Annotated in this window: 110 protein-coding genes and 1 pseudogene (1 of these 111 only partly in view); 50 read left to right on the top strand and 61 right to left on the bottom strand. The window is 65.2% G+C overall.

Annotation, left to right across the window (positions count from 1 at the left end; all coding sequences use genetic code 11):
* On the top strand, window positions 1-230 hold the 3' portion of the coding sequence (locus BA190_RS15865; protein WP_068289153.1) for a LysR family transcriptional regulator. 652 nt of this gene lie to the left of the window's left edge; 230 of the gene's 882 nt are visible here — the last part of the coding sequence; its start codon lies beyond the left edge, outside the window; it ends in the stop codon at window positions 228-230.
* A gap of 257 nt (window positions 231-487) precedes the next feature.
* On the opposite strand, the gene BA190_RS15860 is transcribed toward BA190_RS15865, so the two are convergent.
* Genes BA190_RS15860 through BA190_RS15830 form a run of 7 tightly spaced genes read right to left on the bottom strand, consistent with a single transcriptional unit; the run spans window position 488 to window position 8,554 of the window.
* Complete coding sequence (locus tag BA190_RS15860) at window positions 488-1,477, bottom strand: ABC transporter ATP-binding protein (RefSeq protein WP_068289150.1); 990 nt, start codon at window positions 1,475-1,477, stop codon at window positions 488-490.
* 8 nt (window positions 1,478-1,485) lie between these two features.
* Window positions 1,486-2,445 carry an ABC transporter ATP-binding protein gene (locus tag BA190_RS15855; RefSeq protein WP_068289148.1) on the bottom strand — a complete coding sequence of 320 codons (960 nt, stop codon included), beginning with the start codon at window positions 2,443-2,445 and terminating at the stop codon, window positions 1,486-1,488.
* Window positions 2,442-3,413: an ABC transporter permease gene (locus tag BA190_RS15850; protein ID WP_068289142.1), complete on the bottom strand. Its 972-nt coding sequence runs from the start codon at window positions 3,411-3,413 to the stop codon at window positions 2,442-2,444. The genes BA190_RS15855 and BA190_RS15850 overlap by 4 nt, the downstream gene beginning before the upstream one ends.
* Window positions 3,413-4,429: an ABC transporter permease gene (locus BA190_RS15845; protein ID WP_068289140.1), complete on the bottom strand. Its 1,017-nt coding sequence runs from the start codon at window positions 4,427-4,429 to the stop codon at window positions 3,413-3,415. The genes BA190_RS15850 and BA190_RS15845 overlap by 1 nt, the downstream gene beginning before the upstream one ends.
* Window positions 4,430-4,449: 20 nt before the next feature.
* A complete protein-coding gene (locus BA190_RS15840) occupies window positions 4,450-6,111 on the bottom strand; it encodes an ABC transporter substrate-binding protein (RefSeq protein ID WP_068289137.1) in 1,662 nt (553 codons plus the stop codon).
* A 24-nt stretch (window positions 6,112-6,135) separates the two neighbouring features.
* Complete coding sequence (locus BA190_RS15835) at window positions 6,136-7,041, bottom strand: proline iminopeptidase-family hydrolase (protein WP_068289135.1); 906 nt, start codon at window positions 7,039-7,041, stop codon at window positions 6,136-6,138.
* Window positions 7,031-8,554, bottom strand: coding sequence for a leucyl aminopeptidase (locus tag BA190_RS15830; RefSeq protein WP_068289486.1), 1,524 nt, complete (start codon window positions 8,552-8,554; stop codon window positions 7,031-7,033). The genes BA190_RS15835 and BA190_RS15830 overlap by 11 nt, the downstream gene beginning before the upstream one ends.
* Window positions 8,555-8,830: 276 nt before the next feature.
* Here BA190_RS15830 and BA190_RS15825 point away from each other — a divergent pair, with 276 nt between their 5' ends.
* Window positions 8,831-9,733: a LysR substrate-binding domain-containing protein gene (locus tag BA190_RS15825; protein ID WP_068289134.1), complete on the top strand. Its 903-nt coding sequence runs from the start codon at window positions 8,831-8,833 to the stop codon at window positions 9,731-9,733.
* Between the two features lie 154 nt (window positions 9,734-9,887).
* Here the strand turns inward: BA190_RS15825 and BA190_RS15820 are convergent, their stop codons facing one another.
* Together BA190_RS15820 and BA190_RS15815 are read right to left on the bottom strand one after the other, a co-directional pair.
* Entirely contained in the window at window positions 9,888-10,490 is a 603-nt protein-coding gene (locus BA190_RS15820; protein WP_068289132.1) for a HutD family protein, read from the bottom strand.
* Window positions 10,491-10,535: 45 nt separating this feature from the next.
* Window positions 10,536-11,348, bottom strand: coding sequence for a hypothetical protein (locus tag BA190_RS15815; RefSeq protein ID WP_068289130.1), 813 nt, complete (start codon window positions 11,346-11,348; stop codon window positions 10,536-10,538).
* 214 nt (window positions 11,349-11,562) lie between these two features.
* Between BA190_RS15815 and BA190_RS15810 the strand changes: the two genes are divergently transcribed.
* Together BA190_RS15810 and BA190_RS15805 are read left to right on the top strand one after the other, a co-directional pair.
* Entirely contained in the window at window positions 11,563-12,249 is a 687-nt protein-coding gene (locus BA190_RS15810; RefSeq protein ID WP_068289129.1) for a DUF2384 domain-containing protein, read from the top strand.
* Window positions 12,242-12,934, top strand: coding sequence for an RES family NAD+ phosphorylase (locus BA190_RS15805; protein ID WP_068289128.1), 693 nt, complete (start codon window positions 12,242-12,244; stop codon window positions 12,932-12,934). The genes BA190_RS15810 and BA190_RS15805 overlap by 8 nt, the downstream gene beginning before the upstream one ends.
* Window positions 12,935-13,202: 268 nt before the next feature.
* Here the strand turns inward: BA190_RS15805 and BA190_RS15800 are convergent, their stop codons facing one another.
* The 4 genes from BA190_RS15800 to BA190_RS15785 form a co-directional block, all read right to left on the bottom strand.
* Entirely contained in the window at window positions 13,203-13,976 is a 774-nt protein-coding gene (locus BA190_RS15800; RefSeq protein WP_068289126.1) for an SDR family NAD(P)-dependent oxidoreductase, read from the bottom strand.
* A 34-nt stretch (window positions 13,977-14,010) separates the two neighbouring features.
* Window positions 14,011-14,832 carry a carbohydrate ABC transporter permease gene (locus BA190_RS15795; protein WP_068289123.1) on the bottom strand — a complete coding sequence of 274 codons (822 nt, stop codon included), beginning with the start codon at window positions 14,830-14,832 and terminating at the stop codon, window positions 14,011-14,013.
* Between the two features lie 3 nt (window positions 14,833-14,835).
* Window positions 14,836-15,726 (bottom strand): carbohydrate ABC transporter permease, encoded by an 891-nt coding sequence (locus BA190_RS15790; RefSeq protein ID WP_068289120.1) that lies wholly within the window; start codon window positions 15,724-15,726, stop codon window positions 14,836-14,838.
* A gap of 410 nt (window positions 15,727-16,136) precedes the next feature.
* Window positions 16,137-17,456 carry a sugar ABC transporter substrate-binding protein gene (locus BA190_RS15785; protein WP_068289116.1) on the bottom strand — a complete coding sequence of 440 codons (1,320 nt, stop codon included), beginning with the start codon at window positions 17,454-17,456 and terminating at the stop codon, window positions 16,137-16,139.
* Window positions 17,457-17,917: 461 nt separating this feature from the next.
* Here BA190_RS15785 and BA190_RS15780 point away from each other — a divergent pair, with 461 nt between their 5' ends.
* Complete coding sequence (locus BA190_RS15780; protein WP_068289483.1) at window positions 17,918-19,255, top strand: hemolysin family protein; 1,338 nt, start codon at window positions 17,918-17,920, stop codon at window positions 19,253-19,255.
* Window positions 19,256-19,401: 146 nt separating this feature from the next.
* Here BA190_RS15780 and BA190_RS15775 read toward each other — a convergent pair whose 3' ends face one another.
* The 9 genes from BA190_RS15775 to BA190_RS15735 all read right to left on the bottom strand — a co-directional run bounded on the left by BA190_RS15775 (window position 19,402) and on the right by BA190_RS15735 (window position 29,463).
* Entirely contained in the window at window positions 19,402-20,556 is a 1,155-nt protein-coding gene (locus BA190_RS15775; RefSeq protein ID WP_068289113.1) for an alpha-hydroxy acid oxidase, read from the bottom strand.
* 181 nt (window positions 20,557-20,737) lie between these two features.
* The gene (gene hutC / locus BA190_RS15770) at window positions 20,738-21,469 is read right to left on the bottom strand and encodes a histidine utilization repressor (RefSeq protein WP_068289110.1); all 732 of its coding nucleotides are present in this window, start codon (window positions 21,467-21,469) and stop codon (window positions 20,738-20,740) included.
* A gap of 59 nt (window positions 21,470-21,528) precedes the next feature.
* A complete protein-coding gene (locus tag BA190_RS15765) occupies window positions 21,529-22,572 on the bottom strand; it encodes a zinc-binding dehydrogenase (protein WP_068289107.1) in 1,044 nt (347 codons plus the stop codon).
* Window positions 22,573-22,575: 3 nt separating this feature from the next.
* Window positions 22,576-23,904, bottom strand: a complete 1,329-nt coding sequence (hisD, locus tag BA190_RS15760; RefSeq protein WP_068289104.1) for a histidinol dehydrogenase — start codon at window positions 23,902-23,904, stop codon at window positions 22,576-22,578.
* 40 nt (window positions 23,905-23,944) lie between these two features.
* On the bottom strand, window positions 23,945-24,745 hold the full coding sequence (locus BA190_RS15755) for an ABC transporter permease (protein ID WP_068289101.1): 801 nt from the start codon (window positions 24,743-24,745) through the stop codon (window positions 23,945-23,947).
* Complete coding sequence (locus tag BA190_RS15750) at window positions 24,742-25,686, bottom strand: ABC transporter permease (protein ID WP_068289098.1); 945 nt, start codon at window positions 25,684-25,686, stop codon at window positions 24,742-24,744. Before BA190_RS15750 ends, BA190_RS15755 begins: the two co-directional genes overlap by 4 nt.
* A gap of 248 nt (window positions 25,687-25,934) precedes the next feature.
* Window positions 25,935-27,041 (bottom strand): ABC transporter substrate-binding protein, encoded by a 1,107-nt coding sequence (locus BA190_RS15745; RefSeq protein ID WP_068289097.1) that lies wholly within the window; start codon window positions 27,039-27,041, stop codon window positions 25,935-25,937.
* Between the two features lie 214 nt (window positions 27,042-27,255).
* Entirely contained in the window at window positions 27,256-28,377 is a 1,122-nt protein-coding gene (locus BA190_RS15740; RefSeq protein ID WP_068289096.1) for an ABC transporter ATP-binding protein, read from the bottom strand.
* A gap of 318 nt (window positions 28,378-28,695) precedes the next feature.
* On the bottom strand, window positions 28,696-29,463 hold the full coding sequence (locus BA190_RS15735; protein WP_068289480.1) for an SDR family NAD(P)-dependent oxidoreductase: 768 nt from the start codon (window positions 29,461-29,463) through the stop codon (window positions 28,696-28,698).
* A 223-nt stretch (window positions 29,464-29,686) separates the two neighbouring features.
* Between BA190_RS15735 and BA190_RS15730 the strand changes: the two genes are divergently transcribed.
* From BA190_RS15730 to BA190_RS15710, 5 genes are all read left to right on the top strand, one after another.
* On the top strand, window positions 29,687-30,199 hold the full coding sequence (locus BA190_RS15730; protein WP_068289095.1) for an OsmC family protein: 513 nt from the start codon (window positions 29,687-29,689) through the stop codon (window positions 30,197-30,199).
* Window positions 30,200-30,367: 168 nt separating this feature from the next.
* Entirely contained in the window at window positions 30,368-31,384 is a 1,017-nt protein-coding gene (locus tag BA190_RS15725; RefSeq protein WP_068289094.1) for a sugar ABC transporter substrate-binding protein, read from the top strand.
* 186 nt (window positions 31,385-31,570) lie between these two features.
* A complete protein-coding gene (locus BA190_RS15720; RefSeq protein ID WP_068289091.1) occupies window positions 31,571-33,100 on the top strand; it encodes a sugar ABC transporter ATP-binding protein in 1,530 nt (509 codons plus the stop codon).
* Entirely contained in the window at window positions 33,090-34,148 is a 1,059-nt protein-coding gene (locus BA190_RS15715) for an ABC transporter permease (protein WP_082979770.1), read from the top strand. The genes BA190_RS15720 and BA190_RS15715 overlap by 11 nt, the downstream gene beginning before the upstream one ends.
* Window positions 34,145-35,125, top strand: coding sequence for an ABC transporter permease (locus BA190_RS15710; protein WP_068289088.1), 981 nt, complete (start codon window positions 34,145-34,147; stop codon window positions 35,123-35,125). The genes BA190_RS15715 and BA190_RS15710 overlap by 4 nt, the downstream gene beginning before the upstream one ends.
* 40 nt (window positions 35,126-35,165) lie before the next feature.
* Here the strand turns inward: BA190_RS15710 and BA190_RS15705 are convergent, their stop codons facing one another.
* The 3 genes from BA190_RS15705 to BA190_RS15695 form a co-directional block, all read right to left on the bottom strand.
* The gene (locus BA190_RS15705; RefSeq protein ID WP_068289085.1) at window positions 35,166-35,444 is read right to left on the bottom strand and encodes a type II toxin-antitoxin system RelE/ParE family toxin; all 279 of its coding nucleotides are present in this window, start codon (window positions 35,442-35,444) and stop codon (window positions 35,166-35,168) included.
* On the bottom strand, window positions 35,432-35,719 hold the full coding sequence (locus BA190_RS15700; protein ID WP_068289082.1) for a CopG family ribbon-helix-helix protein: 288 nt from the start codon (window positions 35,717-35,719) through the stop codon (window positions 35,432-35,434). Before BA190_RS15700 ends, BA190_RS15705 begins: the two co-directional genes overlap by 13 nt.
* A gap of 99 nt (window positions 35,720-35,818) precedes the next feature.
* Window positions 35,819-36,232, bottom strand: a complete 414-nt coding sequence (locus BA190_RS15695) for an NUDIX domain-containing protein (RefSeq protein WP_068289079.1) — start codon at window positions 36,230-36,232, stop codon at window positions 35,819-35,821.
* A gap of 224 nt (window positions 36,233-36,456) precedes the next feature.
* Between BA190_RS15695 and BA190_RS15690 the strand changes: the two genes are divergently transcribed.
* From BA190_RS15690 to BA190_RS15665, 6 genes are all read left to right on the top strand, one after another.
* The gene (locus tag BA190_RS15690; RefSeq protein WP_068289076.1) at window positions 36,457-37,368 is read left to right on the top strand and encodes a LysR substrate-binding domain-containing protein; all 912 of its coding nucleotides are present in this window, start codon (window positions 36,457-36,459) and stop codon (window positions 37,366-37,368) included.
* A gap of 246 nt (window positions 37,369-37,614) precedes the next feature.
* Window positions 37,615-38,385 carry an ABC transporter ATP-binding protein gene (locus BA190_RS15685; protein WP_068289073.1) on the top strand — a complete coding sequence of 257 codons (771 nt, stop codon included), beginning with the start codon at window positions 37,615-37,617 and terminating at the stop codon, window positions 38,383-38,385.
* 123 nt (window positions 38,386-38,508) lie between these two features.
* Window positions 38,509-39,288: a transporter substrate-binding domain-containing protein gene (locus BA190_RS15680; protein ID WP_068289069.1), complete on the top strand. Its 780-nt coding sequence runs from the start codon at window positions 38,509-38,511 to the stop codon at window positions 39,286-39,288.
* Window positions 39,289-39,294: 6 nt separating this feature from the next.
* A complete protein-coding gene (locus BA190_RS15675; RefSeq protein WP_068289066.1) occupies window positions 39,295-39,984 on the top strand; it encodes an ABC transporter permease in 690 nt (229 codons plus the stop codon).
* On the top strand, window positions 39,981-40,673 hold the full coding sequence (locus tag BA190_RS15670) for an ABC transporter permease (RefSeq protein ID WP_068289063.1): 693 nt from the start codon (window positions 39,981-39,983) through the stop codon (window positions 40,671-40,673). Before BA190_RS15675 ends, BA190_RS15670 begins: the two co-directional genes overlap by 4 nt.
* A gap of 222 nt (window positions 40,674-40,895) precedes the next feature.
* Window positions 40,896-41,855: an arginase family protein gene (locus tag BA190_RS15665; RefSeq protein ID WP_068289060.1), complete on the top strand. Its 960-nt coding sequence runs from the start codon at window positions 40,896-40,898 to the stop codon at window positions 41,853-41,855.
* A 263-nt stretch (window positions 41,856-42,118) separates the two neighbouring features.
* Here the strand turns inward: BA190_RS15665 and BA190_RS15660 are convergent, their stop codons facing one another.
* Window positions 42,119-43,018: an alpha/beta hydrolase gene (locus BA190_RS15660; RefSeq protein ID WP_245314744.1), complete on the bottom strand. Its 900-nt coding sequence runs from the start codon at window positions 43,016-43,018 to the stop codon at window positions 42,119-42,121.
* A gap of 499 nt (window positions 43,019-43,517) precedes the next feature.
* Between BA190_RS15660 and BA190_RS15655 the strand changes: the two genes are divergently transcribed.
* Window positions 43,518-44,465, top strand: a complete 948-nt coding sequence (locus BA190_RS15655) for a DMT family transporter (protein ID WP_068289057.1) — start codon at window positions 43,518-43,520, stop codon at window positions 44,463-44,465.
* A 276-nt stretch (window positions 44,466-44,741) separates the two neighbouring features.
* Complete coding sequence (locus BA190_RS15650; protein WP_156771530.1) at window positions 44,742-46,793, top strand: hypothetical protein; 2,052 nt, start codon at window positions 44,742-44,744, stop codon at window positions 46,791-46,793.
* A gap of 32 nt (window positions 46,794-46,825) precedes the next feature.
* On the opposite strand, the gene BA190_RS15645 is transcribed toward BA190_RS15650, so the two are convergent.
* From BA190_RS15645 to BA190_RS15635, 3 genes are all read right to left on the bottom strand, one after another.
* A complete protein-coding gene (locus BA190_RS15645; RefSeq protein WP_068289048.1) occupies window positions 46,826-47,881 on the bottom strand; it encodes a hypothetical protein in 1,056 nt (351 codons plus the stop codon).
* Window positions 47,882-48,338: 457 nt separating this feature from the next.
* Window positions 48,339-49,271 carry a citrulline utilization hydrolase CtlX gene (gene ctlX / locus BA190_RS15640; protein ID WP_068289045.1) on the bottom strand — a complete coding sequence of 311 codons (933 nt, stop codon included), beginning with the start codon at window positions 49,269-49,271 and terminating at the stop codon, window positions 48,339-48,341.
* 349 nt (window positions 49,272-49,620) lie between these two features.
* On the bottom strand, window positions 49,621-50,670 hold the full coding sequence (locus BA190_RS15635; protein WP_068289040.1) for an ornithine cyclodeaminase: 1,050 nt from the start codon (window positions 50,668-50,670) through the stop codon (window positions 49,621-49,623).
* Between the two features lie 123 nt (window positions 50,671-50,793).
* Here BA190_RS15635 and BA190_RS15630 point away from each other — a divergent pair, with 123 nt between their 5' ends.
* From BA190_RS15630 to BA190_RS15620, 3 genes are all read left to right on the top strand, one after another.
* Window positions 50,794-51,252 (top strand): Lrp/AsnC family transcriptional regulator, encoded by a 459-nt coding sequence (locus BA190_RS15630; RefSeq protein ID WP_068289037.1) that lies wholly within the window; start codon window positions 50,794-50,796, stop codon window positions 51,250-51,252.
* A 421-nt stretch (window positions 51,253-51,673) separates the two neighbouring features.
* A complete protein-coding gene (locus BA190_RS15625; protein ID WP_068289035.1) occupies window positions 51,674-52,126 on the top strand; it encodes a (2Fe-2S)-binding protein in 453 nt (150 codons plus the stop codon).
* A gap of 14 nt (window positions 52,127-52,140) precedes the next feature.
* Entirely contained in the window at window positions 52,141-54,381 is a 2,241-nt protein-coding gene (locus BA190_RS15620) for a xanthine dehydrogenase family protein molybdopterin-binding subunit (RefSeq protein WP_082979769.1), read from the top strand.
* 238 nt (window positions 54,382-54,619) lie between these two features.
* Here the strand turns inward: BA190_RS15620 and BA190_RS15615 are convergent, their stop codons facing one another.
* Window positions 54,620-55,786 (bottom strand): NAD(P)-binding domain-containing protein, encoded by a 1,167-nt coding sequence (locus BA190_RS15615; RefSeq protein ID WP_082979768.1) that lies wholly within the window; start codon window positions 55,784-55,786, stop codon window positions 54,620-54,622.
* 127 nt (window positions 55,787-55,913) lie between these two features.
* Here BA190_RS15615 and BA190_RS15610 point away from each other — a divergent pair, with 127 nt between their 5' ends.
* Both BA190_RS15610 and BA190_RS15605 read left to right on the top strand, forming a co-directional pair.
* Window positions 55,914-56,582 (top strand): metalloregulator ArsR/SmtB family transcription factor, encoded by a 669-nt coding sequence (locus BA190_RS15610; protein ID WP_068289033.1) that lies wholly within the window; start codon window positions 55,914-55,916, stop codon window positions 56,580-56,582.
* A 189-nt stretch (window positions 56,583-56,771) separates the two neighbouring features.
* Window positions 56,772-58,082, top strand: a complete 1,311-nt coding sequence (locus BA190_RS15605) for an MFS transporter (protein WP_068289028.1) — start codon at window positions 56,772-56,774, stop codon at window positions 58,080-58,082.
* Between the two features lie 84 nt (window positions 58,083-58,166).
* Here the strand turns inward: BA190_RS15605 and BA190_RS15600 are convergent, their stop codons facing one another.
* Window positions 58,167-58,553 carry a cytochrome c family protein gene (locus BA190_RS15600; protein WP_068289025.1) on the bottom strand — a complete coding sequence of 129 codons (387 nt, stop codon included), beginning with the start codon at window positions 58,551-58,553 and terminating at the stop codon, window positions 58,167-58,169.
* Window positions 58,554-58,854: 301 nt separating this feature from the next.
* On the opposite strand from BA190_RS15600, the gene BA190_RS15595 reads away from it, so the two are divergent.
* The 10 genes from BA190_RS15595 (at window position 58,855) to BA190_RS15550 (ending at window position 67,934) form a co-directional block, all read left to right on the top strand.
* Entirely contained in the window at window positions 58,855-59,841 is a 987-nt protein-coding gene (locus tag BA190_RS15595; protein WP_068289022.1) for an ABC transporter substrate-binding protein, read from the top strand.
* A complete protein-coding gene (locus tag BA190_RS15590) occupies window positions 59,826-60,611 on the top strand; it encodes an ABC transporter permease (RefSeq protein WP_245314743.1) in 786 nt (261 codons plus the stop codon). The genes BA190_RS15595 and BA190_RS15590 overlap by 16 nt, the downstream gene beginning before the upstream one ends.
* Entirely contained in the window at window positions 60,580-61,311 is a 732-nt protein-coding gene (locus tag BA190_RS15585) for an ABC transporter ATP-binding protein (RefSeq protein ID WP_068289021.1), read from the top strand. Before BA190_RS15590 ends, BA190_RS15585 begins: the two co-directional genes overlap by 32 nt.
* A 29-nt stretch (window positions 61,312-61,340) precedes the next feature.
* Complete coding sequence (locus tag BA190_RS15580; RefSeq protein WP_082979767.1) at window positions 61,341-62,285, top strand: quinoprotein relay system zinc metallohydrolase 2; 945 nt, start codon at window positions 61,341-61,343, stop codon at window positions 62,283-62,285.
* 352 nt (window positions 62,286-62,637) lie between these two features.
* Window positions 62,638-64,440 carry a lanthanide-dependent methanol dehydrogenase XoxF5 gene (gene xoxF5, locus BA190_RS15575; RefSeq protein WP_068289019.1) on the top strand — a complete coding sequence of 601 codons (1,803 nt, stop codon included), beginning with the start codon at window positions 62,638-62,640 and terminating at the stop codon, window positions 64,438-64,440.
* Window positions 64,441-64,714: 274 nt separating this feature from the next.
* Window positions 64,715-65,260: a c-type cytochrome, methanol metabolism-related gene (locus BA190_RS15570; RefSeq protein WP_082979766.1), complete on the top strand. Its 546-nt coding sequence runs from the start codon at window positions 64,715-64,717 to the stop codon at window positions 65,258-65,260.
* On the top strand, window positions 65,232-66,119 hold the full coding sequence (locus tag BA190_RS15565) for a substrate-binding domain-containing protein (protein WP_082979765.1): 888 nt from the start codon (window positions 65,232-65,234) through the stop codon (window positions 66,117-66,119). Before BA190_RS15570 ends, BA190_RS15565 begins: the two co-directional genes overlap by 29 nt.
* 4 nt (window positions 66,120-66,123) lie before the next feature.
* Complete coding sequence (locus BA190_RS15560) at window positions 66,124-66,672, top strand: PQQ-dependent catabolism-associated CXXCW motif protein (RefSeq protein ID WP_068289016.1); 549 nt, start codon at window positions 66,124-66,126, stop codon at window positions 66,670-66,672.
* A gap of 43 nt (window positions 66,673-66,715) precedes the next feature.
* The gene (locus tag BA190_RS15555; protein ID WP_082979764.1) at window positions 66,716-67,552 is read left to right on the top strand and encodes a quinoprotein dehydrogenase-associated SoxYZ-like carrier; all 837 of its coding nucleotides are present in this window, start codon (window positions 66,716-66,718) and stop codon (window positions 67,550-67,552) included.
* 97 nt (window positions 67,553-67,649) lie between these two features.
* Window positions 67,650-67,934, top strand: coding sequence for a hypothetical protein (locus BA190_RS15550; protein ID WP_068289012.1), 285 nt, complete (start codon window positions 67,650-67,652; stop codon window positions 67,932-67,934).
* A 14-nt stretch (window positions 67,935-67,948) separates the two neighbouring features.
* On the opposite strand, the gene BA190_RS15545 is transcribed toward BA190_RS15550, so the two are convergent.
* The 13 genes and pseudogenes from BA190_RS15545 to BA190_RS15480 form a co-directional block, all read right to left on the bottom strand.
* The gene (locus BA190_RS15545; protein WP_162275118.1) at window positions 67,949-68,308 is read right to left on the bottom strand and encodes a hypothetical protein; all 360 of its coding nucleotides are present in this window, start codon (window positions 68,306-68,308) and stop codon (window positions 67,949-67,951) included.
* On the bottom strand, window positions 68,289-68,978 hold the full coding sequence (locus BA190_RS15540; RefSeq protein ID WP_068289009.1) for a hypothetical protein: 690 nt from the start codon (window positions 68,976-68,978) through the stop codon (window positions 68,289-68,291). The genes BA190_RS15545 and BA190_RS15540 overlap by 20 nt, the downstream gene beginning before the upstream one ends.
* Window positions 68,975-70,105, bottom strand: coding sequence for a pyrroloquinoline quinone biosynthesis protein PqqE (gene pqqE, locus BA190_RS15535; RefSeq protein ID WP_068289006.1), 1,131 nt, complete (start codon window positions 70,103-70,105; stop codon window positions 68,975-68,977). Before pqqE ends, BA190_RS15540 begins: the two co-directional genes overlap by 4 nt.
* Window positions 70,102-71,120: pseudogene (gene pqqC, locus BA190_RS15525) on the bottom strand (pyrroloquinoline-quinone synthase PqqC). Before pqqC ends, pqqE begins: the two are co-directional and overlap by 4 nt.
* A complete protein-coding gene (gene pqqB, locus BA190_RS15520; RefSeq protein ID WP_068289449.1) occupies window positions 71,117-72,034 on the bottom strand; it encodes a pyrroloquinoline quinone biosynthesis protein PqqB in 918 nt (305 codons plus the stop codon). Before pqqB ends, pqqC begins: the two are co-directional and overlap by 4 nt.
* 44 nt (window positions 72,035-72,078) lie before the next feature.
* Window positions 72,079-72,171, bottom strand: a complete 93-nt coding sequence (gene pqqA / locus BA190_RS15515) for a pyrroloquinoline quinone precursor peptide PqqA (RefSeq protein WP_068288997.1) — start codon at window positions 72,169-72,171, stop codon at window positions 72,079-72,081.
* A 222-nt stretch (window positions 72,172-72,393) separates the two neighbouring features.
* On the bottom strand, window positions 72,394-73,095 hold the full coding sequence (locus BA190_RS15510; RefSeq protein WP_068288994.1) for a response regulator transcription factor: 702 nt from the start codon (window positions 73,093-73,095) through the stop codon (window positions 72,394-72,396).
* Window positions 73,092-74,672, bottom strand: coding sequence for an ATP-binding protein (locus tag BA190_RS15505; protein WP_068288991.1), 1,581 nt, complete (start codon window positions 74,670-74,672; stop codon window positions 73,092-73,094). The genes BA190_RS15510 and BA190_RS15505 overlap by 4 nt, the downstream gene beginning before the upstream one ends.
* 204 nt (window positions 74,673-74,876) lie before the next feature.
* Window positions 74,877-75,083, bottom strand: coding sequence for a hypothetical protein (locus BA190_RS15500; protein ID WP_068288989.1), 207 nt, complete (start codon window positions 75,081-75,083; stop codon window positions 74,877-74,879).
* 121 nt (window positions 75,084-75,204) lie between these two features.
* On the bottom strand, window positions 75,205-76,011 hold the full coding sequence (locus BA190_RS15495; protein WP_068288987.1) for a formylmethanofuran dehydrogenase subunit C: 807 nt from the start codon (window positions 76,009-76,011) through the stop codon (window positions 75,205-75,207).
* Window positions 76,008-76,934, bottom strand: coding sequence for a formylmethanofuran--tetrahydromethanopterin N-formyltransferase (gene fhcD / locus BA190_RS15490; protein WP_068289446.1), 927 nt, complete (start codon window positions 76,932-76,934; stop codon window positions 76,008-76,010). Before fhcD ends, BA190_RS15495 begins: the two co-directional genes overlap by 4 nt.
* Window positions 76,922-78,556 (bottom strand): formylmethanofuran dehydrogenase subunit A, encoded by a 1,635-nt coding sequence (locus BA190_RS15485; protein ID WP_068288985.1) that lies wholly within the window; start codon window positions 78,554-78,556, stop codon window positions 76,922-76,924. Before BA190_RS15485 ends, fhcD begins: the two co-directional genes overlap by 13 nt.
* Complete coding sequence (locus tag BA190_RS15480) at window positions 78,550-79,578, bottom strand: hypothetical protein (RefSeq protein ID WP_068288983.1); 1,029 nt, start codon at window positions 79,576-79,578, stop codon at window positions 78,550-78,552. The genes BA190_RS15485 and BA190_RS15480 overlap by 7 nt, the downstream gene beginning before the upstream one ends.
* A gap of 180 nt (window positions 79,579-79,758) precedes the next feature.
* Here BA190_RS15480 and BA190_RS15475 point away from each other — a divergent pair, with 180 nt between their 5' ends.
* The 7 genes from BA190_RS15475 to fae all read left to right on the top strand — a co-directional run bounded on the left by BA190_RS15475 (window position 79,759) and on the right by fae (window position 86,294).
* Window positions 79,759-80,796 (top strand): beta-ribofuranosylaminobenzene 5'-phosphate synthase family protein, encoded by a 1,038-nt coding sequence (locus BA190_RS15475; protein WP_082979763.1) that lies wholly within the window; start codon window positions 79,759-79,761, stop codon window positions 80,794-80,796.
* Window positions 80,796-81,689: an NAD(P)-dependent methylenetetrahydromethanopterin dehydrogenase gene (locus BA190_RS15470; protein ID WP_068288981.1), complete on the top strand. Its 894-nt coding sequence runs from the start codon at window positions 80,796-80,798 to the stop codon at window positions 81,687-81,689. Before BA190_RS15475 ends, BA190_RS15470 begins: the two co-directional genes overlap by 1 nt.
* The gene (locus BA190_RS36840) at window positions 81,655-82,809 is read left to right on the top strand and encodes an ATP-grasp domain-containing protein (protein WP_068288979.1); all 1,155 of its coding nucleotides are present in this window, start codon (window positions 81,655-81,657) and stop codon (window positions 82,807-82,809) included. Before BA190_RS15470 ends, BA190_RS36840 begins: the two co-directional genes overlap by 35 nt.
* Complete coding sequence (gene mch / locus BA190_RS15460) at window positions 82,806-83,780, top strand: methenyltetrahydromethanopterin cyclohydrolase (protein WP_068288976.1); 975 nt, start codon at window positions 82,806-82,808, stop codon at window positions 83,778-83,780. The genes BA190_RS36840 and mch overlap by 4 nt, the downstream gene beginning before the upstream one ends.
* A 94-nt stretch (window positions 83,781-83,874) precedes the next feature.
* Complete coding sequence (locus BA190_RS15455; RefSeq protein WP_068288974.1) at window positions 83,875-84,786, top strand: RimK family alpha-L-glutamate ligase; 912 nt, start codon at window positions 83,875-83,877, stop codon at window positions 84,784-84,786.
* Entirely contained in the window at window positions 84,783-85,631 is an 849-nt protein-coding gene (locus BA190_RS15450; RefSeq protein WP_068288971.1) for a triphosphoribosyl-dephospho-CoA synthase, read from the top strand. The genes BA190_RS15455 and BA190_RS15450 overlap by 4 nt, the downstream gene beginning before the upstream one ends.
* Window positions 85,632-85,787: 156 nt before the next feature.
* Window positions 85,788-86,294: a formaldehyde-activating enzyme gene (gene fae, locus BA190_RS15445; protein WP_068288968.1), complete on the top strand. Its 507-nt coding sequence runs from the start codon at window positions 85,788-85,790 to the stop codon at window positions 86,292-86,294.
* Window positions 86,295-86,587: 293 nt separating this feature from the next.
* Here the strand turns inward: fae and BA190_RS15440 are convergent, their stop codons facing one another.
* On the bottom strand, window positions 86,588-87,310 hold the full coding sequence (locus BA190_RS15440; protein ID WP_082979761.1) for a HisA/HisF-related TIM barrel protein: 723 nt from the start codon (window positions 87,308-87,310) through the stop codon (window positions 86,588-86,590).
* An 82-nt stretch (window positions 87,311-87,392) separates the two neighbouring features.
* On the opposite strand from BA190_RS15440, the gene BA190_RS15435 reads away from it, so the two are divergent.
* Entirely contained in the window at window positions 87,393-88,463 is a 1,071-nt protein-coding gene (locus BA190_RS15435) for a hydantoinase/oxoprolinase family protein (protein WP_068288965.1), read from the top strand.
* A gap of 164 nt (window positions 88,464-88,627) precedes the next feature.
* Here BA190_RS15435 and BA190_RS15430 read toward each other — a convergent pair whose 3' ends face one another.
* The 6 genes from BA190_RS15430 to BA190_RS15405 form a co-directional block, all read right to left on the bottom strand.
* Window positions 88,628-89,203, bottom strand: coding sequence for a DUF447 domain-containing protein (locus tag BA190_RS15430; protein ID WP_068288962.1), 576 nt, complete (start codon window positions 89,201-89,203; stop codon window positions 88,628-88,630).
* Between the two features lie 2 nt (window positions 89,204-89,205).
* Window positions 89,206-90,600, bottom strand: a complete 1,395-nt coding sequence (locus tag BA190_RS15425) for a DUF6513 domain-containing protein (protein WP_068288959.1) — start codon at window positions 90,598-90,600, stop codon at window positions 89,206-89,208.
* The gene (locus BA190_RS15420; RefSeq protein ID WP_068288955.1) at window positions 90,579-91,136 is read right to left on the bottom strand and encodes a flavoprotein; all 558 of its coding nucleotides are present in this window, start codon (window positions 91,134-91,136) and stop codon (window positions 90,579-90,581) included. Before BA190_RS15420 ends, BA190_RS15425 begins: the two co-directional genes overlap by 22 nt.
* The gene (locus BA190_RS15415; RefSeq protein ID WP_068288952.1) at window positions 91,133-91,732 is read right to left on the bottom strand and encodes a hypothetical protein; all 600 of its coding nucleotides are present in this window, start codon (window positions 91,730-91,732) and stop codon (window positions 91,133-91,135) included. Before BA190_RS15415 ends, BA190_RS15420 begins: the two co-directional genes overlap by 4 nt.
* Window positions 91,729-92,442, bottom strand: a complete 714-nt coding sequence (locus BA190_RS15410) for a (5-formylfuran-3-yl)methyl phosphate synthase (RefSeq protein WP_245314741.1) — start codon at window positions 92,440-92,442, stop codon at window positions 91,729-91,731. Before BA190_RS15410 ends, BA190_RS15415 begins: the two co-directional genes overlap by 4 nt.
* A 66-nt stretch (window positions 92,443-92,508) precedes the next feature.
* Entirely contained in the window at window positions 92,509-92,973 is a 465-nt protein-coding gene (locus BA190_RS15405) for a DUF2380 domain-containing protein (RefSeq protein WP_068288948.1), read from the bottom strand.
* 353 nt (window positions 92,974-93,326) lie between these two features.
* Here BA190_RS15405 and BA190_RS15400 point away from each other — a divergent pair, with 353 nt between their 5' ends.
* From BA190_RS15400 to BA190_RS15360, 9 genes are all read left to right on the top strand, one after another.
* The gene (locus tag BA190_RS15400) at window positions 93,327-94,502 is read left to right on the top strand and encodes an ABC transporter substrate-binding protein (RefSeq protein ID WP_068288945.1); all 1,176 of its coding nucleotides are present in this window, start codon (window positions 93,327-93,329) and stop codon (window positions 94,500-94,502) included.
* A 39-nt stretch (window positions 94,503-94,541) separates the two neighbouring features.
* On the top strand, window positions 94,542-95,516 hold the full coding sequence (locus tag BA190_RS15395) for a YVTN family beta-propeller repeat protein (protein ID WP_068288942.1): 975 nt from the start codon (window positions 94,542-94,544) through the stop codon (window positions 95,514-95,516).
* Window positions 95,517-95,572: 56 nt separating this feature from the next.
* Window positions 95,573-96,061: an SRPBCC family protein gene (locus tag BA190_RS15390; RefSeq protein ID WP_068288939.1), complete on the top strand. Its 489-nt coding sequence runs from the start codon at window positions 95,573-95,575 to the stop codon at window positions 96,059-96,061.
* Window positions 96,062-96,125: 64 nt separating this feature from the next.
* Window positions 96,126-96,872 carry an ABC transporter ATP-binding protein gene (locus BA190_RS15385; protein ID WP_068288937.1) on the top strand — a complete coding sequence of 249 codons (747 nt, stop codon included), beginning with the start codon at window positions 96,126-96,128 and terminating at the stop codon, window positions 96,870-96,872.
* Entirely contained in the window at window positions 96,872-97,717 is an 846-nt protein-coding gene (locus BA190_RS15380; protein WP_068288934.1) for an ABC transporter permease, read from the top strand. The genes BA190_RS15385 and BA190_RS15380 overlap by 1 nt, the downstream gene beginning before the upstream one ends.
* Window positions 97,718-97,749: 32 nt before the next feature.
* Window positions 97,750-98,376 carry a hypothetical protein gene (locus tag BA190_RS15375; protein WP_245314740.1) on the top strand — a complete coding sequence of 209 codons (627 nt, stop codon included), beginning with the start codon at window positions 97,750-97,752 and terminating at the stop codon, window positions 98,374-98,376.
* 152 nt (window positions 98,377-98,528) lie between these two features.
* Entirely contained in the window at window positions 98,529-98,798 is a 270-nt protein-coding gene (locus BA190_RS15370) for a hypothetical protein (RefSeq protein ID WP_156771529.1), read from the top strand.
* 279 nt (window positions 98,799-99,077) lie between these two features.
* Window positions 99,078-99,965, top strand: coding sequence for a YghX family hydrolase (gene yghX / locus BA190_RS15365; RefSeq protein ID WP_068288929.1), 888 nt, complete (start codon window positions 99,078-99,080; stop codon window positions 99,963-99,965).
* Between the two features lie 330 nt (window positions 99,966-100,295).
* Window positions 100,296-100,601 (top strand): hypothetical protein, encoded by a 306-nt coding sequence (locus BA190_RS15360; RefSeq protein WP_068288927.1) that lies wholly within the window; start codon window positions 100,296-100,298, stop codon window positions 100,599-100,601.
* A 13-nt stretch (window positions 100,602-100,614) separates the two neighbouring features.
* On the opposite strand, the gene BA190_RS15355 is transcribed toward BA190_RS15360, so the two are convergent.
* The 10 genes from BA190_RS15355 to BA190_RS15310 all read right to left on the bottom strand — a co-directional run bounded on the left by BA190_RS15355 (window position 100,615) and on the right by BA190_RS15310 (window position 111,847).
* Window positions 100,615-101,430 (bottom strand): IclR family transcriptional regulator, encoded by an 816-nt coding sequence (locus BA190_RS15355; RefSeq protein WP_068288924.1) that lies wholly within the window; start codon window positions 101,428-101,430, stop codon window positions 100,615-100,617.
* Between the two features lie 64 nt (window positions 101,431-101,494).
* Window positions 101,495-102,694 (bottom strand): aminotransferase class V-fold PLP-dependent enzyme, encoded by a 1,200-nt coding sequence (locus tag BA190_RS15350; protein WP_068288920.1) that lies wholly within the window; start codon window positions 102,692-102,694, stop codon window positions 101,495-101,497.
* A gap of 153 nt (window positions 102,695-102,847) precedes the next feature.
* Window positions 102,848-103,339 (bottom strand): RidA family protein, encoded by a 492-nt coding sequence (locus BA190_RS15345; protein WP_068288917.1) that lies wholly within the window; start codon window positions 103,337-103,339, stop codon window positions 102,848-102,850.
* Between the two features lie 34 nt (window positions 103,340-103,373).
* Window positions 103,374-104,366, bottom strand: coding sequence for an ABC transporter ATP-binding protein (locus BA190_RS15340; RefSeq protein ID WP_068288916.1), 993 nt, complete (start codon window positions 104,364-104,366; stop codon window positions 103,374-103,376).
* Window positions 104,363-105,382 (bottom strand): ABC transporter ATP-binding protein, encoded by a 1,020-nt coding sequence (locus BA190_RS15335; RefSeq protein WP_068288913.1) that lies wholly within the window; start codon window positions 105,380-105,382, stop codon window positions 104,363-104,365. The genes BA190_RS15340 and BA190_RS15335 overlap by 4 nt, the downstream gene beginning before the upstream one ends.
* Window positions 105,379-106,605 carry an amidohydrolase/deacetylase family metallohydrolase gene (locus BA190_RS15330; RefSeq protein ID WP_068288910.1) on the bottom strand — a complete coding sequence of 409 codons (1,227 nt, stop codon included), beginning with the start codon at window positions 106,603-106,605 and terminating at the stop codon, window positions 105,379-105,381. Before BA190_RS15330 ends, BA190_RS15335 begins: the two co-directional genes overlap by 4 nt.
* Window positions 106,606-106,608: 3 nt before the next feature.
* Window positions 106,609-107,472 (bottom strand): ABC transporter permease, encoded by an 864-nt coding sequence (locus BA190_RS15325; protein ID WP_068288905.1) that lies wholly within the window; start codon window positions 107,470-107,472, stop codon window positions 106,609-106,611.
* Complete coding sequence (locus BA190_RS15320; RefSeq protein WP_068288901.1) at window positions 107,472-108,413, bottom strand: ABC transporter permease; 942 nt, start codon at window positions 108,411-108,413, stop codon at window positions 107,472-107,474. Before BA190_RS15320 ends, BA190_RS15325 begins: the two co-directional genes overlap by 1 nt.
* 160 nt (window positions 108,414-108,573) lie before the next feature.
* On the bottom strand, window positions 108,574-110,115 hold the full coding sequence (locus BA190_RS15315; protein ID WP_068288898.1) for an ABC transporter substrate-binding protein: 1,542 nt from the start codon (window positions 110,113-110,115) through the stop codon (window positions 108,574-108,576).
* Between the two features lie 115 nt (window positions 110,116-110,230).
* Window positions 110,231-111,847: a serine hydrolase gene (locus tag BA190_RS15310; RefSeq protein ID WP_156771528.1), complete on the bottom strand. Its 1,617-nt coding sequence runs from the start codon at window positions 111,845-111,847 to the stop codon at window positions 110,231-110,233.
* Window positions 111,848-111,993: the final 146 nt, after the last annotated feature.

Raw genomic sequence — 111,993 nt, 5'->3', positions numbered from 1 at the left:
TCCTGGCCAATAATGGCCAGGCCCTGCTCACGGCGGCCCTGGCCGGCCTCGGCATCATGCTCCAGCCGTCGTCCCTGGTGCAAAGCGAGATCGAATCCGGCCGCCTGATCCGGCTGCTGCCGGGCTACGAGGCTCCGCCGCGGGTCATGCACATCCTCTATGCGCCGGATCGCCGGATCACCCCGAAGCTGCGCTCCTTCGTCGATTTCGCCGTCACCCGCTTCGGATGAGGGCAGCACAAACCCTTGTGTAGTTTGCCGTAAGAGGCAGTCCCTTTTTTAGGACGACGAGGCCTGAAGTGCTGCAACCCCTCATCCGCCTGCCGGCACCTTCTCCCGCAAGGGGAGAAGGGAATCAGTTTGGAAGGCGCCACGCCAGCCGGTCCCTTCTCCCCTTGCGGGAGAAGGTGCCCCATAGGGGCGGATGAGGGGTCGCGACGCCCTATCTGGCCTTGCTCCCGTTTTTTCAAGGACCCTGAAGGGAGGACCTATGAAGCAACGGGGAAGTGGCAGGCGATCTTGCGGCCGGGGCCGTAGTCCCGCATCTGCGGGCGCTCCGTACGGCAGCGGTCCTGGGCGACCGGACAGCGCGGGTGGAAGCGGCAGCCCGATGGCGGCTTGAGCGGGCTCGGCACGTCACCGGTGAGGATGATGCGCTTGCGCGTGCCGCTTGGCGTGGTCTCCACGATGGGAACCGCCGAGATCAGGGCCTGGCTGTAGGGATGCGCCGGGGTGGAGAACACCTCTTCGGCCGGCCCTTCCTCGACGATGGAGCCGAGATACATCACCGCGATCCGGGTCGAGACCTGCCTTACCACCGACAGGTCGTGGGCGATGAAGACATAGGTGAGGTTCAGCTTCTCCTGGAGATCGGCCAGGAGGTTGACGATCTGTGCCTGCACCGACACGTCGAGGGCCGAGACCGGTTCGTCCAGCACCACCAGGTCCGGATTGAGCGCGATGGCGCGGGCGATGCCGACGCGCTGGCGCTGGCCGCCGGAGAATTCGTGCGGGTAGCGCATGACGTGATCCGGCAGCAGCCCGACGAGATCGAACAGCTCCGCCACGCGTTTGGTGATCTCGGCGGAGGACAGCCTGGTGTGGATGCGCAGCGGCTCCGCCACCAGGTCGCCGACGCGCCGGCGCGGGTTGAGCGAAGCCGATGGGTCCTGGAACACCATCTGCAGCCGGCGCCGCAGCGGACGGAGCTCGGCCAGCGACTTGCCGGTGATGTCGTCGCCCTCGAAGATGAGCTGGCCATCGGAGATGTCGTAGAGCCGGACCAGGCAACGGGCCAAAGTGGACTTGCCGCAGCCCGATTCCCCGACGAGCCCGACGGTCTCGCCACGCCGCACGGTGAGGGAGACGTTGTCGACCGCATGGACGGTGCGCCGGCCTTCCGAGGAAAAGCGGCTGCCGATCGAGAAGCGCTTGCCGAGCGCGCGCGTTTCGAGGATCGGCTGGTTCCTGTCTGTCATTTGTCCGCTCATGCTTGCGCCACCCGGAAGCAAGCGGCGGCGTGCATGCCGCTGCCGAGACCGGGCTTGTCTGCCTGGCAGGGCTCGTAGCGTACCGGACAGCGAGGGCCGAAGGCGCAACCCTGCGGCAGCCTGAGCAGTGACGGCGGCGAGCCGGGAATGGCCGGCAGGCGTCTGGGCTTCTCGCCGGTCAGCGGCGGGATCGAGCCCAGGAGGGCCCGCGTATAGGGATGACGCGGCTCGGAGAACAACGCCGCCCGGCTGCCGCGCTCCACCACGCGGCCCGCATACATCACCATGACCCGGTCGGCGAGTTCGGAGACCACGCCCATGTCGTGCGTGATGAAGACGACGGCCGAATTATGGGTCGAGCGCAGCTTGCGCACGAGATCGAGGATACCGGCCTGCACGGTGACGTCGAGCGCCGTGGTGGGTTCGTCCGCCACCAGCAAGGCCGGGTCGCAGGACAGGGCCATGGCGATCACGGCGCGCTGGCGCATGCCGCCGGAAAGCTGGTGGGGATAGCGCGACATCGCCTCGCGCGGATTGGGGAAGTTCACCTCCGCCAGCAATTCCTCCACGCGTTCCAGCGCCTTGGCCTTGCTGACCCTGCGATGGGCCTGGATCTGCTCGGCGATCTGCCAGCCGATGGTGTAGACCGGCGTCAGCGCCGTCATCGGGTCCTGGAAGATCATGGCGATCTCGTTGCCGCGCAGGCGCCGCAGCTCCCGGGCGGGCAGGCCGACCAGTTCCCGGCCCTTGTAGCGGATCGAACCTTCGATTTTCGCATTCGGGTCGGTGATCAGGCCCATCACGGCCAGGAGCGACACGGTCTTGCCGGAGCCGGATTCGCCGACGACGCCGAGGATCTCGCCTTCGGCGAGGTCGAAGGAAACGCCGTCGATGGCACGGACCAGGCCGTCATCGGTGCGGAAGGAGACCCGCAGGTCGCGTACGGACAGCATCATGACGTCCTCACGCGCGGATCGAGGAGAATATAGACGAAGTCGACGACGGCATTGGCCACGACCACGAACATGGAGGCATACATCACGGTTGCCATGATCATCGGCAGATCGAGGTTCTGCAGCGCGTCATAAGTGAGCTTGCCGATGCCGTGCAGGCCGAACACCACCTCGGTCAGCAAGGCGGAGCCGCCCACCAGCGCCCCGAAATCCAGGCCGAACAAGGTGACGAAGGCAATCAGCGAGGTCCTGAGCGCATGGCGCAGCAATATGCGCGTCTCCGACAGGCCCTTGGCGCGGGCGGTACGGATATAGTCTTCCTGCAGGGATTCGATGATCGCCGCCCGCAGCACGCGTCCATAGATGCCGATGTAGAGCACGGCGAGCGTGACCCAGGGGATGACCAGAGTGAGGAACCAGCCCTTGGGATCGTCGAGGAGGTTCTTGTAGCCGAGCGGCGGCACCCAGCCGAACAGCCAGGTGTCATGGTAGCGGCTCTGGGTGATCAGGTTCATCACCTCGCCCAGCCAGTAGACCGGCATGGAAATGCCGATCAGCCCTGCCGCCATCAAGAGCCTGTCGATCCAGCTGTTGCGGGTGGCGGCGGCGACCATGCCGATGATCACGGAGACCACGACCCACAGCACGGCCGCGCCGAACACCAGCGAGAGCGTGACGGGAATGGAATCCAGCACGGCCGGCACCACCTTCCAGCCGCGATTGACGAAGGAGGTGAGGTCGCCGGTGATGAAGATCTTCTGCATCATCAGGCCGTACTGGACATAGAGCGGCTGATCGAAGCCGAAATTGTGACGCACCGCCGCCAGTACCTCGGGGGAAGCGTTGCGGCCGGCGATGCGCGCCGCCGGATCGGCGCCGGGCGTGGCGAAGAAGATCAGGAAGACGATGACCGAGATGCCGAACATCACGAACAGCATCTGGCCGAAGCGGCGCAGGATGGCATAGATCATCAGTCGCGCCCCAATTGAACCTTGGAACGCGGGTCGAGCGCGTCACGCAGGCCGTCGCCGAAGACGTTGAGCGCCATCACCGAAAGGGCGATGATGATGCCCGGCGCCAGGGCGACCGCAGGGCGCGTATAGAGCAGCGCCTGCCCGTCCTGGATGATGGTGCCCCAGCTCGCCGCCGGCGGCTGCACGCCGATCGACAGGAAGGAGAGCGCCGATTCCGTCAGCATGTTCAGCGCCATCATCAGCGGTACGAAGACGATCAGGGTCGTGGTGATGTTGGGCAGGATGTCGCGCCAGAGGATGCGCGGTCCCGGTACGCCCAGATTGATGGCGGCGAGCACGAATTCGGATCTGCGCAGCGACAGCACCTGCCCACGGATGGGCCGCGCCACATAGGGCACGTAGACGATGCCGATGATGATGATCGGCAGCCACAGGCTGCCGGATTCGATCACGATAGGGCCGATGGAAATGCCCTGTGCGATGGTGACGATGGAAAGCGATATCGCCAGCAGATAGATGGGGAAGGCCCACAACACGTCGAGGAAGCGCGACAGCACGGTGTCGACGATGCCGCCGAAATAGCCGGCGCTCAGGCCCGCCGCCGTGCCGAAGATCAACGTGAAGATGGTGGCGGCCCCCGCGATCATCAGCGAGTTGAGGCCGCCATAGAGAAGCCGTGCCATGACGTCGCGGCCCTGGCCGTCGGCGCCGAGGAAATAAGTGCCGAGCCGCCAGGTCGGGCCGATCGGCGTGTAGCCGAGCCCGAGCCCCTCCGTCGACTGCTCCATCACCGGGACTTCGGCGCCGTCGATCTGGATGACGGCGTCGAGCGTCGAGGCGAAGGGATCCACCCCCGCCCAGCGCGCATAGAGCGGTGCGCTGAGGCAGGCGATCACGATCAGGAGGAAGAGCGCGAGGGAGGCCATCGCCGCCCGGTTGCGCCTGAGCTTCACGAAAGCGAGGGCCCAGGGCCCTCGCGTCTTGTACGGTATGGCAATGGCTTCGTTCGCCATGGACGTGCCCTCGCAGTGCGTCACTGGACCCAGGCCTGGGTGACCATCCAGTTGAACTGCGGGTTGAACTTGAAGTTGCCGACGCGCTTGCTGACGAAATCGAGGCGCTTGGGCGTGAACAGGCCGACGGCCGGCGCCTTGTCGGTGATCTGCCTGTCGATCTCGGCCCACATCTTGTCGGCGGCCTTCTGGTCGGTGACGCCGAGGTCCAGCGCCTTCTGCATCTTGGCGTCGATGTCCTTGTCGCAGAAGCCGGAGATGTTGATCGAGGCGTCCGAGCCCTCACGGAAGGAGGCGCAGCCGAACAGGATGTTCAGGAAGTCCGAAGCCGCAGGATAGTCCTTGTACCACTGGCTCACCGACATCTGCACCTTGTTGTTGGTGTTCTGGATGTAGGTGAACTGGATGTTGGTCGAGATCGGCTTGACGTCGGCGACATAGCCGATGCTGGTCAGCACACTCTGCAGATAGACGCCGATGGAGCGCGAAACGGCGGTGTCCTCGACGATGATGGTGACCTTCTGGCCCTTGGTGCCGGATTCCTCCACGAGCTGCTTGGCCTTGTCGAGATCGGGAGCCGACCATTTGGCGCCCGGATTCTTGGTGAAGGGGCAATAGTCCTCATGGCCGGGGAAGTCGGGCGGCAGCACCTGGCAGACCGGCGAGGCCAGCACCTTGCCGCCGAACAGCTTGACCAGCGTGTTGCGGTCGATGGCGAAGGCGACGGCCTGGCGGGCCTTCTCGTTGTCGAAGGGGGCGAGGCGCGTGTTCAGCGGGGCATACCACCAGGCCGACAGCGGCGAGATATGGAGCTGGTCCTTGAACTTGGTGCCGAGTTCGGCGAGCCGGTCGCTCGGCAGCGGGTCGAACATCCAGTCGGCTTCCCCGTTCTGGATCGCGGTCACGGCCGCTTCCTCCGACAGGCCGAAATCATACTGGACGGCATCCGGATAGCCGTCGGGCTGGGCCTCTTCGCTCCACTGCTTGAAGTTGGGGTTGCGCGAGAGCGTCATGCCCTTGTTGGGATCGAAGGCCGAGATCATGTAGGGGCCGGTGCTGGGAATGGGGCGGGAGCCCACGTCCTCGGCCGGCGTATCGGCAGGCAGGATCACCGCATGCGGCAAGGCGAGCTTGTAGAGGAGCTCGGCATCCGGCTTGGTCAGGTTGAGGGTGATGGTGCCGGCCGCCTCGTCGGCGACGACGCCGCCTTCCAGCGTGCAGCTCTTGGTGTCGGCCAGGCATTTGTCGGCCCCGACGAGGCCGGCATAGAAGGTACCGGAGGTCGGGCCGGAAATCTTGAAGATGCGCTGGAACGAGGCGACGACGTCCTTCACGCCGAGATCCTGTCCGTTCGAGAACTTGATGCCCTTGCGCAGCTTGAAGGTGAAGGTCTTGCCGTCATTGCTGACGGTAGGCAGCGCCTCGGCGAGGTCGGGCACCACCGAAAAGCCGTCCTTGCCTTCCGCCTTGCGGAAGATCACCAGCCCGTCATAGACCGGCTGGTACATCTGCCAGCCCTGGTCGGTGTAGTTGATGTGCGGATCGAGGGTCCCGGCCGCCGAGCGGGCCAGCAGGCGTATGGTGCCGCCGCGGTGCTCCTTGAGATATTCGGCCTGGGCCGGTGCAAGCCAGGAGCCGGCCAGCAAGGCCGAGGCCGTGGCGGCCAAAAGCAGTTTCTTCATCGTCGATCCCCTCTTGTGAAGTGTCTATCGGTCGTGCTGGTTGAGGAAGTCCCCGACCACCCGCATGCATTTTTCTTGCTCTTCCACATGCGGCATGTGGCTGGAATGCTCGAAGATCTCCCAGCGCGATCCCTCGATGCCGTCCTTGTAGGGCTGCACGGTCGCGGGGGTGGCCTCGTCATGGCGCCCGGAGAGGATCAGCGTCGGCACGTCGACGGCCGGCAGGCGGTCGATGACGCTCCAGCTCTTCAGCGTGCCGATGACATGGAACTCGTTGGGGCCGTTCATCACATTGTAGACGGTGGGATTGCGGGCCACCTGGGCAAAGCTCGCCGCCACCTCCGGCGGGAAGGGCACGACGCGGCAGACATGGCGCTCGTAGAACACCATGGTTGCCTCCTGATACTCGGCGGCATCCGTGGTGCCGGCCTGCTCGTGCCGGGTCAGCGTGTCCTGCACGTCGGGGGGCAACTCGGCACGCAGGCGATTGGCTTCCTCCACCCACAGTTTCATCGAGGCCGGGGAGTTGGCGATGGTGAGCGACTTCAGTCCCTCAGGCTGGGTCACGGCATATTCGGCGCCCAGCATGCCGCCCCAGCTCTGGCCGAGCACATGGAAGCCCGAGCGGATGCCGAGGTGATCGACCAGGTTCTCGAGCTCGGCGATGAACAGCTGCGGCGTCCAGAAATCGGCACCCTTCTCCGGCAGCAAAGTGGAGTTGCCGCAGCCGAGCTGGTCGTAATGGATGACGGCCCGCCCGTCGCGGGCGAGCAGCTTGTAGGCGTCGACGTAGTTGTGGGCGACGCCAGGGCCGCCATGCAGGATCACCACCGGCGCCTTGTCGCCACCGGGTACGCCGCTGATGCGATACCAGGTCTCGTAGTCCCGGAAGGCTGCCCGGCCTTCCCGGCTGATGATCTCAAGCGACATTGTGCTTCCCATTCAGGTTATGGACCCATTCTTCCAGCATCTGCACGCCGAAAGCCGTGGCGCCCTGCCGGCCCAGGGGCCGGTCGCTGTCGGCCAGCTCCTTGCCGGCGATGTCGAGATGGACCCAGGGGCGGCCTTGCGTGAAATGGCGCAGGAAGGCCGCGGCATAGGGGGCATCGCCGTCTTCCATGTCCTTGGCATGATGCCTGAGATCGGCGAAGGGCGAATACAGGCCCTCGTCATAGGCGCGGTCGAGCGGCAATTGCCAGAATCGCTCGCCGACGGTTTCCCCGGCTGCGATCATCTGCGCGGCGATGGCATTGTCCGTGCTGAACAGGCCGGCGAAGACCGATCCGAGGCCCCGCATCACCGAATAGGTCAGGGTGGCGAGATCGACGATCACCGAGGGTTCGAAGCGCGAGGCGGCGTAATGGAGGCAGTCGGCCAGGAGCAAGCGTCCCTCTGCGTCCGTGTCGAAGATCTCCACGGTCTGGCCCGAGGCGGTGGTGATGATCTCGCGCGGCTTGAGCGCGGTACCCGAGGGCAGGTTCTCGGCGATGCCGAGCACGCCCACGGCGTGGACGGGGCTGCCCTGCCGGGCGAGTGCCAGCAGGAGGCCGACCACTGCGGCCGCACCGCCCATGTCGGCCTTCATGTCGAACATCTGGGCGCCGCCCTTTATGCACAGGCCGCCTGAATCGAAGCAGACGCCCTTGCCGACGAAGGCGAGCGGCTGCTCGCCCGAGCCCTTGCCGCGATAACGCAGCACGGCGACGCGTGGGGCGCGGGCCGAGCCGGAACCGACGGCGAGCAGCGCATTCATGCCGAGTTCCTTCAGCCGCGCCGCGTCGAGGATCTCGACCTCGATCCCGACACCGCGCAAGGCGTCGAGGTGATCGGGGAAACTGTCGGGATGAAGATGGTTCGGCGGCAGATTGACCAGGGTGCGGGCATAGTCGACGCCCTCGGCGATGGCATTGGTCCGCGCCAGCGCTGCGGCAAGTTCGGCTTTGCCGGCGCCGACCAGTGCCAGCTGCCAGGCCTGATCCGCCTCAGCCACCGGACGCTTGTTGCGCAGGTCGAAGCGGTAGCGGCGCAAGCGGATGCCGAGCGCGACGCGTGCCAGGATCTCCGCCCCGGACAGATTGGCGCCGGCGATGGGATCGAGGACGAGCGTCGCCTCGCCGATGTCCTTGCTTTCCAGATGCGCGGCGAGCACGCCGCCGGCGCGCGCCAGCGACAAGGCGTCGAGCGTCTCGGCCTTGCCCAGGGCCAGCACGATCACCCGCCGGGCCGATGCCGCCGGTGGTGCGAAGATGTCGGTGCAGGTGCCGGATGCGGCGAGTGTGGCAGGGTCGGCGCAGACCTGGGACAGAAGGCCGCCCATTTCGACGTCCAGGGCCGCAGCCCGGGGGCCGAGTTCCTGCCCGGCAGCTTTCAGGACCACGATGGTGGTGGCTGTGGAGGGGACCCCGTCTGCCGGCTCGAACACGGGTACTGGAGATTGCGGCATCGGACGGAAGGCTCCTTCATTGCAGCGCGACGCGCGGGTAGCCATCCGGCGCATATCACCGCTCCAGCGCCCGGCCGTTGCCGTTCGATCTGGAGTTCTGGCGCATGCGCAGAGCCGCGACCGCCTCTTGCAGCGGTGCGGTGCCGATGTCCCCTATGGTCGCTTTGTCGTGACGACTTGGTCCTTCTTCGGTATCCCCGAAGCTGGCGGGCGATCAAACGCCAATTTCGTCCACGTCGATTGACAAAAACTCATCCGACAATTCATCATCGGCGCATGGCACTCCCCTCACTCAATGGCATGCGCGCTTTCGAGGCCGCCGCGCGCCTGGGCAGCATCAAGGAAGCGGCGGAAGAGCTGCATCTGACGGCTTCTGCCGTCAGTCGCCATATCCGTACGCTGGAGACCACGCTCGGCCAGGAACTGTTCGAGCGCGGCTTTCGCCAGATCACCCTGACGACGCGCGGCTCCTATTATGCGCGCAGCCTGTCGGAGGCCTTCGAGGCGATCTGGCGTGCCACCGACGACGTTAGCTTTCACGACGGCCCGCGGCAGGGCAAGGCGCATCGTGTCCGGGTGCTGTGCGTGCCGGCGGTGCTCAATCTGTGGCTGGCCGACCGGCTGCCGGCCTTTCGCCGCCAGCATCCCTCCGTCGACCTGGAGGTGATGACCTCGGGCAAGCGCGCCAATTTCGATTTGGCCATCGTCGACGAGTTCGACTACAAGGCCGGCCCGGCCCTGACGCTGCTGATCCCGCTGGTGCTGACGCCGGTCTGCACGCCCGCGCTTTTGAACGGTCCCCTGCCGCTGCGCTCGCCGGCCGACCTTCTCCAGCATCACCTGATCCATGAATGCGAGACCACGCGGTGGAAGCGCTGGCTCGAGCAGGAAGGCATTGCGGACAGCCCGTCGAAGTCGGGCAGCATCATGGATGATTGCACGGCGATCATGCGGGAAACCATCAATGGCGTCGGCATCGCGCTTGCCGATACCATGATGGCACAGGACCTGCTGGAGCAGGGGAGACTGATCGCTCCCTTCAGCGCCCGCCATACCTATCCCGCCGGCATCTATCTCTACCAGCGCCGCAGCGTCGGCAACAAGCAGGGCGCCAGCCTGTTCCAGGACTGGTTGTTCGGTGAAGTCGCCGAGCACAAGCGGGCGATGGCGATCGGCTGAGATTATAGCAACGGCCTTGATGATTGATCGGTCAAGCATCGTCATTGCGCGCGCAGCGAAGCAATCCAGGAGCCATGGCCTCCGCGTTTTCCAGCCTTGGATTGCTTCGCTGCGCTCGCAAAGACGCGCGGATCAAACACCGATGCCGTCGGTATTACAGGCCTTGCAAGGCCACGGCCGATCGCAGGCGCAGGACGAGGGCGCGCGCCTTTCTGCCGCCATCCGATGCGCGGAGCGCTGCCGCCTCTTCCCTCAGTATCACCGTGTCGCGCTCCGCCAGGCGAAGGGCACCCCGGGTGGTGGTGTCAAGGCTCCAACTGCCGCTGACGGAGAAGACGACGACGAGGTCGTCGGGTGGGATTTCGTGGCTGCCGGGGCCAGCCAGCACCTGCTGCGCGGCATGATGCCAGCACTGGCGGCTGGCCATGACGTTGAAGACCCGCACCGCCCCCTTGACCGGCCGGCCTGTTGGAGCCAGGCCGGTATCGAAGCGGAACGGCGCGAAGGGCAGGAGGCGGTGCCTGGAATCCCCGAAGTCGAGGTCGAGTTCCTCTCCCTCGATCAGGGTGATCACCCGTTCCGCGCCGGGAAAGCTGGAGAAGGCGCCGTCCTCGATGATCGGGGCGCTGCTGATCCTCACCTCGAAATCCTCGCGCGAGCCGCCGGGTGGCGAAAGATAGATCTCGTCGGTTTCCCCGCGCCCGTTCTTCCAGGGCAGCGTGGCATAGGTGGCGCGGGCAAGATGTTCGATAGCCATGACAGTTCGGGTTGTGATGATGCGCTGGTCTTGCCGCTGGGCCGGTCAGGCCAGCCGGTCGAGAAAGCGAAGGAAGCCGGGGGCAGGCGTTGTGCCCCGATCCGTGGTGATCACGCCGTCGGCGCCGAGGTGGAAGTGCCGGGTGCCGCCGTCTGTCCAGCACAGATAGCGGCCGGCGGGCGGGCGGCAGAGCATCGGTGAAAGGGCGAGTTGGCCGCCGGAAGCGACGGTTTCCGCCATCCAGGCAGAACCGAGCAAGGCGTTGGCCGCCCTGATGTCGCCGGCCCGCAGGAAAGCGCGGACCTGGCTGGAGGAGCAGCGCCGGGCATTGGCCGAGACTTCCGGAACGCAGGTCACGCCGAAGCCGAGGGACCGGCCCAGATGCGCCAGCAGGTCTGCGTCGCCGGCCCGCGATCGGCCGAAGCGGAAGTCGTCGCCGGTGACGACATGACTGATGCCGAGGGCCTGCTTGAGGAGTCCGTGGGCAAACTCCGCCGGTGTCAGCGAGGCAAAACCCGCATCGAAGGTCGGGGAGAACACGTAGTCGAACCCCAGGGCGGCGAAGCGACGGGCCTTGGTCGCCGAGGTGGTCAGGCGAAAGGGAGAATCCGACGTGCAGAAGAAGCTGCGCGGGTGTGGCTCGCAGGACATCACGGCCAAAGGCAGGTCCCCGCCTGCAATGCGCTCGGCGGCATCGAGCAGGGCCTGGTGGCCGCGATGGAAGCCGTCGAAATTGCCCAGCAGCAGGACGGCGCCGCGATCGGGGTCGCCGGCCGGCAGGCCATCGGCGACATGGCGCAAGCCGCCCTGGCCGGCGGGCTGCCATTGCTCATGCTGGATAGGCTGTGTCCATGCCATTGGGCAAATCCCCGGAAGCGGTTCTGCTTCGACGTTCGAAGGCTAGCGGTCCACCGCCGCCACGGGAATTCGCATTTTCCGAAACGCTGCTTTGGGAAAACCGTGGCGTGCCGTCTGCCCGGCATGACCGGTCATTCGGGCTCGTTAGTCTTGATGAGATGGGTTATCATGCTATATAGATAACCATGATCATTTCAAGATTGGAGCTGATGACATGACGACCGCCCAGGCTCTCAAGGCATTGTCGGGGGTCACCACCATCACCGGGACCCCGGAGGAGGTGCGCGACGGCCTCGGCCATCTCGGCGCCAAGGGGACGCAGGTCATCGCCGTGACGCTGGACCAGGTCAGCTCTCCAGCGGCGAAGGTGCTCGCCCATACCTTCGAGGCGATTGCTCCTCTGGTCGGCGCGATCATGGCCCGGCGCGAGAAGGCCGCGCTCCAGTCGATCATCGAGGCCCTGGTGCCCCAGGTGCCGCTGCCCCAGCATATGCTGGCCGAAGCGAGGATGACAGCCGAGGCACGCAAGGCCGTGCTGGAGGAAGGCGAATGGCTCACCGCGGCCCAGGTCGCCGAGGTGGCGGGTTTCAGCGCGACCAATCCCAGCGCCCAGCCCAACAAGTGGAAGAAGGACGGGCAGATCTTCGCCATCCGCCATCAGGGTGTCGACTATTTCCCCGGCTATGGCCTGGATCCTGCGACGGGGTATCGGCCGGCCAAGCCGCTGGGCGAGGTCCTGAAGATCTTCGGCCCGGCTAGGGATGGCTGGGGCGCGGCTTATTGGTTCGCCTCCGACAACAGCTATCTGGGCGGGGAGCGCCCGCTCGACCTTTTGCTGCGCGAGCCTGACCGGGTCATCGCCGCGGCCCGCGACGAAATGGAGGGCGTGCTGCATGGCTAAGGTCAGGGCGGTGCCGAGGCTTGCCAAGGCACGCCCGCCGACGCCCGTTCCGCCGTCGCAACTCGCTGCCAAGACAGCCATGATGACTTGGCCCAAGGGCCAGGTCATCCACCGGATCCACCTCGACAGATACGGACCGGCCCAGTTCAATCCGGGCCTTGCCGGCAATGCCCGCTTCAGTCCGATCAAGAACGAGGAGGGCGCGCCGATCCCGACCCTCTATGGCGGGACCTCCTTCGAATGCGCTGCCATGGAAACCGTCTTTCACGACGTTCCCTTCACCGCGCGCCTGAAGACCCTCGACAAGGCCAGGCTCGTCGGCCAGGTGCATTCCCGGCTCGAGCCCCGGCAGGACCTTCTGCTCGTCGATCTCAGCGCCACGGCCTTGCGCCGCCTCGGCCTGCGCCGGACGCAGCTCATCGATACGGAAAAGGACCGGTATCCCGGCACGCGCGCCTGGGCCGAAGCCTGGCACAAGGCGCTTCCCGAGGTGCAGGGCCTGTGCTGGATATCCCGGCAGGACGATCGGGCGCTCGCTCTCGTCCTGTTCGGCGACCGCCTTCCCGGCGATGTCCTGGCTCCGGCGGGCGAGCCGCGTGGCGTCCTGGGTTCGGCCGAGGCGCTCACCGAGTTGACCCTGCTGGCCGACCGCATCGGCGTGAAGCTGGTCGCGGGCAGGGCCTGACGGCGGAGCGAAGATGTCTGTCGCCTCCGCACATCTCTGCAGGACCTTGTGGAACGCGAGAATCCCTCCCCGACTTCGGGGAGGGTAGACCGGCGAAGCCGGTTCGGGCGGGGGTGAGTGACGCGATCTCGCCTTTATCTGATCGGCTTGCGCCACTCTCCCCCTTCCGTCGCTGCTGCGCAGCGCCACCTTCCCCGAAGTCGGGGAAGGATTGCCGCGCTCTATCCTGGGTCGGGGGAACGAAGCTCCCGATGGACGCGAGATCGGGCTACCAGATGGTGTAGCCGCAATCGACGACGACGACCGCCCCCGTCATGGCGCTCGCGGCATCGCTGGCCAGGAACAGGATGGCCGAGGCGATCTCGTCGGCGCGTGCCACGCGCTTCATCGGCGTCATCTCCATCCAGACCGGGAACAGCTCCGGCTTGTCGAAACCGCCGCGCGACATCGGCGTGTCGACATAGGTCGGCGCCACCGCATTGACGCGCACGCCATGGGGGGCCCATTCGCCGGCCAGCGACTTGGTCATGTGGTGCACGCCGGCCTTGGCAGCGTTGTAGTGGACCTGGCGCTGGGGCTTGTTGGAAATGAGGCCGGACATCGAGCCCAGCGTGACGATCGAGCCCTTGCCACGCTGCAGCATGGCCCGGCCGAATTCGCGGCAGCTCCAGTAGCAGCCATTGAGGTCGACATCGATCACTTTGCGCCAGACCTCGTCGCTCATGTCCTCGCCGCCAGTGTCGGGCCAGGCGATGCCGGCATTGGCGATCAGGATGTCGATGCCGCCGTGGCGTTCATTGGCCTCGCGCGCGGCCCGGCCGACGGCATCGGCATCGGTGACGTCGAGCTCGACGGCATCGACGGTCCAGCCCTTGTCGGCCAGGGCCTGCCGGCCGCTGGCGAGCACGGCCGGGTCGAGATCGGAGATCACCACCTTGGCGCCGGCCTCCAGCAAGGCCTCGGCGCTGGCGAGGCCGATGCCGCGGCCGCCGCCGGTGATGAAGGCCGTCTGGCCGGAAAGGTCAAATTTCTTCAAATACATCGCTGCAATATCCTCCGCGCGAACGATAGCGTCGTCACTTGACGGCGCCGAAGGTGAGACCTCGGACGAGCTGGCGCTGCGTCAGCCAGCCGAAGATCAGGATGGGGCCGATCGCCATCAGCGATGCGGCGGAGAGCTTGGCCCAGAACAGGCCCTCGGGGCTCGAGAAGCGGGCGATGAAGGCGGTCAGCGGCGTCGCCTGCGTCACCGTGAGGTTGATGCTCCAGAACGCCTCGTTCCAGGACAGGATGATGGCGAGCAGCGCCGTCGAGGCAATGCCGGGCATGGTCATCGGCAAGAGCATCCACACGAACTGCTTGAGGGGGCCGGCGCCGTCCATGCGCGCCGCTTCCAGGATCTCCTTGGGCACGTCGCGAAAGAAGGTGAAGAGCATCCACACGATGATCGGCAGATTGATCAGCATGTAGAGGCCGGCCAGGCCCAGGAGCGAATCCAGCAGCCCCGCCCATTGGAACAGCAGATAGATCGGCACGAGCACGCCCACGGCCGGCATCATCTTGGTCGAGAGCATCCACATCATCAGGTCCTTGGCACGCGACCCGGGAAAGAAGGCGAGTGCATAGGCGGCCGGCAGGCCGACGAGGATACCCAGTATGGTCGAGCCCACCGAGATGATCACGCTGTTGGCGAAGAAGTGGAGATAGTCGGCGCTCTCCAGGATCTCCTCGAAATTGTGCAGGCTGGGCTGGAAGAACAGGATCGGGGGCGTGGCAATCGCCTGCTGCTCGGTCTTGAAGGCCGTGATTCCCATCCACAGGATGGGAAAGAACAGCACCAGGGTGAACAGCCAGCACAAGATGCTGACGACGATGCGGCGGGTGAGGGAGACGGCCATCGATCAATCCTCCAGCGTGCGCGAAATCGTGCGCATGAGGAAGACGGCGACGATATTGGCGAGAACCACGGCGAGCATGCCGCCGGCGGAGGCGCCGCCGATGTCGGAATCGAGAAGGGCGGTCTTGTAGATGAGGTAGGGCAGGGTGGTGGAGGCGTCGCCCGGGCCGCCGGCGGTGGTGACCAGGATCTCGGCGAAGATCGAGAGCAGGAAGATCGTCTCGATCATCACCACGATGGTGATGGCCCTGTAGAGGTGCGGCAGCATGATATGCGCGAAGAGCCGCAGCCCGTTGGCGCCGTCCATGCGGGCGGCCTCGATCTGCTCGCGGTCGAGCGATTGCAGCGAGGTCAGCAGGATCAGGAGCGCGAAGGGGATCCATTGCCAGGCCACGATGATGATCACCGATGCGAGCGGATAGTCGGAGAACCAGTCGATGACGGGCAGGCCCAGGGAGCGTGAGATCCAGGCGAACAGCCCGTTCACCGGATGCATCAGGAGGTTCTTCCACACCAGCGCGCTGACCGTGGGCATGATGAAGAAGGGCGCGATGCATAAAAGGCGCGCCAGTCCGCGGCCGAACACCGGCTGGTCGAGCAGGATGGAACCGAGGATGCCGACCACGATCGTGATCGCCAGTACGCTCACCACCAGGATGACGGTGTTGAGGATGGCGTTGGTCAGCCCCGGATCTTCGAGCAGGTAGCGGTAATTGTCGAGGCCGGCAAAGCCGGTCTGGTCGAGATAGTTCAGATTGTAGCGCTGGAACGACAGGTAGATCGTGAGTGCCAGCGGCACGATCATCCAGACGAACAGCAACAGAACGGACGGCGCCAGCAGGGGACGCGTGTCAACTCCGACGCCGCGATGGCGGGCGAACAAGGCGACGGCCATGGAGCTCCTTTCGGATCGATCCCAGGGCGTTCTGCGATCTGCCGGCATCGGCGGCAGCGCAAGGACGCTTCGAAACAGGGGAGAGCGGGCAAGTGTTTCGGCTCGCACATGCCGCTTTCCGGGAGTAGGCGGCGCGATCCCGGTCTAGGCAGGATCGGGATCGCGCCGCCGAAGATGCGTTCCGGGAGAGAAAACGCATCTTGGCACGGGGCGGGGCGGAATCGCCCCGGCAAGCCTGTGTCTTGCGCCAATGCGGTTCACTTAAAGAGGAAACACTCCGGGTTGTCATAGCCGGGCTTGACCCGCGCGACGGGGATCCGGACTGGATTGCCGGGTCAAGCCCGGCAATGACAAGCGTCGTGCAACCTTGAAGATGCTTAGGTGAACCGCATCAGCGTCTTGTGGTCGCGCTATTTCTTCGGATAGCCGGCCTGGCGCATGGCGCGCTGGGTCAGCGACTGGGCGGCCGCAAGGCCCTGGTCGACCGTCTTCTTGCCGGCGATGACGGCAGCGAATTCCTGGCCGACGGCGGTGCCGATGCTCTGGAACTCGGGAATGCCGACGAAGGAGATGCCGCGATAGGGCACCTTCTCCTGGGTGGCGTCCGTCATGTTGGCGGTCTGGATGGTATCCAGCGTCAGCTTGGCGAAGGGCGCGGCCTTGATGTAGTCGGCATTGTCATAGGTCGACTGGCGGGTGCCCGGCGGCACGGTGACGATGCCGGAATAATCAGCGACCAGCTTGATGTAGTCGGGCGAAGTGGCCCAGTAGATGAACTTCTTGGCTGCGTCCGGTGCCTTCGAGGAAGCCGGCACCGCCAGCGCCCAGGACCACAGATAGTGGTTGCCCTTGTTGAACTTGCCATAGGGCGGATGGGCATAGCCCAGCTTGCCGACGACGCTGCTCTGCTTGGGATCATTGAGGAAGCCGGCCGAGACGGTGGCATCGACCCACATGCCGCATTTGCCGCTGGCGAACAGAGCGAGATTCTCGTTGTAACCGTTGGAAGCGGCGCCGGGCGGGCCGTATTTCTTCAGGAGGTCGACATAAACAGTCAGGCCTTCCTTCCAGGCCGGCGTGTCGAATTGCGGCTTCCATTCCATGTCGAACCAGCGCGCGCCATAGGAATTGGCGACCGGCGTGATCTGGCCGATATTCTCGCCCCAGCCGGGCTTGCCGCGCAGGCAGATGCCGTAGACCCCATGGTCGGGATCGTGGATCTTGGCGGCAAAGCCGTCGATGTCCTTCCAGGTCGGCTGTTCGGGCATGGTCAGGCCGGCCTTGTCGAACAGGTCCTTGCGATAGAAGGTCATCTGGCTTTCGGCATAGAAGGGCAAGGCATAGAGCTTGCCATTATAGGAAAGTCCGTCCCGTACCGATTTGAGCACGTCATCGAGCTTGTAGTCGGCCGGCACGTTGTCGAACGCCGTCAGCCAGTTGCGCTCGCCCCACATCGGTGCCTCGAACAGGCCGATGGTCATGATGTCGTACTGGCCGCCCTTGGTGGCGATGTCGGTGGTCAGGCGCTGGCGCAGCGTATTTTCCTCGAGCACCACCCAGTTCAGCTTGATGTCGGGGTTCTTGGCCTCGAAATCCTTCGACAGCTTCTGCATCACCACCATGTCGTTGTTGTTGACGGTGGCGATGGTGAGCTTGGTTTCGGCCTGTGCGGGCAGGCCGGCGATGAACGCCGCCGCTGCGCCGAGACACAGTGTTTTGAGAGCTCGCATGGTTTCCTCCTCCTTATGGTGTCGTGTTCGACATCTCGATGCACTGCAAAGTCGATGGCCGAGCCGGCTGTCGCTCGAAGACAAACGTCCCCGCGCCGCGGCATTGAAGAAATGCGCAAGCTTCATCCAAATTCGGGCAAGGCAAGTGAGCTTTGGCAGCGATTGCTAGCGGATCAGGCCATTTCCTCCGGGTGTTGGTATTTTTCTTTCATATATTTTCATAACATTCCAAAAGCTATCATGGAGATTGTTTAAGTCAACAACGAAGCTGCCCCGAGCAGGCACGATCTGTCGGTACCCGGCGGCGAGACGGGTTTTCGGGCGCATGGCAGCGGTGGCCCCCCTTTCGGGGAGGTTTCGCACAGCCTTGGCGAGGAGCGGTTTGCCTCCCGGCTTCAGAGCGGCGATGCTAGGAGGGTTCGTTTTGTGAAAGGACCGCGCCCAGCGCGGAAGGGGAGATGATGTCCGGTTCCGACGACGGTGCTCTCGTCATGGACTTGTTGAGGGTACTAGCCGTCTTTGCTCTCGTGGCCGCCAACGGCTTTTTCGTGGCCGCCGAGTTCTCGCTCGTTGCCGTCCGCCGCAGCAGGGTGGCCGAGCTTGCCGCTGCGGGGCGGATGAACGCCCGCCCGCTCTTGCGCGCCATCGACAATCTCGACGCCAATCTGGCGGCGACCCAGCTCGGCATCACCATCTCGTCCCTGGCGCTCGGCTGGATCGGCGAGCCGGCGCTCGCCCATCTGATCGAGCCGCTGCTCGGCTGGCTGCCGGCGGGGATCGCCACCGTCGGCTCGCATGCCATCGCCGTCGCCCTCGCCTTCGTGATCATCACGGCCCTTCACATCGTGCTGGGCGAGCTCGCGCCCAAGAGTCTGGCCCTGCAGCGCAGCGAAGGCACGGCGCTGTGGATCGTCCGGCCGCTGGGCCTGTTCCTGTTCCTGCTGCGCCCGGCCATTTTGATGCTGAACGGCCTCGGCAATCTGGTGCTGCGGGCCTGCGGCCTGCAGCCGGGTTCCGGGGAGGAATCGCTGCATTCGCCCGAAGAGCTCAAATTGCTGGTCCGGGCCAGCCAGGACGCCGGCATCCTGCAGGATGCGCAGGAAGAGGTGATGGTGCGCGTGCTCAGCATCGGCGGGCGGCGCATCAGCGATATCATGACGCCCCGGCGCGAGATCGACTGGGTCGATATCGATGACGATCCCAAGGAGACGCTGCGCATCATCCGCGAATGCCGGCACGACCACATCCTGGTCGGACGTGGCAATATCGACGAGCCGCTCGGCATGATCGTCAAGCAGGATCTGCTCGACCGGGTGCTGGACGGAGAGAGACTCGATCCGCTCGCCGTCATGCGCCAGCCCCTCATCGTGCATGAGGCCATGCCGATCTTCCGGGTGCTCGACCAGTTCAAGCGGACCCCGATCAGACTGGCCCTCATCATCGACGAATATGGCGGCCTCGAAGGCATCGTCACCCAGACGGACCTGCTCGAAGCCATGGCCGGCGACCTGCCCGAGGTCGAGGGGGAAGAGCCCGATATCGTCGAACGCCAGGACGGTTCGCTGCTGATCGACGGCATGATGCCAGCCTATGCCGCCTTCGACCGGCTGCAACTGCAGACAAGGCCGCAGGATCGCGACTTCCACACCATCGCCGGCTTCGCCCTGTCGCAGCTCGGCCACCTGCCCGATGTCGGCGAGCAGTTCGACTATGGCGGCTGGGTGTTCGAGATCGTCGACATGGATGATCGCCGCATCGACAAGCTCCTGGCACGCCGGGTGGACGGGGCAGGGTCCTGAGGGCAGACAGGAGGCAGGCGTCGGCCATGCTACCGCGCATGGTGTGCCGATCTCCAGATCGGCATTGCTCCTGGTAAGGCGTATCGTTTCCAAGATTGCCGATCTGGAGATCGGCACACCGAAACGCCGGCAAGTCGCAGGGCGCTTCAGCCTCGATCGGCTGCGATGACGGCCTTGGTGCCCAGCGACTTCAGCTCGTCGATCGAGGCCACGCCCATCAGCGCCAGGGTGATTGAGATCTCGCGGGTGAGGATGTCGATCACGCCGGCAACCCCGGCCTCGCCCGCGGCGGCGAGACCATAGGTATAGGCGCGGCCGAGCATGACGCCGTCGGCGCCGAGGCCGATGGCTTTGACGATGTCGGTGCCCCGGCGGATGCCGCCGTCGAGCATCACGCAGAAATCGGGCCCGACCGCCCGGCGGATGGCAGGCAGGGCTGCGATGGTACTCGACGCGCCGTCGAGCTGGCGCCCGCCATGGTTGGAGATCACCACGCCGTCCATACCGATCGACTTGGCCTTCAGTGCATCCTCGGGGGCAAGCACCCCCTTGACCACCAACCGGCCCTGCCAGCGTTCGCGCAGCCAGGCCATGTCCTTCCACGACACGGTCTTGTCGATATGGCGCGAGAGATTGGCGGCCTGTTCGAGGGCGCCGCGCCCGAAGTCGCGCCGGTGTTCGATCGCCCGTACGCTGGGCATGCCGCGTGCCGCCACGTCGAGAAGCCATCCCGGCTTGCGGGCAAGGCCGAGGAACAGGCCCGGCGTCACCCGTGTCAGCGAGCGGAAGCCGTTGCGAACGTCGCGTTCACGGATGCCGGTGATCGCGGTGTCGACGGTGATGAAGAGCGTGTCCGCGCCGGCAAGGCGGGCGCCTTCCAGGAACTCGTCGCAAAGCGAGCGATCGTCGAGCACATAGAGCTGGAAGTGGAGCGGGCCCTTGGTCGCTTGCCGCACATCGGCGAGCGAAGCGATGGAGAAGTTGGAAAGGCAGAGCGCGATTCCCGCGGCATGCGCCGCCCTGGCGGCCTTTTCCTCGCCCTTGCCGGCATAGAGCCCGAGAAAGCCGACGGGGCCCAGCATGAAGGGCAGGGGATGGCGCGTGCCAAGGTAATGCGTGCCGAGGTCCTGCTCTCGGGGCTCCACCAGCACGTTCTGGCGCAAGGTCAGCCGGGCGTAGTCGCTGCGATTGGCCCGCAGGGTTTCCTCCTCGAAGGATCCGCCATCGATATAGTCGAAGAAGATCTTCGGCAGGCGACGGCGGGCCGCCTCGCGATAGTCGTGTACGTTCACCAATTGCATGGAAGTATGCCGGCTTTCGAAAATTTTAGCCCGTCATTCCCGGCGCCGCCGAAGGCGGCGGGAAGGGAATCCAGGGGCAGCGAGATGCACTCCTGGCCCCTGGATTCCCTTCCCCTCGCTTCGCTCGGCCGGGAATGACAGGTCGATGTTGTTGGGTGCGGAGCACGCGGGCGTTCAGTCATCAACGCGCCGTGTGAAGGTAGCGGCTGCCCAGCGAATAGCGGCTGCCGACATAGGTAAAGGTGTTCACCGTCGCGACAACAGGCCCCGTGAAGGTCTTGCGGTGTAGGACGAGGCAGCTGTCGCCGGGGCGAATGTGGAGCAGGCGCGCGGTTTCCTCTCCCGCCGGCAAGGCGCTGATCAGCTGTTCGACCTCGGTCAGGGGCGTGGATTGCTGCAGATAGTCATAGGTCGCCGCATTGGTATAGTCCTGGTCGAGATAGCCACTGACCAGGTCGATGTTGACGTAGCGCTCCTCGAGCTGCACCGGCACGTCGTTTTCGAAATGGATGACGATGGAATGGTCGACTGGCTTGATCGCCTCGAATTCGAAGGCGATCATCAATTCCGGCGTGGGATGATGCACGCGTTCGAGCAGGACCACCTCGGCCCGGTGCCGGCTGCCGCGGGCCTTGATCTCGGTGGCGATGTTGCTGATCTCGATGAGCGTCGATTGCGGCTTGGGCGGAGCGACGAAGGTGCCGACGCCCGGAATGCGGCGCAGATGCCCCTGTGCCGTCAGTTCGCGCAAGGCCCGGTGCACGGTCATGCGCGAGACGCCGAGCGCGGCGACGAGATCGTGCTCGGAAGGCAGGCGCCCTTGGCGTCCCCATTTACCGCTGGCGATGTTGCCGAGCACGAAGTCCTTGACCTTCTCGTAGAGGGGAGAGGCGGCGTCGGAAAGAACGTCCATGGTCCTGTCTCCTGCGGGGCGTTGTCGAGAAGGCCTGATATCGGGAAAGTCCGGTTCAATCATGCAATCGGGAAGAGGGCGGCCGGCTCATCGGTGAGCTGGACAATGGTTTTCAGCTTCGTGCTCTGGCCGGCCAGCAGGCGCTCATAGGCGGCCGGCACCTCGTCCAGGCCGGGCAGGACCTCGCAGAGCTGTTCGAGGGCACCTTGCAGCTCCACCAGCAGAGAAGCGGCCTGCACGAGGTCGTCGTCGGCGAAAGCATGGCAGCCGATCAAGGCGATCTCGCGTTCGACCAGCTCGGTGGGGTCGAGGTCGAGCTTGCCATGGCCGATGCCGACCAGGCAGAGCGCACCCGCCCCGGCGAGGAGGCCGAGCGTCGTCGCGATGGCTCCGACATGGCCCGTCGCATCGATGGCATGGCGCAGGCGCCGCCCTCCAAGCGCTGCGGCGATGTCCTCGGCGACGAGGCCGACACGCCTGCCGCCACTCAGCACCGACACCAGATCGGCGCGCGCGCTATTGGGATCGCTGAGCAGGATGGGGCCGTCATGGAGATGGGCGAGCAGCAGGGCGCATAGGCCTCCGATCGTGCCGCAGCCGACCACGAGCACCGGCTCTCCGCGCGGCGCTGCGAGGCGCCGTACCGCATGCAGTGCCACCGCCAGCGGCTCGGCCATGGCGGCGATTCGCGGCGGCAGCGAAGGCGCATGCGGCACAAGCAGCCGGGCCGGCAATTGCACGGCATCGGCGAAACCGCCGTCGCAGGCCTCGCCGACGAAGCCGAGATTCTCGCAGACATTGTGCCGTCCTCCGGCACAGGCGGGGCAATTGCCGCACCAGAATCTGGAATCGGCGACGACGACATCGCCGACCGCAAACCCGCTCACTCCCTCGCCGATCGCCGTCACGCGGCCGCAGAACTCGTGGCCCGCCACCGAGGGACGGCGCGTGATCCACTGGCCGGTCCGGTAGTTGTGCAGGTCCGAGCCGCAGATGCCGGCGGCCCTGACCTCGAGGTTCACATGGCCAGGCGGCGGGGCGGAGGGGGCCTCGACCGCTTCCACGCGCAGATCCCTGACATCATGCAGCCGGACGGCCTTCATCGCTCAGCCGCCCTTCTTCAGATAGGCCTCGCGGATCGGCGAGACGGCATTGGCATGGGAGGAAAAGCCCTCATAGAGCGCCAGCTTGTGGGAATGGCGGGCGAATTCGGCATAGGCCGGCGGAGTGACATAGCCGATCGAGGAACGCTTGACGAAATCGTTCACCGAAAGCGGGCCGAAGGTGCGGGCCCAGCGGCTGGTCGGCAGCACGGCATTCGGCCCCAGCGAGAAATTGGCGATGCTCACCGGTGTGTGCGTTCCCATCAGGATCTCGGAAGCCTCGGTGATGTGACCGAGATGGATGAAAGGCTCCTCGGACAGGATTTCCAGGTGCTCGGGGGCATAGGCGTTGACGAACGCGTAGCTCTCCTCGATCGAGGAGGTCAGCACCACACCGCCGGTGCTGCCCGTCAGCACGGCCTTGGAGAAGGCGACGCGCTGCTCGGTCATGCGGGCCCAATGCTCGGGCAGGGCGGCGAGCGCCTCCTCGGCGACGCGGCGGCTATGGGTGACGAGATAAGCCGAGGAATCCGGGCCATGCTCGGCCTCGATCAGCAGATCGAGCGCGGCGAGGCCGCCATGCACGCTGTCGTCGGCCAGGATCATCACCTCGGAGGGGCCGGCCGGCAGGCCGGTGTCGATGACACCGGAGAGCAGGCGCTTGGCGGCGACCACCCATGGGCTGCCGGGACCGACGATCTTGAGGGCCGGCTTGACGGTTTCAGTGCCGTAGGCGACGGCGGCGACCGCCTGCGCGCCGCCGACCTTGTAGACGGTCTCCACGCCCGCCAGCCTGGCGGCGACCAGCGTGGCCGCGTCGACCGCGCCGTCGGGCGCCGGCGGGGTGACGATGGCAAGGTTGGGCACGCCGGCGACCACCGCCGGAACCGACGTCATCATGGTCACGGACGGGAAGGAGCCCTTGCCGCGCGGCACGTAGAGGGCGACCGACTGGATCGGGGTGAAGCGATCGCCGGCATAGGCGCCGGGCCGGATCTCCTTCAGCCACATCGCCTCGGGCTTCTGCTCCTCGTGGAAGCGGCGGATATTGTCGATGCCGAAGGTGATCGCCTCGATGACGTCGCTATCGACCTGCCTGAAGGCGGCATCGAACTCGGCCGGCGTGACCTTGAGATTGGCTTCGGTCACTTTGGCTCTGTCCAGCTCCCGGCCGAAGCGGGCCAGCGCGGCGTCGCCCTCGGTCCTGACTGCCTCCAGGATGGGCGCGACCTTCTCGATGAATTTGGAAATGTCCGTTTCCGAACGGCGCAGCAGGGCGGCTTTCTCCTCCGCGCAGAGGCTGGCATAGTCGTAGAAGCGGGCTGAGGTCATCGTTCTATCCTGGATGCGCGGCCTCGCGGGGCCGGGAAGGTCATTTGGATTTGAGGAAGATGTCGAGGCCGACGAGCCGGTCGAGCAAGGCGATGGCAATACCGGCGCAGGCGATGAAGACGACGGAAATGGCGGCCAGGTCCGGCGTGATGATGGAGCGGATGGAATTGTAGATCTGCACCGGCAGCGTGACGGAGCGGGCATCCACCAGGAGCAGGCTGACCAGGAACTCGTTGAGGGCGAGGATGAACATCAGGAGCGAGCCGGTGATCACCCCCGGCAGCACGGCGGGCAGCGTGATGTAGAGGAAGCGCTGCAGGGGTGGCGCACCGCAATTGGCCGCGGCCAGCTCCAGGTCCGGGCTGAGATTGCTGGCGCTCGCCGTGACGGCCCAGATCATGAAGGGCAGGTTGATCACGCAGCAGGCAATGCCGACGGGCCAGAGCCGGCCGAGTACGCCGAGATTGCCGAAGACCAGCATCATGCCGATGCCCGAGCCGATCAGCGGGATGGTGAAGGGCAAGAGCAGGTAGACCTGGATGGAGCGCTCGAAACGGACCTTGTATTTGGCGAGCGCGATGCCGGCCAGGGTGCCGACCGGCACGGCGAAGAGGGTGCAGATCGTCGCCACGATCAACGAGCGCAGGAAGGCCTGGCGCAGGTCGCTCGCCTGGGCGATGGCGCCGTACCAGCGCAGGGAAAGGCCTTCGGGCGGGAAGGTGATGATGTTGCCCGCGGTGAAGGAGGCGCCCAGCACCACGATGGTCGGCGCCGACAGCATCACCAGGGCCGCGATCACGAAGCCCCAGATCACGATGGACTTGCTGGTGCTGCCGGTCATTTGCGCTCTCCGCTCATGGCGAGCGTGCCGGCCCCGAACAGCATGAACACCACGCCGACGAGAAGGGAGCCGACCGCCACCAGCATCAGGCAGAGCGTGGCGCCCAGGCCCTGGTCGGAGGTGCGGAAGAACTGGTCGTAGATGGCGTTGGCGATGAAGTCCTGCGTGCCGCCGCCCAGGATGGCGGGCACCGCGAAATCGGTGAGCGAGAGGGTGACGACGACGAGGCCGGCGCCCACCAGGCCCGGACGGGCGAGGGGCAGCACGATGTGCCGGAAGGTTCGCACCCAGCCGGCGCCGAGCGAGGCGGCGGCGGCTTCCAGTTCCGCCGGTATCGCCGTCAGGGCCGGCGCCAGCATCAGCACGGCGAAGGGCAGCATGTACTGGACGAGGCCGAAGAGCACGGCGGGGTAGTTGTAGAGCAGGCGCATGGGCGCCACGCCGACCAGGCCGAGGGCCTCGTTGACCATGCCCTGGTTGCCCAGGATGATCAGCCAGCCATAGGCGCGCACCACCTGGCCGATGAAGAAGGGCAGGAACAGCGCGACCAGCAGGAATTTGCGCAGGCCCGAGGAGGGCGTGCGCACCATCAGATAGGCATAGGGGAAGGCGAGAATCAGGGTCGCCAGCGTCACGATGACGGCGCCCATCAGGCTGCGGCCGGCCACGGCAGTGAAGAAGCTCTCGCTCACCACGCGCTGGTAATTGGCGAGCGTGTAGTTCTCCGACATCAGGAAGGTGCTGGTGTCGAGGACGCGCAGGCTGGCATCGCCCATCTGAATGAGGCCGAGCACGAGCAGGCCGACCAGCACGAGCGCCGGCAGCAGCATCAGATAGGGCAGGCCCGCCCGGAAGCTCGAAGGCCAGACAAGGGCGGCCAGGCGCTCGAGCGCATCCATGATGCGCCAGGTCAGGGGATAGGCGGCACGCGAAGAGCGCATCCTGTCGGTCCTTGATGGTATGGCCGGGCTCTGAACTCAGGCCTCTCGACTAAGGCAAGTGTGGCGCAAGAATCCCTCCCCGACTTCGGGGAGGGTGGGCCGGCGAAGCCGGCTCGGGTGGGGGAGAGTGGCGCGGCAATGCCGCTTGACTGCTCGATGTCGCGACTCTCCCCCTTCCGTCGATGCTTCGCATCGCCACCTTCCCCGAAGCCTGGGAAGGATATGCGCGCTCTATCCTGCTCACGGCCTCAGCCCTGCATGATTTCCTTGAACTTGGCGAACCACTTGCTCTCGTTCTCCACCTGCGTCCGCGACGAGATGCGGATGAGGTGCTTGAAGTCCTCCTCCTTGGTCGGATAGGCGGGATTGTCGACGAGATCGGCCGGCGGAGTGAGGCCGGGCACCACGCCCGGCAGGCCCAGGCCGTCGAGCCAGATCTGCTGGGCTTCCTTGGTCAGGGCGTGGTCGATGTACTGCTTGGCCCAGTAGAGTTCGTTCTCCGGCAGGCCCTTGGGAATCCACAGCCCGTCCGTGTCGAACTTGGCGCCTTCCTCCGGCACCACCCAGGCGAGGTCGATGCCGTTCTTCTTGGCCTCGCGCGCATTGGTGGAAATCGTGCAGGCCGCGTCGATCTCGCCCTTCTGGAACCAGGTGGTGAAATCGGGATCCTCGCCCAGCAAGGGCTGCTGCTCCTTCACCTTGGCGATGAAGTCCCAGGCAGCCTGCATGTTGGCCGGGATGTCCTCCAGCTTGCCGCCGCCGGCGACCTGCGCGGGGAAATGGAAGCCGATACCGTCATTGTAGAGCGCGATGCGGCGCTTCAGCTTGGGATCGAGCAGGTCCTTCCAGGATTTGGGCGCCCCGTTCGGGAAGGCCGACGGCCTGTAGGCCAGCACATAGACATAGCCATAGGTGTTGACGATCGGATAGCCGTCGAGGCCGACCGGCTTGGCGAGCTCGGTGGTGTTCTTGAGATTGGGCAGATCGGACAGATCCTCGGTCACGCCGCGCAGCGCCGATTTGGTGGCGTTGGTGGTGGTGTCCCAGTTCACATGGATCGGCGGGGTGCGCTTCTGCGCCACGGCCGCCCAGAGCTTGGGCTGGATCTCGTTGTCCTCGGTCAGATCGTGGCGCACGGCGATGCCGGTCTTCTTGGTGAAGCTGTCCGAGACACCCGCCTTCAGGGCGTCGACCCAGCTGCCGCCCCAGGCGCGCACGATGATCTCGGAGGGCTTTTCGGGTTCGGCGGCCATGGCGCGGCCCGTGCCCAAGGCAGCCGTGGCGCTCGCCGCCAGCAGGGAGGCGAGCAGGGTACGCCGGCGGATCTCGACTGACAGGAACTGATCGTGTGACATCACTGGTTCTCCTCTGGATCGGACCTTCTTTGGGTCAATGCGGTTCATTTCAGCGTCTTCGAGTTGGCTCGACCTTTGTCATTTCCGGGCTTGACCCGGCAATGACAAAGGTCGAGCCCGGTTACGCCGGCCGGTGGTTTCTGGATAGCCGGGTCAAGCCCGGCTATGACAAGTTGGAGTCTTTCTGCTTGAGCGAGTTGCGTCGTTTCTGAAGTCACTTCTTGAAGACGTACATATCCTTGGCATTCCATCCCAGGCTGACGGTCTCGCCCGGGGCGAATTGCTGGTGGGAGACGGGATCGTGATCGAAGACCCGCAGCAGCGCGTCCGCGAGGGCCGAAACCCGTATTTCGTAGACGATGCGCTCGCCCTCGAAGATGGAATCCTCGACCACGCCGCCGACGACGGTTTCGAGGCCCTGCAGCCTCTCCGCGCTCGAGGCGATCCGGATCTGCTCGGCCCGGATGGCGCCCTGGCATGCTTCACCGGGCGCCGGCGACCCGGCGGGGCTGGCTGACACGCCGACGAGGCTGCGCCCCGCGCTGGTGAAGGCCAGGGTGGAAGCGGTCGCAGCACCGGCCACGCCCTCGATGAAATTGGTCACGCCGATGAAATTGGCGACGAAGGGGTTGGCCGGCGTCCTGTAGGTGTCGAGCGGACGGGCCTTCTGCTGGATCTGACCGCCATCCATCACGATGATCTCGTCCGAGACCACCAGGGCCTCGCGCTGGTCATGGGTGACGTTGATGGTGGTGACCCCGAGCTCTTTCTGGATGCGGCGGAATTCCAGCTGCATCTCCTCGCGCAGCTTGCGGTCGAGCGCGGCCAGCGGCTCGTCGAGCAGCAGGAGGTCGGGCTCGAACACCAAGGCGCGGGCGATCGCCACACGCTGCTGCTGGCCGCCCGACAATTCGTTGATGCGGCGCGACCCATAGCCGCCGAGGCGCACGAGTTCGAGATAGCGCTCGACCTTGGCGGCAATGCCGCGGGCATCGTGGCGGCGCATCTTGAGGGGGAAGGCGACGTTCTCGGCGGCCGTCATGTGGGGGAAGAGGGCCAGTTTCTGGAACACCATGCCGATGGCTCGCTTGTGTGCGGGCACGGCGCTGACGGGCTGGCCGTTGATGAAGATCTCGCCGCGGCTCGGCGCATCGAAGCCAGCCACCATGCGCAGCAGCGTGGTCTTGCCCGAGCCGGACGGGCCGAGAATGGTAAGGAACTTGCCCCTGGGCAGGTCGAAGGATGCGCTTTTGACCGCATGGACGTCGCCGAAGATCATGGCGACATCCCTGACGGACACGGCAAAGGAACTTGCTCCGCCGGACGCAGATTCCATTTCGTTCCCCTGTCTTCCGAAGCCGCCATCGGCGCCTGCTCATCGGCAGGACGCGCAGCGATACCAAGCTGTATATACAGCTACATACAGGTATGGTCAACGCTGCATGCGCAATTCTTGCTCGTACCGGTTACGGTGATTAATTATTGTGCAGTGTACAGTGTAGGACTGGTTCAAACCAACGAACATTGCAGGGAAATTGTCATTGCGAGCGTAGCGAAGCAATCCAGGGGCCGAATGGTGCAGCGTCCGAGGTCTGGATTGCTTCGCTACGCTCGCAATGACGGTCGGTCCGTCGAGGCTCACCGCCGCCCAGAATCAGATCGAGGCGAGATAGCCGCCGTCGACCGGGATGCAATGGCCGGTGACATAGGCCGAGGCATCCGAGCACAGGAACACTGCGACACCCGCGATGTCCGCCTGCTCGCCGAAGCGCCGCTGCGGGATCTTGGCCAGCATCTGCCCCTGCCACGCCTCGTCCTGGTAGAACACCTCGGTCATCGCCGTGCGGAAATAGCCGGGCGCGATGGCATTGACCCGGATGCCATGGCCGGCCCATTCGGCGGCGAGGGCGCGGGTGACGCCGAGCAGGCCGGATTTGGAGGCGCCATAGGGCACAGCGGTGGGAATGCCGACGAAGGAGGTGAGGGAGCAAAGATTGACGATGGCGCCGCCATCGGCTGCCGCCATGATCCGGCCCGCCGCCTGCGAGCAGAAGAAGGCGCCCTTGAGGTTGGTGGAGACGATCACATCCCACAGGGCTTCGTCGACGTCGAAGGAAGGCCTGACATTCTCGACGCCGGCATTGTTGACCAGGATGTCGAGGCCGCCGAGGGCCTTGGCCGCCTGGCCGATCACGGTGTTGCAGTCGGCGACGTCGGCGACGTCCTGCGCCAGGGCGATGCAGCGGCGCCCGGCCTGTTCGACGAGCCGGCGCGTGTCTTCGAGATTCTCGAGGCGGCGTGCCGTCACGGCGACATCGGCGCCCGCTTCGGCCAGGGCCAAGGCGATGGTCTGGCCGATGCCGCGGCTGGCGCCGGTGACGACGGCGCGGCGGCCGGTGAGATCGAAAATCGGGCGCGACATGATGCTCCTCTCGCCGTTGGGCAAATGGGAATGCCGGCTGCTCTGCAAGCGGCCGGGTGAAGGTGACCTTAATTTCATCAGACAAAGTTGCATGGATCGCAAGGTGGCGAACCCGCGGGCATGAACCTCCAAAGGCCGGGCGGATCCGGACATGAGTTTGCCAAGCCTCATGCCGAGCCTATAGTCCGGGCCAATGCACATCATGATGGTCCGGGAGGGACAGATGGATTCGACGGAACTGCGCGCCATGCAGGCGCCGATCAAGGATCGTTATCGCGCCGATCCGAAAACGGCCCTGATCACCCTGAAAGCCAAGGGCTCGATCGATGGCGAGGGCATCGCGTGCAAGGTCGAAACCGGGCGGGCGCTCGCCACGGCCGGGCTGCATCCGGCGACCGGCGGATCCGGACTGGAATTGTGCTCCGGCGACATGCTGCTGGAAGCCCTGGTGGCCTGCGCCGGCGTGACGCTGAAATCGGTGGCGACGGCGATCGACCTGCCTCTCAAGGCCGGCCAGGTCAGCGCCGAGGGAGACCTCGATTTTCGCGGCACGCTGGGGGTCGACAGGGAGGCGCCGGTCGGCTTTGCCGAGATCCGGCTTCGCTTCGATGTCGACAGCGAGGCGCCGCAGGAGCGGCTCGACCAATTGCTGAAGCTGACCGAACGCTACTGCGTGGTGTTCCAGACCATCAAGAACGGCCCGAAGACGAGCGTGTCGCTGCACCGAATGGCCTGACGCGTCGGGTTGCTCGGGGGAGGCGTTCCCATGACCCAGTGACGGTTCCGGCGGTTGGCGGTCAATTAATTATATTAAGTCTATAAATTTAGTTGACATTATGTCGGCGGCCGTGTGTGCTTTGGTCAGGCCTCGACAGACGGGCCAAATCAAAGCTGGACCGACACGATGACGACGATTTCCTCCGCGCCGCTCGGGCGCCGCTCGCTTCTTAAAATGGGTTCGGCCCTGGCTGCCGCCGCAGCCCTGGGCGGTACCGCCCGGGCCGACGATACCGCCAAGCCGGAAGCGGGATTGCCCTCGCTCAAGGGCAAGACCATCGCGATCAGCGTCGCGGGTACCGATCACTTCTTCGATCTCAAGGCCTATCAGGCCCAGGTCGAGACCGTGAAGGAACTTGGCGGCACGCCGATCGGCCTCGATGCCGGGCGCAACGACAAGACGCTGGTCAGCCAGCTGCAGACCCTGGTGACGCAAAAGCCCGACGCGGTGATCCAGACGCTCGGGACGCTCTCGGTCATCGATCCCTGGCTGAAGAAGCTGCGCCAGGCCGGCATTCCGGTCTTTTCCGTCGACCTGCCTTCGACCAACGTCATCAACACGGCGACCTCGGACAATTTCTCCCTGGGCGCCCAGCTCGCCCTGCAGCTGGTTTCCGATATCGGCGGCAAGGGCAATGTCGTGGTCTTCAACGGCTTTTCGGGCGTTCCGGTCTGCGAGATCCGCTACACCCAGCTGCGCAACGTGCTGAAATATTATCCCGAGGTGAAGATCATCCAGCCCGAATTGCGCGACGTCATCCCCAACACGGTGCAGGATGCCTATGCGCAGATCACCGCTTTGCTCAGCAAATATCCGGACAAGGGATCGATCTCTGCCATCTGGTCGGCCTGGGACATTCCCCAGCTCGGCGCCACCCAGGCCCTGATCGCCGCCGGACGCAGCGAGATCCTCACCTATGGCGTCGACGGCACGCCCGAAGTGCTGGCGCTGGTCAAGGATCCCAAGGCGCCGGCCGGCGCGGTGGCGGCCCAGCAACCCTCCGTCATCGGCCGCCAGGCGGTTTTGAACCTCGCCCGCTATCTCAACGGCGATACCACGCTGCCCTCGCAAACCTTCCTGCCGGCCGTCATCGCCAACAAGAAGAACGCCGCCGAGGTGCAGAAGCAGCTCGGCCAAGCCTAATCAGTACATGATGGCCTGACGCCTGACCGACCCCGCAGGGTGCCCTCGTTGACACCATCCTGCCCAGCCACCCCATCCGCAAGCCGGGATGGGGTGGCTCTTCCGCTTTGCCGGCACCGTGCCGCATTCCCTGGACAAGGGCCGAGCCGGCCGGCGCGCCGGCGACGCCGAGCGACGATCGATGCCATGACCTCACCACCTCCCGTTCTGGCCATGCGCGGCCTCGTCAAGACCTTCGGACCGACCCGGGCGCTCGACGACGCCTCGCTCGTGGTCACGCCCGGTACCGTCCACGGCCTGGTCGGGCAGAACGGCGCCGGCAAGTCGACCCTGATCAAGGCCCTGGCCGGTCTCGTCAGCCCGGAGGCCGGCAGCATCGAATTCGAGGGTAAGCCGCTCGATCATCTCTCTCCCCAGAAGGCCGAGCAGCTCGGCATCGCCTTCATCCACCAGGACCGGCTGCTGGTGCCGACCGCCACCGTCGGCGAGGCGCTGTTCCTGGGGCGCGAAGCCATGGGGTCCCGCTTCGGTGTCTGGCAGGGGAGCCTGCAGCGTCGGGCCGACGAGGCCCTTCGGCATTTCTTCGGCATCACCCTGCCGCGCGGCGCGCTCATCCGCGACCTGTCGACGGCGCAGCAGCAGATCGTCCAGATCACGCGGGCCCTGCTGGCCAAGCCCCGCCTGATCATCTTCGACGAGCCCACGGCGGCCCTGGCCAAGCGCGAGGTCGAAAGCCTGTTCGCCGCCATCGCGCAATTGAAGGCGCGCGGCCTCACCAGTATCTACATCTCGCATTACCTGGCCGAGATCGAGCGCATCTGCGACGTCGTGACCATCATGCGCAACGGCCGGGACGTCGCCCATATCGAGCCCTCGCGCACGACGATCGGCGAGATCACCCGGCTCATGGTCGATCGTGACGTCAAGGACCTCTTCCCCCGGCATCGCGCCGGGCGCGGCAAGCCCGTGCTGTCCGTTACGGGCCTCGATGCGCCGCCGGCCTTCGCCAATGTGTCCTTGGCCGTGCATCGCGGCGAAGTGGTCGGGCTGACCGGGTTGCTCGGTTCCGGGGCCAAGGAACTGGTCCAGGCTCTGTTCGGGCTGCGGCCGGCGCGGGCAGGCACGATCGAGGTCGACGGACGGGCGCGGCGCCTCTCCAGTCCGGTGGCAGCGGCACAGGCGGGTCTCGCCTTGGTGCCGGAGGACCGCCGGGCCCAGGGCGTGGCGCTCGGCCTCTCCATCCGCGAGAACGCCACCCTCGCCAGTCTCGGTCAGATCACACGCCTGGGCTGGCTCGACCGCTCCGGCGAGCGTTCGAAGGTGTCGAGGCTGATCGAGGCACTCAAGATCAAGGCCAGCAGCCAGGATGCGCCCGTGCGCACCCTCAGCGGCGGCAACCAGCAGAAGGTGGTGATCGCCAAGTGGCTGGCGCGCCGTTCCGACGTCTATGTCCTCGACGAGCCGACGGTGGGCGTCGACGTCGCGGCCAAGGCCGAGATCTATCGCCTCATCGCCGAGCTGGCGGAGGAGGGGGCGGGCGTCCTGCTGCTCTCGGCCGATCTCGACGAGCTTCTGGGCGTGTGCGACCGCGTCCTGGTGATGCATCGAGGCGGTGTGGTCGGCACCTATGAGACCGCTGCTACCTCGTCCGACCAGCTGCTGGCCGCGGCCTTGACGGGCGTCGGCCCAGGGGAAGGAGCCAGCCATGCCGCATGAGACCCTGGACGCCATCGCTTCCGCGACATCAGCCTCGATCCGGCCCGAACCTCACGCGACGCGGGCAGGAACACGCTGGCGGGATCTTGCCGGCGGTGCCGGTGCCCGCCTGGTCCGGGCCGGTGGGCTGCTGTTCTTCCTGGCCGTGATGGCTTTCTTCGCCATCAACGTGCCCTCCTTTGTCTCGCCCGCCAATATCGGCCTCATCCTGTCGCAATCGGCGGTGCTGGGCATCTTGGGGTTCGGCCTGACGCTGGTGCTGATCGCCGGCGGCTCGGATGTGATCGCCGGCGGCATCGATCTCTCCCTGGCTGGCACGCTCGGGCTTTCGGCCGCGATCTTCGCCTTGCTCAACCAGGCGGGCTTCTCGGACCTTGCCTGCGTGACGGCCTCGCTCGGCGTCGGCCTTCTCGTCGGCCTGGTCAATGCCATTGCCGTGGTCTGGCTCAGGATCCTGCCCTTGCTGGCGACCCTGGCCGCCATGAATGTCTGCGCCGGGCTCGAACTGGTGGTGACCGAGAACACCACCATTCCCGCCGCCTCGCCGCTGATCGACTGGCTCGGCCTGCCGGGACCGCTCGACATTCCCGTGCTCGGCTGGCTACTCCTGGCCCTCTGCGCGGTCCTGGCCGTTTTGTTGCATCTCACGCCTTTCGGCCTGCGTGCCTATGCGGTGGGCGGCCATCGCGAGGCGGCCAAGGCCGCCGGTATCGCCGTCGACCGTTATGTCGCATTGTCCTATGTCGCCAGCGGGCTGCTGGGCGGGCTGGCGGGCGTTGTGTCGGTCGCCTTCCTCAGCGGGGCGACCGGGGGCTCGGGCGACATGCTGCTGCCGGTGGTGGCGACCGCCTTTCTCGGCTTCATGTTTTCGCGCCGGCTGGTGCCGACCGTGGCGGGCACGCTGCTCGCCGCCGTCTTCCTGGGGGCGCTCACCAACGGATTCCAGCTCCTCCATGTCTCGACCTACTGGGTCAACGGCATCGAGGGCGTGTTGATCCTGGCCGTCGTCGCCGCCACCGCCAATCTCGCACGCAGGAGGGCGTCATGAGCGCCGTTGGGGCCGAAGGGCCGCGCACGCGGCCGGCATCCGAGCTGCTGCGCTTCGGCATTCCGCTGGCCCTCGTGCTCGTCGTGGCCGTCTTCTCCGTGCTGGCGCCGGGCTTCCTGACGCTTGGCAACATCACCGGGGTGCTGGTCAACAATGTCGCCCTGACGGCCATCGTCGCCATCGCCATGACCCTGACGGTGGCCTCGGGCGGCACCGATCTGTCGGTGGGCACGGCCGTGGATCTCGGCAGCCTCGCCTTCGTCTCGGCGGTGTCCTCGGGCCAGCCGGTGGCGCTCGCCTGCCTCTATGGCGTCGGCGCGGGCATCGGCACCGGGCTCTTCAACGCCGTCCTGATCGCGCGCCTGTCGATCACGCCGTTCCTGGCGACCCTCGGCACGCTCTTCATCGGCCACAGCCTGCAGCAGCTCACCACCGATGGCGGCAATCCCGCCTATGTGCCGGCCGGCAGCATACCGCCGGCGCTGGCCTTCATCGGCCACGGCACCCTCCTCGGCGTGCCGGTCTCGCTGCTCCTCGTCGCGGTGCTGGCGCTCGGCGCTTGGCTCCTCCTGGAGAAATCGAGCTTCGGCCGCACGGTTCTCGCCGTCGGCACCCAGGAGGAGGTCGCGCGCTATTCCGGCCTGCCGGTCCGGCGGATCCTGGCGATCGTCTATATCCTGTCCGGGGCCGTCGCCGCCGTGACGGGCATCCTGCTCTCCTCCAACGTCAACGCCTATGTGCCCTATTCGGGCAATGCCTATCTGCTCAACGCCATCGGCGCGGCCTTCATCGGCACCTCGCTCAGCCGTACCCGGCGCGCCAGCATTGCCGGCACGATCCTCGGCGTGCTCCTGTTCGGCTTCGTCTCCAACGGCCTGCTCCTGATCGGCTGGAACTTCTACTGGCAGCAGGTCGGCGCCGGCGTCCTGATCTTCCTCGCTCTGCTGCTGGCCTTTGCCGGCCGGCGCGAGAATTGAGGGGCTCGATCGAGCCGGATCATTTTTCTGCTTAGATCATTCAATCATACCCGGCTTCCCGGCCATGCCGGATGGCGAGAATCACAACTTTGTCTCCATCGTAGCGATAGAGGGCCACATAGCCATCGCGGCCGAACGTGATGACGAGTTCTCGCTCTTCGGCGCCTGGGATCGGGCGTCCTATTTCAGGGTGTGCTGCGAGCGTCTGGATGATCGTCGCTGCGGCCCGCTTGGCCGCCAAACGGCTTTTGGAATTCAGGAACGCCCGCAGCCTTTCGAGATCGCGAAAAGCGGCAGGCGAGAAGATCACCTGTGGCATACAGGCGGGGCCTTCTCGTCATCCGTGCCCCATGTCTCCAGCCAGGCGGCGACTTCGTCCCCGGTTACGTGTAAGCCGGTTGCCTGATACTCATCCCATGCCTTGCGAGCGTCATCGTAGAACGCCTGGCGTTTTTCTTCACGCTCGACATATTGATGGATTGCTTCCTTCATCAGCCAATGCGGCTTGCGATGCCGGGCGTCGGCCAGTCGCTGGAGGCGATCCTTGACCTCGGGGTCCAGCTTGATGCTGGTCGTGGTGGAAGCAGGTGGCATCAAGGCGCCTCCCGGTGGGTGTTACCTGGTGTTACTTTATCGAAGTTTGGCGCCCCGCACCAGAGCGACCGATCAAGAGCTCTCTGCTTGGACGCGACCCTAGTCCCCGGCAGGCGCCATCGCGAGGGCCAGCACATGGTCGCGCGTCAGGGCGGCGAGCGGCAGGGGGCCGGGCGCCCTGGGGTCGACCCAGGCGATCTCCTCGATCTCGGCGGTGGCGGCGACGGGCTCGGCGATGTCGAGGCGGAAGATCTCGGCCTCGACCATCCGGTCGTCCTCATGCGCCGCCGGCGCCTCGAACCGGCCGAGGTAGACGGGCCTGCCCGGATCGACCGTCAGGCCGATCTCCTCGGCGAGCTCGCGGCACAGGGCCTGCCGGGGCCGCTCGTCGGGCTCGATCTTGCCGCCCGGCTGCATGAAGACCGTTGTCCCTCGTTTTCTGACCAGGAGTGTCATACCGTCGGGGCGGACGATGACGGCGGCTGCAATACGAATCGCATCGGGGGAAGGCATAGCGTCATCCTAACACTCCCGTTGTGATTTTCCTTCGTGGTGGTTTCGACCGTCTTTGCGAGCTCTGCCAATCCGCAAGATTGGCATGGCGAAGCAATCCAGGAGCTGCAAATACCTGTCTCCCAGCTCCTGGATTGCTTCGCTACGCTCGCAATGACGATTGAATGATCGGTTGATGATAGGGGGAGGCTGGATGCGCGATGGTGTCATGACGAGGCTCGGCGATGCGTAACCTGCCGCTCGGCGTGCTGCGCACCTTCGAGGCGGCGGCACGCCATGAAAGCTTGACCCGGGCCGCCGGCGAGCTCGCCTTGACCGACAGCGCCGTCAGCCACCAGCTGCGGCGGCTGGAGGAGGTGCTGGGCTATCCGCTCTTCCACAAGGCGGGCCGCGGCGTGGTGCTCACCGACGCCGGGCGGGTGTTCGCCAAGACGGTGTCGGCCGCGTTGCAGGACATCACCAACACGGCGCTGCGCCTGTCGGAGGCGGACCAGGATGGCGGGCGCATCGGCATTGCCTGCCCGCCGATGTTCGCCAGCGGCTGGCTTGCCAAGAATCTCGCGGATTTCTGCCAGGACCACCTCGCCGTCGAATGCCATATCAAGCTCACCGAGAACCACCGCATCCATGAGCTGGTGGATGCCGATATCGGCATCGTCTTCGGCGCCGGCGGCTGGGACGACAAATGGTCGGCGCAGCTCGCCCATGTCAGCATCATGCCCGTCTGCAGCCCGACCTTGTTCCAGCGCATCGGCCGGCGCATCACCAGCCCGGTGGAATTGCGCAGCGCCATCCTGCTGCACTGGGACGACGGTTCGGAATGGCGGCGCTGGCTCTCCGAGGCCGGGGAGCGGGATTTCGGCCCCTATAGCCGCCATCTCTATTGCAGCGATCTCGGCATGGCGATCGACCTCGCCATCAACGGCACCGGCGTCGCCCTGGCCAGCGACACGCTCTCGGGCGCCGACGTCAGGAACGGCACGCTGCTGCGGCCCTTCTCCACCACCATCGATGCTTTCGGCGGCTGGTATGTCGTCTCCACCCATGCCGGCCTGCAGCGCTCGGGCGTGCGGCTCTTCCTGCGCTGGCTGCTCGCACGCTTCGGCAAGGATGCCGCGGCCTGGGAGATCGGTTAACTGGATGGTGTACAGTTGAGATCCATTCAGGAATTGGCCGGATAGGCCGCTCGGCCATGCCTCCTTCGCAGGCAATCTGCTCTGGGAATGCACAATAGATGAAATGACGTCATCTATTTGATGATCAAATATCAATTGCCCCGGGCCGGCCTTCTGATTTTATGAAGCCGTGGCGATTGGACGGACAAGTCCGGCGCAGGAGAGGGGTCTTGGTGGCGGACGCACGCGGCCGGATTGGAAAGAAGCATGCACAAGCTGGCCGTGGACGGTATCCGCAAATCCTATGGCAAGGTCGAGGTCCTCAAGGGCGTGTCGCTCCAGGCCGCGGCCGGTGACGTCATCAGCATCATCGGGGCCAGCGGCTCAGGCAAGAGCACCTTCCTGCGCTGCATCAATTTCCTCGAGCGTCCCACCGCCGGCAGCATCGTCATCGACGGCGAGGCGCTGAAGACGGTGAGGGATGGCGACGGCTTCCTCAGGGCCACCGACAAGCGGCAGCTCCAGCGCATGCGCAGCCGCCTCGCCATGGTGTTCCAGAATTTCTGCCTGTGGTCGCATATGAGCGTCATCGACAACGTCATCGAGGCGCCGATCAGCGTGCTGGGCGTCTCCAGAGCGGAGGCGACCGAGCGGGCCAAGGCCAATCTCGCCAAGGTCGGCCTCGGCCAGGAGGTGCTGCAGCGCTATCCCGCCCATCTCTCCGGCGGCCAGCAGCAGCGCGTGGCGATCGCCCGGGCGCTCAGCATGAACCCCGACGTGATGCTGTTCGACGAGCCGACCTCGGCGCTCGATCCGGAACTGGTGAGCGAGGTGCTCAAGGTCATGCAGTCCCTCGCCGAGGAGGGCCGCACCATGATCGTGGTGACGCATGAGATGGGCTTTGCCCGCCATGCCTCCAGCCGCGTCGTCTTCCTGCACAACGGCGCCATCGAGGAAGAGGGCCCGCCCGAAGCCGTTTTCACCGATGCCCGCAGCGACAGGCTGCGGCAATTCCTTGCCGGGCGTCTGCAGCACTAAAGCATCGTTCCGAAAAGTGGACGCCGGTTTTCGGAAAAAACGATGCGACAACAGAACCTACGGCCTGGCCAAGGCCGGTGGAAACCGGCTCCCGCAAACAAACCCCATCCCGAGAGACCCATCATGAGCATTCGCATCAGAAACGCCGTCGCCGCCCTCCTGCTCGGCCTTGCCGCCTCCGGCGCCCAGGCCTTGACCGCTCAGGCCGCCGACAAGATCAAGATCGCCACCGACGCCACCTTCCCGCCCTTCGAATCGATCGATGCCAACGGCAAGCTGGTCGGCTACGACGTCGAGTTGATGCAGGCGATCTGCGAGGCCGCCAAGCTCGACTGCGACATCTTCAACGCCGCCTGGGACGGCATGATCCCCGGCCTGATCGACGGCAAATATGATGCGCTGATCTCCCAGCTCACTGTCACCGAGAAGCGCCGCAAGGTGATCGCCTTCTCCGACATCTACAACCACCCGATCTTCCGCTTCGTGGCCAAGAAGGGCGCCTCCTTCGAGTTCACGCCGGAGGGCATGGCCGGCAAGACCATCGCGGTGCAGACCGGCACGCCGATGGACGCCTATGTCACCAGCCACTTCCCCAAGGCTGTGATCAAGCGCTACGACACCGGCAGCGCCCCCTATCTGGAGCTGACCGCCGGCCGCGCCGAGCTGCACATCAGCTACCAGGCCCAGATCACCGCCAGCTTCCTGAAGTCGGATGCCGGCAAGGATTACGAGCTGGTCGGCCCGCAACTCACCGGCAAGGACGCCAAGGAGTTCGGCGAGGGCGTCGCCATCGCCATCGGCAAGAAGAACACCGCCTTGGTGGCCGAGATCAACAAGGGCCTCGCCATCCTCAGGGACAGCGGCAAGCTCAAGGCGCTGGACGCCAAATATTTCGGCGAATGACCGGAGATGGTCCTCGATTTCGTCCGCACGATCCTGGCGGCAGGGGCGATCACCCTGCTGCTGGCCTTCGCCTCGCTGGTGGTGGCCGTCCTGCTCGGCCTCGGCGCGGCCCTGTGCAAGGTCTCGCGCCATAGGACGCTGGCGGCCATTGCGGGGATCTACACCTTCGTGGTGCGCGGCATCCCCGATCTCGTGATGATGCTGCTGGTCTTCTACAGCCTGCCCTCCTTCATCGGCCAGGTCGCCGAATGGCTCGGCTTCGACATCCAGGTCGAGTTCTCCCCGCTGGGCGCCGGCATCGCCACGCTCGGGCTGATCTTCGGCGCCTATATGACCGAGACCTTCAAGAGCGCGCTCCTCAACATCCCGCGCGGCCAGATCGAGGCGGCCGAGGCCTATGGGCTCAGCCGCACCCGCATCTTCACCCGCATCGTGCTGCCGCAGATGATCCGCCTGGCGCTGCCCGGCTTCACCAACAACTGGCTGGTGCTGGTCAAGGCGACGGCTTTGGTCTCGCTCATCGGCCTGCAGGACGTGATGTTCCGCGCCAAGGGGGCGGCCGAGGCCACCGGCAAGCCCTTCACCTTCTACCTGGTCGCCGGCGGCTTCTATCTCGCCATCACCATCCTCTCCATGCTGGTGCTGGCCTGGCTGGCGCGGCGCTACGAACTCGGCACAAGGAAGCTGGCGCCATGAACTGGGACGTCATTGCCGAAAATCTCGGCCTCTATGCCGAAGGCGCCCAGCTGACGCTGATCCTCACCGTCGCGTCCCTGGCGATCTCCTTCTGCCTCGCCATCCCGCTTTCCTTCGCGCGCAACAGCGCCAACCGGCTGATCCGCAGCCTGATCTTCGCCTACACGCTGGTCTTCCGCGGCACGCCGCTTCTGGTGCAGCTCTTCCTGATCTATTTCGGCCTCGCCCAGTTCGAGCTGGTGCGCCAGAGCCTGCTCTGGCCCTGGCTCTCCAGCCCGCTCGTCTGCGTGCTGATCGCCTTCGTGCTCAACACCACCGCCTACACCACCGAGATCTTCGCCGGGGCGCTGCGCCACATCCCGCCCGGCGAGGTGGAGGCCGCCACCGCCTATGGCATGTCCGACTGGACGCGGGCGCGGCGCATCCTGGTGCCGGCGATGCTGACGCGGGCGCTGCCGCTCTACGGCAACGAGACCATCATGATGCTGCACGCCACCTCGCTCGCCAGCACCGTCACCCTGCTGGAGACCACCGGCGTCGCCCGCATGATCACGCTGAACTACTACATCCAGTTCGAGCCCTATGTCGCGGCCGCGATCGTCTACCTCGTCCTGACCTTCGTCCTGGTCGGCGCCTTTCGCCTCGTCGAGCGCCGCTGGGCCGGCTACCTCGACGTGCGCCCATCCTGAGGCGTTTTCCGCAATGCCAGTACCCGCAAACGCCGGCCGGTCCAGGCAATCACCGCTGTCATCCCTGGCCCCTGGATTCCCTTCCCGCCGCCTGCGGCGGCGCCGGGAATGCCAGCTCTGATTTCAACGCCGCCGGCATTGGCGCTGCGCGCCGCCCGCCGATTTCCCCCGTTTTTCCAACCCGATGCCGCCCCAGGGCGGCCCGCATGAAGGACCCTTATCATGAACCAGAAAGCCGATCTCGGCGCGCTGTTCGGCGCGGCGGCCGATACGCTCACCTTCCTCGGCCTGGAGGAGTGCCGCGACCTCGCTGAACTCACCGCCCCGATCGCCCTGATCGGCGCGCCCTGCGCCACGCCCTACCGCTCCGTCGGCGCCTATTGCCGCAACGCGCCCGACGCCCTGCGCCGCGCCACCGCCGCCTTCACCGCCAATGTCGACCGCCACGATTTCGACAATGGCGGCAAGGTCTTCCCGGAGCCGCGCCTGCGTGCCGTCGATTGCGGCAACCTGCCCTATGACGAGAATGACGGCGCCGCCAACCGCGCCGCCATCGCCGCCGCCGTCAAGGCCATCCGCGCCCGCGGTGCGGTGCCGATCGTGCTGGGGGGCGACGATTCCATCCCCATCCCCATGCTCGAAGCCCTGGGGGCGGAGGAGGGCGCCCGCTACACCATCCTGCAGATCGATGCCCATATCGACTGGCGCGAGGTGCATATGGACGAGCGCCTCGGCCTGTCCTCCACCATGCGCCGGGCGTCGGAAATGCCCCATATCGAGCGCATCATCCAGGTGGGCGCCCGCGGCATCGGCTCGGCCGCGACCAGCGACTATGAGGATGCGCTGGCCTGGGGCGTCAAATTCGTGCCGGCTTATGACCTGCACCGCCAGGGCGTCGAAGCCGCTCTCGACCTCATCCCCGAAGGCAGCCGCATCGTCATCTGCATCGACGCCGACGCCCTCGACCCGGCTCTGGTGCCCGGCGTCATCGGCCGCGCCCCGGGGGGCCTCACCTACTACCAGCTCGTCGACCTCATCAAGGGCGCCGCCCGCCGCGGCCGCATCGAGGCGATGGACTTCGTGGAATTCATGCCCGAGCGCGATGTGGACGGCATCGGCGCGCTGACGTTTGCAAGGGCGATCACCACGGCGCTGGGCGTGATTGCACGGCAGCGGGCGTGAGGGGCGAGAGGACGGCCGCCGGTGCAGAGCCGGCGGCACCCGTATGAAAGGCTGCCGTTCTCAATCGCTGGCCGGCTCATACCAGGCCTCATGAAGCTTGACCCGTCATCCCCGGCGGGGTCGAAGACCCCGGGAAGGGGATCCAGGGGCTGTGGTTCACGTCTGTTGGCCCCTGGATCCCCTTCCCCTCGCTGTCGCTCACAAGCGGAGCTTGTGAGGATACGGCCGGGGATGACGGGTCGCGCCCTTGGCGCGCGGGTCTACTACCCGGCGTTCCTCATGAAGTCACCCGCGGCGCAAAGCGCACGCCGGCCGTCTTCCAGGCCGGCGTTCCAGACGGGCCAGGCGTGGATCATATGCGGCCAGATCTCGAGCCGCACCGGCACATCCGCGCTCCCCGCTGCCTCGGCAAGCCGCGTTGCGTCCGACAGCAACGTCTCGGCCGAACCAACCTGGATCAGCAGCGGCGGGAAGCCGCGCAGGTCGGCGAACAAGGGCGAGATGAGCGGGTCGCCACGGTCCGTCCCCGCCGGGACATAGGCGGCGGCAAGCTCCTCCAGATAGGCCTTGTGGATGATCGGATCGATCGGCTCCTTGCCGGCGAGCGTCGCGCCCGACATGGTGAGATCGGTCCAGGGCGAAATCAGCCAGGCACAGCGGGGCAGGGGCTCGCCGGCGGCGTGCAGGCGGCCGATCAGGGCCAGAGTGAGATTGCCGCCCGCACTGTCGCCGCCGACCGCGATGTCTTCGGCGGCGACGCCCTGCCGCCGCAGGAAGCGCCATGCGGCGAGTGCGTCCTGGTGCTGGGCCGGAAACGGGTGTTCGGGCGCGCGGCGATAGTCGATCGCCAGGGTCCGCATGCGCGCCGCGCGGCCGGCTTCCGTCACCAGCCGGCGATGGCTCCTGATCGAGCCCGAGCAATAGCCGCCGCCATGGAAGTAGAGCAGCACCTTCTCCGCCTCGCTGCCCGGCGCCATCGACCATTCGCCGGGGACGCCGTCGCACAGGACACCCGTGCACAGGATGTCCTCGGCCACGGGCCAGTGTGTGCCGACCTCGTCGAGCCGGGCGCGCCGCTCGCCCCATCCGACCGGCCGGGGCTTGGAGGCCAGCAAGTCGCGGATGGCGGCGATTTCCTGCAGGGTGCGCTCGCGGTCGGCCACGGCATGCTCCTTGATAAAGACTGGCGCATCGTGACACTATGCCTGGTAATCGATGGCCGCAATCAGTCGTAATTTACGCTACGGCAGTGAGGCCGAGGTGAAACGCGTCTTATTTTTGCGGCGGCGAACGCTCTAATCTTTCGAGACGGCGTAATACCAGCGGCCGCGACGTTTGACCCACGCGTCATTGCGAGCTCTGCCGATCCGCAGGATTGGCATGGCGAAGCAATCCAGGAGCCACGGCCACCACGTCTTCCGGCCCTGGATTGCTTCGCTACGCTCGCCATGACGGTGCTTGATCGGGCAAGCATCTATGCCGTTGGTGTAATGCTGGAGCGTCGTTGTATTGCCGGATAACCATCCCGATTGAATAAATCGGATGGCTGCCCGTCAGGCCGGGCGGATTGAACAGCGCCGGTGGGCGCCGGGCCGGAGAGCGGCACCCGGCGACGCGGCGCTGCAATTGCTCCGGTCCCATGCGTGCTGGGAGGAGAGGGAGATGCAGATGCTGCCGATAGCCCACCCCGACGAAGCGAATACAGCCCCTGGCCTGTCCCTTGCAAGCGCTTACGCGACCGCTGTCCTGGGCTGGCTGCTTTCGGCCGGCGTCTACATCGCGGCCAAATGGGCGGCGCCGGAAATGGGCCCCTGGGCCCTCTGCTTCTGTCGGCTCTTGCTGGCCTGCGCGATCCTGCTGCCGATCGTGCACCGCCACTACGGCGCGATCATCGCCTTGATTCGCTCGCGGGCGCTGGAGGTCCTCATCGTCGGCGCTGTTGGACTGACCCTGTGCCAGGGCATGATCTATACGGGCCTCCATTCCACCAACGCGACCACGGCCGGCATCATCATGGCGCTGTCACCAGTGATGACCATGGTGATTGCCCGCATCGTGTTGGGCGAACCGCTCGGCCTGTGGAAGGCCATCGGCGCGCTGCTCGCCCTGGCCGGCATGCTGGTCATCGTCGCCCATGGCGATCTCGGCGCGCTCGAGGGGCTGCAGTTCAGTGCCGGCGAATTGTGGATCGTCGGCAGCGCCTTCTGCTGGGGCCTCTACACCGTGCTCCTGCGCCGTGCCAGATTCGGCATCCCCCTGCTGCCCACGGTGGTGGTCCTGCTCGGCGCCGGCGCCCTTGCCGCCTTGCCTTTCTATCTGTGGGAGCTGACCGGCGGCGGCTCGGCCCTGAATGCCAACGGCCTGCTGGCGCTCGCCTATCTGGCCGGGCCGGGCGGCGCGCTGATGTATTATCTCTACAATCGCAGCGTCGAGGCACTCGGCGCCGGCCGTGCCAGCATGCTGCTCTACCTGCAGACCGTCTTCGTGGCCCTGCTCGCCTATCTCCTGCTCGGGGAAAGCCTGCACGACTACGACATCTGGGGTGCGGCTTTTATCGTTGTCGGGCTGGTGTTGCCGGCATTGATCAAGCAAAGGCCCGACGTTGTTTAAGGAGGATGGATGGACGCCGGAGAGACATCGACGCCATTTGACCCTTCGCGATCTTCCACGTACCTCGTAGCAAAACGACCGCTCAGCGGCCTGTTTCGGACGTTGGCAACGGTTTTAGGATCTCGTGAAAGCCGACCGCGCAGTAACACCACTGGTATCTGAAGCCGAATAAGACTGTGATGACTCACGTAGTTCGCGGATTTCGCAAACAATCTCGCATGTTGGCCAAGTGACAAAATGGGAAGCGTCTGAGATAGTGAATTGGGGGGGCAGACTGTGCCAAGTCTTACCGAGAATATTGAGAACCGCGTCCGGAAGCTCGCTAAGCCGTCCAACAATTCACAAGGTTTACAGCCGCTATTCGAGGCGGTTAGCAATGCGATGTTTGCCATCGAAGACCGGCAGAAGCTGACCCCGGACCACAAAGGCCGAGTTGATGTCCGAATCACGGAACTCAGTGATTCATCAAAGGTCAGGATTGAAGTCGAAGATAATGGCATCGGCCTCGATGATCCTCGATATAAGGCATTCTGTGAGGTCGATACAGACTTCAAGAAGGCGAAGGGCGGCAAGGGCGTAGGACGGCTTTTCTGGCTGGATGCATTTAGTCGTATCCGCGTCGAGAGCTCATACGATGAAAACGGAGCCGACAAGCGACGCGCCTTTCGCTTCGAACTGAACAATGATGAGCAGATCGTCACCGATAATCCCAAAGGCGAGGCAGCGGATCGATACGGCACATTGATTCAGTTCGTTGGCCTCCGTGGAGCCGAATACATTCATCATTTCCCGAAGCGAGCCGACACCTTCCTTCGTTACTTCACTGCTCACTTCATCGCAGACTTCTTAATGGGGAATGGTCCGGAAGTGGTCGTCCAGATCGGAGATCAGATCGCTCGATACCCCAAGGAGGTGTCTGATCTCGTCATAGGTAAGCCGTTGAAGACAAGTGACTTCGACACTGAGGATTTCGGCACGTTGTCGATCGTCGGCTTCGCGTGTAGGCCAGAGGCTAGTACCGGGCTCGATGGGAATCATCAATTACACCTGCTTGCTGACGGCCGGACGGTCGAGTCGAGAAAAATCGATAATCTCCTCGGGCTTCGTTCACTGTCAGCACAAGGTGAGGATGGTCTATTCTTTCATGGATGCGTGACAGGCGACTATCTGGACAAACGCGTCAACGAGGGGCGCACGGCCTTTAACATCCCTGAGAAGACACTCAAAGATCTTACCCGTCATTGCGTCGATCAGGTAAAAGCGAGATTCTTCCCTGATCAGCTAGCGGGATATCTGAAAGAACGCAGGGAGAACTACGAAGCCTTCGTCAGGCGACATCCAATATATGGCTTTGACGAAACAGAGGTACAGCTTGATAGGGTCCCGTTCCATGCTACTGAGCCGGAGGACTTCGCTGCTGGGTTGGTGAAATATCAGATACGACGTGACGAGAGCCGCACTGTGGCAATGCAGGGTATAATCGACCAACTTGAGAGTTCGGCATCGGTTTCGGCAAATTTCAGTGATGTTGTCTTAAAAGCTGCGGCGGACATTCATGCATCAGAAAAGCTAGCGCTGGCACAGCACGTCGTACGCCGAAAGCTAGTATTGGAACTTGTGGACAAGATGATCCGGCGTGTCCGTCAACGCGAAGGCAAGGAGGATGACTATCATCTGGAAAAGTCCCTCCACTCGTTGATCGTACCCATGGGCATACGGGGCGATGATCACAACGAGCGAAAGAGCCGGGCGCACGATCTTTGGATCGTAGACGAGCGGCTTGCATTCACCCGCGCATTCTCATCGGATAAGCGGCTCGATGTTCTTCTGAAAGAGGGCGGAACAGATTTTCGATCAGACCTAATCGTCTGGAATTTGGCCTACGGCTTAGGTGTCACAGATCCCGATGGGGACCCCGACAACGTCGATATCTCTGAACCATTGCGGAAGATGATGATTGTGGAATTCAAGCGGCCGGGACGAAAGGACTATAAGGGCGTCGAAGACCAGATCGAGGTCCAAATAATCAAGTACCTGTCGCAGTTGAAGAATGGTGAGATAGAGAGTTTTTCGCGAGAGCGCATACGCGTCGCGGATGACTGCATCTTCTATTGCTACGTAGTTGCCGACATCGTCGGCGATCTCGTCCATCAATTATCTGGATGGCAGACCACCGCGAACGGTGAAGGCAGAATCCGGCCGCTACTGAACGCCTACCGAGGGTCCATTGAGGTTGTACAATGGCGCGATCTGATCAACGACGCTTGGCTCCGGAATCAGGCGAGTATAAGTGCGGCTGGGCTCAGTAGGAGTCGCGACATAGCCTAGTAAGATCGGAAAATTTATAGTTTTATAAAAATCTATACAGGCATGTGTTTAAAGAATCTCGTTACGACAGAGAGCTTCGGGTCTTTCAACTCACCAATTTCTTTGCTTACTTGGCGAACGAATTCGTGTGTCGTTTCGTAGCAATCATATGCCTCGTTGCTCGTTGGCATATATCCTTCATGCATGACGCGGCTGCGAAGCCCATAAGCCATCTGGTACCATTTTCCGACCTTGGTAGCCTCTGATGTGTGATCCCAATTTCCTTTGAGGAACTTCGATCCGAGGTATCGATTCAGGAATTGGGGAATACCTCGTTGCATCTCTGCCTTGAGGTTCGCGATGGGATCGCCATCTAAAGCCATAAGTTCGGCGGTTATGCGGACAAGGAATGTCTCCGCCCATATCGCAGAACAAACAACGCAGTCAGCGTACTCGCCATTTCCATGGGCACGAATAGCTTTCTGTTGCCAACGACCCGCATGGTTGACCAATTTAACGGGTTCCGTGTCCCTGATCTTCTCATATTCGTCATCAAAGCCCATCAGGGCATTTAGAATCGGAGCAATCTGTGGCGAAAGGGTTGGGATATGCAATCGTTCGTGCTGGAGCGAGATTCGATCAACGATCCCTTCGATCACTTTAACATGTGCCACCTCGAAATTTGACTGTCTTTGGATTTCTCCTAAACCAACTGGTATTGCCTTACCTGTCGCGAATTCCATGTTTTGGATCACCTCATTTGCATAATTTAGAGCAGCAGTGATGTGATCATTGCAATCTTCTTGTGCTGTCCAAAGTAAAGTTAGGCATGTATCCTCATAATCTGGAAAAGAGACATTGTCTCCAATTACGTCTTTTCTAAGAACAGTATGAAAAATTGCGAATAGATAACCGTAGTCCATGTATCTACACACATGGAAATGATTTATTACTCCGGGAAATGAGATGTATTTATCGCCAAGATAGATATTAAAGAAGAAGACATCGTTCTTCTCGTAGAACTTATCATCGCCAGACAGGTCGATGAGCATCGTTAGCAAATATTCGGTGTTAGTCTGGGAATAGGCTCCTGCGTCAATAATCGGCATTGAAGTCGCCTTCTGTGATTTAGCGATATCCATCGTAATCGTGATCGCAGCTTACATCAGGGCTGAGAGGTGGTCGAACACGAAGCGATCTCATAAAAGAATATTTTTGCGCAACGTGAAACCTGCAGCAACTATTCATTTAGTTATTGCTGGCCTCATAGCAGGAAAACGGTGAATAAGACGCAACGTACTATTGTCGAAGCTTCAATAAGGTAGCAGACTTACTCGGTAGGCTGAAAATTTATATCGAATAAAGGCGAATGGTCGTTTTAGTAAGTGCTGATTTCAGATCGCAACGGCTTCAATGAGGCGGCGTCGGAACAGTAGCTTTAATCTCTGGTATCCCGAGAGTAGACATTCAGCTCCCGGCCTCATTTGGAATATTCGCTTAAGCCTGTATTCGTGACAGCTCTTGGAGCAAAGGGGCCATTGGGCCCTCTGAAAAGCGTCCCATCCCTCACCCCCTCGGCGTGAGATGCACCCCCGCCAGCGTACACCGCACCGATCCCCCCGCCCGTTCGATGGTGGGGATGTCGAGCGCGACGCAAATGGCGCTTTGCTCGATGAGGGCGCGCTGCTCGGGCGTCAGGGCTGCCAGCGCGGTGGTCGAGAGCGCGAGGACGCGGCCCTCCTTGCCCTGCAATTCGATTGCGTTGCCGGCAAAGTTCTCGATCTGGCGGTTGCTCAGCGCCAGCACGTCGCGGCCGGAGCGTTCGAGGCGGGCGACGATCTCGCGCTTGCGGGCGGCGTCGACGATCATGTCGAGGCCGATCAGCACGAAATCGGTGGCGATGCACATCAGGACATTGGTGTGGTAGATGGCGGCGCCCTTGCCGTCGCGGGCGTCGAAGGCCATCGGCTCGAAGTTGAAATGGGTGCAGAAGCGCTCGAGGGCGATCGGGTCGGTGCGGTCGGAGCGCACGGCATAGGCCACCCTGTCGATATGGTCGAGCACCATGGCGCCGGTGCCTTCCAGGAACAGGCCGTCGGGCTCGAGGCCGGAATAGTCGATGACCTCCTGCACGCGGTAATCGGTCTTCAGCATCTCGATGACGTCGGCCCGGCGCTCGCGCCGCCGGCTCGGCGCCTTCATCGGATAGAGGGCGACATGGCCGCCGGCGTGGGTGGAGAACCAGTTGTTGGGAAACACCGAATCCGGGGTTTCCAGGCTTTCGTCCTCGAACAGATGCACGGTGACGCCGTGGGCCGACAGGGTCTGCGCGGCCCTGGTGATCTCGGCATGAGCGAGCGGGGCGAGGTCTTCCCCGCTGCTGCCCGCGACCTGGAAATGATTGTCGGCCGCCGTCTCGGTGTTGACGGTGAAATGGTGCGGGCGAACCATCACCACGGCGGAGGGGGCCTGGACCGAGAAGGCAGGGCGCTTGGACATGGGGGGCTCCGGAGGGCTGTCGCGTTGGTTCGGGTGGTGTGGTGGGATAGGGGGTGGATTGGGTTCTGGGGTGATTGCGCATGGGGCTGTGCTGCCCCTCACCCTTACCCTCTCCCCGCAAGGGCGGGGCGAGGGGGCACAGGCGCTGCGGCTTCATTCTCAGGCCTCCCGTCTCGCCCGACGGTTGGGCGAGATGAGACCGTTCATGCTCGAGCATGCCGCCGAAGTCCCCCTCGCCCCGCCCTTGCGGGGAGAGGGTAAGGGTGAGGGGCGGCGCGACCGTCGTTGGACGAACGCCAAGCCATGACGGCCCGCAGCAAAGCAGCCGACCGTCTATCTCTGGTCCTCCTCAGCGGGCGCGCTGCAGCATGCCGAAGAGGTCGCGCGGGTCGTCGGGATCGGCGATCATGTCGAGCTCCTGGTAGAAATCGGTGCCGACGATCTGGTTGCGCAGATAGCGCAGGGCCGAGAAGTCCTCGATGGCGAAGCCCACGCTGTCGAACAGGGTGATCTGGCGCTCGTCGCGCCGGCCCGGCACCTGGCCGGTGACGACCTGCCAGAGCTCGGTGATCGGGTAGGAGCGGTCCATCTGCTGGATCTCGCCCTCGATCCAGGTCTGCGGCGGATATTCCACGAAGCAGTCGGCGCGCGCGAGGATGTCCTTGTGCAGCTCGGTCTTGCCGGGGCAGTCGCCGCCGATGGCGTTGATGTGGATGCCGGGGCCGACCATGTTGTCGGTGAGGATGGTGGCGAACTGCTTGTCGGCGGTACAGGTGGTGACGATGGCGGCGCCCTCGATCGCCTGCTGCGAGGAGGTGCAGGGGATGACGGTGAGGCCGCTGCCCTCAAGGTTGCGGGCGGCCTTCTGCGTGGCGCGTGGGTCGATGTCGTAGAGCCTGACGGTGTCGATGCCGCACACCGCCTTCATGGCGAGGGCCTGGAACTCGGCCTGGGCGCCGTTGCCGATCATCGCCATCACCTTCCCGCCCTTGGGGGCGAGGTGGCGGGCGGCCATGGCCGAGGTCGCCGCGGTGCGCAGCGCCGTCAGCAGCGTCATCTCGGTCAAGAGCACGGGATAGCCGGTGGCGACATCGGCGAGCAGGCCGAAGGCGGTGACCGTCTGCAGGCCCTCGGCGGTGTTCTTCGGGTGGCCGTTGACATATTTGAAGCCGTAGATGGTGCCGTCCGAGGTCGGCATCAGCTCGATCACGCCGTCACGCGAATGGCTGGCGACGCGCGGGGTCTTGTCGAAGCTCTCCCAGCGGCCGAAATCCTCCTCGATCAGGTCGGTCAGTTCGGCCAGCACCCGCTCGATGCCGAGATGGTGGACGAGGCGCATCATGTTCTCGACGCTGACGAAAGGCACCATCGCCTTCTGCGAGGGCAGGGGAGCGGTCATCGAAAAATCCCTGAACGGTCAATGTTGTCCTTAAGCCTAGGCCGTCCGGATGTTCACCGAAATCGCAATCCTGTGCTAGAACCGTCAGTCCATTGAACAGATTGCCAGGTCGGATTGCAAAAAATGTCAGTGACGGGGCGGGACGCCGAGACGGTCAAATATATTCCCGATGCGCTCGACCGCGGCATCATCGCGCATCTGCGCACCGATGGCCGGGCCTCGCTCTCCAAGCTCGCCGATGCGCTGGGGGTGGCGCGCGGCACGGTGCAGAACCGGCTCGACCGCCTGATCGAAACCGGCACGCTGCTTGGCTTCACCGCCCGCGTGCGCGAGGATTACGACATGAACGCCGTGCATGCGGTGATGATGATCGAGGTGGTCGGCAAGTCGACCACGCAGGTCATCCGCAAGCTGCGCGGCCTGCCCGAGGTGCACACGCTGCACACCACCAACGGCAACTGGGACCTCGTCGCCAACATCCGCGCCGCGAGTCTCGCCGAATTCGACCGCGTGCTGCGCGAGGTCCGGCTGATCGACGGGGTCTCGAACAGCGAGACGAGCCTGCTGCTGAGCAGCGTGTGAGGGGTGGCTACGGGCTTCGCGCATTCCGCTCAGCAGGAAGAGGCTCGACTATCCCTCCCCGACTTCGGGGAGATCGCGCACACAGTTTGTGTGCGCTGGGCCCGAAGGGCCGGGTGGGGGAGCGTGGCGCAAATGCCCCTGGAGTTGACAGGTCGGCGCCACTCTCCCCCTTCCGTCGCTGCCATACAGCGATGGAAGGAACATCTTCGTTTACGAAGATGTTCCGGACTTCCCCGAAGCCGGGGAAGGATTTCCGCGCTTTATCTGTGACGCGAGAGATCCGTGCATCGGGCAACTTGCAGGCGTTCCAAACCCCACACCGGCTTGTGATCGATTGAACCCTTGCCCCGGCAGGCCTAGGCTGATTGTCTGGAACGACTCCAAGGAGGGGATATGCCCTTCCGACTCGCGGGAGACTGCCATGGCCTATACCATCAAGATCAACGGGACCGCCCACACCATCGATGCCGATGGCGACACGCCGCTCTTATGGGTGCTGCGTGACATTCTGGGCATGACCGGCACCAAGTTCGGCTGCGGTGCCGCGCTGTGCGGCGCCTGCACCGTGCATGTCGACGGCACGGCGACGCGTTCCTGCATCACGCCGCTGGAAAGCGTCGGCGAGAGCGCCGTCACCACCATCGAGGCGATCGGGCAGACCCCGCAGGGCAAGGCCCTGCAGCAGGCCTGGCTCGATCTCGAAGTGGTGCAGTGCGGCTATTGCCAGTCCGGCCAGCTGATGTCGGCCGCGGCCCTGCTCACCGCCACGCCCAAGCCGAGCGACGAGGACATCGATGCCGCCATGTCCGGCAATGTCTGCCGCTGCGGCACCTATCAGCGTATCCGCGCCGCCATCCATCACGCCGCTGCTTGAGGGAGGAAGGGATCATGCCCGACGGTACCGATACATATTCACGCCAACAGCGTTTCCCAGAAAAGTTGACAGACTTTTCGATTAAGAAAACGCGTCAAAACAAAGAGCTGGATCGCCGCGCCTTCCTGAAGGCGGGAGCCGCCATCGGCGGCGGCTTCGTTCTCACCCTCGCTCTACCGCCGCTGGCCGGATCGCCGGTCGCCGCGGCCGAGGCCAAGGACTTCGCCCCCAACGCCTTCATCCGCATCGACCGCCAGGGCCTGGTGACGCTGGTGATGCCGATGGTCGAGATGGGCCAGGGCGTCTACACCGCCCAGGCCATGCTGCTGGCCGAGGAGCTGGAAGTCGGCCTCCACCAGGTCAAGCTCGAACATGCCCCGCCCGACGACAAGCTCTACGGCAATGCCCTGCTCGGCAGCCAGGCGACGGGCGGCTCCACCACCATACGCGCCTTCTGGCAGCCCTTGCGGCAGGCCGGCGCCGCCGCCCGCACCATGCTGGTCGCCGCCGCCGCCAAGCGCTGGAACGTCGATGCGGCCAAGCTGACGGCCCGCGACGGCGCCGTGCTCAATCCGGCCGATAATGCCACGCTCGGCTATGGCGAGCTCGCCGACGAGGCCGCCGCCATGCCGGTTCCCACGCCCGAGAGCCTCAAGCTCAAGGACCCCAAGGACTTCAAGCTGTTGGGCACCCCGGCCAAGCGCCTGGATACGCCGGACAAGGTGGTCGGCAAGGCCGAGTTCGGCATCGACGTCAAGCTGCCCGGCATGAAGGTCGCCGCCATCGCCATCTCGCCGGTGTTCGGCGGCAAGCCCAAATCCGTGGACGACAAGGCGGTGCTGGCCGTCAAGGGCGTCAGGCAGGTGGTCAAGACCGACGATGCCGTCGCCGTGGTCGCCGACCATATGGGCGCGGCCAAGAAGGGCCTCGCCGCCGCCAACATCACCTGGGACGACGGGCCGAACGCCAAGGTCGACAGCGCTGAGATCGTCAGCCAGCTCACCGAGGCCTCCAAGCAGCCGGGCGCGGTCGCCCGCAACGAGGGCGATACCGCCAAGGCGCTGGCCGGCGCCGCCACGAAGCTCGAGGCCATCTACCAGGTGCCGTTCCTCGCCCATGCCACCATGGAGCCGATGAACTGCACCGTGCATGTGCGCAAGGATGGCTGCGAGGTCTGGGTCGGCACGCAGGTGCCCACCATGGCGCAGGCGGTCGCGGCCGAGATCACCGGCCTGCCCAAGGACAAGGTCAAGGTCTACAACCACCTGATCGGCGGCGGCTTCGGGCGCCGGCTGGAGGCGGACGGCGTGGCGCGCGCCGTCAAGGTGGCCCAGCAGGTCGACGGGCCGGTGAAGGTGGTCTGGAGCCGCGAGGAGGACATCCAGCACGACATGTACCGGCCCTATTATTTCGACCGGATGTCGGCGGGGCTCGACGCCGCGGGCAAGCCGGTGGCCTGGACCCATCGCATTTCGGGCTCCTCGATCCTGGCCCGCTACTTCCCGCCGGCCTTCAAGGACGGCATCGATTCCGATGCGGTGGAGGCGGCAGCCGAGCCGCCCTACGCCCTGCCCAACATCCATGTCGACTATGTCCGGGTCGAGCCGCCCGGCATCCCGACCTCCTGGTGGCGCGGCGTCGGGCCGACGCACAATGTCTTCGTGGTCGAGAGCTTCATGGACGAGCTGGCCGCCGCCGCCAAGGCGGACCCGGTCGCCTATCGCAAGGAGCTGCTCGCCCATAATCCGCGGGCGCTCGGCGTGCTGACGCTGGCGGCGGAGAAGGCGGGCTGGGGCCAGCCCCTGCCCAAGGGGCGCGGGCGCGGCGTCTCGGTGCAGTTCGCCTTCGGCAGCTTCATGTCGATGGTGGCCGAGGTGGAGACGGCGGCCGACGGCACGCTCAAGGTGCATCGCCTCGTCTGCGCCGTCGATTGCGGCCTGCAGGTCAATCCGGACACCATCGCCGCGCAGGTCGAGGGCGGGGCGATCTTCGGCCTCACGGCGGCGCTGCACGGCGCCATCACCCTGAAGGACGGCCGGGTGGAGCAGGGCAATTTCGACACCTATCTGCCCATGCGCATCGACGAGGTGCCTGTCATCGAGACCCATCTGGTCAAGAGCGCCGAGGCCCCCGGCGGCATCGGGGAGACGGCGACGGTCGCCGTCGGCCCGGCCGTCGCCAACGCCGTCTTCGCCGCCACCGGCAAGCGCGTGCGCACCCTGCCGATCGACATGGATGCGCTGAAGACCGGGTGAGGACCCACGGGCGCGTACGCCGGGGGAAAGGCGCGACACCGGCCGCCCCTTCTCCCCGTTCTCACGGGGAGAAGTCCGCCCTTGCTTTGCAAGGGCGAGGGATGAGGGGCAGCAGGACCTCTCATCTTGAACGCTTTGCGTAGCCCCTCACCCCTACCCTCTCCCCGTAAACGGGGCGAGGGGGCGCATATGTCGCGCCAGTTCGGCACGCCCGTCATCTCGCCCAGCGCTTGAGCCATTACCTATGGGTTGCCCCACCGCCGATCCCCAGCGTCGCCGTGAGCTCCCGGGCGGCCGCGGCGCCGGCGCGGTTGGCGCCGATGGTCGAGGCAGAGGGGCCGTAGCCGACGAGATGGATGCGCGGATCGCGGGCGACCTCGGTCGCCAGCCGGCCGGCCATCACGATGCCGCCATCGTCCTCGCGGATCTGCAGCGGTGCCAGATGGTCGAGCGAGGAGCGAAAGCCGGTGCACCACAGGATGACGTCGACCTTCTCCTCGCTGCCATCGGGCCAGCGCACGCCGTCGGGCGTGATCGCGCTGAACATCGGCCGGCGCGCCAGCACGCCGCGCTCGCGCGCGGCCCGCAGGGCCGGGGTGAGGGGCAGGCCGGTAACCGAGACGATGGAGCCGGGCACCAGGCCCCGTCGCACCCGGTCCTCGACCAGGGCGACGGCGGCCCGCCCGTCCTCCGGCGTGAAGGGGCGGTCGCGGAACTGTGGCTCGCGGCGGGTCACCCAGATCGTCTCGGTCACGCGCGAGATCTCGTCGAGGATCTGCACGGCCGAGATGCCGCCGCCGACCACGAGGACGCGCTGGCCGGCAAAGGCTTCGGCGGTCTGATAGTCGCGGGTGTGGAGCTGGCGTCCCCCGAAGCTCTCCCGGCCGGGATAATCGGGAATATAGGGCGTTTCCCAGGTGCCGGTCGCATTGATGAGGCCGCGGGCCGAAAAGGTCTCCCTATCCGTCTCGACCCGGAAGCGTTCGCCGCGCCCGCACACCACCTTGACCGTCACCGGCCGATAGACGGGCAGTTCGAACTTGCGCTCATAGGCCTCGTAGTAGCGCGGCACCGCTTCCGCCGCCGGCACCTCGGTGAGGCCGGGATCGATGACATCGGCAAAGGCCATGCCGGGCAAATCGTGCACGCGGTTGACGGTGCTCAGCGTCAGGGACGGCCAGCGATATTGCCAGGCCCCGCCCGGCGCGGGCGCCTTGTCGAGCACCAGATAGCCGCGGCCGGGCGGCAGGCCGAGCTCGTGCAGGTGATAGGCGCTCGAGAGCCCGGCCTGGCCGGCGCCGATGACGACGATGTCCACCTTGTAGGTGAGGTGGAGGTCCCGCGCGCTTGCCGGGTCTGCGGGGGGCGAAGCGGCCTTCGCTCCATCTTCATCATGCTGAGCCATGCTGCGAGAGTGGCGGCCGGGTTGCCGGAATTCAAGGGGGCGACGACGGCGCCATCGCGCGATTGCATCACGCTGCCCGAAATCCTATAAAGCAAGTATATGCTTTGAATATAGACTGCTGAGGATCATGTCGACGCCGGAGCTGGAAAATTCGAGCCTGCAGACACGGCCCGGACCCGACCGCCTGTTGTTCCTCTTGAAGACCAAGGGGCAGCAGACGGCGGCCGAGCTCGGCAAGGCGATCGGCACGACCGGCGAGAATGCGCGCCAGCAATTGATGAAGCTCGCCGCCGAAGGCCTGGTCGAGACCGAATCGGTGGCCCGGGGCGTCGGCCGGCCCTCCCAGTTCTGGCGGCTGACCGCGCAGGGGCATGGCCGTTTTCCCGATACCCATGCCGAGCTGACGGTCGGCCTCTTGCGCAACATCCGTGACCTGCTCGGCCCGGAGGCGCTCGAACGCCTGATCGCGGCGCGCGAGGACGAGATGCGCGCGGCCTACCGCGCCGAGCTCGGCCGGATGGAGGGTACGGATGCCCGCGTGGCGGCCTTGGCGCAGATCCGCACCCGCGAAGGCTATATGGCCGAGCAGCGCCCCGCCGAGGATGGCGAGGGCTGGCTCCTCATCGAGAACCACTGCCCGATCTGCGCTGCCGCCACGGCCTGCCAGGGCTTCTGCCGCTCCGAGCTTGCCATTTTCCGCGAAATGCTCGGCCCGCACTGCTCGGTGGAGAGAACCGAGCATATCGTCCACGGCGCCCGGCGCTGCGCCTACCGCATCCGGGAAGAAGCGCCGTAGCGGGCCGGCGCCGGAGCATTTTGTGATTTGACGGAATCAGTGGGAACCGCAAGGTCGCGTCAGAACAAGGCGTTGGGGTGAGAGCGTTCCGTGGTGAGCGCGCTTGCCACCGGCGTCGGAAAGGCGATGTGCCGGCTGGGCAAACGAGGCCAGCCGTAAGCATCCGCCGGCAAAGGGAAGGATTGCCTGATGGGCGCCATGGCGGAGCGGGACGGGCAGGCGATCGAAGCGTCGACGGTGCGGGCCGTGTCCTGGCGCCTGCTGCCGTTCCTGATGCTGGCCTATCTCCTGGCCTATCTCGACCGGGTCAATCTCGGTTTTGCCGCCCTGACCATGAATGACGAGCTGAAGTTTTCGCCCCTGGTGTTCAGCTGGGGCGCCGGCATCTTCTTCATCGGCTATTTCCTCTTCGAGGTGCCCAGCAACGTCATCCTGCACAAGGTCGGCGCCAGCCGCTGGATCGCCCGCATCATGGTGACCTGGGGCATCGTCTCGGCGCTGATGGCGCTGGTTGCCGGTCCGGTCAGCTTTTATGTGCTGCGCTTCCTGCTCGGCGTGGCCGAGGCCGGCTTCTTTCCCGGCATCATCCTCTATCTGACCTATTGGTATCCGGCCAAATACCGCGCCCGCATCCTCGCCGCCTTTGCCGTGGCGGTGCCGGTATCGACCGTGATCGGTGCCCCGATTTCAGGCTATCTGCTGGGTCTGGACGGCGTCGGAGGTCTCAAGGGCTGGCAATGGCTCTTCATTCTGGAGGGCCTGCCGGCAGCCCTGCTCGGCATCGTGACCTGGTTCTATCTCACCGACCGCCCGGCGTCGGCAGCCTGGCTCAGTCCCGAGCAGAAGCGCTGGCTTTCCGACCGCCTGGCGCGCGAGGAGGGCGCGAGGAAGGCCGCGCACCATATGAGCCTGCGCCAGGCGCTGGCCTCGCCCAGGGTCCTGGTCCTGAGCCTGGTCTATTTCGGTTTCGTCGGGGCGCTCTACGGCATGCAGTTCTGGCTGCCGCAGATCGTGAAGGCCTTCGGCCTCAGCAACATCCAGACCGGCTTCGTCACCGCGATCCCCTATGTGTTCGGCTCGGTCGCCATGGTGCTGTGGGCGCAGCATTCGGACCGCACCCGCGAAAGGGTCTGGCATGTCGCCCTGCCGCTCTTCCTCATCGCCCTGTCCCTGGCCGTGGCCAGCGCGCTGAGCGATCCCGTGCTGACCATGATCGCCCTGACGGTGGCAGCCATCGGGGTGTTCTGCACCTTCTCGCTGTTCTGGACCCTGCCGACGGCTTTCCTGAGCGGGGCGTCGGCGGCGGCGGGCATCGCCCTGATCAATTCGATCGGCAATCTCGCCGGCTTCGGCGGGCCCTATCTGATCGGCTGGTTCAAGGACCAGACCGGCGGCACCGCCATGGGGCTTCTGGCCCTGTCGCTGCTGCCGCTGGTCTCGGCCCTGCTGGTCCTGGGCCTGGGACATGATTCTAAGACGGAATTCGCCGCCGCCGAATGACGGGTGCGCAAACGGCGGGCAGGACCTGGACCCCATCCGCCCGTCGCCGGTTTCAGTGTAGGCATGCAGCGGCTGCCGGCCGTCTCAAGGTGCCTTCTTGCCGCTGGCGTCGAACTGCTTGAGATAGGCGATGACATTGGCGATGTCGTCGGGCTTCGACAGGCCGACAAAGGCCATCTTGTTGCCGGGTACCTTCTGTTTTGGGCTCTTAAGATATTCTGAGAGAGTGTCCTCCGCCCAGGTCAGGCCGGCACTCTTCATTGCTGGTGAATAGGTGTAAGTTTCTACAGACCCGGATTTACGACCGATTATTCCATTCAACTCAGGGCCAACGGCGTTCTTTGCGGTCTCTCCAACCTGATGGCAAACTTTACACTTAATGAATACTTTCTCTCCAAGGGCCGCGTCTTGCGCAAGTGCGGCACTTGATATCAGGATAGAGGCAAGAATTCCGACGGCGACCTGTCGCATTTTCTCTCCCTTTCGGCCATTCATCCGAAGTCATCGAAGGTTAAGCTTAATTTCTGCTTATTTTGTTCTTCATATGTCGTGTTGCGTTGTGAATCAGTCTAGGCGCAACGTAAAGTGACTGGACAGCATGAAGAATGATGATCACACTCCTTGTCAAGAATAGATATTATCTGCACAGGGAGGATGCGCGCTTGGTAGCCGGCGATTTCGGCTCGCTCCCGGTTCGGCAGCGGCGGCCTTTTCAGAAACAATTTGATGGGGTTGGGCGTGCCATGGCGCGTTTCGACGGTGGATTGCCGCAATGATGAAACGGCGACAATTTCTCGCGCTTGCGGCTGCGGGCCTGGGTGCGGGCTTTCTGGGTTCTGCGGGGGCGGCCCGGGCGCAGCTGGCGCCGCTGCGCCTGGGGGTTCTGTCCTTCGGCACCGTCGAATGGGAGCTTGCCGCCATCCGCGCGCTCGGCCTGGACGAGGCTGCGGGCTTGAGGATCGAACCGCTCAAGCTCGCCTCCAACGATGCGGCGCGTATCGCCTTCCTGGGCGATGCCGTCGACAGCATCGTCTCCGATCTGCTCTGGGCGGCGCGCATGCGCGGCGAGGGGCGGGACATCGTGTTCCTGCCCTTCTCGGCATCGGAAGGAGCAGTGATGCGGGCGCCGGATTCGACGATCGCCACGGTCGCCGATCTTGCCGGCAAGCGCATCGGGGTAGCCGGCGGAGCGCTCGACAAGAGCTGGATCCTGCTGCAGGCCTATGCCCGGCACCAGGCCGGCATCGACCTGGCCAAGGTGGCCGAGCCGGTGTTCGGGGCGCCTCCCCTGCTGAGCATGAAGCTGGAGCAGGGCGAGCTCGATGCGGCGCTGCTCTATTGGAATTTCTGCGCGCGTCTGGAAGCCAAGGGCTTCAAGCGCCTGATCGGCGCCGACGAGGTCGCGCGCTCCTTCGGCGTCGAGGGATCGATCTCCTTCGTCGGCTATGTCTTCAAGCGGGGCGACGAGCAACATGACAAGCGCATCGCCGCCTTTGCCGCCGCTTCCCGGCAGGCCAAGCAGGCCATGGCGAGCCAGGAGGCGATCTGGTCGCAACTCCGGCCCCTGATGCAGGCCGACGACGAGGCGACCTATAACGTCCTGAAGCGCACCTTTCTGGCCGGCATTCCCAGCCGGGCGATCGCCGACGAGCAGGCGGATGCCGCCAAGCTCTACGCCAAGCTGGCCGAACTCGGCGGCGAGAAGCTGGTCGGCAAGACCGCCACCCTTCCGGAGGGGCTCTATTGGGCCGGACATTGACAGAATGGGGCAGCGGGCGCCTGGCCGGGCTCACGGCCCGGCTGGTCTCGCTGCTTGCCTTGCTGGCGATCTGGGAGGTCGCGGCCCGGCTGGCCAATGGCCCGCTGTTGCCCTCGCCGGCGGCGGTGCTCGCCTTCATCGTCGCGGAGACCCGGCGCGGCGACCTGATCGCCAATATCGGCATCACGCTGGGACGGGTTGCCGGCGCCTTCGGCGTGGCGATGCTGATCGGCAGTGCCATCGGCATCGTCCTCGGCCGCTGGCACCGGGCCAACGCGGCCTTCGATGTCTGGCTCCTGGTGCTGCTCAACATGCCGGCCCTGGTGATCGCCGTGCTGTGCTATATCTGGCTTGGCCTGACCGAAGCCGCGGCGGTGACGGCGGTCGCCCTCAACAAGATCCCCAATGTCATCGTGGTGCTGCGCGAGGGTACCCGGGCCCTCGATCGCGACCTGGAGGAAATGGCCCATGTCTATCGCTTTCCGGCGGGAACCTGGCTGCGCCATGTCCTGATGCCGCAATTGGCGCCCTATGTCGCGGTGGCAGCGCGTTCGGGCCTGGCGCTGGTCTGGAAGATCGTGCTGGTGGTCGAACTGCTCGGCCGCTCGTCGGGCGTCGGCTACGCGATTTCACTCTATTTCCAGCTTTCGGATGTCACGGCGGTGCTGGGCTATGCTCTCGCTTTCACCTGCGTCATGCTCGCTATCGAATTTCTCCTGTTGCAACCCCTTGAGAAGCATGCCCGACGCTGGCGCCCCGCCCTTGCTTGACCTCAGCATTGCCAGCAAGGTCTATCGCGATGATCGCGGCAGGGCCGTGGAGGCCGTCAGGGGGCTCGACCTTTCGCTGGCCGTGGGGGAATTCACCTGCCTGATCGGCCCTTCCGGCTGCGGCAAGACCACGGCCCTGAAGATCCTGCTCGGGCTCGATCGTGATTTCGAGGGCAGGGTGGAGCCCGACATCACGGCGCTGACAGTCGGGGTAACCTTCCAGGAGCCGCGCTTGCTGCCCTGGCGGACGGTCGAACAGAATGTTCGCATCGCCTTGCCGCCGTCGCAGCGCCGGCGCGAGCTCGACGCGCTGTTCGGGCGGCTCGGCCTCACGGAATGGCGCACGCATTATCCGCATGCGCTGTCGCTCGGCCTGCAGAGGCGCGTCGCGCTGGCTCGAGCCTTGGCACTCGAGCCGCAATTGCTGGTGCTGGACGAGCCCTTCGTATCGCTCGACGACAAGGCCGCGCTGGAACTGCGCGCTTGCCTGCTGGCTGAAGTCGCCGACCATGGCATCACGGTTCTGATGGTGACCCACAATGTGCGCGAGGCGATCGGCCTGGCCGATCGGCTGCTGTTTCTGGGGCCCCGTCCCACCCGCATCCTCCATGAGGTCGCGATCGTGGAAGCGCGCCCGGACCGGCATTCGGCCTGGATCGAAACGCGGCACCGGGAATTTGCCGAGCGTTTCGGCCTGTAGCGCCGGAGGTCGAGGAAGGAGCTTGCAGGATGCGACGGCTCGTGATGCTGGCCCGGCTTTGGATGGCGGCCTGCCTTATCCTGCTTCCCGGCTTCGTTTCGGCTGAGACGCTGCCGACGCCCCTGCCGATGACGGAAATAGCCGAGGGCGTCTTCGTTTTTGCTGCCCCGCATGAACTGGCCGCGCCGGGCAATGCCGATGCCATCGGCAATGCCGGCTTCGTCATCGGCAACGAGGCGGTCGCGGTCATCGACACGGGCGGTTCGAAGCAGGCGGGTCTTTCCTTGTTGGCGGCCATCCGCGCCCGTACCGACAAGCCGATCCGCTATGTCATCGACACCCATGTTCATCCCGACCATCTGCTCGGCAATGCCGCCTTCCGCCTGCCGGGCGTGACGATCGTCGGCCATGCCAATTTGCCCGAGGCCCTGTCCGCGCGCGCCGGGACCTATCTGTCGGCGACGCGCCGGCTGATCGGGGAAGCCGCCTTCGCCGGCACGGAGGCGGTCGCTCCCACCCTGCTGGTCAAGGATCGGCTCGACCTCGATCTCGGCGGCCGCCGCCTCCTGCTGGAGGCCTGGCCGACGGCCCATACCAACACCGATCTCACCGTGCTGGACGAGAAGACAGGCACCTGGTTCCTGGGAGACCTGCTCTTTGCCGGTCATGTCCCGGCGCTCGACGGCAGCCTCAAGGGTTGGATTGCCGTGATCGACACGCTGCACTCGCGCCCGGCCGCCCGTGTCGTGCCGGGCCACGGTCCGGCAGCGATGCCCTGGCCGGCGGCGGCCGATCCGATGCGGCGCTATCTCACGCGCCTGCGCGACGATGTGCGCGCGATGATCGCCGAAGGCCGGACATTGCAGGAGGCGGCGGAACGTGCGGGGCAATCCGAGCGCGACAACTGGGAGCTTTTCGACGAGTTCAATCCGCGAAATGCCACAAGTGCCTTTCATGAACTCGAATGGGAATAGCCGGCGCCGAGCGTAAGAACCATATATTACCGTCGGTATTTTGCGGTGCATTCAATAAATGATGCAATGCACCATAATAAGGTAAAAATAAATCTAATGGCATGTCAGTCAAATCTTGCATGAACTGAACACGTTGCATAAGGTAACGCATCTTCGACTTCCAACGGCACCGTGATGGGGATCGCAGTGTCGATTCGAAAGCCAGCGGCTTATGCCTATGGCTACGAGGCGGATCCGCCGGCTGTGACACGCTGTCGAAGAGACGAGGTATCCCCAAGGCTAGAAGAACGACATCAAGTTCGGCATGTGGTCCGGCGGGACGGCATGCGTGTGGCCACTCGGAGGAAGCCCAATGAAAATATTGATAGCGTGGCTGGGCGTGGTCTGCTCGCTGTTATTCGGCGCGCAGGCCTACGCCAACGACGAAGTACAAAAGCTGACGCAGGACCCCAATCAGTGGGTGCTGCAGACCGGCGATTATGCGAATACTCGATATTCGAAACTTGACCAAATTACTGCGGAAAACGTCAAGAAGCTCCAGGTTTCCTGGACATTCTCGACAGGCGTCCTGCGCGGCCATGAAGGCTCCCCGCTGGTCGTCGGCGACATCATGTATGTCCATACGCCGTTTCCCAACACGGTCTATGCCCTCGATCTCAACAATGAAGGCAAGATCATCTGGCGTTACGATCCCAAGCAGGATCCGAACGTCATTCCCGTGATGTGCTGCGACACGGTCAATCGCGGCTTGGCCTATGCGGACGGCAAGGTGTTCCTGCACCAGGCCGACACCACCGTCGTGGCGCTCGACGCCAAGACCGGCAAGGTGGTCTGGTCCGTCGTCAACGGCGACCCGAAGAAGGGCGAGACCAACACCGCGACCGTCATGCCCGTCAAGGACAAGATCCTCGTCGGCATTTCCGGTGGTGAATTCGGCGTGCGTTGCCATCTCACCGCCTATGACCTCAAGACCGGCAAGCAAGCCTGGCGCGCCTATTCCATGGGCCCGGACGAGGAAATGCTGGTCGATCCGGAAAAGACCACCGAACTCGGCAAGCCGATCGGCAAGGATTCCAGCATCAAGACCTGGCAAGGCGACCAATGGAAAACCGGCGGCGGCTGCACCTGGGGCTGGTATTCCTATGATCCCAAGCTGAACCTGGTCTATTACGGCACGGGCAACCCCTCCACCTGGAACCCCAAGCAGCGCCCCGGCGACAACAAGTGGTCGATGACCATCTTCGCCCGTGACGCCGACACCGGCGTTGCCAAGTGGGTCTACCAGATGACGCCCCATGACGAATGGGACTATGACGGCGTCAACGAAGTCCCGCTGGTCGATCTCAAGATCGACGGCAAGGAGCACAAGGCCCTGGTCCATCTGGACCGCAACGGCTTCGGCTACACCCTCGACCGCGAGACGGGCGAGCTCCTGGTTGCCGAGAAGTATGACCCGGTCGTGAACTGGGCCACCAAGGTCGACATGGACAAGAACAGCAAGACCTATGGTCGTCCGCTGGTCGTGGCCAAATATTCGACTGAACAGAATGGTGAAGACGTCAACACCAAGGGCGTATGCCCCGCGGCTCTCGGCTCCAAGGACCAGCAGCCGATGGCCTATTCGCCCAAGACCGGCCTGTTCTACGTGCCGACCAACCATGTCTGCATGGATTACGAGCCGTTCAAGGTGAGCTACACCCCGGGCCAGCCCTATGTCGGCGCTACCCTGTCGATGTATCCGGCCCCCAACAGCCATGGCGGCATGGGCAACTTCATTGCCTGGGACGCTGCCAAGGGCAAGATCGTCTGGTCGCTGCCCGAGCAGTTCTCGGTGTGGTCCGGCCCGCTCGCGACTGCCGGCGGTGTCGTGTTCTACGGCACGCTGGAAGGCTATCTGAAGGCGATCGACGCCAAGACGGGTAAGGAACTCTACAAGTTCAAGACCCCCTCCGGCATCATCGGCAACGTGATGACCTACACCCACAAGGGCAAGCAATATGTTGCAGTGCTCTCGGGTGTCGGTGGCTGGGCCGGTATCGGCCTGGCAGCAGGCCTGACCGATCCGAATGCGGGTCTGGGCGCCGTTGGTGGCTATGCAGCCCTCAACAACTACACCGCGCTCGGCGGACAGCTGACGGTGTTCGCGCTGCCATGAGCACGTGATGCAGCAGCCGGGGCAAGGCGCGTTCCGCCGTGAATGCGCGTTTGCCCTGGCTTGCTGTCTCAGGTGCCTTTGCGCCGCTCGTCGATATCGGCAAATTGCAAACCCTTTGGCCGATCATCCCGTCGGGGCTGGGGAGACGTCGTTCTTTCCCAGCCCCCTCGCCAGACAAAAACGAAGACTTCCGGCTTTCGGCGCCCTTCGGCCCGCGAAATGGTGGTCTGTGCCCTGAGTGGGAGACAAACGATTGCTTGTTCAAGCCAATCCAATGAAATCACGAGCCGGGAACCGCCCCGCCCCTTTGCATCGCAATGCGCTCTTCGGCCTGACGGCGTTGGCGCTGGGCCTTTTCGCAGCGACCTCGGCCTTCGCCGACCCGGCCAAGCCGGCCAGCAGCGAAGACGGCAAGTACAGCGATGCCGAGGGTGCACCGACCTATAACATCACTGCAGATGGCAATGTGGATTGGTATACCTTCTCCGGCTATCGGCGTTATCATTCCGAATGCACGGTCTGCCACGGTCCCGACGGTGCAGGCTCGACCTATGCGCCGGCGCTCACCGATTCCCTGAAGAAGATGAATTATGAGCAGTTCAGCACTGTCGTGGTCCAGGGTCGCAAAGATGTGAGCACGTCAAGCCAGAAGGTGATGCCGACTTTCGGCACGAACCGGAACGTGATGTGCTATCTTGACGACATCTATGTTTATCTGCGGGCGCGCAGCGATGGTGCCCTCGCGCGCGTCCGTCCCGAAAAACACGACCCCAAGCCACAGAGTGCCAAGGATGCCGAAACGGCCTGCATGGCGAACTGAGTCCAACCTGCTTCTTGTTCCCGGCCTTGTCCTGGCCGGGATGGTGCTCGGCTTGAATTCCGCCAATGCCCAGCAGGTACCCGAACTCGTCGACAAAGCCAATCTGCGCGTGTGCTCGGATCCTGCCAACATGCCGTTCTCGAACCGCCGCCAGGAAGGGTTCGAGAACCGCATCGCCGAGATCGTTGCCAAGGATCTGCAGCGGCCGGTGCGCTATTACTGGCTGCAGCAGGGTATGGGCTTCGTGCGCAACACGCTGGGCACGGGCCTGTGCGACGTGATCATCGGGGCCGCTTCTGGCTCCGATCTCACCCAGCACACCAATCCCTATTACGCGTCGACCTATGTCCTCGTGGTCAAGGCGGACGGGCCGCTGGCCGGCGTCACCAAGCTGGAGGACCCCGCGCTCAAGGGCCGCCGATTCGGCATCATTGCCGGCACACCGCCGGGCGACCACCTGCAGCGCCTCGGCCTGATCGCCAACGCCAGGAGCTATGGGCTGACGCTGGATCAGCAGGACAATGCGGCGGGCAAGGAAGCCATCGACGATCTCGTCGCTGGAAACACCGACGGTGCGCTGCTTTGGGGGCCGATCGCCGGCTATTACGCCAGCAAGGCGGCCAAGCCGCTCAAGGTCATTCCTCTCGTACAGGAAAGCGAGCGTCCTCTGCTGGCCTATCGCATTACCTTCGGCATCCGGGCCAACGAGACGCAATGGAAGCACACGCTCAACGCCGCCATCCGCAAGCACGCCAAGGAGATCGCGCAGGTGCTCTCCGACTACGGGGTGCCCCAGGTTTCCGTCGATAGTCTGCCGGCCGAGCGGCCCAATCTCGCCGCAGGCCAGGTGCAGGAATAAGGCGATGATCAGGCCGATCGCGCGCAGTGCTGTCCTTCTGGTCCTGGCCCTCGCGACGTTGCCGGCCCAGGCCGGTCCTCCGCCCGAGCCGAGCGGCTATCGTCTCGACGACTACAGGGCACCGACACCGGCGACGCTCGCCGGCGCCACGGTCCTGGATACGCCGCGGGCCGAGGCATTGTGGAAGCAGCGAGGGGCCCTCTTCGTCGATGTCCTGCCGCATCCGCCCAAGCCCGCCGAGCTTCCCGCCGGTACGCTCTGGCGTGATCCGCCGCATGAAACTATCGTCGGCGCGGTATGGCTGCCGGAAGTCGGGCGCGGTGCGCTGGCGGCGGCGACGGAGGATTATTTCAAGCGCAGCCTGGCCGAGCTGACCCATGGCCGCCGCGAGGAGGCGCTGGTGTTCTTCTGCAAGAAGGACTGCTGGATGTCGTGGAACGCTGCCAAGCGGGCGGTCAGCTATGGCTATGGCCGGGTCTATTGGTATGCCGACGGCGTCGATGGCTGGAAGGGCGCGGGCCTGGCCCTGGAGGCGGTCAAGCCGCGGCCGTGAACGGCAGTCTTTGTGCCGACGGCATCAGAAAGGGAGATGGACAATGACCTTTCTTGAAAAACGGGCTGGATCGTGCCCTTCGCGCCGCCGCTTCCTGGGTGGGACAGGGCTGGCCGCGCTCATGCTCCTCGCCAGCCCGGGTTGGGCCGAGGCCGGCGACACGCCGAGCGAGGCGACCTGGGATTCGATCCGCCCGGACCTCTTCGGCGAAAAGACCATCGATCCCGAGCCGGTCCTGCGCTTGAACGCACCGGTCAGGGCCGAGGATGCGGCGCTGGTGCCGATCGAGGTGGTTGTGGACCTGCCGGCCAATGACAGCCGCACGATCAGGGCGATCACCCTTGTGGTGGACGAGAATCCCTCGCCGTTGGTCGCCGCCTTCAAGCTCGGGGAGGGGCGCCGGCAGTTCAGCCTGTCGACGCGCATCCGCGTCAACTCCTATTCCTATGTCCGGGCGGTCGGGGAGACCAGCGACGGCAGGCTGCACATGACCAAGGCCTTCGTGAAAGCGGCCGGCGGCTGCTCGGCTCCGGCCGGCAAGGATCCGGTGGAGGCCAAGGCCAATCTGGGCAAGATGCGCTTTCGTGATTTTTCCGGGACGGGCAGCAAGGAAGCCCAGATTCAGATCCGCCACCCCAATTATTCCGGCATGCAGATGGATCAGGTGACGCGGCTCTACACGCCGGCCTGGTTCGTGCAGACCCTGGCGGTTACCCAGGGGCAGAAACCGGTCTTCTCCATGGAGGGCGGCATCTCGCTCAGCGAGGATCCGACATTCCGCTTCAGCTATGACAAGGATGGGCAGCCGATCTCCGTCGATGCCAAGGACACCGAGGGGAACGAGTTCAAGCGCGCCTTTCCCGCCGATGGGGGCAGTTGAGCCGCCGTCGAAGAATTCTTTGACGTGCCCCTTCGGATCGATGACATAGCGTGTCATGCGGGAAAGCACCGCTGCACCACCGCGATGTGATCACGCCATGACCGAAAGCCCGGAAACGCCGGATACCGTCGAAATCAGCTTCGATGCCAACGAGGCCATCGTGCTGTTCGAGCTTCTCTCGCGCTGGTGCGATCCTAAGACGGACGCTACGCCGGCGGGCGCCTGCTTCTGGAGCACGGCTGAATGCGCCGTCCTTCTCGGGCTTGTTGGCAGCCTCGAAGGGCAATTGGCTGCGCCCTTCAAGCCTGACTATGAGGAGATCGTCGCGCAGGCCCGGCGGTGTCTGGAACCGCTGTGGAATCAGGCGACCCTGAACGGCTGAACACCCCGGAAACGCTATTTGAAGCAGCGGATCTCGGCTTCGGCCTGGGTGCGCCGGAGATTGGCGACGACGTCGTCGAACTGCTTGGTGCTGCGGAAGATGGCGGACTGCTGGCCGACACCCTGGCGCATGGCCAGGATGGTTTCGGCCCTTTCATAGCCGTCATAGGGCAGGATGGAGGCGATCACGTCGATCGAGCAGGCGCAGCGTTCCATGGCTTCCCGCGTCTCGCCATTGGCGGCCATGCAGCCGATCACATAGTCGACCCGTGCCTTGGTCGGATAGTCGTTCTCGACCTCTGCGCCGAAAGCGGGAATGGCCGTGGCTGCCAGCATCAGCAATGCCAGAAGCGTGTCAGTCGGGCTTGGCCTCATAGGAAATTCCTTCGTCGAGCAGCGGGCTGTTCTTTCCGGGCGCCGAGACTTCGATGCGGGCGATCTCGCCGGGCAGGTCCCTGGCCACCAGGAATTCGTAGCGCAGCGTGTCCAACCCATTGAGCCGGGCCTTGTTGGGGTCGTCGCTGAAAGGCTGGATCGAGACGCGCCAGCCGGGAAGGGTGCGGCCCTCATAGGGGATTTCAGCCGGTTTCACCTCGGCCTTGTCGCGCAGGGCCGTGCGGATGGCCGTTTTGAAATAGCGCGGATTGGCCTGATAGGTTTGGGCGAGTATGCCGATATGATGCTCGAGGAAGAGGCTCAGCACCGGATTGCCGCTCATGTTCTCGAACGGCCCGGCGGCGCGTCGGTGAGCGCCGCTGAAGAGCTGGACCTGCACGGTGCGGGTCTGCTCCGTCTCGCCCTTGTCGAGGGTGAGACGGATGGTGTCGTCGAAGGAAGCACCGTAGAGTTTGTCGTCGGCGCTCTTGCGATGATAGGCGTAGGTCAGCACCTGGTTGACGGTGGTCTTGTCGAGCTGGGGTTCCTCGAACAGCAGGGTGGCGGCGTCCGGGGGCGCTGCGGCCGCATGGGCGGCACCGGCGAGGACCAGGAGGGCCGGGGCGGATAGCCATGCTCTTCCCGGCTTGCGACGTGCACGATCATTCATGCCGGCTGTCCTTCCATCGGTCGGGGAGCGGCCGTCATGACGCGGTAGTCATAGGCCGGTGGTGAGGATACGGCCGATTCGCTGGCGGCCAGGGCCTGCATGCGGTCGTGCCAAGGCGATTTGTGGCAGGCCGGATCGGTCACGCCGGCGTCGCCGGCCAGGGCCAGGGCCTGGCAGCGGCAGCCACCCCAGTCGCGTTCCCGGCGCTCGCAGCTGCGGCAGGGATCCGGCATCCAGTCGGTGCCACGATAGGCATTGAAGGCGGGCGAGTTCAGCCAGGCCTCTGCCAGAGTATGCTCGCGCACCGACCAGAATTCGAGGTGGGGGATGGTTTCGGCGGCATGGCAGGGCAGGATCTTGCCCGACGGCGTGACGTTGAAGGTCCGGCGCGCCCAGCCGCCGTTGCAGGGCTTGGGATAGGCCGAATAATAGTCGGGCACCACGAGGTCGATGACGATGCGGCCTTTCAGCCTTTCACGTGCGGCTTCCACCAGGGCGATCGAGGCATCCGCCTCGGCGCGCGTCGGCATCAGGGCGGCGCGGTTGCGCTGTGCCCAGCCATAATACTGGGTGTGGGCGATTTCGACGCGCTTGGCCTGCATCTCGACGGCAAGATCGATGATATCGCCGACCTCGCCGATATTGGCGCGATGGATCACCGCATTCACCGTCAGCGGCAGGCCGAGCGTCACCACATGCCGAGCGAAGTCGCGTTTCCTGGCATGGGCTCCGGCCAGGCCACCGATATGTTCCGCCGTTTGCGCGGTTGCAGCCTGGATCGACAGCTGCACATGGTCGAGGCCGGCCTCGGCGAGGGCCTCGAGCCGGGCCTCGGCCGCGCCGACACCGGCCGTGATCAGGTTGGTGTAGAGGCCGAGTTCGGCACAATGGGCGGTCAGCTCGACGATGTCGGGCCGGGCCGTCGGCTCGCCGCCGGACAGATGCACATGCAGGACGCCGAGGGCGGCGGCCTCCGAGAACACGCGCTTCCAGGTCTGCGTGTCCAATTCCTGCGCGCGGTGATCGAGCTCGAGCGGGTTGGAGCAATAGGGGCAGCGCAGCGGGCAGCGATGGGTGAGCTCGGCGAGCAGGCCGATCGGATTGGGGATGCGGGCCTGGCTCGTCATCGCTCGATCACCCGCTTGGTAAGGAGATCATCGAGCATGGCGATGACGTCGCCCTCGATCACTTCACGCTTTTCGCCATAGCGTTCGGCGAGCAGATCACAGATCGCGCCGACGCTGCGCTGGCCGTCGACCAGTTCCACCACGCTGGCGGCCACCGCGTCGAGGCCGAAGGCACGCTCGGGTGCCAGCAGCATGTGCTTGTTGCGGACGCTGTCGAAGCGGAGCCTGACCCCACGCGGCAGGCTGGGGACGTCCTCGGCCGAGAGCGTGCTCATGATGCCAGCTCCATACCGGGAATCCAGGCGCCGGGCGGCGGCAGGCCGGGTGTCACATAGGCGTGGTGCAGGCCGTCCAGCTGCGCCCATAGCACGTCGCATTTGAAGGCAAGGGCTGCGAGGACGGATTGCTGCAGGGCGATGCTGGTGGCGTGACGCTTGACATAATCGAGCGCGAAATCGGCATCGCGAGGTGCCTGCGACAGGCGCTTGTCGAAATAGGCGAGGGCCTGAGGGGAGATGAAATCATAGCTTGCCAGCATGCCGGCAAGGCGTTCGGAAATGATGGTGGGCGCGAACAGCTCGGTGAGGGAGGAGGCGATCGCCTCCAGGAGCGAGCGGTCGCGCACGAAATCGACATAGGCCTGCACGGCATAGCGGGTCGCCGGCAGCAGGCCGCGGGTGGAGACGACATAGTCGCGCGGGAAATCCAGGCTGTCGGTCAGTTTGAGCCAGCGCTCCAGACCGCCATCGCCATCGCCGGTGCCGTCATGATCGACGATGCGCTGGCGCCAGATCCGCCGCAGCGCCGGGTCCTGCATGCGGGCGAGGATGGTGGCGTCCTTCACCGGGATCATGGCCTGGTAGAAATAGCGGTTGAGGGCCCAGGCCCTGACCTGGTCGCGGCTCAGACGGCCACCATGCAAGGCGGCATGGAAGGGATGGAGATTGTGGTAGCGCCGATGGCCGATATCGCGCAGGGCAGCTTCCAGCGCGGCGGGGGAAAGGAGCGTTGTCATAGGGAAAATACCATGCCGTCATGGGCGACCTGCCAACCCGCTGTCTCGACCGCCTGCCTTTGGGGCGAATCCTCCACCAGGACCGGATTGGTATTGTTGAGGTGGATGAAGACCCGCTGTTCCACGGGCAGGCCTGCCAGGGCGGCCATCGATCCGTCGGGGCCGGCAATCGGCATATGGCCCATGCGCCGCCCCGTCTTGGTGCCCAAGCCGTGCCGGATCATCTCGTCGTCCTCCCACAGCGTGCCGTCGAACAACAACAGATCGGCACCGGCAATGGTTTCGCGCAGCCAGGGCGGTACGTCGGCGCAGCCCGGAATATAGGCGATCCGCTTGCCGCCGCCGGCCAGCATCACGCCCACCGTCGCCTCGCTTGCCTCGCCCAGGCGCATCGGTTCGTTCTCGCGCCAGAGCGGCAGTTTTCCCGGAACCGGCACCAGCGTCACGGTCAGGCCCGGCAGGGCCTCAAAGCTCTGACCCGGCCTTACCGCCTTTCGGTCGACGAGGTCGCGTGCCAGCACGTCGAAGATCCGGTTGCCAGCGAGACTGTCCAACGTCTCGGCCGTGCCATAGAGCGTGAAAGCCTGGCGCTCGCGCAGGCCCAGCAGGCCGGCGACATGGTCGACATCGCCATTGGTCAAGAGCACAGCGGCAATCGGCGAGTGGCGCGCGGATCCCTTGTGACGCAATGGATCCCCGGGCTGGAGCGCAGGCGCAGCCTGGAGTTGCTGGCGGATATCGGGCGAGGCATTGAGCAAAAGCCAATCCTCCCCGTTCACCGAAACCGCGATACTCGACTGGGTGCGCGGCCGGACCCTAGGATCGCCGGTCCACGCCAGACGACAGACCGGGCAAGCACAGTTCCATTGTGGAACCCCACCCCCGGCCGCCGCCCCGAGAACGATGGTATGCAAGCTTGCCTGCACGACCCCGATTCCGTTGCTGTCGCCGATTCAACTTAGAATTCCGGCGGCAGGTCCTCGTCGGACATATAGCCCGTCACTTCCATTCCGACGCAGAACTCGATGATTTCAGGTTTGGTCCAGCGCATTTCAATTCCTCCGTTGCTTGGTTTGTGAGCTTTTTCATAAGGAATTTATAAGTATTAATCTTGGAAGATACCAAGATCATTACCAACAACACTATCCACGTCTTCCATCAATACCGCAAGTGAAAACGATTGGGTTTTGTGGCGCACCGTTTTTGAGGCACAAGGAATCATGGGGACCCGCCGGTGCGGATCCACTGCGTGCGACATCGTGGCAGCCGCTGCTCAGCGTCCGGACCGATTGCCTGCCATGTCGAGCATGAAGCCGCGGCCGCGAACCGTACCGATCAGCGGTCCGCCGACGCGGGTGATGTCGGCGAATTTGGTTCTGAGATAGCCGACATAGACATCGACGACGTTGAGCGAGACGCCTCCCTGCGTGGCCCAGAGGCGGTCGAAGATCTCGCCGCGCGAGACGGGATGGTTGGCGTTCTGCATGAGCAAGGCGAGCAATTCGGCCTCCCGCTGCGTCAGGCGCACATGCACGGTGCCGTAATGGGCCTGGCGCGTCTCGTGATCGAGCACGAGGCGTCCGACGATCAGGCGTTCATGTTCATCCGAAGTGCCGGACCGGTGCAGGAGGTGGGTGCGCAGCCGCGCCACCAATTCATCGAACTGGAAAGGCTTGACGATGTAGTCGTCGGCGCCGGCCGTGAGGCCGTCGACGCGATCCTGCACTTCGTCCTTGGCGCTGACGAACAGGATCGGTCCCGTATAGCCGGTCTCACGCAAGGCCCTGCAGACGTCGAGCCCCGAACCGTCGGGCAGGATCATGTCCAGCACCACCGCGCAGGGATTGATGTCCCGGGCCGTGTCGAGGGCCTGGTCCGCCCGCTCCACCGTGGTGACGTCGAATCCCTCCACCTTCAGGCCCCTGCTGAGCATCGAGCCAATGTCGGCATCATCTTCGACGAGCAATACATTCATGATGCAAATCCTGTGTGCGTATTCCCTTCGGCGGCTCGGGGCAGCGTGATCGCCACCCGCGTACCACGCTCGGTGTTTGGATCCGATGCTATAACGATGCTGCCGTGATGTCGCGTGATAACCCATTGGGCCAGGGCCAGACCGATGCCGAAGCTCGATGAGGCGCCGCCGTTGCGGCTGACGAAACGCTCGAACACCTGCTCCCGCGCCTCGGCGGGAATGCCGCAGCCATCGTCGCTGACGAAGATGCCGGCGGCGTCCGGGCTATCTTCCAGGCGGATCTCGATGCGCGTGGCGCCCTTGGCATGGCGGATGGCATTGTCGATCAACCCCTCGACCACCTGGCGGATCCAATCGCCGTCGGCGACGATGTCGCCAGGCGATTCGGGCAGGACCAGCGCAATTTCAAGCTGGTGGCGCCGGACCACGGGCGCGTAGCTCTCCACGGTGTCCACCAGCAGGCGCGCCAGGTCGATGCGGCGGAAATCGAGGGTGATCTCGCCGCTTTCCGAGCGCGCGACACGCAGCATGTCCTCGACGCGTCGATGCAGACGGAAGGCGCGCTGGCGGATGGTGGTGAAAGTCGTGCGGGTCTCCTCGGGGCTGATCGAAGGCGCGCGCAGGGCAATGTCGCATTCGCCCAGCACCACGGTGAGCGGGGTGCGCAGCTCATGGCTGACATCGGCAAAGAAGCGCCGGCGCGAACGGTCGATGCGGGCCAGCCTCTCATTGGCGGTAGTGAGGTCGGCCGTACGCTCGGCCACGATGCGTTCGAGCGCTGCCCTGTCCAGCGATAATTTATGTTCGCGCCTGGCCAGCGAGGCTGCCATGCGGTTGAAGCGGGCCACCAGCAGGCCGAGTTCGTCGCGCGCCCCGACGGCGAGCCTGATATCGAGCTTGCCGCGGCCGATGGCGATGGCGGCATCGTCGATGGCGCTGATTCGGCGCAGCAGCGGCCTGGTGATGCGCTGGTGCAGCAGGATCGCGATCAGGATGGCGAGGATCGCCGCGGCGATGGCGGCGATGGTCAGGCGCTGCGAGGTGCGGGCGATGTCCTCGCGCGCCAGCTTGACGGCCTGCCGTTCGGCCTCCACCAGGGCGGACAATCGCGGGCCGGCGCTGAGGCCGAAGCCGTTGAGGGCACCGCGGATGGTGTCGCCGCGCGCAGCTGTATCCGATTGCTCGAGCCCGGTGGCGATGGAGGCATCCAGACTGGCGATGTCCGCGCGCAGCAATGCCAGCATGCGCTCCGGCGTCTCGACGCGGCCTGGGATGGTTTCGCCCTGCCAGGGGTCGGCGCCGGCCGCCGTCAGCACGGTGTCGATCTGGCTCTTCAGGGCAGTCAGTCGCAGGCGGCTGGACGCTGCGGTCTGGGCACTGTCGATGGCGGCAAAGGCATAGTCGGTCAGGCGTCCGGAGGCCTCGGCCAGCAGGTCGAGCCGGCGCTGCGACACGGTGAGACGCTCGACCGCGAAATCGGAGGTCCGCACGGCGAACAGCAGGCCGGCCGCCGCCAGCAGGGTCAGCATGGCGGCACCGGCGATCAGAAAGGAGAGAGAGCCTCGAATCGATCCCATACCGCCACGAACCACAATTGTTCCGACCATTGTAGTCGGTTGACGATGCACACTTGCCCAGCTGAGGCGCCGTTGCAAGGCTGCGGCACGCCGGGCAAAGCGCCTTTGGACGGAAACGCTTGTTTCTCCGGCGTCCTGCTGGCGCGGCCTTAAGGGTCCTGCCGGGCGCCGCAAATCGCGAAACGCGGTTGGCAGTGCCCGTCTTCAGATGTCGGTCGACAGATCCCGCTTGGTGACGCAGCGCCAGTTGCGTATTTTCCATTGCCGGTGCGTAGACTGCCACTGGGCGATGGTTTCCTGGGCGTGCAACAAGCAGGCCATGCTGTCCCGCGTATCCATGGACCAGCTGATACGCTCCTCGCGGCAGGAGTCGGGCGCGCTCATCAGGCAGACGGTCAGGAGAATCCACATGAGGTGCCTCTTGCTGCAGCAAGCGATGTTAGCCTGTTCCCGTTTGCAGCTCCAATCAAGCTGTACTTGTGTGCTACCTCCCATGCGGTAGCCGGGCACCCCCGGAGTGCTGCCTGCCCGTTCATGCTGCGGGCATCAGGATCTCGCCCTTGCCGAGGGTGGCAAGGTCGCCGGCCAGGCGCTCGGCCTGCTGGGGGATGAGCTCGGCCGACCGGGGCCGGATATGCGCCACGGCGCGGCGAAGCAATTGGGCCACCACGAGGCGATGGCGGCCGGTGGGGACGAAGCTCGGCAGCAGGGTGCCATGCGCGGCTGCAATGATGGTACCGCGCCGCATGCCGTAGCCGGGATTGTCGCCGACTTCCTGGGCGATGATGGTGCCGGCGATCAGGCCCGAGCCAGCATAGTCGCCCGCCCGCCCGCCGATGAGGATCAGCCCTCGCCGCATGCGCTCGCCCAGCCTGTCGCCCGCGTCGCCCTCGATGACGAGGATCGCGCCATCGAGGCCGTGCATTGCGCCGTGGATGGCGCCGCCGGCACGTTCGTCCGCATCGCCAGCGATACGGACGAGCCCGCCCTTCGCCGCACTGGCCGCAAACGGACCGGCACTGCCGGTGACTTCGATCGTGCCGCCCCGCATCGCCTGGCCCAGCCGCTGGCCGACATCGCCGTCCACCACGAGGCGGCCCGATTCGAGCCCGGCGCCGATCAGGTCGAAGCGCGGGGAGCCGCCCTCGAAGCGGATGCTATCGCGATCGCCTGTTTCGACCGTGAAGATATCGGCCACCGCCACGCCGTGCCGGGAGGTACCGATCGGGAGTCTCTCGATGTCCGGAAGCGACAGGGCGCCGATGCGATGCGGCACCAGGCCCGAAAGGTCGAGGCGTTCGGGCGGGGCTTCGCGCAGGCGGAAAGTGAGGGCGCTCATGTCAGCAACTCGCGCAGATGAAAGTGATATTTGCCGAGCTTGCCGCCATAATTGCCGGCGGTGACACGCACCAGGCCATGCTGCGGTCCTGCTTCGACGGCTGCGTGGAGCCCCTCTCTCATCGAGGCGCGTACCGCGTCGGCCGAGAATCCGTCGATGACGATTTCGAGTACGGCTCCCACCTCGGGCGCCAGGGCCGAACGGGGGCGGCCCTTCAGCGTCGGGCAGTAGGGGTCGTTGGTCGAGGCGATCATGCCCTTGGTGCGTCCGCCGACCTTGGAGCCAGAGCGCACGATGCCACCGGGAAAGGGCAGGATCACATCGGGTACGGCCGCTGCGGCGCGGGCCGCGGCTTCGGCTACCGCCAAGGTGCCGGCCTGGTCGCGGCCGAGAAACAGCAGGTTGCCGCCACCCACCGCGCCCTCGACGAGGCCGGTGTCGTGCTCGCAGACGAATTCGCCGTCCATCACCGGCACGCGCCAATAGCGATGCCCTTCGATGCGTTTGGCCATCTCATAGCCGTCGCCGAAATAACGGATATTGGCGCCCAGCTTGAGACGCCGCTTGCCGCCGGAACCAGCATAGCAGGCCGACCCGGGGCTGGTCAGCACGCATTGGCCGACACGGCGCGCGAGCTGCTTGCCGAGCCCGTCGGCATCGAAGCCGAACAGCAGGACGCGCAAGCCCGGCCTTCCGTCCGGGGTTTCCTCCGGCGAGAGGGGCCGGTCGATGCCGGCCTCGACGCCACAGCCGATCACCGAGGTGGCAAAGCCCGTCAGGCTCGCCGCTGCGATCTCGGCCCAGCGGGGCGTGTCGGCCGTCAGCACGATCGCTGTGGCGGCCATGCCGAAGGCTTCGGCGAAGGTGTCGTCGATGGCGATGCCGTTGAGCATCAGGTCAGAGCTAGGCGTCAGATCAGACATGGCTCGACCTCGAAAACATCTCTTTCACCAAAGGCCTCGAGCGGCACGCTGAAACTTTCCAGGCCGGCCCCGAAGCGGTCTTCGAGATAGCGGTCGGCATGGCGCCTCATGGCCGGATCGAACTCCGGCGCCAGCGTCAGGGTGCGGCCGGCGCGCCACCCCAGCGGCTCGCCCTTGCGCACCACCGCCACGCCGTCCTTCAGGACCAGATCGGCCGAAGCGAACATCGCGGTGCGGTCGGCATCCTCGCGGTAGATGGCCACATCAGCGCGGGCGCCCGGCTTGAGATGGCCGCGGTCGGCCAGTCCGAGCAGTCGTGCCGGCGCGGCGCGGGTCATGATTGCGACTTCGGCCAGGGTATATTCGCGCTCGATCGCGGCAAGGCCGCTGCGCTCGCGTACGATGTCCGGCAGGCTCGCCAGAGTGCGATCCCGTTCCGCCTTGTCCATGAGCAGATGGATGAGGCGGGGATAGGCGGTGAACGGACCGCCATTGGGATGGTCGGTGGTGAGCAGCACCCGCCAGGGGTCCGGCGAGAGCAGGAAGAGTTCGAGGCCGATGGCAAATTGCAGCGCGTTGATGCCGGAGTTGCGGCGATAGCGGTAGGGCACGATGCCGCCGCCCTCCGCATCGCCGTCGACCAGGATCCATTTGCGTGGCCGGCCGGCCTTGCGGCTGGAGAATTGCCGGAGAATGTCGAGGGAGATCGTGCAGGTCTGGCCGAACACCACCTGGCCCACATCGAGGGTTGTGTTGGGATTCGCCGCCAGGGCCGCGCAGACCTCCGCCGCAGCCGAGACGATCCCGCCACTCTCGTGCCGGCCATAGCTGTAGAACTGGGCATGGGCGAAATGGACGGGGCGCCCCTCCGCCGCCTTGATGGTAGCGATCAGCGTATCGACGGCGCCGGGCAGGCCGAGATTGTTGCAATGAACGTGCAGGGGATGCGGCACGCCGATCGCCGTGGTCGCGTCGAGCAGGGCCGTGAGGATCTGGCGCGAGGTCAGGCCATAGCTCGGCACCTCGTCGTCGAGCCCGAAGGCGCGGACGTTCTGCTTGAAGGCCGCCGCCCCGCCGGCATTGATCACCTTCACGCCGAGCCCGCGCGAGGTTGCGAGCGTCAGGGCCGTCAGGTCGCGCACCGCCTGGGCACCCTCCTTGCGCCGGAGCAGGGAGAGCAGCTGGTCGTCATTGCCGAGCACGCTGAGCGCGCCGCGGTCGATGAGGGGAATGTCGTCGAGTTCGAGATGGGTCGCCAAGGCGGCGCTCGGCGCCAGTGCCGGCTCGATCACCGTCGTATAGCCCATGCGCGCATAGAGGCGGCCAGTCTCGAAGGCCGACCAGCGCGCGGTCGAGAAGGGCAGGGCCGGGTCGCCGGCAGTTTCGCTGACATGAAGTTCGGGCAGCAGCAGGCGCGCCAGGGTCACGTTGCCGCCGGCAATATGGGAATGGACGTCGACGCCGCCGGCCATCACCACGCAGCCGCGCGCGTCGATCACGGTATCGGCGACGGCCTGCACCGGCTTCTCGACGATGCGCTCGTCCTGGATCCACAGATCTGCCTTGCCGTCACGGCCGGAAACCGGATCGACGATGCGGCCGCCCGCAATGCGCGTCAGCATGATCCCTGTCCCTTCTCGCCGATTGTGGTTTGAATGGCCGCGAGGATCTCGGCCGCGCCGGTGTTTCGAGGGGCTGGGCCCGTCCCGATGGCTGCGAGCGTGCCGCGGCGCTCGTCGAAACAGACGGCCATACCGGCTTCGCCCGGAACAGCCACCTCGATCACGATGCCGGCCTGCGCTTCGTCTGGACGTCCGGAGAGGACGACGCCGGGAATACCGACCGGGGGCTTCTCGCCATGGGCTTGTGCGCAGAGCCATAGTGCCGCATCGGCTTCCTTGCTCGCGACCAGGCGGCGAGCATCGAAGCGCCAGGGATCGTGCTCGGGATAGCCGCGTCCCAGCCCGACACGTGGCGCATCGCCGGTCGTCCAGCTGCCGACCGCGAGGGCCAGCCGCGCCGCGGCCGGCACGCCGAGCGGCAGACTGGAAAAGCGGGTCTCGTCATTGAGGTCCTTGACCAGCCCCTGGAGCATGCCGACGGCTGGTTCGCCCAGTTCCCGGGGGTCATAAACGGCGACCCCGAAACGGGCCGCTTTGATCCTGCCGGCCAGATCGTTCAGCGCCACAGTTTCCGGGCGGGGCGACAACCGGCCAGTCGCGAGGGCGCGCAGCAGGCCCAGATGCGCGGCAAGGGTGTCCTGGTCGTCCTCCAGGTTGAGGACATTGCGCTCGGCCACGCCGGCCAGCGGGGCAGGGGCAGCCACGAGCTCAGCCAGCAAGGGATTGGTGCCGGCCTTGCGCCCGACCACCAAAAGGAGGTCCGCGCGCGCCCGTGCCTCGGCCCAGGTGGTGGTCATCGCGCCGCGGGCGGTGAGGGCGCCGAGATCGGCATAGAGCGCATCCGAGCCCTCGCAGTCGATCGCAGCGCCGATATGGAAGGCAAGCCGGTAGGCTGCGCGTACCGCTGCAACGTCGCCGGACAGCCCGCCGATCACGGGCAGGCGAGCCCGAGCCAGCATCCGCGCCGCAGCGGCTATGGCCTCGTGCTGATCAACCGGTTGGCCTTCGATCCAGGCGCGCATCCGTGAGCCGTCTCCTGCCTTTCATTTTCGCTATAGCTAACAACCACCTCAGCGTTCGGCCAAGTACCTCCGCGCTCTCTGGCAAATTTATAAGAATAATATGGATTATTTCTAAGAAATTGCTGCGTTGCCAACGATGTTTATTTGTTATGATATTTTCCTATTGGGGAGGCCGCGCCGATGTATCAGCAGAAGGGAACGACCTTACCCGGATTTGAGTCCGCTTCCGCGACAAATCCCGCTTCGATCCGCGTGAGTGCGAGTGCGCGCCTGCATCTCGGTTTTCTCGATCTTCATGGTGGGCTCGGTCGCCGTTTCGGCAGCCTCGGCCTCGCGGTGAGCAGCCCCGCCGTCGATCTCGTCGTATCGGATGCGGAGCGTTTGATCGCCGAGGGAGAGGAGGCCGAACGCGTGCTGCGCTATGCGGAAGCGGCGGCGCACCATCTCCAGGTCGAGCCGCGCGGCCATTTTCGGTTGCGGCGCAGCATCATACCCCATGCCGGCCTCGGCTCAGGGACGCAGATCGCCCTGGCGGTGGCGGCGGGCCTTGCCAGACTGCGGGGTCGGCCCTTTCAGGCGCGCGACGCCGCGGAAGCACTCGACAGGGGCAATCGTTCTTCCGCCGGCCTGGCCGCATTCGAAAAGGGCGGCCTGGTTCTCGACGGCGGACGCGGCGAGGACGATCGGGCGCCCCCGATTCTTGCCCGCTTGCCCTTTCCGGAGGATTGGCGAGTGCTGTTGGTCTTCGACACCTCTTCCCATGGCCTGCATGGCGAGGCCGAGGTCAGTGCCTTCCGGCAGTTGCCGCCCTTTCCCGAGGCCGCCGCCGCCCATCTCTGCCGTCTTGCCTTGATGCGCATCCTGCCGGCCGCGGCCGGCAGGGATGTCGAGGCTTTCGGGGCCGGCGTGGCCGAGCTACAGCGCGTGGTGGGGGATCATTTCGCGTCGGCGCAGGGCGGCCGCTTCACCAGTCCGATCGTCACCAAGGTGCTGGCCGCCTGCGAGCAGCGGGGCTTTGGCGGCATCGGGCAAAGTTCCTGGGGCCCCACCGGTTTCGTCATTATCGGTTCCGACAGCGAGGCACGCCGGCTGGTTGCCGAGCTGAAGGCCGACGGATTGCCACCCGGCATCCGCCTCGAGATCGTGCGCGGACGCAATCAGGGCGCCCAGGTGCGGATCAACCGTGACCATGCGCTCAAGAGGAGGCTCGCGTTCTGATGGCCCGATCGATCCTGCATATGCTCTCGCCGCTCAAGCATATGAGTCCCTTTGACGTCAACATGGCGGTCGATGCTGGCTTCGACGTCGTCATTCCCTATACGGGCGTGACGCTGGAGGAAATCCGGCCGCTCGTGCAGGACGCGATCTTCTCGCGCGCGCCGGGCGATGGCAGCCGCACCTCGATCTTCATCGGCGGCAAGAATGGCGGCCTTGCGCTCGATATGCTCGATGCCGCGCAGAAGGCCTTCGTGCCGCCTTTCGCCCTCAACCTGTTCACCGATCCGGCCGGCTCCTTCACCACCGGCGCGGCCATGGTCGCCAAGGTCAAGGCCGTGCTGAGGGACAAGCATGGCGGCGAACTGGCAGGCCGCAAGGTCGTGATCTTCGGCGGGACCGGTGTCGTCGCCTATTGCGCCGCCGTGCTGGTGGCGCTCGAGGGCGGCCAGGCCGTGCTGGCGGGCCATGACGGCACCAAGCGAGTGAGCGACATTGCGGCCGGCATCAAGCAGCGCTTCGGCGTCGATGTCGGTTATGCCGATGGCAGCACGCCCGAGGCCCGGCGGGCGGCGGTCGCCGGTGCCGAAATCGTCCTGTCCAGCGGGCCCGCCGGTGTGAACATTCTTTCCGCGGCCGACCTCGAGTCCGTGCCGGGCCTGCTGGTCGCCGCCGATGTCAACGCCGTCCCGCCGGCGGGGGTGGAAGGGGTCGGCGTGATGGCCAATGGCGAGCCCTTCGGGAATGGCAAGGCGCTGGGCGTCGGCGCACTCGCGATCGGAAACGTCAAATACAAGACCGAACTCGGCCTGTTCCGTCGCCTCCTGGCGACCGACAAGCCGATCAGCCTGGATTTTCGCGATGCGTACAAGCTTGCCCTCGAGATCGCAGGGTGAGGGCGCCTGCGTCCTGATCGCCGCCCAGTCCGGTCGCGCTCTCGCCGCTGCCGCCCGCCGCGCGGGCTACAGGCCGTTGGTCGTGGACCTCTTCGGTGACAGCGATACCCGAGCGCTGGCCGCGGGCTATCGCCAGGTCAGGGGTCGGTTCGGCGTGGGTGTCGCCGGCCTTGCCGTCCTCGATGCGCTGGATGAATTGGCTCTTGCCAGTGCCCAGCTGCCTCTCGGCGTCGTTCTCGGCAGCGGTTTTGAAGCCAGTCCCGCTTTGATCCAGGCCATCGACGAGCGCTTCGGCCTGATCGGTGCCAGTGCCGACACGGTGGCCAGCCTGAAGGATCCGATGGGCTTTGCACGCCTGCTGGCGGAACTTGGCATCGGCCACCCGCAGGTCCGGCTGGAGCCGGTCGCCTTGTCCTCGGGCTGGCTGGCCAAGCGTCGCGGTAGCTCGGGCGGGGGCCATATCCGCAAGGCCCGCTCCAACAGGCTGGCGCCTGGGCGCTATCTGCAGCGGGCGGTCGAGGGAGAGCCGGTTTCCGTCGCCTTCCTCGCCGATGGCCGCCGGGCTCAGGTGATCGCCCGCACACGTCAATGGGTTTCGCCCGGCCGGGGTGCCGCGTGGCGCTATGGCGGCGCCATCGAGCCGGGCGGGCCGCCCGCGATCGATCCCGAGATCGAGATGGCGATCGGCCGGATCGTGGCGGCCACCCGGTTGCGAGGCCTCGCCAGCGCCGACCTGATGGTGGCGCCGGATCGCTGGTGGCTGCTGGAGATCAATCCGCGGCCTGGCGCCACCCTCGATTGCCTCGACCGGCGGCGGACGCCGCTCTTCGAGCGCCATTGCCGCGCGAGCAGGGGCGAACTCGGCGAGGTCGAAGCTCCTCCCCAGGAGGCCGCCGGGAGCATGATCGTCTATGCCCGGCGCCGTATCGCCAGGGTGCCGGAGATCGCATGGCCGGCTTTCGTGGCGGACAGGCCGGAGCGCGGCAGCGCGATCGAGGCCGGGGCGCCGGTCTGCACCGTCGCCGCCACAGGCACGGCAACCGCCGAGGTTCGACGCCTGCTCGACTTGCGTGGCGCGGACATCATCCGTCTCGTTCAAGAGGAGAGAGTTCCGGCGTGACGATTTTCCTGCAGCCCCCGAGCGTCAATGCCCTGGCCAGACCGTTGGTCGACAGCCTCGTCGCCGATGCCGCGGGCCTGCGGCTCACCGTCAGCGCGGGCCCGGGCGGGTGCCGCTTCATCGATGCCGGCGCCGGTGTTCCCGGCTCCATCGAGGCGGGCCGCCGGCTTGCCGAGATCTGCCTGGCGGGCCTCGGCCGCGTATCGATCGCGCCCACCGGGCCGGTGGAGCGCTGGCCCTTCTCCGTCAATGTGCAGACGACCAATCCCGTCCTGGCTTGTCTCGGCTGCCAATATGCCGGCTGGAGCCTACGCGCCGGGAGCGGCAAGGAAGCCTATTTCGCGCTTGGCTCAGGGCCGGGGCGCGCTGCCGCGCGGGTGGAACCTCTCTTCGTCGAACTGGGCTATAGTGACGATGCCGACAGCGCCGTCCTGATCCTGGAAACCGCCTCGCCGCCGCCTGAGGCCGTGGTGCGCAACGTCGCGGAGGCGACGCGGCTGGCACCCGAAGCCCTCACTTTCATCTATGCGCCGACCCAGAGCCTGGCGGGGGCCACCCAGGTCGTCAGCCGCGTGCTCGAAGTCGCGCTGCACAAGGCGCACAGCCTCGGCTTTCCGCTTGCCGACATCGTCGATGGCCTGGGCACGGCACCGCTGGCGCCGCCCACCCCGGATTTCGTACGGGCCATGGGCCGCACCAATGATGCGATCATCTATGGCGGGCGTGTCCATTTGTTCGTGGCCGGCACCGCCCAAGCCGCCAAATCGCTGGCCGAGGCCCTGCCGAGCCCCACGTCCCGCGACCACGGCAAGCCCTTCGCCGAGATTTTCAGCCGTTTCAAAGGAGATTTCTATGCCATCGATCCGCATCTGTTCAGCCCGGCGGAGGTCATCGTCACCGCTCTCGAGAACGGCGAGACCTTCCGCGGCGGCCATCTGATGCCGGACCTGGTGGATGCCTCCTTCTCGTAGCATCGAACGCTGAGCTCACAGGACCCCAACCTCGCAGGAACTCTTGGTAGGACATCTCGAATTGAACCCGCTCGAACACCCTGTGGGACGCCGATTGCGTATCGGCCTCGCAGCCGACAATGGCGAATGGCATCGTGGGCGCCTGCTTGGCGCCCTGCGCGCCTGCGGCGTCGAGCCGGTGCTGTTTTCCCTGGCTGATGTGGCCATGGTCACGGGCGGGGGCGAGCCCCTGCGCATACCCGGCTTCGAGGGAGAATTGCCGGATGGAGTGCTGCTGCGCACCATATCGGGCGGAACCTTCGAGGCGACCACCCTGCGGCTCGGCGTGCTGCATGCCCTGGTCGCGGCTGATGTGGTGGTGTGGAACGACCCGCGGGCCATCGAGCGTTGCGTCGACAAATCGATGACCAGCCTGCTGATCGCCAGGGCCGGCCTGCCGACGCCGGATACCTTCGTGGTGTCGAGCCGGGAGGCGGCGGTGGACATCGTGCGGCGCGAGGCCAGGCCGGGCGTGCCGTTGGTCCTCAAGCCCCTGTTCGGCTCGCAAGGCGAGGGCCTGCGCCTGATCGGCGTGCCGGACGATCTCCCGCAGCCCGAGGACGTGGCGCGGGTGTATTATCTGCAGCGTTTCGTGCGCCGGAACGTCGAGGGCTGGCGGGACTACCGCGTCTTCGTCTGCGACGGCCGCGTGGTGGCCGCCATGGCGCGCGAGGGCGATGGCTGGATCACCAATGTCCATCAGGGTGGGCGCCCGTCGCGCTGGCAGATGCCGGAGGAAGCCGAGAATCTTGCCTTGAGGGCGGCGCAGGCGGTCGATGTATCCTATTGCGGGGTCGACCTCATCGAGGATGATCGCGGCCGCTTCCTGCTCCTTGAGGTCAACAGCATGCCGTCCTGGTCCGGCCTGCAGAGCATCGTTGACGCCGATATCAGCGAGGCCGTCGTCCGCGCCTTCCTGAAGGCGGTCTATGCCGCCCACCGTCCAGCCATGGTGGCGGTATCATGAACTATCATCCTCCCAGCCTCGATCTTGCCGGCACCTATCGGGACGCCTGCCTTGCCGAACTCCGGGCCCTGAAGCCTGGCAATGTGCATGTCTTCGCGGATGTCGGCGAGACCAAGGTCGCCGATTTCGAGGCGAGCGCCGTCGCCTCTGCACCCTGGATCGGCCAACCGCGCGCCAGCGTCGGGGCGCGTATCCTCGGTGCCATCAGGGCGACGCGCGAGGCCATAGGCTGGAACACCAATCTCGGCATCGTGCTGCTTTGTGCGCCGCTTGCTGCGGCCGCCGAGGCGGGAGGAGACTTGCGTGCGGCGCTTGCATCGATCCTGTCGGGACTCGACAGGATCGATGCGCGCGATGCTTTCGAGGCGATCCGCCTGGCCTCGCCGGGCGGGCTGGGAAGCGCCGATCGCCACGATGTCCACGAAGCGCCGACCGTTACCTTGCGCGAAGCGATGGCTGAGGCGGCGGCGCGCGATCGCATTGCCCGCGCCTATCTCACCGATTTCGAGGATGTCTTCGAGACGGGCCTGCCGGCGCTCCGGCAGGCGCAAGGGGGCGGCCTCGATGAGCCCTGGTGCACGACATCAGTGCATATGGCCTTCCTGTCGCGTTTTGCCGACACGCATATCGAGCGCCGCCGCGGCCGCGAGCAGGCCGAAGCCGTTCGGGCGCGCGCAGCCGAAATCATCGGGGCGGGTCCACCAGGCCCCGCCTCGCTCGCAACCTTGCTGGCATTCGATGCCGAACTGAAGAAAGGAGATCTCAACCCCGGAACTTCCGCCGACTTCACCGTGGCGACATTGTTTGCCGCCGCGATCATACGCTCTCCGGCAACCGGCAGCTGAACGGATGCTTGCTGGTGACGGAATGCGCGATTACGCTCATAAAGCTATCTGGCCAACCGGTTCGGCGCCGTGCCGAACGCTGCAAACAAGGATAGATGGCTCGGCCGCCGTTCCAAGGGATCGGGGCCTTTGTTCTCGCAGGGAGGACTATCGAATATGGCAAAGATCAACAAGGTTTTGATCGGTGAATCCCTTGTCGGCGACGGCAATGAAGTCGCTCATATCGACCTGATCATGGGTCCTCGCGGCTCGGCCGCGGAGACGGCATTCTGCAATGCCCTCACCAACAACAAGGATGGCTTCACCTCGCTTCTAGCGGTGATCGCCCCAAACCTGCAATGCAAACCCAACACCTTGCTGTTCAACAAGGTGACCATCAAGGGCGCCAAGCAAGCCGTGCAGATGTTTGGTCCCGCCCAGCACGCCGTGGCGCGCGCGGTGCAGGACAGCGTCGCCGACGGTACCATTCCCGCCGACGAAGCCGACGACATCTTCATCAGCGTGGGCGTCTTCATCCACTGGCTGGCGGACGACGACGCCAAGATCCAGAAATACAACTACGAAGCGACCAAGCAGGCGATCGAACGCGCCGTCCAGGGCTGGCCGAGCGCGGCCGAAGCCACCAGCAAGCGCGAGCAGGTCAAGCACCCCTTCGCTGCATAGACAGGGGACAGCCCTGGGCAGGAGCCGCCTGCTGCGCCCATGCCTGCAGGCCTGCTTCAGCGGTTGGCCGCCATCTTTCTCGGACGCTGAAAATTCGCCGGAGGGACCCAGTTTCCTCCGGCGAAGACTTGCCGGAGGCGATTGCTTTGACCGCGGAGTAGAACCGCCGTCATTGCGAGCGCAGCGAAGCAATCCAGGCTCGGCGAGCGAATCGAAGGCTTCTGGATCGCCACGTCGCTACGCTCCTCGCGATGACGACAGGGCCGTGCCATGGTCAACTTGCGGCCATGCCCTTAAAGGCGTCCGTCATGTAGGGCAGAAGCGACGAGAATGCCGGACACGCCGATTTCGGCGAGGGCGGCAAGATCGCCTTTGTCCCGCAGACCACCGGCGGCATAGAGCCTGCAACGGGCGGGAGCTTGCCGACGAAGCGCGGACAGCCTGTCGAGGTCGGGTCCGCTGCCCATGCCCACGCGCCCCAACGTCATGACGATCACCCGCTCCGGCCAGATCGACGGCGTGGCGAGGATCGCTTCGGGGCCGACATAGTCGTCGCCGCGAAAATCCAGCGACAGCACGGCATGATCAGCCAGGTCCCGCACGAGCCTGTCGTCGCTCTGGCTCTCGGAGCCGAGCACCGGGAGGCCGAGGCCCTCATCAAGAAAGGCCTCCGCTTCGGAGCGCGTGGCAATGCCGGCATCGACCCACAGGCGTATTGCCGGGAAGGTGGCCGCGAGGCGTCGGAGGCTGGCGGTATCGCGCCCGCGCCCCTCGATACCGTCGAGGTCGGCGACATAGAGCTGGCGCGACGGCGTGGCGCGCAGCAGGCCGGCGGCGACGTCGACCGGATCGGCCGTCGGGCTGAGCGGTGTGACGATCGGCTGGTAGCGGGCGCGATCGCCCGCCTTGGCCCGCACCACCGAGCCGTGCCGCAGATCGATGACCGGCACGATCTCGACGCCGAGGCTTGCGCCCGGCGCGGTATGGGCTTTGTCCTGTCGATCCGGTGCAGGCATGATGACGACTCGAAAGCGGCGTTACCCCTTTGTGGCACGGCGCCTAGAATGGTGAAAGCGACAGGCCGTGAAAGTGATTAGTATGGATTCCACTGCGTATGATGATCCGGTGCTCACCACGAACGATCTGGTGCTGGGCTGGGATCTCGGGGGCGTGCACGTCAAGGTCGCCGCCGTGGCACAGGGACGGCTGCTGGCGGTGACGCAGGAACCCTACCAGATCAGGCAGGGGCTTGCCGTGCTCGACCGAGCCTTCGCCGCCCTGCCGTCCTGGGCGCGCGAGGCGCGCCACCATGCGGTGACCATGACCGGGGAGCTCAGCGCCCTGTTCGACGATCGCGCCGCCGGTGTTGCCGCCCTGACCGACTGGGCCACCCGGCACTGCCAGGGCGAGATCGCCATCTATGGCGGACGGGCTGGTTTCCTGCCGCCCCATCGGGCGGCTGCCCATGCGGTGGATGTCGCCTCCGCCAACTGGCACGCAACCGCGGCCTTCGTCGCCTCCCGCCTGCCGAATGCCCTGCTGGTCGACGTCGGATCCACCACCTCCGATCTCATTCCGATCGAGGAAGGCCGGATCACGGGCCTCGGCTATACCGACGCCGAGAGACTGGTATCGGGCGAACTGGTCTATGCCGGCGTCGTGCGCACGCCTTTGATGTCGCTTGCCGAAAGACTGCCCTTCCAGGGGCAGGACGTCACGCTGGTCGCCGAGCATTTCGCCACCATTGCCGATGTCCATCGCCTGCTCGGCACCTTGCCCGAGGAGGCCGACCAGCACGACACGGCCGATGGCCGCGACAAGAGCCTCGCCTCTACGCGGACCCGGCTGGCGCGGGTCGTCGGCCAGGATGCGAGCGACGCGCCCGATCATGTCTGGAATGAACTGGCGGCTCATTTCGCCGAGCTGCAATTGCGCCGCCTGCATGATGCGGCGGCCCGTATCCTGTCGCGCCGCAAGGCAGAGGCGCGCCCGCCCGTGGTGGGCTGCGGCGTGGGCCGCTTCGTGGTTCAGGCGCTGGCGGCGCGGATGGGCCTGGCCTATCACGACCTTGCCGATCTGGTGCCGAGTGCCGACGGCTCGAAGAGCTACTGGGCCTCCTCCTGCGCGCCGGCGGTGTCGCTTGCATTGCTCGCGGCCGAGCGGGTTTAGGATGCGGTTCGGGGCTGAGCGCATTGTCATCCCCGGCGAGCCACATCGTGGCAAGGGAAGGGGATCCAGGGGCCATGATTGGAGTCTTTCAGCCCCTGGATCCCCTTCCCCTCGCTACGCTCGGCCGGGGATGACAGGATCGTTTCGAATCCAGGGGTCGCGTCTCAGCGGGATGAACTGGCGGGTGTCGGCCCGGCCAGGATCTTTTCCTCGATCCACCGCCAGGCTTCCAGCTCGGCTTCGCCGGCCGTCTTGCCGATGGCGATGCTGAGATAATCCATCTCGCTGCGGATCTTGTCGGGGCTGAGCATATGCAGCCGGGTCGACAAAATGGCCGCTTCCAGCACGGCCGCCTGGGCGCGATTATAGCCGAGGAACGGCTGGTGCAGCCCCCGGTGCACGACGCGGCAGCGAAAACGGGGCCTGACCTCGTCGGGAACCACCGCCTCGACCGCAAGCTCCATATGGGCGAAGGCTTCGGCCAGCCTGACGCCCTCGATCCGCTCGCAGGGAAGGGTCGTCCAGCCGCGCCGCCCGGTAACGCAGCCGGCGATCACCCGGATGTCGAGCGGAGCCGCCGCGGCCAGGAAGGGATGGCGCTCCAGATTGGCAATGGTCGGCGAGGGGCGGAAGGGAGCGACGACATAATGCTCGCCTTCCTCGATCAAGCCGAAGGGCACCAGATGCGCGCTGCCGTCGGCATTGAGCGTGGTCACGATGGTTTCGAGAATGCGCGGCATCGCTACTTTCCCTTGCGGCCGGCCAACGTATGGCCCGGCGCCTTGAAGCCGGTGGCGTCTTCGCTCGGTTTGTCCGCGGCACAGCCGAAATCGAGCGGTTCGTCCTGGGCGTAGCGCTTGCCGAGCCGCCAGGCGGTCTCCGCCTTGGCCAGTTCCGTGCCGAGATAGAAGGCATGGGCCGCATCGCCGGCGACGTCGAGCTCAGGATAGAAGGCCAGGGCATCCGTTCCGCGGGCATGGACGGCGCGGTTATAGGCGTGGATGCCGTCATCGCTGACTTCGATGCGGAAATTGGCATCGCGCACGTCCTTGGCGTTCTGCTCCACCTGTTCCGGCGAACTCACCACCGGCCGCTTGTCATGGAGAGCGAGCAGGGCCGAGCCATAGCCCTTGGGCAGGGAATGATCGGCCTTGGCCGCGAACATCAGCCGGCGCGCGGCGTCATGCTCCTGCAGCGTGCGGCGGGTGTGGGCGCTGACCTGCACCACCAGCACATGGCGGATGGCGAGTTCCGAGCAGATCCCCATCAGGAGGGCTGTCAGTCCCAGGCTGTCGGCTTCGGTCAGTTCCGTGAGGTTGCCGGTTCCCATCAGGATCTCGGCCTGCGGTTTCAGGCGCCGGAACTCGACATAGCGTGCCAGTGAGGCGGCAAAGCCGAAATGGATGGGGTCGAGCACGGGATCGGCGATATAGGGCCGGCCGGCCTCTTCCATGCGCTCGACCGCCCGCAGCAGCGAGGCGAGGTCGCCGGGCTCGACCGGCACCAGCACCGGGATGGCCTGCGTCCCCGAGGCGAGGTCGAGGGTGTGCTCGTTGAGGCTCAGCAGGAAATCGGCACCCGCCTCGGCGCCCCGCCGGAGCTCGGCCGGTGCGGCGCTGTCGACGCTGACCCTGAAACCATGCTGCTTGAGCAGTTTGATGCTGTCTTCCAGATGCGGGAAGGGCGTGTCGGGCAGAGCGCCGAGATCGATGATGTCGGCGCCCTTGGCGGCCATGGCGCGGGCACGCTCCAGCAAGTGCTCGGGCGAAAGCTGGGACGCGTCCACGATCTCGGAAAAGATAGTGACGTCGTGGCGCGAGAGATCGGGCGGATGACCGCCCCGGCCGAGAAAGGCGGGCAGGTCGGCGATCTCGTCGGGGCCGCGCTGCACCGGAATGCCGAAATGGCCGGAAAGGGCTTCGAGGTCGGCCCGGCAGCGGCCGGGCAGCAGGACGCGGGTGACGCCGTCGGGCAAGGTGACGCGTCGACGGATGATCTCTTCCGTCATCAAAGCGGCAACCTTGACGCCGGCATCCAGGATCAGCCAGTCGAAGGAAACCGGGCCCAGGGCCGTCATCGTGCGCTCGAGCCTGGTGCGGCTGAGATGACCGGTGATCAGGGCGAGGTGTTCACGCATTTCAGCCTTTCCAACACCGCCTGGCGCAGGCTCTCATAGGTCTCGACCACTGTCGTCGCCTCGAAATCCTTGAGCCGTTCGACATTGTCGAGGTCGATCCGCCTCGGATAGACCTTGACCATGCCGGAGGGGGCCTGCGTCTCCATCTCCGGTGCGGTGTCGCAGGCAAACACGATCGAGGGGATACGGCATTTGCCGGCCTGCGCATAGACATTGGTGGCGAGCGTGTCGGAGATGCCGAACACGCATTTGGCCACGGTGTTCGAGGTCGCCGGCGCCACCACCAGCGTATGGTAGTCGCCATGGTAGAAAGCGCCGACGGGGGCGGCGCTGGCCGTGGTGTCCTTGATCAGCCGCGTGCCCTTTGGCAGGGCATCGAACTGCTTGCGATACATGCGGATCACCTCGGCCGCGGCCCGGGTGACGAAGAGATCGCACTCGCCCACCTCGCGGATCAGCTCCAGGCATTCGGTGAAGTAATGCCCGGAGCCGGTGAGGGCCCAGGCCAGGCGTGGTTGTGCAGGATGCCGGCTCATGAGGCCTCGCAGGGAGCGGAGAGCAGCGCGGCAAGGCCGTCGTCGCTGGAAGGGCCCGCTACCACGATGGAGCCGGTGAACCGGGCCGCGTAGCGGGGAAAATGGGTGTCGACGATGTCGGCTGCCGCCAAAGTCGCGGGTGTCGAATCGGCGGGGACATCGACGGACTTGACCAGGATGAGCCTGTCGGCGCCCAGTTCGGTGGCCAGCCAGGCCGCCAGGCTGTCCGAGGTCACCGCCCAGCTCTCGGCGATATCCGGATGCCCGGCGCGCAGCTCGGCGGGATGCCAGATCGGGAGCCTGCCTTGCCGCACAGCTTCCTTGACTTCAGCCCTGCTCCCGACGGCTGTCAGGCGCGCATGGCGGGTGGCCAGCACTTCGGCCAGATGCGTCATGGCATCGAGGGCGAGGCGGTGGGCGAGGACGTCGTCGAAGGGCATGGCTGCCTGGACCTGGCGCACCGCATCGGCAAAGGGGCCACCGCCGGCGACCAGTACCAGCGGCACCTGGGTTTCACCGGCGAGTTGTGCGAGCAACTGCTCGAGGCGGGCCGAGCCGCACAGGCTGCCGCCGATCTTGACCACGGTCAGGTTCATGCAGCCCGCTCGCCGTCAATCTGCCCACTTTGCCGGATGGCCTGAAGACGGTGGGCCGCGCGGTCGATGGCCTGCGGGTCGAGCTGGCCGCGACGGTCGCCGGCCAGGCAAAGCCCCCCGCGAAAGCCGAGATAATCGGGACGGAGGACGGCGAGCGCTTCGATGTCCTCGACACGCAGGGAGCCGGCAAGCCCCGACATCAGGCCGAACCGACGACAATCCGAGATGAAGGAGGCAAGCTGGCCCACAGTCATCAGGTCGGGCAGGCGAATGCCTTTCTTCTGGCGCGTGTCCAGCATGGCACCAGCAAAGCCGGCCTCCAGGAGGGCTTCCGTCAATTTCAAGGGGGGATCCTCGTCGGCGAACAGCACCGCGATGAAGCGCCCATGCCCGCCGAGCCGCCGGCCAAGCTCGGCGATGCTGGCGACCCGGGCCATCGTCCGGCCGAGACCGAGCTTGACGAAGGTGACGCCGGTGGTGGCGATCGCCAGGGCACTGTCAGCAAGGCGTCCCACATCGTCGTCGTCACCGGCAACCGCACTGGTGATGGCGTCATCCGGCAGGCTGGCCTGAATGCTGCGGATGGTAGCAAGAGGCAGGGCGCCCAGGGCGCCGGCCTCCGGATCCTTGGCATCGACGAGATCGGCCCCCTGCGCATGGGCGAGCCGAGCTTCGGCGTTGTCGACGACACTGACAAGCAAACGGGTCACGATGGGCCCTTCCTCTTTATTTCCCACAATGCCCTCATGGGCGTTCGGCGGCAACCGCGCGATTTTTCACTGCGCCTGCCGTGCCTCTTCCTGCAACTGGCCCAGAACGAAGTCCGTGGCGTGCTGCCAGGCCTCGTTGGTGTCGCCGCGGAAGCTGATCTGGCGGAAGAAGACACGCTTGCCGTCTTTGGCATCGAAAACGCCGACCCAGATTGCCGAGATCAGGGTGCTGGTCTTGTGTACGGCTCCGGTCAGGATGAAATCTGCGCCGGACTTGCGTGCTTCGCCCAGCAGGCAATCCTGGTCATTGCCGGCGCAGGCGATGATTCCCGGCGTGGCCGGAACGATGCGATAGAAGCCGCCCGCCTGCAGCCGATCGGTCAAGCGGGCCGACATCGCCTTCAGCCGGTCGGCATGGGCTTCCTTCTGGTCCGATGCCTCGCCGGAGGTGTCGAGATAGCCGAAGGGCAGAGCGAGCAGAGCCTTACCGGGCTCGCCGGCCCGGGCCTGAGAGGGGAGGACGGCTGCCATTGCCAGCAGGACAAATATTGTCCTGCCCGCCTGCCGCAGCAGGCTGCTGTGTCTTCCAGTCCAATACTTCAGGCTGCGCCGGCGCGTTCCTACAATCAGGGACATCCATTCAAGCACAGTGGTCCCTTCACAAATAAGAATATTCTATGAAAACTATCAGTTCGCGTTCTAGTAAAAATTGCCATGAACATGAAAGCCAGTACAGACGTATTCAGCTTATAAATTTCTTAGGTATATTAAGTTGACGTTCTTCATTTGCAATGCGTAAGCTTGCCGATGTTCAGGCACGCAGAGGCCTGCGCGTTCGGGAGCGAAATGTGTTACCGGCTGCGAGATTGAGAAACCCGTCCCGCATGATGGCAGCCTTGCTGCTTGCCCTTGTGACGCTGCTGGCCTGTGGCTCGGCGAGGGCGGCCGAACCGCTCGAAGTTCGCATCGGCGTCATCACCCACAAGGCGCCGCCGCCCGCGCTCTACGAACTCGATCCCACCCCGGAAGACGAAGCCGCGGCCGGCGCGGGGCTTGCCATCGACGACAACAACACCACGGGCCGCTTCTCAGGCCAGCGCTATGTGCTGGACCAGGTCGTGCTGGACAAGGACCAGTCGCCGGTGGCATCGGCCGTCAAGTTGGCCGATGCCGGGGCGAAATTCCTGGTGGTCGCCCTGACGGCGGACGAACTCCTGGCCGTTGCCGATGCCCTCAAGGGGCGCCCGGTGGTGGTGTTCAATGCCGCCGCGCAGGACGACCGGCTGCGCGGCGCCGATTGCCGCGCCAATGTGTTCCACGTTCCGCCGAGCCGCGCCATGCTGACCGATGCGCTGGTGCAATATCTGGCGACGAAGCGCTGGATGAAGCTCTTCCTCACCTATGGGCCCACCGCGGCGGACAAGCTGTATGCCGACGCCCTGAAGCAGTCTGCCAAGAAGTTCGGCCTCACCCTCGCCGCCGAGAAGGCCTGGGAATTCGGTCCGCTCGCCCGCGCCCGCAGCGACAGCATCACCCAGTCGGACGCCCTGGTGTTCAGCCGCGGCACGGATTACGACATCATGGTGGTGGCCGACGAGGAGGCCGATTTCGGCGACTACCTCGCCTACCGCACCTGGGACCCCAAGGTCATTGCCGGCACGCAGGGCCTGATCGCCACCTCCTGGCACCGCGCCCAGGATGCCTGGGGCTCGGCGCAGCTGCAGAGCCGCTTCTTCAAGCGTGCCAAGCGTACCATGCGGCCGATCGACTATCAGGCCTGGGTCGCGGTGCGCGCCGTGGGAGAAGCCGTGACACGGACCAAGTCGGCAGATCCGGCGGCGGTCTCGACCTATCTCGTCGATCCAAAATTCCAGCTGGCCGCCTTCAAGGGCGTGCCGGTGAATTTTCGCAGCTGGGACCATCAGCTGCGCCAGCCGGTGCTGATCGCCCAGCCGATGGCGATCGTCTCGGTGTCGCCGCAGCCCGGCTACCTGCATCAGCGCAGCGTGCTCGATACGCTCGGCGCCGATCAGCCCGAAAGCCAATGTCATTTGCCGTGAACGCGCTGCGGGGATGCCCGCCTGGAGAGGAACCGGATCATGCCGCATTTCGCCAAGGCTGCTTTTTTGGGGCTGGCGGCCGCTTGCCTGGCCGGCACGGCGCAGGCCTACACGGTCTATGTCTCCAATGAGAAGGGCAATTCGATCTCCGTGATCAATTCCGAGACCCAGACCGTCAAGCAGACCGTGCCGACTGGCCGGCGCCCGCGGGGCATCACCATCTCCAATGACGGCAAGTCCCTCTATCTGTGTGCCAGCGACGACGACGGTGTCGAGGTGATCGACACGGCGACGATGAAGGTGGCCCGCACCTTGCAGTCGGGCCCCGATCCCGAACTCTTCATCCTGCACCCTTCCGGCAATCCCCTCTACATCGCCAATGAGGACGATGCCCAGGTGACGGTGGTGGACGTGAAGGAGAACAAGGTGCTCGCCACCGTGCCCGTCGGCGTCGAGCCGGAGGGCATGGGCATCAGCCCGGACGGCAAGATGCTGGTGAACACCTCCGAAACCACCAACATGGCCCATTTCATCGACACATCCACGTTCCAGGTGATCGATAGCGTGCTGGTGGATTCACGCCCGCGCTTTGCCGAGTTCAACAAGGACAATTCCAAGGTCTGGGTGAGTTCCGAGGTCGGCGGCACCGTCAGCGTCATCGAGCCCGCCACGCGTAAGATCCTCAAGAAGATCGAGTTCCAGATCCCCGGCGTCACTGCCGAGACGATCCAGCCCGTCGGCGTGCGCGTCACCAAGGACGGCAAGACCGCCTTCGCGGCGCTCGGGCCGGCCAATCGCGTCGCGGTGATCAATGGCGAGACCCTGGAGGTCGAGAAATATCTGCTGGTGGGCCAGCGCGTGTGGCAGCTCGCTTTCACGCCGGACGAGAAATATCTCTACGCCACCAACGGCAATTCCAACGATGTATCGGTGATCGACGTCGCCAGCCAGAAGGTGATCAAGACCATTCCGGTCGGCGAGGCACCGTGGGGCGTGGTGGTCTCGCCGAATTGACGCGGACGCGACGATTCGATCAGCAAGATGATTCAAAAGACCTGGGGAGGAAGACCATGCGTATCACGACTCTTGTCGGTGCCCTGACTGTGCTGGGCCTTGCCTGCAGCCCGGCCCTCGCGGAAAAGAATTCCAATCGCGTCGAGGGCAAGGGCACGCCGGCCAAGGCCTGGGCCCTGATCGGCGATTTCTGCGGCATCAAGACCTGGCACCCTGCCATCGCTTCCTGCGAGCTTTCGGAAAAGGACGGCGCCAAGATCCGTACCCTCACCACCAAGGACGGCGCCAAATTCGTCGAAAAGCTGGTCAAGTGGGACGACAAGGACACATCCTACACCTATGCCATCCTCGAGAGCCCCCTGCCGATCGAGAATTACGTCTCCACGCTGAAGGTGGAAGAGGACGACGAGCCGGGCAAGATCGCCATCACCTGGTCGTCCACCTTCGACCCCAAGGGCGTGTCGGGAGACGTCGCCCGGAAAGCCGTGGCGGATATCTATCTGGCCGGCCTGCTTCAGCTCAAGGCCAAGCTCAAGGGCAAGTGATGGTTGTTCGGACTGCCCGTTCCTGGTGTATCCTGCCGCCCTTTCGGCGCGACGGGGAGCAGCCATGACGGTTGGCACGGACAAGCCGGCGCTCTCGGTTGCGGCCGTCGGCCATCGCTTCGGCAAGCGCGAAGCGCTGGCCGACGTTTCGCTCGAGGTGCAGGCCGGGCGTTTCGTCGCCCTGCTGGGGCCGAACGGCGCCGGCAAGACGACCCTGTTCTCGATCGTGACGCGACTCTACCAGAACCGTTCCGGCCGCGTCGAGGTCTACGGGCATGATCTCAACCTCGCTCCGTCGCGGGCGCTGGCCGAGCTCGGCGTCGTCTTCCAGGCCCGCACGCTCGATGCGGACCTGACGGTGCGCCAGAACCTTGCCTATCACGCTGCCCTGCACGGGCTTGGCGGGAAGGCGGTGCGCGAGCATATTCTCGCGCTTCTCAAGCGCGTGGGTCTCGCAGAGCGGGCCGACGAGAAGGTTCGCACGCTCTCCGGCGGGCAGGCCCGGCGCGTGGAGATCGCGCGCGCCCTGGTGCACAGGCCGCGCCTTCTGCTCCTCGACGAGCCGACCGTCGGTCTCGATCTGGCGGCGCGGGCCGACATCGTCGCCACGGTGCGCCGCCTGGTGGCCGAGGAAGGCATCGCGGTTTTGTGGGCGACCCATATCTTCGAGGAGATCGCCGACAACGACGATGTCTATGTGCTGCATCAGGGCCGGATCGTCGCCGAGGGCAAGGCCGCCACGCTCGCCGCCCGCAGCGGCGCCAGCCTGGCCGAGACCTTCCGCCGCCTGACCGACAGGGAGGCCGCCTGATGTCGGATGCGACGCTCACTTCGCGATTGAGCTTTTCGGGCTATCTCGTCTGCCTCGGCGGCATCGCGCATCGGGAGATGCTGCGCTTCGTCAACCAGAAGGAGCGCTTCCTCTCGGCACTGGTGCGCCCGCTGATCTGGCTCTTTATCTTTGCCGCCGGCTTTCGCAACGTGCTGGGGGTCTCGATCCAGCCGCCCTACGAGACCTATGTGCTCTACGAGACCTATGTCGTGCCGGGGCTGGCCGTGATGATCCAGCTTTTCTACGGCATGCAATCCTCGCTCTCGATGGTCTATGACCGCGAGGTCGGCTCGATGCGGGTGCTGCTCACCAGCCCGTTCCCGCGCTGGTCGCTGCTGGCCGCCAAGCTCACGGCGAGCGTGCTGGTGTCGGTGCTGCAGGTCTATGTCTTCCTGGCGATCGCGGCCTGGTGGGATGTCGACTCGCCCGTGCAGGGCTATGTCCTGGCCTTGCCGGCGCTGGTACTGACCGGCCTGATGCTCGGCTCGATCGGCCTCTTCCTGTCCTCGCTGATCCGTCAGCTCGAGAATTTCGCCAGCGTGATGAACTTCGTGATCTTCCCGATGTTCTTCGCCTCCTCGGCGCTCTATCCGCTCTGGCGCATTAGGGAGGCGAGCGAGGGTCTTTATCTGACCTGCCTTGCCAATCCGTTCACCCATGGGGTCGAACTGGTGCGCTTTGCCCTCTATGGCCGGCTCGAGCCGGTCGCGCTTGCGGTGGTGGTTGGCACCACGGTGCTGTTCTTCGCCGCCGCGCTCATCGCCTATGACCCGTCCCGCGGCCTGATGGTGCGCCGCGGCGGCCCCAAAGGAGAAGCATCATGAGATTTGGCAGGCCCCCGATATCTGGCAGGTCCATGGTTCGGACCCTTCGGCCGGCCATCCTCATGGTGATGCTGGCGGGAGGTGTGGATTGGGTTCACGTGGTGCAGGCCCAGCAGGCCCAGCCCGATCCGGACTGGCCCTGCATCCAGCGCAAGGTCGGCACGCTCAGTGCCGGCGTGGTCTGGAGCGGGCCGGACATCGCGGCAGCGGGTGATTGGACCAAGGATTTCGACACGGCGGCGATGGCCCAGAAGCTCGCCTCGCGCCGGACGCCGATCGAGGAGGTCGACGGCCTGCTCGACGGTTTCGTGCAACAGGCGGGGGCGGAGAAGGATGCTCGCCTGACGCGCCTGTTCGCCGGTGTGCTCGAACTGGTCAACGAGGAGCGCGACAAGATCCTGGGCGGCATCGGCCGCTATGCCCGCGGCCAGAACAAGCTCGCCGACCGCATCCGGGACGAGAGCGACAAGATCGGCGCCGCCAAGGATTCTCCCAGCGCGACGGGCAGCAAGGAAACCGACGATCTCGAGACCCAGCTCAAATGGGACAAGCGCATCTTCGAGGAGCGCGGCCGCTCTTTGACCTATGTCTGCGAGACGCCTGTCTTGCTGGAACGCCGACTGTTCGACATCGCCCGGCGCATCCAGCAGCGCTTGTGAGAAAGATGGTCCGTAAGCCGATCGAGATGAGCATGTAGCGCGATATGAGGGGGAAGCGCCGGCCGGGATAACGGGAACAGAGCCTTTTGAAGGAGGTTTGGAAGGGTACCCTGGGGCCTGGGGCACTTCACCCACTTCAAAGGAGAAGGCCAGTGATCAAGTCAGTCTGTGTCGCGGCGGCTCTCACATTGGGTCTGGCAACAGGTGCGATGGCCGCGCCCAACGCCGTGTGGACACGCGCCAGCCAGTGCAATGAATCCCAACTCAAGCAGATGAAAAACAGCGTGGATTCGATTCGGGATCCGCTGCGGCAGGAAGCGGCCCTGGAGGAATTGGACACGGCCGTGGCATTGCTGCAGGACAATGATCCTGATGGATGCATGATGCATCTCAGCAATGCCGCCGAATATGTCACGCCATGACGTGGCGGGCGCTGTCGTGGCGCCCGTTTCCTTTCAACGAGGCAAAGTTCTGCGCCTCGTCCCTCGGCCGGAGTGAGGCCTCGATCGGCTACTCCTTCGCTCTTATTGGCGGCAAGGATGTTGATTTCAGCTTGATCCAGGAAGGGTGCGACGCGCTTTGGATGATGTCCATGCCCTCGGGGGCCGGTGCCAGCACTCTCCACCCATCTCGCCATTGTGAAGACCGCTCGCCCGAAGATCCTATAGGCTGCTGCCGGGTTGACAGGGGAGGGACGCGCGATGACCCGCATGACGGCCAGGGATTTTCCGCAGGAACTCCTCGAACTCTACGACTTCTATGCGCATGGCAAGATCTCCAAGCGCGAGTTCCTCGATCGTGCCGGCAAGTTTGCCGTGGGCGGCCTGACGGCAACGGCCATTCTCGCTTCGCTGAGCCCGAACTATGCCTATGCGCAGCAGGTGCAGTTCACCGATCCGGCCATCGTGGCCGAATACATCACTTTTTCCTCGCCCAAGGGGAATGGCGAGGTGCGCAGCTATTTCGTGCGGCCGGCCAAGGCGGCCGGTCCTGTCCCCGGTGTGGTTGTCGTCCACGAGAACAGGGGCCTCAACCCCTATATCGAGGATGTGGCGCGGCGGGTCGCCAAGGCGGGGTTTGTTGCCCTCGCCCCCGACGGTTTGAGTTCGGTCGGCGGTTATCCGGGCAATGACGACAAGGGCCGGGACCTGCAGGCCAAGGTCGATCCCGAAAAGCTGATGAACGATTTCTTCGCGGCGACCGAGTTCCTGATGAAGCACAAATCCGGCACGGGCAAGGTCGGCATGACCGGCTTTTGCTATGGCGGCGGCGTCGCCAATGCCACGGCCGTGGCCTATCCCGAGCTTGCGGCTGCCGTGCCCTTCTATGGGCGCCAGCCCAAGGCCGAGGACGTGGCTCGCATCAAGGCGCCGCTACTGATCCATTATGCGGAACTGGATACCCGCATCAACGAAGGCTGGCCGGCTTATGAGGCTGCGCTCAAGGCTGGCGGCAAGACCTTTGAGGCCCATATCTATCCGGGCGTGAACCACGGCTTCCACAACGATTCAACCCCGCGCTACGACGAGGCGGCGGCCAAGTTCGCCTGGGACCGGACGATTGCCTGGTTCCGGCGCTATCTGGCCTGAGGCGTTCGGTTCGATCCGGTTTTCGACGTGTCGCTGTGTCTTCTCCGCCTCCTGCCAAAGTGCAGGAGGCGCCGGCTGCCTGTGGTGGCGGGACGGCCTCATCCGGGCGCTGACGGCTGCTGCGGCGTGGCTGGCAAGTTAATCTGACATTCCACATTTTTTTTGCTACGGAATAAAAATTCCGCGAAAGGGTGGTTGTCTTACGATTTGAACAGGTGCGACCTATATACGACGGAATATGTTGGGTGCCGGGTCTGGCATCGATGTTTTGGCCGCCGTCCTGCCCGAGAGGCAGGCACCAGGATAGTGTAGGATATTGGGCGTTTTACGATGCGGAATCCGCCAAAGCCGGACCCAGAATTGCTGCGGACCTGCTATCTTTCCGGACAGATGACCGAGGCTCAATGGCAGGAGCACGTCGCCAACGGTGATGTCGAGGAGCTTGCCGGCGCCAAGGACGACAGCGCCTCGATTTCGTCCCTGGAAGCCGCAATGATCCTCGGCAGGGAGGCCATGCAGTTGCGGGCCCGGCAATTCATGGACAAGCACCCGGAACTCTCGGTTAGCGATCTCATGGTCGAGTTTGCCTTGCTCGAGGCGGAACTGCTGATCGCGTCGAGAAACCGAGCGGCGTAGCGGCAGATTCCACTCAGCGCCGACCTTGCCACCCCAGCCGGCTCTCGATGCGCCGGGCGCTGGCCTTGACCAGGGCGATCAGGTCAGGGTCCTTCTGCTCGAGCTTCCTGTCCGGCACCACGATCGAGATCGTGGCGCGGCAGGCGCCCTGGTTGTCGCGGATCGGGGCGGCGATGCAGGCGACCGCGAAGTCGGAATCGCCGGCCTGGATGGATAGGCCCTGCTCCAGCGCCTCGGCCGCTATCTGCGCCAGCACATTCTTGTCCGTCTCGGCCCGCCCCGTCGGCGAGGCGACCGCCGAGCGCGCGAAGATCTCGCGCCGCTCCGCTTCCGGCAGATGGCCGACCAATATGCGGCCGGATGCCGTCCAGTTCAGCGGGCTGCGCGTACCGACGCGCGAGGTCACCTGGAAATGGTCCTTGCCCTCTTCCATGGCCAGCACGACCATGTGATCGCCGTCCCGTCCGCAGATCTGGATGGTCTCGCCCGAACTCTGGGCGAGTTCGTGCATCTCCTGCTCCGCCACGTTGAGAAGGTCGAGCGTGCGCGCATAGGTCAGGCCATAATGATAGAGGCGGGGCCCGAGCCAGAGCAGGCCGCCATCCTGACGGTCGAGCATCTCCTTCTCCACCAGGTCGTCGACGATGACATAGATCGTCGACAGGGGGGCGCCGATGTCGCGCGCGATCTCATAGGCGGTGGCGGGACGCTCGACCTTCTGCAGATAGTCGAGAATCTGCAGGGCGCGGTCGATGCCGCTGGTGCGCGAGCGGCGCCGGGTGGCACCGCCTTCGTTGGCGTCGTCACGCTCGAGGGCTGTCGTGGACATGGGATTCGAAGCTTTCCATCATGCATCATTCTATGCCGCGGTCGCGGCAATGAACAAGCAGGGCTCAGTCCGGCCATTGCAGAATGGCGGCCTCCTTCGCCAGCAGGCGATCCTCGAAGGGGGTGGCGATCGGCAGGTTGGACTTGCGGGCCTGCTCGAGTTCCTCGGCGAGGCGGGCCGCCACGATATCTTCCTCATCCGGGTGCAGGTTGCAGGGATCGAGGAAGAAATAGCCGTGCTCGACCTCGTGATCGCGCACGATCACCGGGCGGTCGCCGGCGGCGAGACGGTCGGCAAGGTCCCAGGCGGTGATGCGGGCCTCCTGCGGGTCGATGAAGACCTGGAGCCGGTCGAGCGGATTGCTGGTCGGGTCGGGGACGACCACCGCCTTCACGCCCTGCTTGCCGTCGAGAGCCGCCACCCAGCAATCGAGGGCCTTGCGCTCACGGGCACGGATGCCGTCATGATCGCGCGTCTTCCAGGCCTGCAGGGCGGCCAGTGTGCCGACGATGCCTTCCTTGCCCACCTTCATGCCGCGGCCGATGCCCCGGTTCTGCAGATAGACATTGCGCACCAGTTCCTTGGGGCCGGCCACGATGCCGGAGGTTGGGCCGCCCAGGAATTTGTGGCCGGAATAGAGGACGAGGTCGGCGCCATCGGCCAGGAAGCCCTGGAGATCATATTCGGAGGCGGCGTCGACGATGACGGGAATGCCACGCTCATGGGCGACCTTGGCGAAGACCTTGAGCGGGATCTGCGCATAATCGACGACGTGGTGGGAGACCACATAGACGGCAGCGGCCGTGCGATCGGTGATGGCGCCGGCCAGATGGTAGGCCGAGGCGCTGGTGGCCTGGCCGATCGGCACGACCTTGGCGCCGGTGAGGCGGATCGCCTGCTCGACGGGCGCGCCGTAGCTGACCATGTGGCCGGACTGGATGATCACCTCGTTCTTCAGGCCTGTGGTATCGGGCAGGCGTTCGATGGCGGCAAGATCGTTGCCGGTCATGGCGGCGGCAACGGCGAGGCTGATCGCGGCCGAGCAGGAGGCCGTGATGAAGCCCGCCTCCGCGCCGGTGAGGTTGGCGATCACCGCGCTCGCCTTGCGATGGAGGTCGCCGAGTTCGACGAACTCGCTCAGGATCGCCGAGACCGCTTCAACGGCAGGCGGCACCACGATGGAGGCACCGAGCGAGGTCATGGTCCCGGATACGTTGATGACGGGCCTCAGGCCGAGGCGGCTGCGGATATCGTTGGCGGGCATGGAATTGCGCTCCGAAAGGCGAGGGGAAGGGCTTGAGAAAGCTTGGATCGGGATGGTTCGTTTGGGCTGTCATCCCCGGCGCCACCTGCTCTCGCTGCGCTCGCGAGTAGCTCGGCCGGGGATGACAGGCATATTGGTTGCTCGAAATTCCTTTCAGTCGATCGCTACGATGGCTTCGATCTCGACGGTGATCTGGCCGGGCAGAGAACCCTGGCCGACCGCCGAGCGGGCATGGACGCCGCCGTCGCCGAAGACCTCGATGAACAGGTCCGAGCAGCCGTTGATCACGGCCGGATGCTGGGCGAAATCGGGCACGGCATTGACCATGCCGAAGAGCTTGACCACCCGCCGCACCCTGGAGAGATCGCCGAGCGCGTCCTGCATCACGGCGATCAGGTTGATGCCGGTCAGGCGGGCATGCTGATAGGCTTCCTCGACCGAGACTTCGGCACCGACCTTGCCGGTGTGCGAGCGGCCGTCGGCATGGTTCGGACCCTGGCCGGACAGGAAAAGCAACTTGCCCTCCTGCACATGGGTGACGAAATTGGCGATGGGCGCGGGCGCGGCGGGAAGCTTGATTCCGAGGGCTGCCAGCCGCTCATAGGGCGAGGCGTGCGGGCGTGGAACCGTCCCGGAAATGGTCATTGAAAACACTCCAATAATGCGAATAGCGCGGCCGTCATGCGAAGAGCTCGGCTTGGCGGATGCAGGCGACGTGGTGTCCGCCGCCGATAGGCTCGACCGGCGGGATGGTGGTTGAGCAGGCCGGCGCGGCGGAGGGGCAGCGGGTACGGAATACGCAGCCCGATGGCGGTGCGATGGGGCTGGGAATATCGCCCTGCAGCGGCACGCGGGTGCGCCGGCGGGTGGGGTCGGGCACCGGCGCAGTCGCGAGCAGGGCCTTGGTATAGGGGTGGCGCGGAGCGGCATAGACTTGCCGGCTCGGGCCCCGCTCCATCACGCGGCCGAGATACATCACCACCACCTCGTCGCACAGATATTCGACGACGGAGAGGTCGTGGGCGATGAACAGCATGGTCAGGCTCAGCTTCTTCTTGAGATCGCCGAGCAGATTGAGGACCTGGGCCTGCACCGAGACGTCGAGGGCCGAGACGGGCTCGTCGGCGACGATGAATTCGGGTTCGACCGCGATGGCCCTGGCGATGCCGATGCGCTGGCGCTGGCCGCCGGAGAATTCATGCGGAAAGCGCGTGGCATAGTCGGGCGACAGGCCGACGAGGGTCAGCAGTTCGGCCACACGCTCGGCGCGGGCCTTGCCGCGCGGATAGCCGCAGGTGTCGAGCGCCTCGCCGATGATGGCCGAGATGCGCATGCGCGGATTGAGGCTGGAGAAGGGATCCTGGAAGACGATCTGCAGCCGGCGGCGATAGGCCAGCATCTCCCGGTTGCTGAGGCCGAACAGGTCCACTCCGTCGAAGATGGCCTTGCCGGAGGTCGGCTCGACCAGGCGCAGCACCGAGCGGCCGGCGGTGGTCTTGCCGGAGCCGGATTCACCGACCAGGCCCACCGTGGCGCCGCGACGGACGTCGAAGCTGACATCCTCGACGGCATGCACGATGCGCCCGTTTCGGGCCGGGAAATGCTTGGTGAGGTTCTGCACGCTGAGGAGCGGCGTGTCGGCCGCAGCCTGGGGGGAGGGGGCTGTCGTCATAGCTCGGCGCTCCGGATGCAACGCGAGAAGCTGGCCGCTCCCGTCGCGACCAGTTCGGGGACGGTGGCGCGGCAGGTCTCGATCGCCAGGGAACAGCGCGGTCCGAAGGCGCAGCCGGGGGGCAAAGCGGTGATCGGCGGCACATTGCCGGGAATGGAATGGAGCGCCCGGCGCTCGCCGCTGGCATCGATGTCGCGTGCCGCGTCCGGGGTGCAGGCGAGCAGGCCCCTGGTATAGGGGTGGCGCTGATGGGCGAACAGATCGATGACGGGCGCCTGCTCGACCACCCGGCCGCCATACATCACCACCACATTGTGGGCGATCTCGGCGACCACGCCGAGATTATGGGTGATGAACAGGATGGACATGCCGAGTTCCGCCTGGAGACGGCGCAGCAGGTCGAGGATCTGGGCCTGGATCGTCACGTCGAGGGCGGTGGTTGGCTCGTCGGCGATCAGCAGGGACGGGTTGCAGGAGAGCGCCATGGCGATCATTACGCGCTGGCGCATGCCGCCCGACATCTGGTGGGGGTAGTCATCGAGCCTGGACGCGGCGTCGGGAATCTCGACATGCTTGAGCATGGCAAGCGCCCGGCGACGAGCTTCCTGGCGGTTGACCGGCTCGTGCAGGGCGATCATCTCGCCGATCTGGTCGCCCACCGTGTAGAGCGGGTTGAGGCTGGTCATCGGCTCCTGGAAGATCATGGCGATCTCCCGGCCGCGCATGCGGCGGAACTGGCGGGGCTCGAAGGCGGCGAGGTCGTGCACGCCGCCGGCCCGGTCGCGGAACAGGATCTTGCCGCCGGCGATGATGCCGGGCCTGGAAAGCAGCCCCATGATCGACAGGCTGGTGACGGATTTGCCCGAACCGGACTCGCCCACCACGGCGAGTGTCTCGCCGCGCTTGAGGTCGAAGGTCACGCCATCCACCGCCTTGGCGGTGAAGCGCTTGTTGACGAACCAGGTGCGCAGGTCCTGGACGGAGAGAATGGTATCGGCCGCGAGCGGAGCTGTCATGACTGCCACCCGCAATGAGGGCAGGCGTGTTTGCCGGTCGTTGGCGCCTGTGCCGGAACATAGCGCTCGGCGGCAATCACCTCGGCGCCCAGGATGGCCTGGCGCGGTTCGAACACCCGGGTGAGCCGGCTGACCGCTCCCTGCGAGTCCTTCACCGTGAGATCGGCGTCGGCGACCTCGAACAAAGTGAACTCGGAGGGCCGGCCCTTGTCCAGCAGCCCGTCCGCCTCAAGGCCGATGGCCCGGCGTGGGGTCGTGGTCACCGCGGCGACCACCTCTTCCAGCTTCATGCCGAGCGAGAGCAGCTTCGACATGGTCGTCGCCATGTCCCACACCGACCCGTCGAGCGAGCGGTTGTGCAGGTCGGTGGAGATGGTGGCGGGCGGCAGGCCTCGCGCCAGGGCCGCCGTGGCGACATCGAAGGAAAAAGAAGCACCGCCATGGCCGACATCGAGCACGATGCCGCGCGCCGCCGCGTCCTCGGCGAGGCGGTAGAGGTCCTCGTCCTCCAGGATCGAGCTGCCGGCCTTGCCGTTGAAGCAATGGGTGACGATGTCGCCTTCGGTCAGCAGGCCGAGGACGTCGTCATAGAGCGGCGGCGGCTCGCCGACATGCACCATCAGCGGCAGCTTGAGGATGCGGCCGAGCTTCTTGGCGAGCTTGACCGGCGTGAGGTCCCAGCCGCCAGTGATGACATGGCTGGCGCGCACCTTCAGGCCGACGATGACGTCGCGATTCTTCTCCACCGTGGCGATGATCCGCTCGAAATCGATGGAGCGGATGTCCATCAGCTCGCTGACACGGTTGCAGGCGACCAGGCCGATCGAGCCGAGATTGAGGAAGGCGTAGACGTTCTCCCGTGCCGGCTCGATGATGAATTCGCGCAGGCCGTGGAAATTGGCCTCCCCGGCCGAGCCGGCATCGACCATGGTGGTGACGCCCCGCGCGGCGCCGCATTGCTCGGGCCGGAGCGAGATGTCGGTGCCGCCATACCAGACATGGACATGAAGGTCGGTCCAGCCCGGCGAGAGGAAGCGCCCGCCGGCATCGAGGACGCTGATATCATCGCCGGCCGCGATCGAGGCAGCGACCTCGACGATGCGGCCTTCGCGGTCGACCAGGATGTCGAGGGGCGTGCCGGCCGGGGCGGCGGTGAAGCCGATCGTCCTGGCTCCCTTGATGAGCAGCGGCCGGTCGGCCTGGGGGAAGCGGTTGCCGATCATGGCTCAGATATCCTTTGCCAGGCGCGGATCGAGGAGATCGCGCAGGCCGTCGCCGACCAGTTGCAGCGACAGCACGGTGATGACGATGGCGGCCCCTGGGAACCACATGAGCCAGCCCGCCTTGTCCATGAACTGGCGCCCGACGCTGATCATGGTGCCCCAGGTCGGCGTGTCGGGCGAAATGCCGACGCCGAGGAAGGACAGGCCCGCTTCGGCGAGGATGGCATTGGCGAAGATGAAGGTGCCCTGCACCAACAGGGGCGAGGTGACGTTGCGCAGGACATGGCGCAGCAGGATCTTCCAGGTCGGCACGCCCAGCGCACGGGCCGCCTCGACATAAGGTAGTTCCCGGATGACCAAAGTGGAGGCGCGCACCACGCGGGCCAGGCGCGGGGCATAGACGATGCCGAGTGCGATGATGACGTTGATGGCCGAGGCGCCGAGAGCGGCGACCAGCGCGATTGCCAGGAGGATGTCGGGAAAGGCCATCATCGCGTCGATCACGCGCGACAGCGGCGTATCGGCCTCGCGGAAGAAGCCCGCGGTGAGGCCGAGCGCGATGCCGATCAGCGAGGCCAGCACCACCACGGCGAGGCCGACGGACAGGGAGGTCTCCGCCGCATAGAGCATGCGGGTGAAGATGTCGCGCCCCAGGTCGTCGGTGCCGAACAGATGGGCGAGGCTCGGCCCCTTCAGGCGGTTGGCGACGGAGAGCTTGGTCGGCGAATAGGGTGCGATCAGCGGCGCGAGGATCGCGGCCAGGGCGATGATGGCGAGAATGGCAAGCCCGATGAACGAGGTCGGCCGCCGGATCAGGCGCGACAGCAGGCCAGGCGCTGCCAGGTGGGAGGAGGAGATGGCAGCCATCAGTAGCGCACCCTCGGATCGATGAGCAGATAGAGCATGTCGATGCAGAAATTGACGAGGACGTAGAGCCCGGCGATCACCAGGAGCGCGCCCTGGATCACGGGGTAGTCGCGCCGGAGCACCGCGGAGACCACGAGATTGCCGATGCCCGGCACGCCGAACACGGTCTCGGTCACCACAGCGCCGGAAATCAGCAGCGCCGCAGTCAGGCCGATGACGGTGAGGATCGGGATCAGCGCATTCTTGAAGGCATGTCGGATCACCACGCGCCATTCGCTCATGCCCTTGGAGCGGGCGGTGCGGACATAGTCGTCCGAGAGCACGTCGAGCATGGAAGCCCTGGTGAAGCGGGTGATCAGGGCGGACGAGACCACGCCTAATGCCACCGCCGGCAGGACAAGATGATTGAGGCGCTCGCCGAAGGAAGCGCCGGGACCGCCATAGCCGGAGGTGTCGAACCAGCCGAGCTTCACCGCGAAGATCTGCATCAGCACGAGGCCGAGCCAGAAGCTCGGCACGCTGGCAGCGAACATGGCGAGGGTCGTGGCGGCTTGGTCGAACAGCGAGCCGCGCCAATAGGCCGAGAGGATACCGACGGGCAGGGCGATGACGGCGGCGATCAGCAGCGAGAACAGCGTGAGGAAGAAGGTCGGCTCGGCGCGGGCGGCGAGTGCCTGCGTCACCGGCTGGTTGAGGAAGATCGACTGGCCGAAATCACCCTGCACGAGGCCGAGGACGTAATAGGCGAACTGGGTGATGATCGGGCCGTCCAGGCCGAGCTTGGTGCGCAAGGCAGCGATGTCTGCCTCGGACGCGTCGGGTCCGAGCATCATGGCGGCCGGATCGCCCGGCGTGACCCGGACGATGATGAACACGATCGTCACGACGAGGGCCATCACGATGATCATGCCGAGGAGGCGGTGGAGAATCGTGCGCAGCATCGATGGAGCCTTGCGTTGTTCGAGGCCGGAAGAGCGTGACGAGGCGACGTGAGCGGGATCGCGGACATCCTGTCCGCTCTTCCTCTCAAGATAGGTCACGTTTCCGAAGAGCGGACATCGCGACATGCTTGCATGTCGCTGAGAAGTCCGCGCTCCAGGATCACTTTCCTTCCAGATAGGCGTTCCAGAAATAGGGCCAGGGGGCCGGCGTGACGCCCTTCAGATTGGGGGCCTGGGCGGCGAGGGCGTTGAAATTGCCGACCTTGTAGGCCGGAGCCTCGTCGTAGAAGGCCTTCTGGACGGCCGGCCAGAGGGCCAGCCGCTTGGCAGGATCGGACTCGGCATTGAAGGCGCCCAGTGCCTCATGCTTCTTGTCCGAGACCCACCAGCCGGGCGAGGTGTCCGACATGAAGCCGGTCAGCGACGGCTCGGGCAGGAAGGGGCTGTGGGTGATGTAGATGTCCCACAGTTTCGGGTCGGTGCGGTTCTTGGTCAGCGTCGCCCATTCCACCACGTCGAGCTGCACCTTGAAGCCGGCCGCCTTGAGATATTCCGCGGCGACCTGCGCCAGCTTGTAGTGGAACTCATATTGGCGGCTGGTCAGGATGCGCAGCGGCTTGGAGCCGTCATAGCCAGCTTCCTTCAGCAAGGCAGTGGCTGCCTCGACGTCCCCCTCCGGCTTGTAGGGCTGCGTTCCTTCCTCGGTATGCCACTTGTAATCCTTGGGGTAGAGGGCGCCGTCCACCGAGAAGAATTCCTCCGAGCCGAAGGCAGCCAGCATCATGTCCTGCGGGGAAAGCGCCGCCTGGATCGCCTTGCGGATGCGGATGTCGGAGGCGAGGCCCTCCTTGTTGTTCATGAACAGGACCGGCCAGCCAAAGGGCTTCAGCAGGACCGGGGCAGTCTTGCCCTTGGAAATCTTGTCGAAGGCTTCGACGGGCAGGGAGTCGACATAGGCGAACTGGCCGGCGGCGGCACCCTCGACGCGGGTATTGGGATCGGGCACCGGCACGAAGCGGATTTCGTCGAGATATTGCTTGCGTGCGCCGCCATAGCCGTCGGGCTCGCCCTGGCGCGAGGCATAGTCGTCGAAGCGGGCGAGCTGGATGAACTGGTCCGGCTTGCGCTCCTTGAGCTTGTAGGGGCCGGTGCCGATGAAGCTGGTCAGGGGATCCTGCCCGGCGTTCTTGGCCGGGATGACGATCGCCGCGGCATTGTTGAAGGCGAGCAGGGCCAGCAGCGGAGCATAGGGCTTCTTGAGCGTGATCTTGACGGTATGATCGTCGGTCGCGTCGATGGCGGCAATCATCTCGGCCGTCTGCTTGCCGCGCGTGGCGATCTTCGTCCACCGCTGCAGCGAGGCGACGACATCGGCGGAGGTCATCACCGAGCCGTCATGGAACTTGATGCCGGTGCGCAAGGGGATGGTGTAGGTCAGCCCGTCGGCCGAGATCTTCGGCATTTCGGCGGCGAGCAGCGGGGTGACGCTCCAATCCTTGTCGAAGGTGAACAGCGTTTCGAAGATGTGTTGGGAGACGATGCCGACGAGGTCGGCGGTCGAGGCCATCGGGTCGAGCGTGGGCGGTTCGCCGACGGTGGCGACATCGATGACGCCGCCCTTGGTGGCATCAGCCCATGCCGGTCCGACGGCCGGAAGCAATGTCAGTGCAAGCAGGGCAGTCAGTCGGGCCAAGTGTCCCATATTGCGTCCCCTTAGTTACATTATTATGTAATCTATAACTTATTTATGTATCACTATGCCTTCGATGTCGCGTTTGGTCAAGTCGGTTCGCCGCAGGGCCCTCCGCAGAGGCCGGTCAGATGTCGCCCAGGCGGTGAAGCACGATGTCTGAACTGCGATCGGAGTTGAGGACGATGGCGCCCGGCAGGCAGCGCACGCTGAAGAGCCAGGGCAGTTCCCAGGGCGCCGCCCGCCAGGCATCATGTGTGCTGCGGCTGGCCGGATGGGCGAGGAACATGTCGCGTTCGCAGGGCTCTAAACGGAGCTCGAGTGTTCCGAAAGGCGAAAGCAAACGCATGCCCGGACCGTCGGCGCCCCGGTAAAAACGGGCCTCCAGCCCGCTCGACCCGTCACGATAGCACCCCACCGGCAGGAGGTCCTGCTCCGATATGGCCGCTTCGACCGGCCTGAACCGGCGGCGGCGGCCGAATTTCTCGGTCTCGATGCTGCCGTCGGCCTGAACCAGGAGATCATAGGGTGCCAGCCCCGTGCGGGGGCGGAAGCGGCCTTGCGCCACCTCCTCGACCTCGGTCGTCCCCATGCTGGTGACCAGGCTCGGCGTGCCGCCCCCGCTGTCGATGCGGATAAGGGCGCTGGTGCCGTCTTCGCGATAGGTGCCCGCGCACTCGGTGAGCGTTGCGATCGCCGCGGGAGACAGGGGCGGCCCGGCCTCTAGGCCGAGGACGATGTCGGCGATGCGCCGGGTGAGGGCATAGGGCGAGAACTCGTCGTGGTTGGCGAGGAGGACGATGCCGAGGTCGCGCTCGGGAATGCGGATCGATTCCGAGCGCGAACCGGCGATCCAGCCGCTATGCCCGATGCAGCGAAGCCCGCGGTGAAGGCTGGTGACGAGGCCGAGGCCATAGGGGGAGGCGATGCCGTTGATCACGGCGCCGGGTGCTTCCATGCGGGCGATCATCGCGGCGTCGCCGACCTTCGGCCGGGCGAGATTGGCCTGCCAGGCCAGCATGTCCTCGAGGCTCGACACCAGCCCGCCCTCACCGCCGATGGCGATGCCCCAGGCGGCCTTGAGCCAGGCGCCGTCCGGGCCGCGGCGATGATGGGTGGCGAGGCGTGGATAGATCTCGTCGTCGCGCACCATCAGCCTGGTGTCGTGCATGCCGAGCGGGCCGGTGATGCGCTCGCGCAGGAGATCGTTGAACGACAAGCCCGAGACCTGTTCGAGGATTTCCGACAGCAGCAGGAAATTGGAGTTGGAGTAGAGCAGGTCCGTATCGGGCGGGAAGTTGAGGCTCTTCTGGCGGGCGACGATGGCGCGTGCGGCGGCGCGGGAGGAGGGAGCCAGGATCGGAATGCCGGCCAGGATCATGGTGTCGAGGATATCGCGCAGGCCGCTGGTGTTGGCGGCCAGCTGCCTGAGCGTGATCGGCTGGTCATAGGCCGGCAGCCAGGGGCAATGCTCGCGCACATCGTCGTCCAGCGAGAGCTTACCTTCCGCTTCCATCATCAGGGCCAGCAGCACGGTGAACTGCTTGCTCTGGGAGGCGATGCGCACCACCGATCTCGGCGACAGCGCGATACCGTGGGCGAGGTCGGCCATGCCGGCGCAGCGCTGGTAGACGACGTCATCCCCAAGCGTGACCGCGACCATGAAGCCGGGCGAGGTTTCATTGGCCCAGGGTGTGAAGAGGGCATCGATCTCGGCGACGGCGGCGGGGGCAAGGAAGGTCATGGCATGCGACTTTCGGACAAAATGGCTTTGGGCATTGAAAACATTGTCATTCCAGGCGTCGACTTGCACGGCAGCGGCTACTGCCTCTTTCTGCCGGGTCGTGCAGCCCCTCACCCTTACCCCAGTCCACTCCGAGTGGAGTGGAC

Origin of the sequence: Labrys sp. WJW (assembly GCF_001676615.1) — a bacterium.
Classification (GTDB): Bacteria; Pseudomonadota; Alphaproteobacteria; order Rhizobiales; family Labraceae; genus Labrys; species Labrys sedimenti.
The sequence above is the reverse complement of the archived record's forward strand: the minus strand, read 5'-3'. Positions and strand labels throughout refer to the sequence as shown.

Coding starts and splice junctions, on each gene's coding strand:
- BA190_RS15320 (WP_068288901.1), bottom strand. CDS start 108,413: ATGCTGCGCACGATTCTCCACCGCCTCCTCGGCATGATCATCGTGATG.
- BA190_RS15420 (WP_068288955.1), bottom strand. CDS start 91,136: ATGAGCCGGCATCCTGCACAACCACGCCTGGCCTGGGCCCTCACCGGC.
- BA190_RS15480 (WP_068288983.1), bottom strand. CDS start 79,578: ATGCGCGCCTGGATCGAAGGCCAACCGGTTGATCAGCACGAGGCCATA.
- BA190_RS15585 (WP_068289021.1), top strand. CDS start 60,580: ATGCCCGACGCTGGCGCCCCGCCCTTGCTTGACCTCAGCATTGCCAGC.
- BA190_RS15580 (WP_082979767.1), top strand. CDS start 61,341: ATGCGACGGCTCGTGATGCTGGCCCGGCTTTGGATGGCGGCCTGCCTT.
- BA190_RS15405 (WP_068288948.1), bottom strand. CDS start 92,973: ATGGCAGCCGTCCTCCCCTCTCAGGCCCGGGCCGGCGAGCCCGGTAAG.
- BA190_RS15485 (WP_068288985.1), bottom strand. CDS start 78,556: ATGCTGACGCGCATTGCGGGCGGCCGCATCGTCGATCCGGTTTCCGGC.
- BA190_RS15735 (WP_068289480.1), bottom strand. CDS start 29,463: ATGTCGCGCCCGATTTTCGATCTCACCGGCCGCCGCGCCGTCGTCACC.
- BA190_RS15840 (WP_068289137.1), bottom strand. CDS start 6,111: ATGAAGAAACTGCTTTTGGCCGCCACGGCCTCGGCCTTGCTGGCCGGC.
- BA190_RS15740 (WP_068289096.1), bottom strand. CDS start 28,377: ATGGAATCTGCGTCCGGCGGAGCAAGTTCCTTTGCCGTGTCCGTCAGG.
- BA190_RS15790 (WP_068289120.1), bottom strand. CDS start 15,726: ATGGCCGTCGCCTTGTTCGCCCGCCATCGCGGCGTCGGAGTTGACACG.
- BA190_RS15610 (WP_068289033.1), top strand. CDS start 55,914: ATGTCGACGCCGGAGCTGGAAAATTCGAGCCTGCAGACACGGCCCGGA.
- fhcD (WP_068289446.1), bottom strand. CDS start 76,934: ATGTCTGATCTGACGCCTAGCTCTGACCTGATGCTCAACGGCATCGCC.
- BA190_RS15385 (WP_068288937.1), top strand. CDS start 96,126: ATGACGGTTGGCACGGACAAGCCGGCGCTCTCGGTTGCGGCCGTCGGC.
- BA190_RS15335 (WP_068288913.1), bottom strand. CDS start 105,382: ATGACAGCTCCGCTCGCGGCCGATACCATTCTCTCCGTCCAGGACCTG.
- BA190_RS15605 (WP_068289028.1), top strand. CDS start 56,772: ATGGGCGCCATGGCGGAGCGGGACGGGCAGGCGATCGAAGCGTCGACG.
- BA190_RS15685 (WP_068289073.1), top strand. CDS start 37,615: ATGCACAAGCTGGCCGTGGACGGTATCCGCAAATCCTATGGCAAGGTC.
- BA190_RS15345 (WP_068288917.1), bottom strand. CDS start 103,339: ATGACCATTTCCGGGACGGTTCCACGCCCGCACGCCTCGCCCTATGAG.
- BA190_RS15360 (WP_068288927.1), top strand. CDS start 100,296: ATGCGGAATCCGCCAAAGCCGGACCCAGAATTGCTGCGGACCTGCTAT.
- BA190_RS15620 (WP_082979769.1), top strand. CDS start 52,141: ATGCCCGACGGTACCGATACATATTCACGCCAACAGCGTTTCCCAGAA.
- BA190_RS15325 (WP_068288905.1), bottom strand. CDS start 107,472: ATGGCTGCCATCTCCTCCTCCCACCTGGCAGCGCCTGGCCTGCTGTCG.
- BA190_RS15695 (WP_068289079.1), bottom strand. CDS start 36,232: ATGCCTTCCCCCGATGCGATTCGTATTGCAGCCGCCGTCATCGTCCGC.
- hutC (WP_068289110.1), bottom strand. CDS start 21,469: ATGGACGTTCTTTCCGACGCCGCCTCTCCCCTCTACGAGAAGGTCAAG.
- BA190_RS15715 (WP_082979770.1), top strand. CDS start 33,090: ATGCCGCATGAGACCCTGGACGCCATCGCTTCCGCGACATCAGCCTCG.
- BA190_RS15475 (WP_082979763.1), top strand. CDS start 79,759: ATGTATCAGCAGAAGGGAACGACCTTACCCGGATTTGAGTCCGCTTCC.
- BA190_RS15375 (WP_245314740.1), top strand. CDS start 97,750: ATGGTTCGGACCCTTCGGCCGGCCATCCTCATGGTGATGCTGGCGGGA.
- BA190_RS15380 (WP_068288934.1), top strand. CDS start 96,872: ATGTCGGATGCGACGCTCACTTCGCGATTGAGCTTTTCGGGCTATCTC.
- BA190_RS15780 (WP_068289483.1), top strand. CDS start 17,918: ATGTCCGGTTCCGACGACGGTGCTCTCGTCATGGACTTGTTGAGGGTA.
- BA190_RS15755 (WP_068289101.1), bottom strand. CDS start 24,745: ATGACCGGCAGCACCAGCAAGTCCATCGTGATCTGGGGCTTCGTGATC.
- BA190_RS15440 (WP_082979761.1), bottom strand. CDS start 87,310: ATGCCTGCACCGGATCGACAGGACAAAGCCCATACCGCGCCGGGCGCA.
- BA190_RS15745 (WP_068289097.1), bottom strand. CDS start 27,041: ATGTCACACGATCAGTTCCTGTCAGTCGAGATCCGCCGGCGTACCCTG.
- BA190_RS15855 (WP_068289148.1), bottom strand. CDS start 2,445: ATGATGCTGTCCGTACGCGACCTGCGGGTCTCCTTCCGCACCGATGAC.
- BA190_RS15310 (WP_156771528.1), bottom strand. CDS start 111,847: ATGACCTTCCTTGCCCCCGCCGCCGTCGCCGAGATCGATGCCCTCTTC.
- BA190_RS15565 (WP_082979765.1), top strand. CDS start 65,232: ATGCCGAAACGGCCTGCATGGCGAACTGAGTCCAACCTGCTTCTTGTT.
- BA190_RS15820 (WP_068289132.1), bottom strand. CDS start 10,490: ATGGCTATCGAACATCTTGCCCGCGCCACCTATGCCACGCTGCCCTGG.
- pqqA (WP_068288997.1), bottom strand. CDS start 72,171: ATGCGCTGGACCAAACCTGAAATCATCGAGTTCTGCGTCGGAATGGAA.
- BA190_RS15725 (WP_068289094.1), top strand. CDS start 30,368: ATGACGACGATTTCCTCCGCGCCGCTCGGGCGCCGCTCGCTTCTTAAA.
- pqqE (WP_068289006.1), bottom strand. CDS start 70,105: ATGACGAGCCAGGCCCGCATCCCCAATCCGATCGGCCTGCTCGCCGAG.
- BA190_RS15645 (WP_068289048.1), bottom strand. CDS start 47,881: ATGCCGATTATTGACGCAGGAGCCTATTCCCAGACTAACACCGAATAT.
- BA190_RS15665 (WP_068289060.1), top strand. CDS start 40,896: ATGAACCAGAAAGCCGATCTCGGCGCGCTGTTCGGCGCGGCGGCCGAT.
- BA190_RS15615 (WP_082979768.1), bottom strand. CDS start 55,786: ATGGCTCAGCATGATGAAGATGGAGCGAAGGCCGCTTCGCCCCCCGCA.
- fae (WP_068288968.1), top strand. CDS start 85,788: ATGGCAAAGATCAACAAGGTTTTGATCGGTGAATCCCTTGTCGGCGAC.
- xoxF5 (WP_068289019.1), top strand. CDS start 62,638: ATGAAAATATTGATAGCGTGGCTGGGCGTGGTCTGCTCGCTGTTATTC.
- BA190_RS15675 (WP_068289066.1), top strand. CDS start 39,295: ATGGTCCTCGATTTCGTCCGCACGATCCTGGCGGCAGGGGCGATCACC.
- BA190_RS15690 (WP_068289076.1), top strand. CDS start 36,457: ATGCGTAACCTGCCGCTCGGCGTGCTGCGCACCTTCGAGGCGGCGGCA.
- BA190_RS15700 (WP_068289082.1), bottom strand. CDS start 35,719: ATGCCACCTGCTTCCACCACGACCAGCATCAAGCTGGACCCCGAGGTC.
- yghX (WP_068288929.1), top strand. CDS start 99,078: ATGACCCGCATGACGGCCAGGGATTTTCCGCAGGAACTCCTCGAACTC.
- BA190_RS15545 (WP_162275118.1), bottom strand. CDS start 68,308: ATGAGGCCAAGCCCGACTGACACGCTTCTGGCATTGCTGATGCTGGCA.
- BA190_RS15395 (WP_068288942.1), top strand. CDS start 94,542: ATGCCGCATTTCGCCAAGGCTGCTTTTTTGGGGCTGGCGGCCGCTTGC.
- BA190_RS15825 (WP_068289134.1), top strand. CDS start 8,831: ATGGCACTCCCCTCACTCAATGGCATGCGCGCTTTCGAGGCCGCCGCG.
- BA190_RS15785 (WP_068289116.1), bottom strand. CDS start 17,456: ATGCGAGCTCTCAAAACACTGTGTCTCGGCGCAGCGGCGGCGTTCATC.
- BA190_RS15595 (WP_068289022.1), top strand. CDS start 58,855: ATGATGAAACGGCGACAATTTCTCGCGCTTGCGGCTGCGGGCCTGGGT.
- BA190_RS15850 (WP_068289142.1), bottom strand. CDS start 3,413: ATGATCTATGCCATCCTGCGCCGCTTCGGCCAGATGCTGTTCGTGATG.
- BA190_RS15810 (WP_068289129.1), top strand. CDS start 11,563: ATGACGACCGCCCAGGCTCTCAAGGCATTGTCGGGGGTCACCACCATC.
- BA190_RS15730 (WP_068289095.1), top strand. CDS start 29,687: ATGGATTCGACGGAACTGCGCGCCATGCAGGCGCCGATCAAGGATCGT.
- BA190_RS15835 (WP_068289135.1), bottom strand. CDS start 7,041: ATGTCGCTTGAGATCATCAGCCGGGAAGGCCGGGCAGCCTTCCGGGAC.
- BA190_RS15600 (WP_068289025.1), bottom strand. CDS start 58,553: ATGCGACAGGTCGCCGTCGGAATTCTTGCCTCTATCCTGATATCAAGT.
- BA190_RS15450 (WP_068288971.1), top strand. CDS start 84,783: ATGAACTATCATCCTCCCAGCCTCGATCTTGCCGGCACCTATCGGGAC.
- BA190_RS15815 (WP_068289130.1), bottom strand. CDS start 11,348: ATGGCATGGACACAGCCTATCCAGCATGAGCAATGGCAGCCCGCCGGC.
- BA190_RS15425 (WP_068288959.1), bottom strand. CDS start 90,600: ATGCGTGAACACCTCGCCCTGATCACCGGTCATCTCAGCCGCACCAGG.
- BA190_RS15705 (WP_068289085.1), bottom strand. CDS start 35,444: ATGCCACAGGTGATCTTCTCGCCTGCCGCTTTTCGCGATCTCGAAAGG.
- BA190_RS15495 (WP_068288987.1), bottom strand. CDS start 76,011: ATGAGCGCCCTCACTTTCCGCCTGCGCGAAGCCCCGCCCGAACGCCTC.
- BA190_RS15330 (WP_068288910.1), bottom strand. CDS start 106,605: ATGATCGGCAACCGCTTCCCCCAGGCCGACCGGCCGCTGCTCATCAAG.
- BA190_RS15500 (WP_068288989.1), bottom strand. CDS start 75,083: ATGTGGATTCTCCTGACCGTCTGCCTGATGAGCGCGCCCGACTCCTGC.
- BA190_RS15800 (WP_068289126.1), bottom strand. CDS start 13,976: ATGTATTTGAAGAAATTTGACCTTTCCGGCCAGACGGCCTTCATCACC.
- BA190_RS15505 (WP_068288991.1), bottom strand. CDS start 74,672: ATGGGATCGATTCGAGGCTCTCTCTCCTTTCTGATCGCCGGTGCCGCC.
- BA190_RS15765 (WP_068289107.1), bottom strand. CDS start 22,572: ATGAAGGCCGTCCGGCTGCATGATGTCAGGGATCTGCGCGTGGAAGCG.
- BA190_RS15750 (WP_068289098.1), bottom strand. CDS start 25,686: ATGCGCTCTTCGCGTGCCGCCTATCCCCTGACCTGGCGCATCATGGAT.
- BA190_RS15670 (WP_068289063.1), top strand. CDS start 39,981: ATGAACTGGGACGTCATTGCCGAAAATCTCGGCCTCTATGCCGAAGGC.
- BA190_RS15435 (WP_068288965.1), top strand. CDS start 87,393: ATGGATTCCACTGCGTATGATGATCCGGTGCTCACCACGAACGATCTG.
- BA190_RS15570 (WP_082979766.1), top strand. CDS start 64,715: ATGAAATCACGAGCCGGGAACCGCCCCGCCCCTTTGCATCGCAATGCG.
- BA190_RS15845 (WP_068289140.1), bottom strand. CDS start 4,429: ATGGCGAACGAAGCCATTGCCATACCGTACAAGACGCGAGGGCCCTGG.
- BA190_RS15470 (WP_068288981.1), top strand. CDS start 80,796: ATGGCCCGATCGATCCTGCATATGCTCTCGCCGCTCAAGCATATGAGT.
- BA190_RS15630 (WP_068289037.1), top strand. CDS start 50,794: ATGTCAGTGACGGGGCGGGACGCCGAGACGGTCAAATATATTCCCGAT.
- BA190_RS15510 (WP_068288994.1), bottom strand. CDS start 73,095: ATGAATGTATTGCTCGTCGAAGATGATGCCGACATTGGCTCGATGCTC.
- BA190_RS15625 (WP_068289035.1), top strand. CDS start 51,674: ATGGCCTATACCATCAAGATCAACGGGACCGCCCACACCATCGATGCC.
- BA190_RS15860 (WP_068289150.1), bottom strand. CDS start 1,477: ATGACAGACAGGAACCAGCCGATCCTCGAAACGCGCGCGCTCGGCAAG.
- BA190_RS15720 (WP_068289091.1), top strand. CDS start 31,571: ATGACCTCACCACCTCCCGTTCTGGCCATGCGCGGCCTCGTCAAGACC.
- BA190_RS15355 (WP_068288924.1), bottom strand. CDS start 101,430: ATGTCCACGACAGCCCTCGAGCGTGACGACGCCAACGAAGGCGGTGCC.
- BA190_RS15315 (WP_068288898.1), bottom strand. CDS start 110,115: ATGGGACACTTGGCCCGACTGACTGCCCTGCTTGCACTGACATTGCTT.
- BA190_RS36840 (WP_068288979.1), top strand. CDS start 81,655: ATGCGTACAAGCTTGCCCTCGAGATCGCAGGGTGAGGGCGCCTGCGTC.
- BA190_RS15550 (WP_068289012.1), top strand. CDS start 67,650: ATGACCGAAAGCCCGGAAACGCCGGATACCGTCGAAATCAGCTTCGAT.
- BA190_RS15390 (WP_068288939.1), top strand. CDS start 95,573: ATGCGTATCACGACTCTTGTCGGTGCCCTGACTGTGCTGGGCCTTGCC.
- BA190_RS15415 (WP_068288952.1), bottom strand. CDS start 91,732: ATGAACCTGACCGTGGTCAAGATCGGCGGCAGCCTGTGCGGCTCGGCC.
- BA190_RS15555 (WP_082979764.1), top strand. CDS start 66,716: ATGACCTTTCTTGAAAAACGGGCTGGATCGTGCCCTTCGCGCCGCCGC.
- BA190_RS15805 (WP_068289128.1), top strand. CDS start 12,242: ATGGCTAAGGTCAGGGCGGTGCCGAGGCTTGCCAAGGCACGCCCGCCG.
- BA190_RS15655 (WP_068289057.1), top strand. CDS start 43,518: ATGCAGATGCTGCCGATAGCCCACCCCGACGAAGCGAATACAGCCCCT.
- BA190_RS15775 (WP_068289113.1), bottom strand. CDS start 20,556: ATGCAATTGGTGAACGTACACGACTATCGCGAGGCGGCCCGCCGTCGC.
- BA190_RS15400 (WP_068288945.1), top strand. CDS start 93,327: ATGATGGCAGCCTTGCTGCTTGCCCTTGTGACGCTGCTGGCCTGTGGC.
- BA190_RS15830 (WP_068289486.1), bottom strand. CDS start 8,554: ATGCCGCAATCTCCAGTACCCGTGTTCGAGCCGGCAGACGGGGTCCCC.
- BA190_RS15540 (WP_068289009.1), bottom strand. CDS start 68,978: ATGAATGATCGTGCACGTCGCAAGCCGGGAAGAGCATGGCTATCCGCC.
- BA190_RS15430 (WP_068288962.1), bottom strand. CDS start 89,203: ATGCCGCGCATTCTCGAAACCATCGTGACCACGCTCAATGCCGACGGC.
- BA190_RS15560 (WP_068289016.1), top strand. CDS start 66,124: ATGATCAGGCCGATCGCGCGCAGTGCTGTCCTTCTGGTCCTGGCCCTC.
- hisD (WP_068289104.1), bottom strand. CDS start 23,904: ATGACCTCAGCCCGCTTCTACGACTATGCCAGCCTCTGCGCGGAGGAG.
- BA190_RS15340 (WP_068288916.1), bottom strand. CDS start 104,366: ATGACGACAGCCCCCTCCCCCCAGGCTGCGGCCGACACGCCGCTCCTC.
- BA190_RS15680 (WP_068289069.1), top strand. CDS start 38,509: ATGAGCATTCGCATCAGAAACGCCGTCGCCGCCCTCCTGCTCGGCCTT.
- ctlX (WP_068289045.1), bottom strand. CDS start 49,271: ATGTCCAAGCGCCCTGCCTTCTCGGTCCAGGCCCCCTCCGCCGTGGTG.
- BA190_RS15635 (WP_068289040.1), bottom strand. CDS start 50,670: ATGACCGCTCCCCTGCCCTCGCAGAAGGCGATGGTGCCTTTCGTCAGC.
- BA190_RS15795 (WP_068289123.1), bottom strand. CDS start 14,832: ATGGCCGTCTCCCTCACCCGCCGCATCGTCGTCAGCATCTTGTGCTGG.
- BA190_RS15710 (WP_068289088.1), top strand. CDS start 34,145: ATGAGCGCCGTTGGGGCCGAAGGGCCGCGCACGCGGCCGGCATCCGAG.
- BA190_RS15350 (WP_068288920.1), bottom strand. CDS start 102,694: ATGCCCGCCAACGATATCCGCAGCCGCCTCGGCCTGAGGCCCGTCATC.